Origin of the sequence: Desulfotomaculum sp. OF05-3 (assembly GCF_003435535.1) — a bacterium.
GTDB lineage: Bacteria > Bacillota > Clostridia > Lachnospirales > Lachnospiraceae > Pilosibacter > Pilosibacter fragilis.
The window spans coordinates 57,672-173,014 of the sequence record NZ_QWGO01000001.1; the positions used below are offsets into that span (position 1 = coordinate 57,672).

A 115,343-nucleotide genomic window follows, 5' to 3' on the forward strand; every position below is an offset into this window, starting at 1 on the left:
TTATAGGAGTGCTGTACAGCCTCCTCAAACTTTTCTGCCGGCACTTCAATTGTAAGTTTTGCCGTATTCTTCTCTAAATTCTCCACCTGTACGCTCATTTTATGAGTTCCTCCTTAAATATATCGATAGCGGGGAATAGAAATTTCCCGCCCGTATAATCTCGTAACTGCCGCTTTTTGGCGTTACACGTTTTCCGGCATTATGACCGCCGCTCAGCGAAAAATCCGCCCGCAGGCATCACTTCTCCGTCACGCGCACATAGCACCGCTTGGAATTATAACATAAGACGTTTGAAAAGACCAGACCTAAATTGTAAAAATTCCAGAAAAACACAGGGGTTTTACGGTTTTCCTTAATTTTTTCCAGGCGCAGACTGCCGTATCTGCTGTTCCTGACATTCTTTCAGCGGCCTGCCGCGCCAAAAAGGAATGCCCTGGTGCACCGGGCATTCCAAAACTTTCTGATGAATACCTGTATTTACACAAACATACGGCTATTTTATGTATTGGATCGCTGCCTTGATCCTTTCAGCCTCCTCTTCGCTGACCAAGAGTTTGATAAGCTCTAAACCAAGGTCGATTGCCCAGCCCATACCGCGCCCGGTGCTGATCAGGCGGTCTGTGATGATGCCGTCACCTCTGCAGTCCGCGCCCTCCATCTTCGTCTCAAAGCCCGGATAGCATGTGGCGCGGTGGCCTTTCACGAGGCCAAGCTCCCCTAAGATACTCGGTGCCGCGCAGATCGCAGCCAGGCGTTTTCCTGCTGTCGCATGGGCTTTTAACATCTCTGCAAGTCCCTCATGCGCCTTCAGATTGTTCGTTCCGGCAAGTCCGCCCGGAAGGAACAATACGTCAGCATCGTCCGTGATTTCCTCGAACAGGCTGTCCGCCTCGATCTTAAATCCATGGGAACCTGTCACCATCTTTCTTCCCATGATGGATACAAGCTTCACATCCACCTTTGCTCTTCTCAAGCAATCACACACAGCCAGGCACTCTACCTCTTCCATGCCGTCTGCCACAAACGCGTATACTTTTGCCATTTAAAACTTCTCACCTTTCTTTGCCAATCTGCCTCCGGAAGTTTTCCAGAGGTTACTGCTCGCTTTTCTCATCATCCGTATACGAATAAAATTTTCCATTCAGATAATATCCGCGTCCCGGTCCACCTTCCGATTTTTTCACATCCGTTCCGCGGTCATTTGCAGCGGCCTGCCCTGAAACAGACGGATTGATGGTCTGCTCCGGTCCGTTGTACTTATATGTCTCCTTCGGCACATCACTCCAGCTGTCCGGAGCGCTGTTCTGGTTCTGTCCATTTCCATTTCCATAGAAACCATAACCACCGTAATTTCCACTTTCACCGACATCTCTCACACTGTCCGGCTCCACATACTGACCACCGTAACGCGCGTTATTCTGTACAAACGGTTCCCCTCCGAATCCATTCAGGCGTCCCGAATATGGTCCGCGAAGCACTGCGTAAAGCTCCGCAAAGGTTGCATCCACATATGGCTGAACGAAGAAGGTTCCGATACCGCAGAGCAGGGTTCCTAAAAGCTGCCATCCCAGGAAGGAAAGGCCGAGTACAAAGGCGTTCCATTTCTGTCCATCCATCATCTCTTTCGAGAGTCTTAAAACTTCCATCGTCTTCATATCCGGGTTTTCAGCAAGAATATATGGAACCATCAGATAGCAGTACTGGAAATAAACAGAAACAAAAGCTCCTATCGTAGCGCATATCATTACTGCCCAAAATACACTACCGATCCATTCAACACCATTAAACAAGATCACAAGAAATCCCAACAGACTGGCCAGGATCACAACACTCTCTGTGATCAGTCCCCGAAGGAACTGGGTCCCCACAAGCTTTAAATATCCGTTGGAAAATCCCCAGAAAAGTTTTCCAATGCCCGCCGACTGTCCCGTCACGCGGCTCTCCATATAAAATCTGTTTCGTCCGATCTCAAACAATGGCTGTACAAAAATTCCGATCACGACGGAAATGATCACAATAACGATCACAGCCCCCGCAAAAAGCCGGTAAAACAGGTTGCTCGCAACCATAGATCCGGCATTTCCGGCTCCCGGTCCGTAGGCATCACCAAGTCCCGGGACAAGCTCGATCCCGCTGGCAAGACCACTCCCAGTATTTCCGCTAAGACTTCCATCTCCTCCCAGTTCGCCAGGGATGAGACTACTCTGATCGGTCTGACTGTTTCCTGATTCATTCTGCTCCAGATAACTTGTAATCCTCTGGGTATTCGCGTTCGATCCGCCAAATCCACTGAGGATCGCAAAGATCAGGCTCACAAGAAACGCCGCCCAGTAATAACGGCTCAGACACATTTTCGCTCTGTCTTTTAATTCTGCCCTTGTCCACATACGCTGTTCCTCCTTCTGTTTTCATCATCAAAGTATGACCAGTTGCCAGATATTTTTCTTTTTCCTGTTGCTGTTCGGGGATTTTTCATTCATAAACAGCAACTTTTCTTACAATGATTGTACCATATTTGCAAATAAAAGACCTTACTTTTTCCTTGCAATATGGTATGATTTATTACAATATGTTACTGTTCCCGCCTTGCGCAGGCAGCAGCCGAAAATCCAGAAAGGACATAATTATGGAAATCGAACGCAAATTTCTTGTCATGACCCCGCCTGAAAACTATGAGTCTTTCCCCTGTCATGAAATCGAACAGGCCTACCTCTGCACAGAGCCGGTAGTCCGGGTACGTAAAGAGGACGATACCTGCTACCTCACCTACAAATCCAAAGGACTTCTCGCCAGAGAGGAATATAATCTCCCACTGACAAAAGAAGCCTACACCCATCTTCTCACAAAAGCTGACGGAAATATTCTCACAAAAAAGCGCTACCTGATCCCGGTTCCGGGTCGTGAGGATCTCACTGTGGAATTCGATGTCTTCGAGGGAAAATTCGCCGGTCTCATGCTTGCGGAGATCGAGTTTACCAGCGAGGAGGATGCCAGAGAATTCCCGCCTCTCTCCTGGTTCGACCGGGATGTAACCTGGTCCGGGGAATACCAGAACAGCAGGCTCTCAAAAATGCCCTGAACTGTTCGTATTTTTATATGACAGGGAATTTCCTGTTACATGAAAAAGGCCACCGACGGCTCACAGAACCGCCGATGGCTTTATTAATTTTCCTAAAATTTTGCAGTTTCGGAGATGGATTACATCATTCCGCCCATTCCGCCTGCACCTGCCGGCATTGCCGGAGTCTCTTCTTTGATGTTTGCAACAACAGACTCTGTTGTAAGAAGTGTGGAAGCAACGCTTGTTGCGTTCTGTAATGCACTTCTTGTAACCTTAGCCGGATCAAGGATACCAGCTTTGATCATATCAACAAAAATCTCATTGTAAGCATCGAAGCCCTGGCCAACCGGGAGCTCTTTAACTTTGTTAACGATCACAGCGCCCTCAAGGCCTGCGTTGGATACGATATGGAATAACGGAGCTTCAAGAGCCTTTAAGATGATCTTTCCGCCTGTCTTCTCGTCGCCTTCCATCTCATTGACAACGGCTGCAACCTTCTCTGCTGCGTGAACATAAGCAGATCCGCCGCCTGCGATGATACCTTCCTCGACAGCTGCCTTCGTAGCTGCAAGAGCATCTTCCATACGAAGCTTTGCTTCCTTCATCTCTGTTTCAGTAGCAGCACCTACGCGGATAACTGCAACGCCGCCAGCGAGTTTCGCAAGTCTCTCCTGAAGTTTCTCTCTGTCGAAATCGGACTTTGTCTCTTCGATCTGGCCCTTGATCTGGGCAACTCTGTCAGCGATCTCTTTCTTGTCGCCGAGACCGTCAACGATGATGGTGTTCTCTTTCTGAACCTTAACGGATTTTGCACGGCCAAGCTGCTCCATTGTAGCATCCTTGAGGTCAAGACCAAGCTCATCGGAGATCACAGTACCGCCTGTTAAGATCGCGATATCCTTTAACATCTCTTTTCTTCTGTCGCCGTAGCCCGGTGCCTTAACACCTACAACGCTGAATGTACCTCTTAACTTGTTGACGATAAGAGTTGTGAGAGCCTCACCCTCGATATCTTCAGCGATGATAAGAAGCTTTGCGCCTGTCTTTACGATCTGCTCAAGGAGCGGAAGGATATCGTTGATGTTAGCGATCTTCTTGTCTGTGATCAGGATATACGGATCGTCAAGAGTTGCCTCCATCTTCTCCATATCTGTGCACATATATGCGGAAATGTATCCACGGTCGAACTGCATACCTTCTACAAGGTCAAGCTCTGTCTTCATTGTCTTGGACTCTTCGATGGTGATAACGCCGTCGTTTGTAACCTTCTCCATTGCGTCTGCAACCATCTCACCGACCTCATCGCTTGCTGCAGAGATTGCTGCAACTCTTGCGATCTGGTCTTTGCTGCTGATCGGCTCGCTCATCTCTGCGATTGCTTTGACAGCCTCGTCTGTGGCTTTCTTCATACCCTTTCTTAATACGATCGGGTTAGCGCCTGCAGCCAGGTTCTTCATACCTTCGTTTACCATCGCCTGTGCGAGAACGGTAGCTGTTGTTGTACCATCACCGGCAACATCGTTTGTCTTTGTGGCAACCTCTTTTAAGAGCTGTGCGCCCATGTTCTCAAACGGGTCTTCTAACTCGATCTCTTTCGCGATGGTAACACCATCGTTTGTGATCAGCGGAGCGCCGAAGGATTTATCGAGAACAACGTTTCTTCCTTTCGGTCCGATCGTTACGCGGACAGTATCAGCAAGTTTATTTACACCAGCTTCAAGAGCTTTTCTGGCTTCAACGCCATATTTAATTTCCTTAGCCATGTTAAAATTCCTCCAATCAAGATTTCCTGTAACCATTTTCCGGTTACTTCGTTCTGAATTCTGAATTTCAGACCGCCCTGAGCGCTTCGCACACGCGGTCCCGGATATAATTTCTCCGATTATTCGATCACTGCAAGGATATCATTCTGCTTAACGATGATATAATCCTCTTCCTCTACCTTTACTTCTGTTCCAGAGTACTTGGAGTAGATTACCTTATCGCCCGGTTTTACCTGCATCTTGATCTCTTTGCCGTCAACAACTCCACCAGGACCAACAGCGATCACTTCTGCCTGCTGCGGTTTTTCCTTTGCCTGACCCGGAAGAACGATACCGGATTTTGTGGTCTCTTCTGCAACTAACTGTTTTAAAACAACTCTGTCAAATAATGGTACTAATTTCATTACTGACTCCTCCTTGTCATTTTACAAGCTCTTGCGACTATCCTGTAATTTCAGTCACAATTCTTTTTCATTTTTATCTTCTTCAGTCTGACTCAGGTCTTTTCCCTGACCCCTCGTCACAAGTCATGTTATAGCACATGTTGTTAGCACTGTCAAGTCACGAGTGCTAATTATTTTATGAAAAATTTGTGAACCTCTCTGCGGGTCTGCATGCCGCTGTGCTGTCTAGTTCCCGTTTTCTGGTGAAATCCGGCAATTTACTTGAATAATTTATACATTTTTTTAACTTTTTTCATAATTATGTCTTTCATTTTCCCTGGAATTCGATTATGATTATAAATAGCAGACTGGCGGCTGCAGGCGGAATCCTCAGATTTTCGGAACCGCGTAATGCAGCGGAAAGGAGAATAAACCATGTCAAAAAAGAAATCAGGCCTTCTTATCGCATTTGGCGCGATGCTCGGCGGCGCAGTTGCGGCCGGTATCTCCTACTATCTGAAATTAAAATCCTTCAACGATGAGCTGGACCAGGATTTTCATGAATACGAGGAAGAGGAGACCCCTTCTGAGGAAACAGAAGAAAAGACGGAACCTGCTCCAGAGAGAACTTATATTACGATCAATTCCGGAAAAGACACAAACGCTGCGGATGATTCCGTAAAAAAAGAAGAGACTAAAGATTCCGAAGAGACGGCATGTCCGGAACCCACAGACGAAAAAGACTCTGTAAAAGAGGAAAACGTACCGGAAGAAAAAACATCCTCCGTTGTAGTTGAGGACGATACGGAGGAAGGAAAAACCGAATGATACAAAGTCTTCTCCGCTCCATGGAGCTATTGGAAGTCCTGAAAGAAAAAAACCGCAATTTCTCAATCGCGGAACTGGCGGAGGCGATGGATCTGCCCCCGAGCACGGTGCACCGGATCCTGCAGACGTTCTGTGAGAAGAAATATGTGATCCGCGACGACAGATCCCACACCTACCGTCTTGGCCCGGCGCTGATTCCTCTGGGAAAAGCCGCTGCAAGAGGGATCCGTCTCCAGGATGCCGCCCACGGTATCCTGGCACAACTGGCGAAACAGACAAAAGAAGACGCATACCTCGTAATTCCAGTGGGAAATAAGGGACTTGTGATTGAAAAGGTAGATGGTCCGAGCCACTTAAAAGTTGTTGAAGAGTTCGGCTATGAGATGTATATGCACTGCGGCGCGATCCGTAAGGTCCTCCTCGCATGGCAGACACCGGCCTTCATCGACGAATACTTCAAAAACATTATTCTCCACGATCAGGCTTTCCCTCATGTCCGCCCGGATGACCTGCGCGAGGAATTAAAAAAGATCCGCCAGGATGGCTACGCCATCACTCACGGAGAGTATGTCACCGACGCCCTTGGAATCGGGGCACCGGTCTTCAACTCCGACGGTGAACTCGCCGGTTCCATTGGAATCATCGCCCCGGAGATCCGGGTCGATACTCCGGAGTTTCTTGACACCCAGAAAGATCTCGTACAGTTCTACGCATCATCCCTCTCCGCCGATCTCGGATATGAGAAGCATGATGTGTTCCAGTAAACGGAATCAATCCTTGGGATACGCATTTTCGGATGCGTATCCCGTTTTTTTGCGCTTTGTTCCCATGCACGCCTGGTCACAAGCATATGCCCTGTCCCAATCTCTCCCCCAGTGCAGCTGTCTGTAAAACCTAATCTTGACTTAAGTCCGAAAAAAGCTGGCGCGCGTCTTTGCATACCAGCTTTCTTCTATCCAATCCGCTTATTCTTTACTCAAGAGCTTTCCGTAAAAGGTCTACTCCTTTTCGGATTTCCTCCTCCGTGAGTCCTGCATATCCGAGAACGATCGTACTCATCTCCTTCGCCTGCGCTCTCTCCATATAGAACCCGGAAAGTCCGTAGACGCGGACTTTTTTTTCTGCTGCTTTTTCTAAAAGCTGCTGTTCCGGCTCCTTCTTCCTGTCTTTTAAGAGCACATGAAGTCCCGCGAATTCTCCTGTGATCTCAAACCGCTTTTCCAGCGGCTTTAATTCCCCTAAAAGCGCGTCATGTTTTCCCTTATAGATCTCGCGCATCCTGTTCAGATGGCGCTCAAAATATCCGCCGGAAATAAATTTCGCCAGGATCCTCTGGTCGACCCTGGACACGGTGGAGGAATAAAATCTTCCTTTCGCCAGGTATACCGACAGCAGCGCCTCCGGCAGCACCATATATCCCACACGGATTGCCGGAGCAATGGCCTTCGAGAATGTTCCCATGTAGATGACACATCCGTTCTGGTCCATCCCCTGAAGTGCCGGGATCGGTTTTCCCTTGTAACGGAATTCACTGTCATAGTCATCCTCGATCAGGTATCTTCCGGGCTGCTCTCCCGCCCAGAAAAGGAGCTCCTGTCTTCTTCTCACCGGCATTACGGTTCCTGTCGGGAACTGGTGGGACGGCATCACATAGGCTGCCTGTACATCCTGCCCCTCAAGTTCCTTCACGCAGAATCCATTCTTATCGATCCCCACCGGCAGTACCTTATGTCCCACACCGGATAGCACCCGGTATGCCTGGCGGTAGGTGGGATTCTCCATGGCGATCACCGCGTCCCTTCCGATGATCTGGGAAAGCAGCATCAGAAGATATTCGTTTCCCGCGCCAATGATGATCTGGGAAACATCGCAGTTTACGCCGCGGGCTGCATGGAGATACTCCCGGATCGCCTCCCTGAGGATCAGATCTCCCTGGGGCTCTCCCTTCAAAAACAGCTCCCTGTCCTCTTCTTTTAAGACCGAGCGGCTGATCTTTCTCCAGGTCGCATAGGGAAATCCTTCCAGATCGATGCCTCTGGGAGAAAAATCGACTTCAAATTTTTCACGAAAAAGCTGCCCCCGGACACTTTCCTTTTTCATGCCCAAAGACAGCTCTTTTTTCTGATCCGGCCGGGCAGCAACAGACTGCGCCACCGGCGGAAAGATTCCGTCCAGTGACGCCGCAAAATAGCCTTTTCTCGGAACCGCCTCAAGGTAGCCCTCGGACACCAGCTGCTCGTAGGCGAGCTGCGTTGTGCTCCGGCTGACCTTCAGGCTCTTCGCAAGCTCCCTGGATGAAGGAAGCTGCTTTTCCGGCCTGATATTGCCCTTTCGGATCTCATCTTTGATATACTGATAGATCTGTTCGTACAAGGGTCTCCCCCCCTGTACGTTTAACGGTACGATCAATTCCATAAATCTTTATTTCGGAAGCTTGAAGGAGCTCTTTAAGGAAACGATACGGTTATATACCGGCTGTCCTTCCTTGCTGTCCTTGCAGTCTACGCAGTAGTAACCGTTTCTCATGAACTGGAAGCTGTCGTATGCCTTTGCTTCCATGAGTTTTGGCTCTACATAGGCAGTTGTGATTGTCTTGGAGTTCGGATTTAAGTTCAGGGTTCCGTCAGCGTTCAGCTTGCCTTTCTCCTCATCGACGATATTCTCGTAGAGACGGCACTCTACCTTTCCGGCTGTCGGAGCGGATACCCAGTGGATCGTTCCTTTTACCTTTCTGCCGGTAAAGCCGGAACCACTCTTTGTCTCCGGATCGTATGTGCAGTGGATCTCTGTCACATTTCCGTTCTCGTCCTTCTCGAAGCCTGTGCATGTCACGAAATATGCGCCCATGAGACGTACTTCGTTGCCCGGGAAAAGGCGGAAATACTTCTTCGGCGGATTCTCCATGAAGTCCTCACGCTCGATATAGAGTTCTCTGGAGAACGGAACCTCACGCTCGCCCATCTCTGGATTCTCAAGGTTATTCGGGATGCTCAACATCTCTGTCTGTCCTTCCGGATAGTTGTCAATGATCAGCTTTACCGGATCAAGGACAGCCATCATTCTCGGACGTTTTAACTTCAGATCCTCACGGATACAGTACTCCAGCATCGCGTAGTCTACGGAGCTGTTTGCCTTGGAAACGCCCACGAGTTCTACGAACATTCTCAGAGCTTCCGGTGTGTATCCTCTTCTTCTGAGGGCTGCGATCGTTACAAGACGCGGGTCATCCCAGCCGTCTACGATTCCATCCTCAACGAGCTTCTTAATATAACGCTTACCCGTTACCACGTTTGTCAGGTACATCTTCGCAAACTCGATCTGGCGCGGCGGGTTCTCGAACTCGCACTCTCTTACGACCCAGTCGTAGAGCGGTCTGTGATCCTCGAACTCAAGAGTACAGATAGAGTGTGTGATGTGCTCAACCGCGTCCTCGATCGGATGAGCGAAGTCGTACATCGGATAGATGCACCACTTGTCACCGGTATTGTGGTGTGTCATGTGAGCGACACGGTAGATGACCGGATCACGCATGTTGATATTCGGCGATGCCATATCGATCTTTGCGCGGAGAACCTTCTCTCCGTCCTTATACATGCCGTTCTTCATGTTCTCAAATAACTGGAGGTTTTCCTCGACAGAACGGTCACGGTACGGGCTGTTCTTACCAGGTGTTGTGAAGTCACCACGGTATTCCTTGATCTGATCAGCAGAGAGATCACAGACGAAAGCTTTTCCCTTTTTAATTAACTTTACAGCGCACTCGTACATCGTATCGAAGTAGTCGGAAGCAAAGAACAGTCTGTCCTCAAAGTCAGCTCCGAGCCACTTTACATCCTCCGTGATGGAGTGCACGAACTCCGTCTTCTCCTTCGTCGGGTTCGTATCATCAAAACGAAGATTGAACTTTCCGCCGTACTCTTTTGCGAGACCGGAGTTCAAGATGATCGATTTTGCATGTCCGATATGAAGGTAGCCGTTTGGCTCCGGTGGGAACCGGGTCTGGACATGGTCATATACTCCTTCCGCAAGATCTTTATCGATTTCCTGCTCGATAAAGTTTTTGGAAACTACTTCTTTTGTTTCCTCAGCCGGTGTCATATTCTCAGCCATATCAATTCCTCCATTTCGTTTTTTCAATAACATGCCCGTACATCTTTCTTCTATTATTTTAACTCCTGCCATTTTCCAGCAGGACCAGATATCGAACTGTTATATATAATATTTAATACTATCACACTTTTCCGAAGAATTAAAGGGGAAATTTCACATGTTTTTCTCATGTTTCCATCAAATTGATTCCTGCATCTGCATTCCGGTCGGTTCTTTCAGTTTTCTTGAAAATTATAGGCAAAAAACACTGAAAATCCTTTGACGAATTCCGTTTCTGGGATTATACTGTGAATATAGTATGCTAAAAATTTCACAAAACATATAGAACCCGGAGGAAATGATATGGATAAGAATTCTTTCGATCTGATCACATTTGGCGAGATTATGCTGCGTCTCTCCCCGCCGCGTCATGCCCGCATCGTCGATGGCGATATTTTTGAAAAACGTGCCGGCGGAGCAGAACTCAACGTTGCTTCCGGCGTTGCCCTTTTGGGACTTCGTACCGGTATCGTTTCCAAGCTTCCGCAGAATGAGCTCGGAACTTTTATCAAGAACAGGATCCGTTTTGTCGGAGTATCCGATGACTATCTGGTCTACGATGATACGCCGGACGCAAGACTCGGTCTCTACTACTACGAGATGGGCGCCGCTCCGAGAAAGCCTACGATCGTGTATGACCGCCACCAGGCTTCCGTCACAAGGATCAAGATGAGCGAGATCCCGGAGGACATCTACCACTCCGCGAGAATGTTCCACACAAGCGGAATCTCCCTGGCTCTCTGCCAGAACATGCAGAATGTCGCTGTGGAGCTGATCCGAAGGTTCAAATCTGCCGGAGCTACGATCTCCTTCGACGTAAACTACCGTGCGAACTTATGGGGTGAGGAGGAAGCGAGAAAAACCATCGAGGAGATCCTTCCGTTAGTCGATGTTCTCTTCGTATCTGAGGAGACAAGCCGCCGCATGTTCAAGAAGACCGGTGACCTGAAGGATATCATGAAGAGCTATGCCACTGATTACGGCGTAAAGATCGTTGCCACCACCCAGCGCACGGTCATCAGTCCAAGAAAACACAACTTCACCTCCATCGTCTACGATGCCCGCTCCGATAAATTTTACACGGAAGCGCCGTACAACGATATCGATGTGATCGACCGCATCGGTTCCGGTGATGCCTATGTCGCCGGTGTTCTCTTCGGTCTCTTAAAATATGGAGATCCGGAAAAGGCCATGCAGTTCGGAAACGCCACATCCAGCGTCAAGAACACCGTTCCGGGCGACCTCCCGTCCTCTGACTTCAAGGAAATCGACCGGATCATCCATGAGCATCATTCCACAGGACCTGTCAGTGAGATGAACCGGTAATTACAAATTTGCTCCGTATGAGAGAAAAGGTCTGAGTTTCAGCAGAAATCAGACCTTTTTCTTTTTCATCCAAATTTTTCTTTTTAAATCGATCTGATATACCGTTCTGATGCCGCTGAAAAATTGTTGCCAATAGTTTGTTTCGAGTACGCGACAACCGAAAAATGCCGTGAGAAGATTGCTTTTACCTCTCACGGCATTTTTATTATACTCTTTTACAGATCCAGATCGATAAACTCGAAGTCATCGTCATCCTCGTTCCTCTTCTCAGCCGGTGCCGCTTTCGGCGCTGCCTTCGCGGCCTCCTTCGCGAGGTTCTTTGACAGATCTTTTTCCATATCCGCCACATTCTTTCTCACCGGTCTCTCCGGAGTGTCTGTTCTCTCTGGAACATTCTCTGTCCTCACAGCTTCCCGTCTCTTCGCTGCCGGCCGGCATGTCTCGGCTGCCTCCGGTCTTCTTCGCGGGATCTGGATTTCTTCCTCTTCCTCATCGAAAAGTTCTTCCCGGCGGGCAACCGGTCTGGACGCAGTTCTTCTCTCCGGCGCTTTCGCGGACTTTCCAGTCTTCTGAGCCTTTTTCGGCTCAGACTTTCTGTTTTTCCGTCCGCCCTCGTAGTCACCGTAATCGTCATCATATCCGTCACGGTCCGGATTCTTCGGTGCCTTCGGCTTTCTGAGTAAGAGAACGATAATGATGATCACTAAGAGAATACTGAGTGCAAAAAGTCCGATCACGAACATTCCGCGGATCTCGTAATCCTTAAGCAGACTGTTGTAATCCTCAGCAACCTTTAAGTACTTGCTGCGGGCATCTGCTGCGTCCGGATCCTGGAAGTAACGCTGGAGCGTCATCTCCTTCTGATCGTATCGGTAGAAACCTTCCTCACCATTCTCGTTGCGTCCGTAAACGACACAGTACTCTGGTGCAGAATCTCCGCTGTCTTTCCAGATCCAGCCGTGGACTGTGTGATCTCCAATATCGATGGTGCACTCAGCAAAACCGTCCGGGAGCGCTGTTCCCTCCGGGATGCACTCAGGCGGAAGCACTACGACTGTCTTCTCTGCCATCTTCACGACTACATAAGCGGATAAAGCACCGGTCTCGCTGTTGTATACAAAGAAGTCCCCGTTGCCGGAATCATCTGTCATGTAAAGCAAGGTCATTCCAGAGTCATCTGTAGCTGCCTTTACAGTTCTGCCCTCATACTCGATCTCCGTCGCTGTAAATCCAGACGGAAGTTCAGAATCATCAAAGGTATCCGCAACAGTCCAGTTGCCGTCCTCACCGACGACTCCTGCGTTCGTCTCTGCGGAATCCGAGTCTGTCTCACCGGCGGAAGCTGCCGCGTCGTCAGACTTTGTGACAACAATGGTGTAGGTCTTTGTTGTCTCCCCATCCTCCGCTGTTACGGTACAGGTGATGGTATTCTCTCCGTCCTGGAGGTCATCATTTCCGCTGACAGTCACCTTTGCGCCGCCGTCCTTTGCCGGTGCGCTGACCGTGATGGATGTCACATCGCTTGGAACCGCAGCGGTATACTCGGTCGTATCCGCGGAGAACGCCGGTTTTAAAGTACCCGGTGAGATCGTGAGGGACGCTAAGGACGCGTCCCTGGAAGAAGTATCCGCCGCGTTGATCTTTACGGAAGAGCTTCCAATATGGTTGAGAGTCACTGCCTTGGAGTCGGCATCGTAAACTTCCTGGGATTTCACCGTGATGGAGGAAGTTCCAGCCTTCAAGGCATTAAATTTTAATGTAAAGCTGAACGTCTTCTGGTCCGCAGCCTCCGCAGAGCCGATGACACGGACAGATCCTGCTCCGCCATTGGAGTTCGTACCGCTGACAAATTCAAGGGCATCCGCATCATACTGAAGCATCACATCGGAAGAACCGAGCGCTGCGTCCGCGGCAATCTTCATCGTGACGGATATCTGGTCTCCCACCGAAACGGTCGGGTCGGAAAACGAAAGTTTTCCGCTGGCCGCAAATGAAACCACCACGCCAGCCGGCAGCAGCATGACCATCAGTGCGAACGCCAACAGCCCCGCCGCCAGTTTTTTCATGTATTTGTTCATATTTCTTTATCTCCTATTCCAGCTTTTTCCAGGCTGATCATTGTCTTGTTTCCATAATTTCCGCCTGTACTTCCAAGCATAGTCTTTCCTGAAATGGATCTTTTTATGACCCGATATTCCCATATCAGTTGCCGGTCACAAGCTTTCCGCTGCCGGTCGCGCCCTCCGGATAAGAGCCGCTCGTTCCTGTCGATGACGTCACGAGCTTTCCAGATCCGGATGCGCCTTCTGGATAAGAACTCTGTGATCCGGAATTTGTGCTTCCAGGGCCAGTGGTGCCGAAACTGCTCCCGCTATTGGATATTCCGGTCGATCCGCCAGGGCCTACCGTAGATCCGGTCGTCGTAAAGCCCGAGGACGAAGAACCTGTGGAACTTCCCGTCGACGGGGAAACTACGGTGGTGCTGCCGTTTCCGTTTCCTTTCGCAATGGAAACCTGGTATGTGCGGACATCACCGTTCTCCGCCTTCACCTGAATCTTCACGATCGTCGTTCCGCTTCCGAGACTGATCGATCCTGCTCCACTGACTGCTGCCTTGGAGTCGATAGCCGTAGCACGGATATTTACAGAGGAAACTGAAGAGTCTACAACGAGATCATACTTCTCCGTATCTTTATTGAAGGTTGGTGTCAGGGAATATCCGTCGATGGTGATCCCTGACAGCTTGTTGTTCGGGCTTCCCGTCACGGTCGGCTTCGCGCAGGCAGTTTCCGGCATGTTGTTGAATACCGGGATCTTGAACACGAGCGCCTGTTTCTTCATCTCATCCGTATAGGCCCTCGCGAGCTTCGCGCCCTCCCCGGCCGCTCCTTCCACGTTTGTCATATACTGATGCTTGTAGGGGCTGCTGCCCTGCACATTAAATTTCTTTAAATAGAAGGTATCCTGTCCATTTTTCAGGAAATTCTCACTGTAGTAGGTCGCGCCGCCGATGATGGACTTTTCGATAGAATTCCACGGTCTTCCGTAGCTTCCCGACTGGGACGCGTACCAGAGACCTCTCGTGACGGCTGACATGGAGCCGGAAGCGAAAGCGCCGATATTAAAGAAATTATAGTAGCCTTCATAGCCGGAGGTCTTTCCTGAAATACTTCCGGATTTACCTATCCCCTGCTCCTGAAGGATCATAGCGCCAAGGACATACGGGTTGACGCCAGTCTGGGCCGCCGCCTTCATAATAATATCCACATAAGTCTGTCCCGTCGGTACCGGTGAAGTGTTTGACGCGCCGGTATTGTCATCGGTGATGGCAGACGCGTCCATTCCCGGACCATACTCTACCTCCGGGAGTGCCGTTGTATACATCTTTCTCTGGCTGATCGTGGAGCTCACCGTAGAACCCGGCCCCTCAAGGCTCACACCCTGATTTTCGCTGCCAGAGCTTATGTTGCCGCTTCCATAAGGACTTCCGCCGGACGTTCCAGAACTCATTCCCGGTCCGTAGTTTTCCCCCTGCTGCAGGGAGCCGGAAACTTCAGTATTCGTTTTACTGTTTATGACTGCCGCTGTACCGGACCCCGAAGTCTCCTGGATACTCTGGGCTGCCGTCGTCTCCTCCGGCGTCTTTTCCAGGAATGTTCCCGTGATCAGGCTCGTAAGTCCCGCTCTCGTCTGGGTATTGCTGTCGAAGGCGTGATGCAGAAACTGGAATACATAGGTATCGTTTAGGAAATTTCTCGGATCCATATAGTAGGCGACAATGTCCTTGGATGCCGCCACCCAGGAAGAACCGTCGAATCCGGTCCAGGTGCTTGTATTCCAGTCGTAAGCGCCGTAGTCTGTGGATTTCCAGGATGAAATGCTCGCCTTCGATACCAGATTCGTTCCGACTGCTCCTTCCGCCTCCATCACATCGCTCCAGTTAAGCCCCGTCTTCTGGGCCTGGAAGACCCAGGTCGGATGTTCCGTGTGAAGGGTCCGCAGAGATGTCTTGTAGCTTTCCGGGAATCCCTGGCTGTTTAAATAGCTCTCAAAGTTCGCGTCATAGCTGTAGGATACCGGGAATTTGATATAGTCTGAACGGACATAGCCTCCCTGTGTCCCTGAACTGGAGGAAAACTGGATCTTATACCAGATCTTCCCGTCGGATCCCGTTGTCTCGGAAACCACTGTCACAGCAGCTCCGTAGGCAAGTTTTTTTACGATAGATCCCGTCGTCCCCGGTGTACTCCGCACATTCAGAGTCGTGGCATTTACTGTCGCCGAGCCTGTCGCCGCGTATACGGAAGACAGCCCGGATATCATCGTTCCGGTGTGAGCCGCACAATCTCCCAAAAGGACCGCCCCCAGCATCAGCGCCAGAAATCTTTTTTGTCTCTTTGTCATGTTTTTCTTCTCTCCCACTGCCGGTTTCGTGAAATTTTGCATAAAATCGACATCATATCCATTATAATGATAAAGGCACTTTTCTGTCAACCGCGCAGGAGAAACTTCACACAAATTCCAAATATTGCCGCATTTTCTTAATAAAAACTTAAAAAAGAAACTATAACCTGCAGAAGCTTTCACCGCCAGTTTCTTTCGAATGCATGACAGCACAAAAGCCCGGCATCTCCTCATGGAAACGCCGGGCCTCATGTTTTTTCGTCAATTACACTTCAGATTTACTGCAAAATTATACCGGGTAAGCTTTATTTGCTTTGTCTGCAGTCTTCTGGTCAACCTTCGTCTGCTGGGCTTCACGGTACTCGAAGAAGTCTTTTGCTACAGCCGGGAACAGAGCATAGGATAATACATCCTCATCCTGCTGCTTCCACTGTGCGCATTCCTTCTCGAATTTCGGTAACTGCGGCTCGATCAGATCTGCTGGACGACAGGTGATCGGAGTTGCATCGCCGATGATCTTCTTCTGGACTTCTTTGTTGAACGGTTTTACCGTCTTACCAAATTCGCCCATCATGATCTTCTTGGACTCCTTCGGAACCATCTTATATCTCTCGCCGGCAAGAACGTTCAATACAGCCTGTGTACCAACGATCTGGGAGGACGGAGTTACAAGCGGCGGCTCACCGAAGTCTTTTCTTACTCTCGGGATCTCCTCAAGCACTGCGCGGTACTTGTCTTCCTGACCAGCTTCCTTTAACTGGGAAACAAGGTTGGAAAGCATTCCGCCCGGTACCTGATACTGGAGCGTCTTGATGTTTACACCGAGAACCTTCGGGTTCAGAAGGCCGCTCTTTAAAGCTTCCTCGCGGATCGGTGTGAAGTAATCGGTGATCTCTGCAAGCAGATTCTGGTCATAGCCAGTATCATACTTGGTGCCGCGGAATGTCTCAACCATAACTTCAGTTGCCGGCTGGGATGTACCGAGAGCCAGCGGAGACATTGCGCAGTCAATGATATCGCAGCCTGCTTCCACAGCCTTTAAATATGTCATGGAAGCAACACCGGAGGTATAGTGCGTGTGCAGGTCGATCGGCAGCTTTGTACCCTGTTTTAATGCCGTAACAAGCTCAGTAGCCGCATACGGAGTTAACAGACCTGCCATATCCTTGATGCAGAGGGAATCAGCGCCCATGCTCTCGATCTCGGAAGCGATATTCTTCCAGTAATCAAGTGTATACGCATCGCCTAATGTATAGCAAAGGGCGATCTGGGCATGTCCGCCTTCCTTTTTTGTTGCCTTAACGGCAGTCTCAAGGTTTCTGATATCATTCAGGCAGTCAAAAATACGGATAATATCAATACCATTTGCGATGGATTTCTGTACAAAGTACTCAACCACATCATCTGCATAATGATTGTATCCAAGGATATTCTGACCACGGAACAGCATCTGGAGCTTCGTGTTCTTGAATCCAGCTCTCAGTTTTCTGAGTCTCTCCCACGGATCTTCCTTCAGGAAACGCAGGCAGGCATCAAAAGTAGCGCCGCCCCAGCATTCTACTGCGTGGTAGCCAACTTTATCCATTTTGTCAACGATCGGAAGCATCTGATCAGTCGTCATTCTTGTTGCAAGGAGAGACTGATGCGCATCACGAAGAACGGTCTCAACGATCTTAACCGGCTTTTTCTGAACTTCTGCCATTTTATTATCCTCCTACCGGGAGATCTGCCCGGGCAGACCTCCCTATATTAAAAGTTTCGGTTCCAATTAAACTCCGAAGATAGCCATGAAGGTACCTGCAGCAACTGCTGTACCGATAACGCCGGCTACGTTCGGTCCCATTGCGTGCATAAGAAGGAAGTTTGTCGGATCTGCCTCAGAACCAACCTTCTGGGATACACGGGCTGCCATCGGAACTGCGGATACTCCGGCAGAACCGATTAACGGATTAACCTTACCACCAGTTACCTTGCACATGAGCTTACCAAAGATAACGCCGGCTGCTGTACCGAACGCGAACGCGATAAGTCCAAGGATAACGATCTTGATAGTTGTAACTTTTAAGAATCTCTCAGCACTTGTTGTAGCGCCAACGGAAAGACCGAGAACGATTACAACGATGTACATAAGAGCGTTGGAAGCTGTCTCCTGTAACTGTTTAACAACGCCGGACTCACGGAAGAGGTTACCAACCATAAGCATACCAACGAGCGGAGCTGTTGTCGGAAGGATCATACAAACTACGATCGTAACGATAACCGGGAAGAGGATCTTCTCAAGTTTGGATACCGGACGAAGCTGTTCCATCTTGATCTTTCTCTCTTCTTCCGTTGTTAAGAGTTTCATGATCGGCGGCTGAATGATCGGAACGAGAGCCATGTAGGAGTAAGCTGCTACGGCGATCGGTCCCATGAACTCAGTCTGTCCAAGCTTACCTGCAAGGAAGATGGATGTTGGGCCATCAGCACCACCGATGATGGAGATCGCTGCGGCTGCCTTGTCATTGAAGCCCATGAAAATAGCCATAAAGTAAGCGGCGTAGATACCGAACTGTGCGGCAGCGCCTAAAAGGAAGCTCTTTGGGTTAGCGATCAGCGGACCGAAGTCTGTCATCGCGCCTACACCCATGAAGATCAGGGACGGAAGAATACTCCACTCATCCAGTAAATAGAAGTAGTGAAGAAGTCCTCCAACTCCGTTAGAAGAATCTTCAATGCTCAGCATAATATCCGGGTAGATATTTACAAGCAGCATACCAAAGGAAATCGGTACAAGAAGAAGCGGCTCAAATCCTTTTCCGATCGCAAGGTAAAGGAAGATACACGCAACTAAGATCATGATCAGGTTTCCTACGCTTAAATTCAGGAATGCTGTCTGCTGAAGAAGATTCAAAAGTGTATTTTGAATGTATTCCATGTTAATCCCTCCATGTGGAATCTGCAGTCAGCAGAAAATTAGTTTAATGTAGCGAGTGTAGCACCCGGCTCTACGGAATCACCAACAGCAACGTTGATTGTTGCAACAGTGCCGTCCTGCGGAGCAACGATCTCGTTCTCCATCTTCATAGCTTCAAGGATCAGGAGAACCTGACCTCTCTTAACAGCCTGACCTGCAGATGCCTTAACGCCAAGGATCTTACCCGGCATCGGAGCTGTAACTGCTACTGCGCCTGCTGCGCCAGCCGGAGCTGCCGGAGCTGCTGCCGGTGCCGGAGCTGCCTTCGGTGCTGTTGCCGGTGCTGCCTTCGGTGCCGGTGCTGCTGCCTTCGGTGCGGAAGCTGCGCCTGTGAAGCCCTCTTCTACTGTTACTTCATATACATTACCGTTTACTGTGATTGTATAATTTTTCATTGTGATTTCCTCCTGATAATATTAATTCCAGTTTCTGTTAGAAACACGTTTGATGGAGCGGACTACAAGTCCGTTGTCAACAGTCTCTTTTCCCTCGTAAGCTGCAATCGCTGCTGTAATCACGGAAACGAGCTCTGTGTCGTCGGTGAGGTTCTCCTCCTCAGCCGGTGCTGCTGCCGGTGCCGGAGCCGGAGCTGCCGGTGCTGCCTGCGGTGCTGCCGCCGGTGCCGGTGCTGCTGCAGCCTTCTTTGCCTTCATCTTTGCCTCAAATACGTTGATGTATTTGAACATGCTGATCAGCCAGCTGATGAAGATCAGGACTGCGAATACAACGCCCATACCCATTAAGGTATTCATTCCGGCTTTCGCCATCTTCTCGCCTGTTGTGTAAACCGGAGAGAAGGAAATTGTCTCAACCTTGTTGAGGTCCTCGTCTGCGATCAGAGTGAATTCCATCGCTCTCTTCTCGTAAACAGTGTTCATTCTTGCGACATAGCCGTCATCACTTTTTGTAACGACTGCTGTCTCGCTGGAAACGAACGCGCCAAGGTCATCCTTAATGGAATCCCAGGATTTTAACGCATTCTCCATAACAGTATCTTTGTTCTTTACGCTTGTTGCAAGGGCCTGTTCGATGGAAGCGTCATCCATCTGGTTGAACAGATCCAGGTACTGCTGGGAGCCGGACTGCATCGCCATTTCGATCTGCGGATCGATCGTTTCAGCGGTGTCAGCGGCTGCAGAGCATCCTGCAAGCGCGAAGAGGCAAACTGCCATGCAGAGTGCAAGCCAGATTCTTCTAATTCTCTGTTTCATATTTCAGCCACCTCATATTAGATCGTTCCGTGCTTTTTGGACGGACGATCCTCTCTTTTTGTGAACAGCATCTCAAATGCAGCAGCTACACGCTGTCTTGTCTCGGAAGCCTCGATGATATCGTCTACATATCCTCTCTTTGCTGCCGCAAGTGCGCTTGCCTGCATCTCATTATACTGTGCTGCTTTTTCATTGATCAGGGCTGCCGCATTGTCAGCCTTTGTGATCTCGTCAGCATACATGATCTTCACAGCCGGTACTGCTTCCATGACACCGATCTTCGCGTTCTTCCATGCGTATACAATGTCAGAACCGATGGACTTGCTGTTCATGGTAAGACCTGCTGTTCCGTTTGCCTTGCCGACAACGACAGTTACCTTCGGAACGTCAGCGTTTGCGAATGCGTAGGTCAGGCGTGCTGCCGCCTTCGCGATCTTCTTCTCGTTGCATTTGCAGTTCTTGTAACCATCTACATTGACGAGTGTAAGTACCGGGATCTCGAAAGCGTTGCAGAAGTTTACAAATGCTGCTGCTTTCTCACATCCTGCTGCGGTAAGGGCTGCGTCATAAGTAGCAGTCTTCTCGCCGTCTGTATAAACTTCGCTGCGATTTGCAACACAGCCAACGGTAGCTCCGTTTAAGCGGATAAATGCCGTTACCATCTCCGGTGCGTAGTCCTTCTTCATTTCCATGTAGAAGCTGTCATCAGAGATCATGGACAGTGCGATGGATGTATCGCCTGCGCAGTTCTCGATATCTGTGCAGATTCTGTTTAAGTCATCCTCACATTCGCTGTAAGACATGTCATCCTCGTTGTTAGCCGGAAGGATGGAAACAAGGTTTCTGATCTCTGTGAAAATTTCTTTCTCGGAGCCAGTCGCGCATACGTTTCCTGTCTCTTTTGCCTGATACTCAGCGCTGGAATTATCAGCATCGTTCTCAGCGATTACAAACGGAGCATTCACAAACATTTTTGCGTCCTGTTCCATAAATGTGAAATCAGCCATTTCAGATGCCACAGCCATTCCGCCGCCGCAGTTTCCAAACACAGCCTGGATCTGCGGGATCACACCGGATGCCATTGCCTGGCAGACATAAAGTTTGCCGAAGCCGTCCAGGGCATCCATGCTTTCCTGGAGTCTGAATCCTGCACAGTCTACCAGGGCAACAATGGGTGCGCCCATTTTCATAGCCATACTATAGAGCTTCTCGATCTTCTCTGCGTGCATTTCGCCGATGGATCCGCCCATTACGGACGCGTCCTGGCTGTACACATAGACGAGAGCGCCATTGATCGTACCATAACCGGTAACAACACCATCTGCAGGGGTTTCCTGAGACTGCATGTTGTAATCAGTGCTTCTGGCAGTAATATAAGCACCAACCTCAACAAAGCTGTTGTCATCAAGCAATTCATGAATTCTGTTGATTGCCGACGTTTTTGTCATTTTGCTGTCCTCCATTATTCCTTAAATTGACGAAAATCAAATTTCTGCCTAGTGTAATAATAAACGGATTTGATGCAAAATTCAAGGAGTTTTTCCCCGCCTTAGCAACATTTTTATCCCTTTTCGTCAGAAAAATTTAAGAAACTTTTTTTCTAATGCCTGTCTCGTGATGCAGTTAATTTTTTAAACCTTCTGCTTCCAGATGACGTTTCATCTCAGTAAAGCCCCGCCCGCGGACTTCTCCGACCTGGTGAACCACCATGAATGCTTCCGGATCGATGTCCATCACGATGCGGTTTAATTTCTGAAGTTCCCTGCCGGAAACTACGGTGACGACGGCCATGGACGTCTTTCTTAAGTGCCCGCCCTCGATCTGGAATAATGTGGTTCCACGGTCAAGCTGTTCCTGCACTGCGATATTGATCTCCTCGTATTTCTCGCTGATGATCTTCGCCTGTACCTGCTTTTTGCCCATCATGAGCATCTTGTCCAAGATCACGGTGTAGACCATGACCATGATAATCCCGTAGAGGATCTTTTCCCGGTCGCGGAACAAAAGCTGGGATAAGAGGATCGCCACATCGAAAACATACATGGACACGGATACCGGGAACTTAAAGCGTTTCTGCAGGACAAGCGGAGGGATGTCCATGCCGCCAGTGGAGGCGCCGGAGCGGATCACGAACCCCAGAGCGAATCCGATCATGATCCCAGCAAAGATGGCACAGAGCATGGGATCCGTTGTAAATACGAAGTCTCCCGTCAGGGCGGTCAGGCGGTCAAGGATGAACGGGTAATAAAATGTCGCAAGCAGGGTCGTCGCCGCAAATTTTTTCCCCAGCTCCAGCCAGCCGAGGCCGAACATGGCGATATTGAAGACCGCCACGAAGCCGGAAAGAGGGATCCCGAAGAAATGCTGTGCCATAAGGCCAAGTCCTGTGGTTCCCGCGGCGATCATGTCCAACGGCAGAATGAAGAGGACGACTCCCGCAGCGTAGACCGTGAGACCGAACAGGATAACCGCAGTCTGGATAACGACAGATGCCGCCTTGTTCTGTTTTGTTTCTGATGTTTCCATTTATTTTTGTTTCCTTTCTCTTTATATTCTGTTTATTGTTGTTTGTATTGTTTATATATTTTATATTATTTAATTTTTCCCTTTGCAATTTTCCACGTTTTCTATTCTTTTCACTACCTTTTTATCACAGAAAAGCGTGCAAAAAAAGGACGCCCGGAGGCGTCCTCATGAATTTTTCTTATTTGCCGAAAACTGCTTCATAGTCTTTGCGGAATTTCTCAATTCCCTGGTCAGTTAACGGGTGATGTGTCATCTGCTCGATTACTTTATACGGAACCGTCGCGATATCAGCGCCTGCAAGTGCACACTCTGTTACATGCATGGTGTGTCGTACGCTTGCCGCGATGATCTCTGTCTCGATATCATGGAGAGCGAAGATCTCTGCAACAGTGTCGATGAGATCGATACCTGGCTGGGAGATATCATCGAGACGTCCTACGAACGGGGATACATAAGCTGCGCCTGCTCTGGCTGCAAGAAGTGCCTGGTTTGCGGAGAAGATCAGGGTCACATTCACCTTGATGCCTTCGGAAGAAAGCACTTTTGTCGCCTTTAAGCCTTCCACCGTCATCGGGATCTTTACGACCATATTCGGATGGATCTTCGCGATCTCACGTCCCTCTGCGATCATTCCCTCCGCGTCAGTGGTTGTCGCCTTTACCTCACCGCTGATCGGTCCGTCTACGATAGAAGCGATCTCTTTTAAAGTCTCAACATAATCTTTTCCTTCTTTTGCGATCAGTGACGGATTTGTCGTAACTCCACAGATCACTCCCATGTCATTTGCTTTGCGGATCTCATCCACATTGGCTGTATCAATGAAAAACTTCATTGGTTCCCCCTCCTGTTTTTTCTAATAATCGTAACTGCCCGGTATTTTCGCAGCTACAGACCGTCATATAAGTCCATTTTAACATGAGGACATGTTTTGTCAATGCATTTCGACGTTTTTCTCGGATTCCGCCATTCCCGAATGCGTGTTCGTGAACAGATGCAGATCACAGCAGGTGAGCGCGTTTGGTGTGGAAATCCACCAGGAGACATTCTTTTTATCCGGCATACGGGATAAATTCAAAACAATCCTCTTCATACGTCCCGTCGATCTCGAATCCCCAGCCTTTATCCGACTTTCCCACCGCCAGACGGCATCTGCGTCCATCGGAGAGCTCCATGTCCACAAAACTTTCCAGATCCGTTGCCCGGACATAATACCTTGTTCCGGCAGGAAGCTTTTCCTCTTTCCCGCTGCCGTCCGCGTCGAAGACTGTCACCGGAAGCTCCCTCGTGGATACCAGCGCCGCCTCATCCTCCTTTGAATCGCAGACATTGACTTTTGTATACACATCATTCTCTGCCACCGGCATCCCGCTCTCGCCCACATGGAATTTCCGGTAAGCGTCATATGTTCCCAGGGCATCCACTCTGCGGGTAAGGTAAAATCCATCCGGATCATTTAACAGGGCGCCATGGGGACTGTCATTCGATGTACCAAGATGGCGGATCTCTTCTCCCTTCAGGTCGAAGACTTCCAGGGTCCTCCAGTCATTCTCACTCTGGATCTCCGTGTAGAGATATGGGTGGCCGTCATCCGTCATGGCGATCCATCCGTCCTGGGGCTGTCCATAGAGTTCCATCGTGAATTCTTCCTTCTTTCCGCCCTGTTCCCGCTCGATCGTGATATTTCTCGTGCCATACCCGTCTGCAGCATCATCAAAATGATAGCTCACAGAAGTATCCGTCCCCCCATTCCCATATGTCACAGTCTCCCAGGGACTGGTCTTTTTCGCCCAGCCTTCTGAGGCTTTCCCTATATAGTCTGTCTGGAACATCGTTTCATTTCCGGCAAACGGAACCTCCACTTCAACAGCTCCTGCCGCATATGAGGCGATAACATACTGATCAAAATGAATGCACACACCTGTTTTTGTGATGCACCATCCCAGCGGCCCATATCCATCCGTCCCCGCAAACAGACTGTCCACGGTCGTTTCATAATCTTCGAATAATTCCTTCTCCTCCTTCTGGTCAGAAAGCTCCTCCTCCACATATTTCCGGAATCCCGGAAGATCTTTTACTACATCGCAAAGTTCCATCTCTTTTCCTGTCTGCGTATCGAAATTGTGGTATTCCGTCACAGAGCTTGGATGTGCGCCTCCCAGATCATAATATTTCAGCCAGTACATACTGACGACCGTATGGTCGAAGCGGACCGGATTAAATTCATAATTGCAGACATATGACTGCTTCCTGTCCGGGTAATTGTTCCGCATATCCTCAGCTTCTTTTTTATAGGAGGCATACTCCTCTTTATTCTGGCTGACCAGCTTTTTATTCAGGGAAATGAGTGACTGCTTCAGCGCGTCATATCCGTCCCCCTGGACATAGACCTTATCGCAGCGCGATGTGATGATCGGAGTCTGATCTGTGTCATCCCATTCCCCGTCATATTCCCCGCTTACCGCGATAGGGATCAGGGCAAAGCGATCCGTCCGGGCATCCGCGCCCGTATTCCCATTTTGATCAGTGCCCGATATGCTCTCCACCGCACTCTCCGGCTCACGTTCCGCTGTGGATCCAGTCTCACCGCTCTCCTGTGTCGTCTCCGCCGCTGTATCCACCGTCACTATATCTTTTTTCTGACAGCCGGTCATGAGACTCATTGCGATCAGGAGATATAGACCATATTTTCTCATACTGTTTCCTCCCTTTATCAATTTTTATAACCATTCGATTTTATTTGCCGATGACATGCAGCATTCACATTCTGTTTCCCTTTGCAGCCGAAATTTTCCTGTATCAGGATTATTCCTTTTTATAGCCTTATCTTATCGCACATGCTCCGGGGAATCCATTTCTTTTCCCTTACGAATTCTTAAAACAAAGCGGAAGAAAACAGAACGTACAGCGGATCTCCCCCTCTTGCAAAAAATTTCGGCATATTTGGGCATAAAAATACCGGAAACAGGCAGTTCCCCATTTCCGGCATTTTCATCATATTCTCATATATCTATTTTATCTGTGCGCCGCGTCTCTACAGCATCCAATCCTTCAAAACATCGTGATCACGCAGAAGTTTTCCAACGATCGTCTTATCGATCTTTCTGAGCAGCGGCTTTTTCAACATTTCAAACGGCATCGGAAGCTTCATCTCAAGCGGGGACTTTCCGTCCATGAGCTTCACCGTGCTGTCTAAGAGCTCTCTCACATCATAGACACTGCCCCATACCTCCGGCACACCGCGGTCCACTCCACAGAGTCCGTATACTGCCTCCATGGCGGTACGGACAGAATACTCTGTGGTAAAGATCGTATCTCTCGGAGTCTCCGCAAACTGTCCAAGGAAAGCGGCATTTACAGAACCGTCCGGAATTACATCCGGGCGGTCTCCGGCAGACCTCGGCATAAAGAATGCGGTGATATACGGCATCATGGTCGGTGTGCAGTTGCACTCTTCTCCTGATAGTCTCTCGATATCCTCCACCGGGATTCCGAGATGATACAGCCACTCGGCGGTGATCTCCTTACCGGTACACTCCTTCATGGGTTTCTTCACATAGTCGCCCGGGACATCGGTGAACAGGCTGTATACCCATACACACACCTCGTCCTTCTTCTGATTCTTGAACTGTCCCTGGCGGTTGATGGTCCAGCTCAAAAGCCACTTGGAATCGCGGCAGCTCACGATACCGCCGGTAACAACTTTGCCTGTCCTCGGGTCGCGCTTGCAGATTTTCTTGATCTGGTCGATGATCTCTTCATTTGCGGTGGTGACCGTCGCAGACTCCCAGTTCGTCTTCTCGATATCGGAGCAGAATTTTTCCGGATGACCGAAGGACGGATCCTGTGCTGCAATTTTCTTCCAGAGGCTCCAGCAGCCGCTGCTTCTCACTTCCGCGTCACCCACCGGCGCATGGTTCTGGTCACCGTAGATCGTCCCTTCTGTACAGCTTCCGTTTGTGATAAACACAAGGTCCCTTTCCGTCAGCGGGATCTCCGTGTCCCCGTTCTTCGTGCGGCACTCGATAGCGCGGGCCGTCTTCTTTCCGTCCGTGATCTCAAAGCGGACGTTTGTGACCTCTGTGCCGAACCGAAACTCCACGCCTGCCGCCTCCAGGTATTTCTGCATCGGCAGAATCAGGGATTCGTACTGGTTGTAGCGGGTGAATTTCAGAGCGGAGAAGTCCGGAAGGCCGCCGATATGGTGGATAAATCTCTGGAAGTACCGCTTCATCTCCAGGGCGCTGTGCCAGTTTTCAAAGGCGAACATGGTTCTCCAGTAAAGCCAGAATTGGGAGCCGAATACCTCATCATCGAACACATCCTCGATGGTCTTGTCATAGAGATCCTCATCCTTCGTGAAGAAGAGCTTCATGATCTCCATACTGCCCTTCTGGCTCAGACCAAACTTTCCGTCCGTATGGGCATCCTCGCCGCGGCGCTCTGTGGCACGACAGAGAGAATAGTTCGGGTCATGCTTGTTTAACCAGTAATACTCATCGAGAACGGACGCGCCTGGAACCTCCAGGGACGGGATGCTGTGGAACAGATCCCAGAGGCACTCGAAATGATCCTCCATTTCGCGGCCGCCGCGCATCACATATCCTCTTGTCGGATCATCGATTCCGTCGCAGGCACCTCCGGCGATATCCATGGCCTCTAAGATGTGGATGTTCTTTCCCGGCATCTGGGCATCGCGGACGAGAAAGCATGCCGCCGCCAGGGATGCGAGACCGCTTCCCACAAGGTACGCGGACTTCTCCTCGATTCCCGCCGGCTTCTCCGGGCGGGCGAACGCTTCGTAGTTTCCGTTTGTGTAGTAGATTCCCTTGCTGTTCTTATCATGTTTTCCGAGTTCTGTGTTGCGGTAATCGGATCTGCTTCCATGGGAAGTCTTTTTCATCTTATCCATTTCCATGTTTCCGCGCTTCTTCGCCGCGAGTACCGCTGTGATTCCAGCTCCGGCCGCCAGAACTGCTCCGGCTTTCCATCCTTTTTTGCTCATCGTTTCTGGTTTCCTTTCCTGTTTATTTCATTTCTACATTCCGTATCATGTAGTTTTCATAACTATATTGCTGCTTTTGATAGTAATCCTTTCCACGGGCTTTGTCAAGCTTTCCATTCAAATATTTTGAACGCAAAAGTTTTTTCTGCGCTTCCCGCCTTTTATCTTCTCCTTTTTTCTGATTTTCATTCAAAAAGTACCCCGCCCGCTGTCTCTATAGGGGCAGCGAACAGGGTACTAAAAAGGGGAGGATAAGTATTAATCTTTTTCTTTTGTACTGGTCATAGGATTGCCCGTTTTTCCGTTTTTATACATTCATCATTGATTTTCCATACACATTTTTTTATAATAAGCTTACGGAATACATTCAGATTGGAGAATACAGAAATCATGAAAAATCTTGTAATCGGACAGTCCGGCGGACCTACCGCCGTCATCAACGCGAGCCTTTATGGTGCGGTAAAAGCATTCAGGGAATCCGGCGCGGACGGACATGTTCTCGGAATGATCAACGGAATCGAGGGATTCCTCGCTGACCATGTGATGGACCTTTCCACGGACCTCTCTGACAAGGAACTTGAGCTCTTAAAGCTCACTCCGGCCGCATACCTTGGTTCCTGCCGTTATAAACTTCCGGCAGATTTAGACAGTGAAGTTTACCCTGCGATCTTCGATAACTTCCGTGAGATGAACATCGGATACTTCCTCTATGTGGGCGGAAACGACTCCATGGATACCGTGGACAAGCTCTCCCGCTATGCGGAGAAGATTGGAAGCGATGTGAAATTCATCGGAATCCCGAAGACCATCGACAACGATCTTGTCCTCACCGACCACACACCGGGCTTCGGAAGCGCCGCAAAGTATGTTGCCTCCACCGTCCGCGAGATCGTCCTCGACGCCTCCGTCTATCAGCAGAGATCCGTCACCATCGTCGAGATCATGGGACGCCACGCAGGATGGCTCACCGCTGCTTCCAGGCTTGCAAGAAAATATGAGGGCGACAACCCATGCCTTATCTACCTCCCGGAGACTCCGTTCTCCTTAGAGCAGTTCTATAATGACCTGGACGCTGCATTCAAGAAATCCCCGAACCTCGTTGTCTGCGTCTCCGAGGGAATTGCCGATGAGGGCGGCACCTTTGTCTGCGAGTACTCCGACGCAGCGAAGCTCGATTCCTTCGGTCACAAGATGCTCACCGGCTGCGGTGAGGTCTTGGAAAGCTTTGTCCGCGACAAGTTCGGCGTGAAAGTCCGCTCCATCGAGTTAAATGTCAACCAGCGCTGCAGCGGCATGATGGTATCTGAGACGGATATCGAGGAAGCTGCCATGGCAGGCGCTGCCGGTGTGAAGGCAGTTCTCGCCGGGGAGACAAAGAAGATGATCGCCTTCAAGCGTGACTCCGACATGCCGTACAAGATGCACTGCACACCGGAGGATGTAAGCCTCATCTGCAATCAGGAAAAGAAATTCCCAAAGGAATGGATCAACGCGGCAGGAAACGATATCACCGATGACTTCTCAGCTTACGCTCTCCCGCTGATCCAGGGCGAGCCGAAGCGCGTGATGGAGAACGGGGTGCCGAAATACCTGTACAGAAAGTAAGTTTGGTATTATCACCCATAACCGCGAATTTTAACAAAACTCTTCAACAAAAGCAAAAGCCCGTGAAAACATGCTTCCACGGGCTTTTTCCTTTTCTTTCCTTGGTAAGAACTCTCCCACTTCCTGTCCCAGACTTATTCAAGATCGAAACAGCCCTGCACCGCTGCCAAACGAAATCCACTTTTCCATTTAACTGCTGCACAGAGCTGTTTATTTTTCATATTCCATTAATTCACTTCACTGATATCCATCAGCCCGCACCCGTCATAGAAGAACTTTAAAATCTCCTGGCAGGTCTTTCCCTGCTTTGCCATGCCCTGGGCACCGTTCTGGCTCATGCCGACACCGTGTCCGAAGCCGCCTCCGTAGATTGTGAAGGTCGTCACCTGATTTTCATCGGTTCCGTTGTTCTCGATATAGATGAAACCGCTGGGAAGCGTATCCCATCCCGTAGATGTGGAACCGTCTTTCCTGTTGTATACAAGTGATACATTTCCGAGAATGCTGCGGATCCTGCTCTGCCCGGAAAATGTCTTGGAACCTTCCGTTCCAACGACCTTCAGGGTCTTCGCGTATCCACCCGCTCCCCTGGATGTGATCGTAAGTCCCGTGATCCTGCCGACCCCGCCGATCTTTTCGTCCAGGATCGTGCTGGTGGTCTTCGTGTTCCAACGGAACATCGGGAAGTCAGAGTCGTAGGCATCTGTGTTCTCGTCCTTGATAAAGCTCTCAAAGGCCTCGTTGGATGTCAGATCCAGCTTCTTCGCCTTGTTGTTGATCGTGACTGCCCTGAGGTACGGCGTGTTGGACGCATCCGCTCCCCACACACTTCCGTCGGTTCCATGCCCGTCAGATGTGGAGTAATAGAACGCCTCGATGGGATCCCCGTTGTATTCCAGAAGCTGACCAAAGGTCTCATTCACAGCGGTATCCGTGGAATCGAAGGTCAGCGTGTTGTTGTACACCTGGAAATTCGTGCTGTCATCCACATGGGCACCGTAGGTCGAGTAGGCATTGCCCTGAATCTGCCTCCATGCGTAGGTTCTCGCACAGACCGCCTGGGCCTTCAGCGCCTCCAGCTCATAAGTCGGCGGCATCTCGCTCGGTGTCACCCGCTTTAAATATTCCTCGAGATCCACCTCGTTTAAGAGAAGCAGGCCGTCGCTCTCCTCCGTGATCTCCATATGTCCCGGATAGACGGGCATTCCCTGAGCGCGCTCCAGACTGTGTACCGTGATCATTCCGCCTTCATTTGCGGAACGGAATGTGAGACGCCCACTTGCGACCCTTGAATCTCCCGGTTTTATCGTCACCGTCTCCTCTGCTGCGATGGACTCCGTCTTTGCATCCTTCTCATCTCCGTACTCCAACACTGCCATGGAGTCGCAGGAAAGTGTGATCGTATCATGGAACAGTGACTTAAATCCGTTCGTCATGATAAGCACGCGGATCATGTCGATATCCGGTTTCTCCGTCGTCAGGGCCGCACAGATCTTTCCATCCGCCACCACAAATTCCTGCATGTGGTAGCCGACGAGAATATCCTTCTTCTGCTGTTCCCTGAGAACACCGTAGGTCCGATAGATCTTAAACTGATCCGCCAGCGGCACGCTGCCGTAGCCGTCGATCTCAATCTCTGTGTCGCGGACCGCAAGGACCGTTCCGGTGATCTTCTCTTTCTTCAGCACCAGTCGTTTTGGGGTTCCGCCCTTTAAGTACAGATCTCCGATCTGACCGGAGATCTCGCTCTCATCCTTTAAAACTCCCTTTACCGGAAATTCCCTCTGGATATTTCCGATAAAGACCGTCACTGTCTTTCCGGAGAATCCCGAGATCCAGGCATTCTCGTAGACGATCTCGTCCGAGACCATCTCCTCCACCTTTAAGATCTCATCGTCTCTCGCCAGAAACCGGATCTTCTGATCAATATATCCGTCGAGGTAAAGTCCCTCAAACTGAAAAATACCGTCCCTCGTGTAGGCTGTCCATGCAGGCGCACCATCCACATTGTCCGGTGTTCCGTAAAGGTCCGTCTCCACCTCGGCCACAGCTCTGTCCGGATCCACCGCCGCGCGGAACGCGTCATAGAACTTCCAGAAATTCTCACTGGAGACCGCCTTTTTCGCCCGGTCACCGGAATCCACATAAGAAAGGAGCGCATCTGTTTCCCCTTTTCCCTCTTCCGATGCCTTTTTTGCCCAGTCTGAAAGAACCGCGTATGTAACTGCGGACGTAGCGCTCCGCTCGTCCGCTTTGACCGATCCGCTGTCAAGATATCCCTGACCATAGAGGTAGTCCATATATTTCACATACCACTGGTCCGATAGATCTTCATCAAAATTCGACGTCTCCGGCGCATTTTCAAGAATTCCATTCCCCGACTCCAGTGTCAGTGCCACCGTCCGGGATGCCGCTGCCAGGGAGACTCCATCCTCTTCCCTGTCCAGAAGTACGATCACGATCAGCAGAACCACGATGAACGTCGTGACTCCCGCCATCCAGTTTATCAGTTTCCTTCTCTCGTTCATAATTCCTTTCCCGACCAGAACCAGCTACTGTTCGTCACCGTGTTTTTTATACTCGCCGTTCTGTTCGTCGATCCGCTTCAGATTTACATAGTCCTCTTCTTTTATGCTCAGACTCTTCTTTGAAAGGAGATATTCCTGAATCTGATTATAAATATGAATGATGACTGCCATCAACGGAACCGCAATGATCATTCCCACAAATCCGCACAATCCGCCGAACAGCAGGATCGAAAACAGTACACCAAAGCTGGAAACACCTGTGGAATTTCCCAGGATCTTCGGTCCTAAAATATTTCCGTCAAACTGCTGAAGCACAAGGATCAGCCCAATAAAGTACAGACACTGTTTCGGACTGATGAGGAATACGAGGATCGCGCACGGAGCTGCTCCAATAAACGGTCCGAAGAACGGTATCACATTCGTCACTCCGATGATCACGCTGATCAGCAGCTCATACGGCAGCTTAAACAGATGCATCAGGATAAAGCAGAGAATTCCGATGATCAGGGAATCGATCAGTTTTCCGATAATAAAGCCGGAAAACGCTTTTTTAATAAACTGGAATTCAGCCACAACGATATTGGCCGCTTTCAGTGGAAGAACGGAATAAATAAATTTTTTTCCCTGCGCTGATAGGGATTCCTTGATATTTAACAGATAGATCATAACGATCAATCCGATCAGCATGTTTTTTGTCAGCGTGATCACATTCATGACTCCGCTGGATACGCCGCCGACAATCTTCTCAATATTCTGGAAGTTCTGGAAATTGGAGAGATTCGACATTAAGTCCGTCTCCATCCAGCTCTGAAAATACTGGGCTGACTGCTCGTAAATATTTAAGATTGCCTGCTCCACCGGCGGGTTGTTCACGAAGAATTCCGTCAGCCAGTCATACACGTTCTGGAAATAAACCGGCATCATGTTGATGATCCCCACGATACTGGAATAGAGCTGCGGGATGATCATGCTGGAAAGGCTTACGACCACCACGATCAGAAACGCAAGGCTTATCACTGTTCCAACGGCTTTTCCAAGGAAATTGCCGAAGGATTCACTCTTGAACCGTTTCTTTGGCGCGATCTTCTTTTCCTCGTCCTCTTTTTTCTTGTCGTCATCGTGCACATACACGACTGTATTGTAGCACCAGTTATAGACCGGAGACATTAAAAAAGCAAGTACAGCGCCGTAGATCACCGGTGCCAGGACAAACCGCACTTTTCCCAGAAAGGCAAACACTGCATTCCTCTCCAGAAACAGAAAGACGACAAACACCGCTGCGATCAGTACCAGGATTGCCGTCACCCCCATGTAAATGTATCGTTCGAACCGTTCATTTTTCATAAAAAAGTTTCTCCTTTGCAGTTGTTTCTTCCATTCATATCATATGTATCGAAACCTGTTTGCACCCATAATATCATACTTCCCATGTTTAGAAAAGAGCATTTGCGAAATCTAAACCCCCGTCATGCGCGGAAATCATGCGTCGTTCATCCATGTAAAATAACGCCATGTTATATCCCACTATATGAAAAGAAGCAGCGATCTCTCGCTGCTTTTTTATCTTTCGCAATCCCAAAATGCCGTTTCCTGAATAATTGACGCCTAGCAATGCTAGGTGGGCATCCGCACTTAAACATCTGCCTTCCACTCGATGGAGGCCTGACATCCGTCCAAGGATCTAGGAATCCCGTATGTCAAAATGTAGGTTCAAAATAGACAGGAGTGTCGAACATCCCAGGAATCACATTCCCTTTAACTGAGAACTATTATAGCGCATCACGGATCATTTTTCAAGTTCCATTTCCTGGTGTCATGTATTTTTCTGCGACTCATAATTACAACTCCCGACATAGCTGTAAACCGGATCTTCGATCCCTGCTGTACTGTCTGTCTTGTCTTTAACACAGACAAAGCATCCCAAATATCGGCTGATCTTTTTTTACATCATACCTTTTAAGAGCTTTGCTGTCTCCTCCGGTGTCTCACAGAGGTAATCTGTCCCGGCGCTCTGGAGTTCTTCACGGCTTCCATATCCGTAAAGCACGCCGATCACGGAAAGTCCCGTTTTCTTCGCACCGTATACATCATGTTCCCGGTCACCCACCATGATCACGGAAGGCTTCTCCTCCTCGCTGATGCAGTTTTCTTCCAGGACATAGTGGATCACATCGTCCTTATTCACACGCGCTTCATCCATGGACGCGCCGCCGATAAATTTAAAATACTCTGTCAGTTGGAAATATTCCAGGACTTTCTTTGCGGTCTCCTCCGGCTTCGATGTTGCCACATAGAGTTCGAGGCCAGCCTCCTTTAAGGTCTTTAACATATCTTCCACGCCATCGAACGGCGCATTATCCATCCAGCCTTTCACATCGTAGTATTCCCGGAACACATAGATCGCATCATTTGCGTCCTTATCTGAAAAATTATAATATCTCTTAAAGCTGTCGAAGAGCGGCGGTCCCACAAACGGTTTCAAGACCGAAAGGTCATCCACATGGATGCCGTAATGTTTCAGCGCATACTGAACACCCCTCGTGATCCCTGGCATGGAATCCGTCAGTGTGCCGTCAAGATCAAAAAATACTCTTTTTAACTTCATCATTTTTCCTCTTTCACGTATTTCCAATTTCATGAGTTTTATTATCCCATGCCCCCATTTAAATGTCAATTATAAAATCCTGTACTGCCCTTCCGCCAACCTCCACTATTTTCCATGGCTATCGACTTTTCGTTTTCAAACCGACAGAATATATCACCTGTATTCTATTTCAGATCTGCAGCTGCAAAAAAGCGGCACCCACCAGAACCGCTTTTTACGGTTCTGGCACATGCCGCCTTTCCCTTATCCTTTTTATCTGACCCGGAGTTTACCGGAAAAACTCGTGATTTCCATGTTTAAACAGGAATTCCAGATGTCTGTCAAACCAGCTGGCGTTCTTTTTTGATGACGCATGCCGGTTCATAAAATACAGGGCACCGTCCGTCAGGTCTTCACCTGAGAGCGCCCGCCCTACGGCCTCCACCGTCTCGGCTGTGACCCTGCATCTCTTGATGGAGCCGTTGGACACCGGTGAAAACTGGTGTTTCTGGTAGACAACTTTCGTGATCGTGTTCGGGAATGAGTCATTCTCCACACGGTTTAAGATCACGTTCGCCACCATGACACGGCCTTCCATGTCACAGTTTCCAGCTTCCGCCTGCACGATCCGTAGAAGAACATCGTAGTCGCTGTCAGAGTAGCCGGTGAAAACTTCCCTTGCAGGCTCCTCCGCCGCAGTCTCTTCCGCTTCCGCCTGTACCTCTGTCACAGGTGAGCCTTCTGCTTCCGCCTCAACCTGCACAGCTCCGGCCTCTGCGTTTCCCGCAGTTTCCACTTCCGGCCCCGCAGACTCATCCTGAGCCCCATTGCTCTCGTCTGCTTTTTCCGAAGCTCCTGCGTCCTCGGCGCTGTTCTTATCATTCGTCTCTGTATTTTCAGTTTCTTTCTCGATATCTGCTTCCGTCTCCGCGGATGATGCTTCATCCGCCGTCGTCTCATCCTCTAAAACATTTCCGTCTGTTTCCGGAAGAGCAGTATCTTCTGTCTCCTCCAGACTGTCTTCATCCGAACCTCCCTGCGTCTCTGCAAACGCTACGATCGCGTTTTTGCCTCCGCCCTGGAAGTCCACCGCTGTAAATGGAATCACTGCAATCAGTGTTGCGCCCATCGTGAGAATTGCCGCATTCCGGTGCATCTTCTTTGTCACACCGGTGAAGAGTGATTTCACAAACTGAAAGACTGTCTGAAGAAATGAGTTCCATGGATTCATTTTTGAATACCCTCTTTCTCCGTCCTGTCGCCGGTTGTTCATTCCGACCGTTTTCCGGCCGGTGTCTGTGATTATAGGAGAATGAGAGGGCAAATGTCAATAAGCCATGGCCAACTTTGTTACATTTTACAGCCCGTTTTTTAATGATTGTTACATTTTATTAATATCTTTTCCAAATATTATCGGCATAAAACCTAAATTTTTGGTGGTATTGGCAAGTATAAAATATTGCAAATGTTACAATTTTGTTAAATATTGATTCCCCACTTTCAGGTGGTTTCCGATAACTTTTTCATTTATGTTAACCATTTTGCTGCAAATCCAGCAGTTTTGCTCCCACATAGTCCGCGAGAGTCTGCGGGGAAAGCAGTACCTGGAATCCCCTCTGGCCCGCGCTGACAGCGATCGTTTCGTATTTTAACGCCGCCTCATCAATAAAAGTCGGGAACTTTTTCTTCATTCCGATAGGAGAACAGCCACCGCGGATGTACCCCGTTGTGGCTAAAAGATCCTTCATCGGAAGCATCTCCACCTTCTTATCTCCCGCCGCTTTCGCCGCCTTTTTTAAATCTACTTCACCGTCCACAGGAATACAGCAGACGAGAAATCCGGTGCGTTCTCCCTTCAGTACAAGGGTCTTAAACACGCTTCCATGATCCACACCCAGCATGTCCGCCGCATGGCTTCCGGAGAGATCGTTCTCATCCACCGGGTACTCCTTCGCCTCGTAAGGGATTTTCGCGGCATCTAAAAGCCGCATCACATTTGTCTTTGTTTTATCATTTTTTGCAGATCTGCTCATAAATATTTCCTCCTGAACACAGCCTTTTCCCTGCGCCGCATCTGCCCGCAGTCCGGTATTTAATCCTTTTAGGCTGCACATCATTTATACAACGGAATACGCAAAAAAGCAATAATAAAGAATGTGCCTTGGCACATTTTCGCGCCTCGCGCGGTCGCTTGCGACAATCTACAACTTCGCGCGAGTGCGCATCATTGGCACATGAGTGCCTTTTATGTAATAGAGAATTCCTCGGAATTTCCTATTACACAAAAAACGGCAGCAAACTCTGCAATCTGCTTACAGATATCCGCTGCCGTTTATCTACTTTTCGACCTGTTTCTTCTATATATATGGCCCCTACGACAGGATCATACGGTCGTTCGCAAGTTCGCCGCCTGCAGCTTCCTCAAACTTCGCAAGAAGATCCTGGACTGTCAGGTGTTTCTTCTCCTCTCCGGCCACATCATAGATCACGTGGCCTGCGTTCATCATGATCAGACGGTTCCCGTGGGCGATCGCATCGCGCATGTTGTGAGTGATCATGAGTGTTGTCAGATGCTCACTGTTTACGATCGTATCGGTTGTCTCAAGAACCTTTGCTGCCGTCTTCGGGTCAAGAGCTGCCGTGTGCTCGTCTAAAAGGAGAAGTCTCGGCTTCTTTAAGGTTGCCATGAGAAGGGTCAGCGCCTGTCTCTGTCCGCCGGAGAGAAGTCCGACTTTTGATGTGAGGCGGTCCTCAAGACCAAGGCCTAAGATCTTTAACTGCTCCCTGTAGAACTCACGCTCTTTTGCGGTGATTCCGGCCTTCAGAGAACGTGTCATTCCTCTTCTTGCTGCTAATGCCATGTTCTCCTCGATCTGCATGGTGGCAGCCGTTCCTGTCATCGGATCCTGGAATACACGTCCGAGATACTTCGCACGCTTGTGCTCCGGGAGCTTTGTCACGTCGATATCATCGATGGTGATTTTTCCCTCATCCACAAACCACGTTCCTGCGACCGCATTTAACATGGTAGATTTTCCAGCTCCGTTTCCACCGATGACGGTGACAAAATCGCCTTCGTTTAAATGAAGATTTAATCCGTTTAACGCAGTCTTTTCATTGACGGTTCCCGCGTTGAAGGTTTTATAAATACTGTGAAGATCAAGCACGAGGTGCACCTCCTCTTTTTACCGGTTTAGAGAAATATTTGCCTTTCATGTACGGGATCGCAAGGAATACCGCAACGACAAGAGCTGACAGGAGTTTTAAATCGTTGGAATTTAATCCCATCCAGAGTACGACCTGAAGGACCAGATAGTAAATGATCGCGCCGAAGGCAACGGAGAACAGCTTGAAGCCGAAGTTCTGGCTGATCTTTCCGAAAACGACCTCACCGATGATAACGGCCGCAAGACCGATCACGATGGCACCGCGACCTGCGTTGACATCCGCAAAGCCCTGATACTGGGCATATAAGCCGCTCGCAAAGGCAACGATCCCGTTGGAGATCATAAGACCTAAGATCTTTGTGAAATCGGTATTGATACCCTGGGCACGTGACATATTCTGGTTGGAACCTGTGGCACGGATGGAACATCCGATCTCCGTTCCGAAGAACCAGTAGAGGACTCCGATCAGGATCACAATGATTAATGCTGTCACGAAGATCGTGTTCTTATAAAAAGCGACTCCCTTTACATAACGGAGAGACACCAAAAGATCATACTTATCCACACTGATGGCCTGATTTGCCTTACCGCCCATAATGCGGAGGTTGATGGAGTAGAGACCAAGCTGGGTCAGGATTCCCGCAAGGATCGCCGGGATCCCCATCGCCGTGTGAAAGATTCCGGTCACAAGACCCGCGATCATTCCCGCGATAAACGCCGCAAACAGGGACACTCCCACAGAATGTCCGTTTAACATGAAAATGATGCAGACAGCACCTCCCGTACACATGGTTCCGTCCACGGTAAGGTCTGCAAGATCGAGGATCTTATATGTAATATAAACGCCGATCGCCATGATGCCCCAGATGAGTCCCTGTGCACAGGCACCCGGCAATGCATTAAACAATGTTGCAAAATTCACGTTTCTTTCCTCCTATGGCTAATGATAGCAAACAGGGTGACAAAATTTTTTGCTGTTTGCCACCCTGATGTCCTCATAATTTCAAGTCGTTATTATTCTTCGATCACAACGTAGTCATCCGGAACCGTGATTCCAAGTGCCTCACAGTTTGCCTTATTGTATTTCTTTGTTACCTCCGGTGCAAACTCGATCGGCATTTCCTTTACATCTTTGCCGTCCATCAGGATCTCTGCGCCCATCTCACCGGCTTTGTATCCGATATCGTAGTAGTCGATGGAAAGAGTTGCAACGCCGCATCCGGAGCAGATTCCTTCTTCACCTGCAATTACCGGAACTTTCGCCGGAAGGCAGATATTGTTTATGATCTCTGCATTGGAAGCAGCCGTATTGTCAGTCGGAACATAGAGAACATCGTTCTCTCCTGCTGCTGTTGTTGTTACGGAAGCGATATCGTTGGAGTCTGCGAAGGTGTATTCCTTGCAGGTGTATCCAAGATCTTCCAGGTATCCCTTTACGGTTGTTGCCTGGTATTTGGAGTTCGGCTCTGCGGAGCAGTATAATAAGCCGACATTCTTTGCCTCCGGGAACAGCTCGTTGAGCATTGCAGCCTGCTGGTCAAGTGGAGCGAGATCGGAGGTTCCGGAAATGTTAAGACCAGTCGTACCGGTCCAATTATCGATGTCAAGAGCAGTCGCGTAGTCCGTGATGGAGGTTCCGAGGATCGGGATCTCGCTGGTTCCTGCCGCAGCGGCCTGAAGTGCTGCAGTCGCGTTTGCAAGAATCAGATCAACATCGTTGGAAACGAACTGGTTGATGATCGTTGCGCATGTTGCGGAATCGCCGGATGCGTTCTGAAGATCAAATTTAACATTGTCACCGAGTTTATCTTTTAATGCAGCCTCAAAGCCTTCTGTCGCCGCGTCAAGTGCCGGATGCTGGACTAACTGGCAGATACCTACGTTATAAGTCTTGCCGTCCTCTTTTGCCGCCTCAGTGGAAGCTGCTGCCGCAGCTTCTGTTTTTGCCTCTGTGGCTGCTGCTGTTGTCTCCGCTGTGGAACTGGATCCACAGCCCGTCAGTGCAGAAGCCGCAACGACGGCTGCCATTGCAAGTGCTGTTACTTTTTTCATAATATCGATCTCCCCTCAATTTTTCTCTTTTCGGAATCCTTTCCTTCATGCGGAATTCCGTTCTTAAATGCGTTGTTGCGTTACGCTTTAACGCGTGTGAGTGAAACTGTCATTATCATACACCCGTTTCTGTGATTCGTCAAGTCGATTTCCTGTTTTTATCTATGCAAAAAGCGCATAAATTTCGATATTTCGAAACTTTCTGCGCTTTTAAATTTATAATTCCCCACTCAAAGAGTCCCTGATTTTATCCAGGAACCTCTCCCCGTACTTCTCAAACTTAAACTCACCAACGCCGGAAACCTTCAACATTTCCTCCTTATTTTGGGGTTTTACAAGGCACATATGTACCAGCGTCTTGTCGGAGAATACTATGTAGGGCGGGACTTTTTCTTCCCTTGCGATCTCCCTGCGAAGTTCCTTTAAGAGGTCGAAAAGCGTCGTCTCCTTCTCTGTAAAGTTCTCGCTTCCGGCCGTCATTTTTGGCTTCTTCGCACTGGAAGTCTTCCCAGTCTTCATTCTCTCCTGCTCCTTCGGGAGCTTCATCATGACTTTCTCATCTTCGCCGTTTAAGAGGGCCGCCGCGTTCTTTCCGAGTTTTACGATGGCGTACTCGTCGGATGTCACCACAAGATATTCCTTCACCTGGAGGAAATTTAAGACCTGGCGCAATCTGTATGTGGGAACCTTCGATAACTCTCCGTAATGGGAATTCTCATCCATGTGGTAATTTCGGATCTTCACCGTCGCTGCCCCGTGGACAGTATCCAGGATCACCGTGGTTCCATACCGCTCCCGGCACTCTGCGACGCAGCCCACGATAGCCTTCACAATCTCCGTCACATCCATCTCCTCAAACTGTGTCTTGCAGTTCGAGCAGTTCCCGCAGTATCCGCTTCCATACTCCCCGAAATACCGCAGGATATACTCTCTCAGGCAGTCGTTCGTAAAGCAGTAGAACGTCATCTTTTTCAAGCGCTCCCGGTCTCTCTCCGCAACGATCGCTCTCGTCACATCGTCAAGCTCCTCATTATCCCGGTTGTTGTCGATAAACATCTGGTTTGTCACCACATCTCGGCCGCCGTAGAGCAGCAGGCAGTCCGCCGGTTCCCCGTCACGCCCCGCGCGGCCGGCTTCCTGATAATAGCTCTCCATGTTCTTCGGCATATTGTAGTGGATCACAAAGCGGACGTTCGACTTGTCAATTCCCATGCCGAAGGCATTGGTCGCCACCATGATCTGCGCCCGGTCGAAGATGAAATCCTCCTGATTCTGTTTTCTCTCGCTGTCGGAAAGTCCCGCGTGGTATCTCGTCACGGAAAAGCCGTCCTTCATCAGCTTCTCCGTCACCTCCTCCACGAGTTTTCTCGTCAGGCAGTAAACGATGCCGCACTGACCGGCGTGTTCTTCGATATATGTCTTTACCGCCGCATACTTGTCCTTCGGGCTCTGGACCTCGAAATAGAGGTTTGGACGGTCGAATCCTGTTGTCGTCACCACCGGATCCTGGAGTTTCAGGAGATCGATAATATCATCCCGAACCTCCGCCGTCGCCGTTGCCGTGAAGGCGCTGACTACCGGACGTTTCGGGAGTGTACACAAAAATTCTTCTATTTTTAGGTAACCGGGCCTGAAATCCTGCCCCCACTGGGAGACACAATGGGCCTCGTCCACCGCCACCATAGCGATCTTCGCGTGGACGGCAAAATCGAGAAATTCCGGTGTCAGAAGGCGCTCCGGCGCGACGTAGATGATCGGATATCGACCCTCGCGGGCATATCCCAGCGCTTTATAATACTGCCCTGACGTCAGGGAACTGTTTAAATAGGCCGCATGGACTCCCGCCTGGTTCAGCGCGCTGACCTGGTCCTTCATTAAGGAAATTAACGGTGAGATCACAAGCGTAATTCCCCCGTTCTCCCCTGCCATCAGCGCCGGGATCTGGTAACAGAGCGACTTTCCCGCACCCGTCGGCATGATTCCAAGTACGTCCCTGCCGGAGGTGATCGCGTCGATCATCTTTTCCTGTCCGTCCCGGAAAGCGTCATAGCCGAAATACTGTTTTAATACCTCATATTTATCCATAAAAGCATAATACCTTTCCAAATCTGATAAAGTATCGAGCAAAGTCTGCTATTGAAGCATTATTCAAATGGAACATAAAGAAAAACGATGCCGCAGCGCAGCTAAGAGCATATCGAATATCAGATCATTCAGAATCAAGAATTTATTGTTGTTCCATAATATCACGCTCCTGCTCTCCGTGCAAGCCCGCAGTCCATAAACTTTTATAAAAGATGTCGCTTTTCCATCCCTGTGCCCATTCATTTTCCCGTTACTGTTCACGCTTTGCGCAAACAGTAACTGATTTTGCCGATGCTTCGCATTCCGAATCGGCAAAATCCACTACCACCACTGTATTGTACGGAATTTTCAGTTCAGAAAATTCCTACCCGTGTACAGTAATATTTTCCCCGACTTTTCATCTTGTAATCTCCCCCCAATATTGCTATAATTGGATACAATACAGATACACCCGAAAAGGGGAATTACGGAGGAAAGAACATGAACTTTTTAGAAGAGCGTATCGCGAAAGACGGTGTTGTAAAAGAGGGAAACGTATTAAAAGTCGACAGCTTTTTAAACCATCAGATGGATATCGAACTTTTTGACGAGATGGGCGCGGAGTTCAAGCGCCGTTTTGCCAATGAAAATATCAACAAGATCCTGACCATCGAGGCATCCGGCATCGGTATCGCCTGTATCGCGGCAATGCATTTCCATGTGCCGGTCGTTTTCGCGAAGAAATCCCAGAGCGTAAACCTTGACGGCGAAATGTATGTTGCTGAGGTAGAATCTTTCACCCATAAATGTAAAAATCAGGTCATCGTTTCCAAGAAATTCCTTTCCCCGGATGACCATGTTTTAATTATCGATGACTTCCTTGCGAACGGTTATGCCCTTCAGGGACTGATCTCCATTGTCCATGAGGCGGGCGCTACAGTTGAAGGAATCGGCATCGTGGTAGAAAAAGGATTCCAGATCGGCGGACAGGTCATCAGAAATCTGGGCTACCACTTAGAGTCCTTAGCCATCGTTGAGTCCATGGACCCGGCTGCCGGCACTGTAAAATTCCGCGAACAGGACTAATGTAAAAACGGATACTTTCGCTTCCGGCAGGAATGCCGGAGTGCAGAGTATCCGTTTTCTATTTCTTCTTTCTATTTCTTCTCTTCTTTCGGTAACGGAATCGCAAGAACCGTCTGGATCACCTTGTTCTCCACTTTCATGATCTTTAACAGATAGTCCCCGATCCGGACACTCCCCTTCTCTCCCGCTTTCGGGATATGTCCAAGCCTGGACACCATGAAACCGTTCAACGTGTCAAAGTTATCCTTATCTTCCTTATCAAATTCCACCCCAAGAGTCTCCTCCACATCATCTAAGAGTGTGAGACCGGTAAGCTCATATGTACCATTCTTTCTGGAAACGATATCTGGCTCTTCCTTATCATACTCGTCCAGAATATTTCCGACGATCTCCTCTAAGATATCCTCCATCGTGACGATACCCGCAAGCTGACCATACTCATCCACGACCAGCTCGATATGGATCTTCTGGGACTGCATCTCCTTAAAGAGAGAGTTGATATTCTTCGTCTCCGGAATAAAGTGTGGACTTCTGAGCAGACCCTTGATCTTTTTGATCGGCGTATTTAAATGTTCTTTCGAGTCTGTATAATGAAGCATGTCCCGCATGTGGAGAATACCGATGATATTGTCGATATCTTCCTCATAAACCGGGAATCTCGAGTAGTTTGCTTCCTTCACAACGAAATCCAGCGCTTCCTTAAGCGTGATCTCCCCGTCCAACGCAAGGACAGCCGTGCGGTGCGTCATGATATCCGCCGCCACTTTATCATCGAACTCGAAGATATTCGTGATCATCTCCGCCTCACTGGCCTCTAAGACCCCCTGCTCATGACCTTCATTGACCATATACATGATGTCTTCCTCGGTCACATTGTCATCTTTTTCGCGGATATTGATGCCCACCGCCTTCAGGGAGATATAGGCGAACTGATCCATCAGCCACGCGAACGGAAACAGAAATTTCGCCACGAGCTCCACCAGTGGAAGCACCTTATAGCAGAACCGGATCGGACTTTTCGCAGCGATGCGCTTCGGGATCACGATCCCCAGTCCCGTGAGCAGAAATGCGATTCCCACAAGTCCCGCGACATATGAAATTCCAACGGCTGCCAGATGCGGCAGCTTTGTGCGCACTCCGAGCAGTGCCGTCAGATTTCGTACCACAAACAGCAGGGAAGACGCTCCCATTGCCAGTGTCAGGATACTCGTTGCCAGCTGGTTTGTGCGGATAAAGAGATACGGATCCTCCTGGATCTTCAGAAGCTTTTCCGCCCTCTTATTCCCCTCGTCGCGCTCATCCTCCAGTGCACTGGTGTTCAGCGCCTGAACCGCCGCACCGAATCCGTACATCACCGCAAACAGGATCACCGATGCGGCAAATAAAACAATTCCTATCCACGAATTGCCATCGTCCATGAGAATTACCTACACTCCTTTATCATTTTCAGTACTGCATCCAGCCGTTTCCAGATCCATGGCTGAATTGTTTCAAAGATCCATTCCAAATCGGCTGTGCCGATAGGATTTTTGCCTTCTATTCTAAGTTTTCTTACGGTCAGCGCAGTAAATGCGCAGACCTACTGAACAGTTACTATTTGTCCACTATAGCATTAAATCCATGCCCCGTCAAGGAATACACCCGCGATTATGTAACAGGTTCCGCCCCTTTCACAGGCATTTTCCTAATAGCCTCCAAGTTCCAGGCTGACCTTCAGCGCCTCGTCCACCCGGCCTAACAGCTCCCCGTCGATATGGCAGATCTTTTCCCTGAGCCTCTGCTTGTCGATGGTCCGAAGCTGTTCTAAAAGGATCACAGAGTCCTTCACCATGTCACAGTCTCTGGCGGAAAGCTCCACATGGGTAGGAAGTTTTGCCTTATTCATCCTTGATGTGATCGCCGCGCAGATCACCGTGGGGCTGTGCTTGTTCCCCACATCGTTCTGGATCACGAGCACAGGCCGCACGCCTCCCTGCTCCGAACCGACTACCGGTCTCAGATCCGCATAATAGATATCGCCCCGTCTGATAATCACAAGTCTCACACTCCGCCTGAATTTCTATGCGGTCAGCAGATCCGGGGCTGTGCCTGCACCTGTCCCCGGCGGCTGCCGCGCTCCCTCAAGAAGCCTGCAACGCGTGCTTCTTATAGTCCAGAGTATTTCCCACTTATGATATTTTATTCAGACGTACCGGTTTTCGAGCATGACCGTCAGAAGCCTTCGTACTCCTCATCCCTGCACATCATGCCGCCCACTTCTTTTCCATTCTTCACGTACCGCCGCGGCACACGTTTTCCTATCAGGCATGGGATCTCGTAATGGAATCCGCCGGAAATCTCTGCAAGCTCCTCCATAGTGATCTCCTGATTCCCGTCTCTGCCCACAAGAGTCACAGAATCTCCCTCTTTGGCCTCCGGGATCCCCGTAAGGTCCACCATAAACTGGTCCATACAGATCCGTCCTAAGATCTTTGCCCGTTTTCCATGGATCAGCACTTCTCCTTTTCCGGAGAGATTTCTCGGATAGCCATCCCCGTAACCTGCAGAGACCGTAGCGATCCGCATCGTCTTCTCCGCCTTAAAGGTTCCGCCGTAGCTGACCTCCGTTCCCGGTCCGATCTCCTTGATGTAAGTGATAAAGCTCTTTAACGCCATCGCCGGTTTCAGAGAAATGATATCCTGTTTTACCTCATCCGACGGGTACAGGCCGTAGATCGTGATTCCCGCACGGACCGCGTCCATGTTAAAATCCGGGAGCTCCACGATTCCTGCGCTGTTGGAACAGTGGCAGACCGGTACTTCCACTCCCGCTGCCTTCACAGCATCACAGAACGCATGGAACCGTCTGTACTGCTCCCCTGCTTTCGTCTTATCTGCCTCATCCGCCCGGGCGAAATGGGTGAACGTACCGGCGATCCTGAGAGCCGGAAGCTCTGCGATCTCCTTTACGGTCTCCACGGATCCCTCATCCGGGAAAAGTCCGATACGGCTCATTCCCGTATCCACCGCGATATGGATCTTCGCGGTCTTTCCCTCTGCCACAGCGGCATCTGATAATTCTTTTGCTCTCTGGTATTCAAACATAGGCAGACTGATGTCGTTTTCAAGACATTCCTGATAGCGGCCGGCTGAAACCGGACCAAGACACAGGATCTCTTTTTCGATTCCATGTCTCCTGAGCTTAAGCCCCTCATCCACCGTTGCCACCGCGTACCCACAGACAAAACGGTCGATGGTCCTCGCCACCGGAACTGCCCCATGTCCGTATGCATCCGTCTTTACCACGCCGTACATCTTCGTTCCCGGACGAAGATGCTCCTTCATGGCCTTCATATTTTCTTCAATACGCCCGAGATCCACCTCTGCGTAGATTCTGTCAAATTCCATCTCTGTATACCTCCGGAAGGCAATCTGCGATCTCCCCTGCTAACACTCCGTGGACTCCAAAATGTTGCTCAGCGGCCTCGCCGGCGAGACCGTGTACATAAACTCCAAGGGCCGCCGCGTCACTCTCCTCCAGTCCCAGCGCTACGAGCCCGGCGATCACGCCCGTAAGCACATCACCGGAACCGCCTTTGGCCATAGCCGGAGTCCCGCTTCCGTTCACGAACGTCTTTCCGTCTCTTCCGGCGATCACCGTCGCCGCGTCCTTTAAGACGCATACTACGCCGTACTGATCCGCGAACTCCCTGGAGGTGCGGACCGGATTCTCCTTCATTTCTTCTATCTGAATTCCTGTGAGCCGCGACATCTCCTTCATATGCGGCGTCACGATAATATTCTCCGTAAAATAACCTGTAAGTTCCCGGTATTCCGCCGCAAGATTCAGGGCATCCGCGTCAAGAATGATCGGAACATAGGCGTCCTTCAGGACATTTTCCACCATGCATCTGGCATAGTCCTCCATCCCGATCCCGGGGCCCAGAACGATCACATCGGCCCATTCCGTCTCCCTCGCGATCTTTCGCGCAAAGTTTTCCGGATCTTTCTCGGCCTCCTTCGTGTCGTAGGTGGCTAAAATGGCCTCCGGAAGCTTTTCCTGTACGATCAGCCGGTTCTCCTCCGGGGTAAAGACCTTTACAAGTCCGGCTCCCATCCGGTATGCCGCTCTGGCGGAAAGCAGGGAAGCCCCCGCCATATTCTTCGCTCCTGCCATCACAAGGATCTTTCCGTATGTTCCCTTGTTGGAATCAGCCATGCGGGCCGGGATCCTCAAAAGATCTTCCCGATCCAGCATCTGGACATGCTTTTCCCGTTCTGTGCTGCTCTCCGGCACAAAGCCCACATCTTTCACGAAAAGATGTCCGCAGAGCTCCCGCCCCGGAAACAGCACCTGTCCAAGCTTCTTTTCTCCGAACGTGACCGTCACATCCGCGCGGACTGCATCTCCCATCACGCTTCCGTTATCGGAGCTGATGCCCGACGGGATATCGACAGCAATGACTTTCATGTCTTCCTGTCCATTGATCCACCGGATCAGCTTCCGGTATGCGCCCTCCACATTTCTCGAAAGGCCGATCCCGAAGATTGCGTCCAGGATCACGCCCCGGCAGCTTCTTTTTCTCTCCCCGGCCTTTCTAAACGGCTGCACCGGGATCTTCTTTTCCACCGGGTCCGGCAGATCTTCCGCCGTCATCACCGGAATTCCCAGCCGTTTTACGACATTTAGCTGGGCTTCCAGCTCCTCGCTTCCTTTTCCGTCCCGCTGCGGGAAAACGATCTTCACATCGTACCCCTTTAAAAACAGCATTCTGGCGGCGGCAACTCCATCCGCCCCGTTATTTCCAAAGCCGCAGACGGACCAGACGGTCCCTGCCCGTTCTTTCTCCAGTATCTCCTCTGCTTTTTCTGCAACTGCCATCGCTGCCCGTTCCATCAGGACTAAGGATGGAATCCCATACCCTTTGATGGACCTTGCATCGAACTCTTTCATTTCTTTTCCGCTGAGAACTGCTTTCATCCGGCCTCCCCCTCTCCGACGGCAAACGCCATCGCATGGTCCTTCGTGTCTGAGATCGACACTTCGATCTTTGTGATCCCGAGATCTTCTGCTGTTTTTGCGGCTCCCTCATGAAGCTCCACATAGGGCTTTCCAAGAGGGTCTCTTAAGACCTCCACATGAATCGGCATAAACTCCCGGAATCCCGTTCCAAACACCTTCGCCACTGCTTCTTTAACGGCAAAAGTGCCGGCAAGGACCCGGGGATCTCCCTTTGCCTGCCGGCGCTCACGCTCGGTATAAATACGCGACAAAAAAGCCTCTTTATCACAGGCTTTTTTTACGCGCTCAATTTCGATCAAATCACAGCCAACTCCAATCAACATGTCTCATTGGTTCCCGTCTGTTCTGCTTTTTCCTTTGCTTTCCGCTCCCGCTCATCCTGCATGCTGCAGACACGATAGGAAAGTCGCATCAGGCTCTCGGAGAGGTGGACATTCTCAACGACCACATCATCCGGAACATTTAGGTCGGTATGGGCAAAGTTCCAGATCGCCTTGATTCCGGCCTTTACCAGGCGCTCTGCGATCTCCGGAGCCTTGGACTTCGGGATCGTGAGGGCTGCGATCTGCACCTCGTTATCGATAATAAACTGTTCAAGGTCATCGATCCCGCGGATTTCCACACCACGGACCACGAGACCGATCAGCCGCGGATTGGTATCGAACATTCCCTTGATCATAAATCCGCGCTTCTCAAAATTTGTGTAATTGGCGATGGCCTGTCCAAGGTTTCCGGCTCCGATGATAATGAGGTTGTGCTGTCTGTCGATTCCTAAAATCCTTGCGATCTCCGTGTAGAGATACTTAACATTATATCCGTATCCCTGCTGGCCGAAGCCGCCGAAATTGTTAAGATCCTGACGGATCTGGGACGCCGTCACCTTCATTCTGGCGCTCAGCTCATTGGAAGAAATCCTTTCGATCCCCTCCTCCATCAGCTCACCCAGATATCTGTAATAGCGCGGAAGTCTGGAAATAACCGCCTTTGAAATCTGTCTTTCGTCTGTCATTTTCTGGTTTCACCTTCTCAAAACTTTCATATAACGATGGAATCTATTATACTCATATCTATATTATTTGTCAAATCCTTGTCAAAGAATTTAGGCGAATTGGGGCTGGAACTGCCCTAGCCCATAAAAAAGAAAATGTCCCGCCCATGATCTCCCCGACCGGACGGAACATTTTTCTTTTGAGTATATCTATATCTGTTCAACAGGTTTGCTGCTGTTCACACCCTGCGCAGGCAGCAACGGACCTGAGACTCAGCGGATATTAATGATTGCTGCTTATTCAGCCAGCTCCTCCCACTTTTCATACAAAGTCTCAAGTTTCCCTGCGATCTCCTCTTTTTCTTTATTTAACTCCATGAGCTTCGCCACATCGGAGAAAACACTCTCGTCGCAGAGAAGTCCGTCGATCTCACCGTCTCTCGTCTCGAGTCTGTGGATCTCGTCCTCGACCTTTTTCAAGTCATTCTGACGTTTTCTCTGGCGGGCCTGCTCTTCCTTCTGGGCTTTCCAGTCAAGCTTTCCGCCTGCGTCCGCGCTGCTCTCCGCCGCTTTTCCGGAAGTTTCAGCCGCCGCTCCCGTCTTTGATGCGCCGAATCCGACGATTCCGCCGGTAGGCTCCACATTCTCGGTCCCGAAATGGGCGTTCATCATGGCCTCATGTTTTTCCAGATAATAATCGTAGTTACCGATATAATTCATCATCCGCTTTCCGGTGAGATCCAGGATCCTCGTTGCGGTCTTGTTGATAAAATAACGGTCATGGGAGACGTAGAGCACCGTACCGCCGTAATGGCTTAAGGCATTCTCCAGAATCTCCTTCGAAGTGATATCCAGGTGGTTCGTCGGCTCATCGAGGATCAGGAAGTTTGCCTCGGAGAGCATGAGCTTCGCAAGGGAAACACGGCCTCTCTCGCCGCCGCTTAAGTCCCCGATCCGCTTAAACACATCGTCCCCGGTAAAGAGGAATGCCGCTAACGTACTTCTGATCTGGGTGTTGGACATTCCCGGGTAGGCATCGGAGATCTCCTCAAACAAAGTCTTTTCCATGTGGAGCACCTGATGATCCTGATCATAATATCCGATGTGGACTCTGGAACCAAGAATGATCTCACCGTCATCCGGCTCCACAAGACCGTTGATGATCTTTAAGATCGTGGTCTTTCCCGTTCCGTTGTCACCGATAATAGCAACCCGTTCCCCGCGCTTTACATCGAAATTCAGGTCTGTAAATAATGTCTGGGAACCAAAGGACTTCGCCAGACCGTTTACTGTCAGCACATCGTTTCCGCTTAAGATATTCGGCTCCAGGCGGATATCCATGGCGTCATTGACCTCCGTCGGCTTCTCAAGGACTTCGATCTTATCTAACATCTTTTCCCGGCTCTCCGCTCTCTTAATGGACTTTTCCCGGTTGAAGGATTTTAACTTTTCGATGACCGCTTCCTGGTGCTTGATCTCCTGCTGCTGGTTTAAGTACGCCTTCATCTGGATCGCGCGCATCTGCGCCCGCTTCTCGCTGTAGGCCGTATAATTCCCGGAGTAGACCACAGCATGTCCATTGTCCAGCTCGATGACCTTCGATACGATCTTATCAAGAAAATACCGGTCATGGGCAACGATGAGAACGGCACCGCGGTAGTTTAAGAGATAAGTCTCCAGCCATGCGATGGATGACATGTCCAGATGGTTCGTCGGCTCATCGAGAAGAATGATATCCGGGTTTGTGAGAAGAAGCTTGCCCAGAGAAACTCGTGTCTTTTGTCCGCCGGAAAGCGTGGAGATCTGCTTGGAGAACTCCTCCTCCGTAAAACCAAGTCCCTTTAAGACGCCCACGATCTCACTCTTCCAGGCATAGCCGTTGATGAGCTCAAACTCGTGGCTTAAACGGCTGTACTGATTCATCATGGTCTCCAGCTCTTCCCCGGATGCCGTCTTCATGGAATTTTCCAGATCCCTCAGACGATTTTCCATGGCGATGACGGACTTTTTCGCATCCAGCATCTCCTCATAGATAGTCCGGTGGCTCAAAAGATCCTGGTTCTGCGCCAGGTAGCCCAGCGTCTTCCCGCTTCCAAGCACCACCTCACCGGAATCCGGTGCCAGCTCGCCGACAATGATCTTTAAGAGCGTCGATTTTCCCGCTCCGTTGATGCCGACGATGGCAGCTTTTTCATGATCCTCAATATGAAAGGAAGCGTTCTTGATAATATCGTCGCTTCCGAATGATTTGCAGATATTGCTGCAGGATAATATCATAAAATCCTCCTGTTTCTATCACTGTAACAGCCTCACAGCCGCATACTTTTTGTACACCGCAGTTATTTTTACAACTGCTCTTTTATCTTTCAACCGCAAATACAGACTCTGTATTTGCCGGCATTTACTTTTTTATTTAAGCCCAGGGAAAATACGGCCACACCGACGTTTATGATCGTTCCAAGTCCAAACATTTTGTCCTTACAACCAACCGCTTTTTCAGTCCGGCTGCCTGCCTCTTTTATCTTGTCAGTGTCATGTCACATCAAATCCGCCTGATATAACACCATATCGTATTCATATAAAACGACATACGCAGTTAAGTATAACACATATCTCCCATCAGCGCAACGAACACAAAATCAAAAATCCGCTGCCGTTTTCCATGACATTCCGTTCATGTTGAACCAGGCAGCGGACATCTTTATTCATTTTATGCTTCTTTCTCCACCTGATCTTCCCATCTGCTTTTCTTATAGTAAAAGTAGGAGATAACCGCGCACACGATCCACCCAACCGGGTAGCCGAGACCTACGGTGTACTCGTTGAAGGCGATCTTTGTCACAAAGAACAGATAGATCTGCCTGCAGACAACGAAGCTGAAGAGCATAATGCACATCGGGCCCTTCGCGTCACCGGAGCCTCTTAAGGAACCAGCCAGGATCTGGTTGAAGGAGCTGCAGAAGCGGAACGGCACGGTCATCAGGATAAACAGAGTTCCGTAATGCAGAACCGACGGATCCCTGTTAAAAAGGGATACCAGGGATCGCGCGGAGAGCGCCATGACGATGGAGATGCAGCTCAGCGCGCCGACACCCATGAACACCGCCTGTCGGACGCCTTTTCTGGCACGCTTTACATTCTTCGCGCCGAGGTTCTGTCCCACGAAGGTGGTTGCCGCCTGGCCCATGCTCTGGGCCGGCAGGATCGCGAACTGGTCGATCTTCGAGTGGCAGCTCCAGCCCGCCATGATCACCGAGGAACCAAGACCGTTGACGTATGCCTGTACCAGAGCATTGGAAAACGCTGTGAGTCCCTGCTGGACACCGGCCGGAAGTCCGATCCGGAAGATCTCACCGAGACAGGTCTTATTGATATGTAAATCTCTTAAGACAAGTTTATGGGCTCCATCTGTTCTTGTGAGTGTCATGCAGGCCAGGAACGCGGAAACTGTCTCCGCCATCACTGTGGCGATCGCTACACCGCTGATCCCCCAGTGGAATACCGCCACAAAAAGGATATCCAGAACAATATTTAAGCAGCTGCTGATGATCAGGAACAGGAGCGGACGTCTCGTATCCCCCACAGCCCTTAAGATCGCACTTCCCATATTGTAGAGGAACAGCACCGGAACTCCGACAAAGTAGATCTTTAAATACTCACCCGCCGGTCCGACCACATCATCCGGCGTGGACATCCACTTTAACATCACCGGAACGACCCCGATAGAGATCAGGGAGACAAAACATCCGACGATCACCGCGAAGAGGATCGTCGTCTCCACCGCCTCGTGAAGCTTCTCGAGGTTTTTCGCGCCGAAACTCGTGCTGATCACCACACCGGCTCCGATGGAGATTCCGTTAAAGAAGTTCACCAGCGTGTTGCAGATCGCCGTGGTGGCTCCCACAGCAGCCAGGGCCGACGTTCCGAGATAATTTCCCACAACGATGCTGTCCACGGTATTGTAGAGCTGTTGGAATACATTTCCCATGATCAGCGGGATTGCAAACAGCACCAGCTGTTTCCAGATCACTCCCTCCGTCATATCAATGTTTGTTTTTCGTCCACCTTGAGGTCTCGGCATCCGCATTGCCCCTTTCTGACTGTTATTTCTGTTTTATCTCGTTTTTCATGTAAAATTTACCATTAAAATATAATATCTATGTAAATCATACGGGATTTCGGGAGAAAAAGCAAGCAGTTCCATGGCGTCGCTGTCACAGGAAAACCGTTGTCTGTTTCACAAGAAAATTTTGTGAATTCAAGTAACTATTCACCAGGTCTGCACATTTGCTGCTCTGACCGTAAGAAAACATAGACTAAAAGTCAAAAATCCCATCGTCGCAGCCGGTTCGGAATGGATTTTTGCTTGTAATTATGAAGGTACTGAATCGTTACGAATTCACGTAAAAGAAGCAGGAAACCCGCAAGTAAACGGGATATCCTGCCTCTTTGGCCATTCGCACTATTTAGATTCTAAAAATTACTCCCATGTTGGAATGTAAGCGCCCTTGTAAGTCTCCTCGATCACTTTCGCAACTTCCGGTGTGCGGAAATAATCTACAACTTTCTTGTAAAGCTCATTGTCCTTGTCCGCTGTTCTCGCAACGATGATGTTTACATACGGGTTGTCGCTTCCCTCTTCAACACTCTCAAGGAAGATCGAATCTTTCTCCGGGTTTAAACCGTTGTCAACCGCATGGCCGCCGTTGATGACTGCCGCTGCGACGTCCGGAAGAAGGCTTGCTGTGTTTGCTGCCTCAACCTCTTTAATGTCAAGGTTTAACGGATTCTCTGTGATGTCCTTCTTCGTCGGTGTGTAACCAGCCTCCGGATCAACCTTGATGAGACCTGCGGACTCTAAGAGCTTTAACGCACGGCCGCCGTTTGTAGCATCGTTCGGGATCGCGATGATATCGCCGTCCTTGATCTCGGAAACGTCTTTGATCTTGTTGGAGTAAAGTCCTAACGGAGCGATGATGGTCTCACCGATGATGGAAAGATCATATCCGTTGTTCTTGCAGTCATCCTCAAAATATGCGATGTGCTGGAAAGAGTTTAAGTCGATCTCGCCGTCGTTTAACGCACGGTTCGGAAGCGGATAATCCGCAAATTTTACAAGTTCAAGATCAATGTTCTCCTCGGCAAGTTTCTCAATGACCGGCTGCCACTGCTCATTGTTCTCGCCGACTACGCCGAGCTTGATCACTGTCTTCTCGCCGGATGCTGCTGTCGTATCTGCTGCCGCGGAACCTGCTGCTGTTGTGTCTGCTGCCGCTGCTGTTGTCTCTGCCTTCTGGCTGCTTCCGCATGCAGTTAAGGATAATGCTAAAACTGCTGCAGTACCAAGTGCTAAAATTCTTTTCTTCATAATATGTCTCCTCCTAAACTGATTTGTCGCTGCCCGGTTCTGTCCGCATTCGCTGTACGGACCGGACAGTTCCATTCTATTGATACGGCTCAGAAAATTTCCGCGCCGCTTCAAGCTATATGATCGTTTCTTATGACCGGTATTGAAACATACCGACCGCCCAACAAGGGGATACCCTCTTAATGGGTCGTCTTTTTAATAACATAAGAACCTGTACTCTGAATGAGGCTTACCATAATCAGAATGATGATCACAGTCACATATGTGACGTCTGTCTGTCCTCTGGAATGACCGTAACGGATCGCGAAGTCTCCGAGTCCGCCGCCGCCGACAGCACCTGCCATCGCGGTAAGGCCTACCAGACTGATGAACGTGATCTGCATCGCGCGGACGATTCCCGGTACACTCTCCTTCAGATATACCCGGAAAATGATCTCCCAGGGACTGTTCCCCATGCTTTCCGCCGCCTCGATCAGTCCGTAATCCACTTCAGCGAGCGCACTCTCGATCTGTCTCGTGAAAAACGGGACAGTACCGAAGATCAAAGGTAAGATCGCGCCCTTCGTACCGATGGCGGTTCCCACTACCATACGGGTCAGCGGGATCAGAGCTGTCAGAAGGATCACAAACGGAATCGAACGGAAAATATTTACCAGCTTGTCTAAAATATTGAAAACAACCTTGTTTTTTAAAACACCCTTCGGAGCGGTCGCCGTGAGGACAATTCCGAAGAAAAGTCCGAATACCATGGAGATTGCTCCTGATACGATCACCATGTAGATCGTCTGTCCAAAGCTTTCAAGAAGTTCATCCGGCTTCGACATGACATTTGGGATGATTGCATTTAAAAAATCAGCCATTCTCAATCACCTCCACTCCTACATTCTTTGCTTTCAGATATTCAACTGCACCCTCAATATCCTCTTTCCTGCCGCTGGCGATCGCTACGGTTCCGCCGATCGGCGCGTCCTGAACGATCTCCAGATCCGCAAAGATGATATTTAAGTTGATGTTGAACTTTCTGGAAGTCTCGGAAATCAATGCCTCCGATGTATTTTTCTTAATATAGTTCAACCGAAGGATCTTCTCGCCCGGCTTTAATTCTACAAGCGGTGACTTATCCTCGATCAGTTTTTCGATCTTCTGAAGGTTTGAGGTGGTGCGGATGAAATCTCTCGTGATACCAGCCTTCGGTGCTGCAAAGATCGAGAACACATCGCCTTCCTCAACAACATTTCCGTGCTCCATAACAGCAACCCTGTCACAGATCTCCTTGACAACTGCCATCTCGTGGGTAATGATCACGATAGTGATTCCAAGCTTCTTATTTAAATGCTTTAAGAGCTGTAAGATCGCCCCCGTAGTCTGCGGGTCCAGAGCGCTGGTGGCCTCATCGCAGAGAAGAACCTTCGGGTCATTCGCAAGGGCCCTTGCGATCGCGACTCTCTGTTTCTGTCCGCCGGAAAGCTGGCTCGGATACGCATTTTCCTTCTCTGCGATATCAACGAGCTCCAAAAGCTCCTTCACTTTCGCCTTGATCTGCTGTTTTGTAAGCCCGCTTCCCTTTAACGGGTAAGCGACATTCTCTCCTACCGTTCTGGAACGCATCAGGTTAAAGTGCTGGAAGATCATTCCGATCTTCTTTCTCGCCTCTCTCAATTCCTTTGCTGGAAGATCCGTGAGGACCTTTCCGTCTACGGTGACGGTTCCGCTCGTCGGTCTCTCAAGCAGGTTGATGCATCGCACCAGTGTGGATTTTCCGGCTCCGGAGAATCCGATGATACCGAAGATCTCGCCGCTCTTGATATGGAGCGTTACATCGGAGACCGCGTGGACTTTATCCGCGCCGGTATCAAAGGTCTTTGTAATATGGTCTAACTGAATCAATTTTATCCTCCTATGTACGTACCAGTCGTACATTTTCTAATTTCTGTGTGTGCTAATAAGATATCACGTTTTCACTGATCCGTCCAATACAGATAAGAAATAAGTCGTTATAGGTTTTTTCTATATCAGAGAGTCTTTTATGAATTTTTCCGGCTCTGACATTCATCTGTCTTTCTGTGGTGGTCATTTACCAGATTGAACCCTTTGATTTTCGATTGCATAAAAAGAATGTGCCTTTGGTGTAACAGGGAATTTCCTGTTACACCAAAAATACGGGCAGCTATTGCCTTAGCTGCCCTGTGTATCATACCTTATTTTTTTGCTTTTCCTAAGCTTCCTTCACTGCCTTCACCGCATTGTCTAAGAAGTCTGCTTCTATATACTCTACCGTTCCCTCGTCGACAGCTTTCGCGATCGCCGGACGGATCGGGATCTGAGCGAGAACCGGAATTCCGTATTCCTTTGCGACATCATCAATATGGCTCTCGCCGAATACGGAAATCTTCTTTCCGCAGTCCGGACATTCGAGGTAGCTCATATTCTCAACAAGACCGAGGATCGGAACATTCATTTTCTTCGCCATGTTGACCGCCTTCTCAACGATCATGGAGACAAGCTCCTGCGGGGAGGTAACGATGATGATTCCATTGACAGGAAGAGACTGAAATACAGTAAGCGGCACATCGCCGGTTCCCGGAGGCATATCTACGAACATATAGTCGATATCCTGCCAGAGTGTCTCACTCCAGAACTGTTTCACTGCACCTGCGATCACCGGACCACGCCAGATCACCGGATCTGTCTCATTCTCCAGAAGCATATTGGAGGAGATCACCTCAACACCAGTGGAGGAAGTCGCCGGGACAAGGAGCTTTCCATCCGGAGTCACTGTCACGCCATCATGAATCCCAAAGGCTCTCGGGATCGACGGACCTGTGATATCCGCATCAAGGATTCCTACTCTCGCACCCGTCGCGCGCATGCGGCAGGCCATCAGGGATGTCACTAAGGATTTTCCGACACCGCCTTTCCCGCTGACAACGCCGATCACTTTCTTTACAGAGCTCGCCGGATTTAACTTCTCAAGGAAGCTCTGCGGCTCATTTGTTCTGCTTCCGCAGTTTGCAGTACAGCTTCCGCAGTCATGTGTACAATTTTCTGCTGTTTCGCTCATGATTCTCTCACTTTCTATCACTTATTCTCCCACCAGATCCTCTACCTGTGAGTTTGACGGGAGCCATGGCAGCCTGATGCTGCCACGTTGCTTATTTTTCTTTTTACGCTGTTCTTATTCCTTTAAACCTGTCTCGATCAGGTCACATACAGCCTCCAGGGCTTCTTTCTCGTCCGGGCCATCACAATGTACTGTGATCTCATCGCCGCACCGGATCCCGGATGCCATTACGTTTAACACACTCTTCGCATTGATTTCTTTTTCTTTATAAAAAATCATCACTTTAGAATCGAACTTCATGGATGTCTGGCAGAGCAGTCCCGCCGGGCGAAGATGAAGACCTGTCGGGTTTACGACTGTAACTTTTCTTTCTACCATAACCTGTTCCTCCTATTTTGTTTGTAAACATGTAACTATTCAGTACCTTCATAGTCACGAGCAAAAATCCATTCCAGATCAGCTTCGCTGATGGGATTTTTGCTTTCTATCCTATGTGTTCTTACGGTCAGCGCAGCATATGCGCAGACCTACTGAATAGTTACGTAAACATTTTCATTTTATACCACAAACCCCATGATGTCAACGAAACGCTCCGGAATGATTTGACATTTTACAAAGCCCGGGATAAAATCAAAACGATCTACCTTAAAAACCACGTTCAAGGAGTTCCCACGAAATGAAACTACTCGCTCCCAATCTATATAAAGTCATTCTCACCAATAAAGCCATGCGGACCTCATCGAGAAACCTCTATATTATAAAAGGAAATGGCCGCAGCCTCATGATCGACACATCCTGGAAAGTTCCGGAGTGCCTGAATGAGATGGAACATGTCTTAAAAGAGCTTTCCATCGACTATCGGGATCTCGACATCTTTGTGACCCACAATCATGCAGATCACAGCGGATACATCTCCCTTTTCATAGAGCGCGGTGCCCGGGCCTTCATGAACCCCGTGGAGATCTCCGAATGTTCCGACCGCTACCATCGTCTTTATGAGGACAACACCATGCGCCGCTCCTACACCAGAGAATGCGGAGTCACAAAAGAACTGGCTCCCGATGCCTGGCAGGAAATCAACACCGGAGCTGACCAACTTGCAAGGGAAAACAATATTTCTTTTCATTTTCCCTTTACCCCCATTGCGCCGGGGGACACGCTCTCCTGCGGCGGCTATGATTTCGAGATCGTCCCCCTATACGGTCATACAGCCGGTCAGTGTGGGCTCGTGGAGAGGAAGAAAAAGCTTTTCTTCTGCGCTGATCAGGTGATCCTGGGGCTTACTCCCATCGTCATCACATCAGGAAAAGACCAGCATCTCCTTGCTGAATACTTTGCATCCCTTAAAGCACTGGCTGCCGATTATGCCGGTTACCGTTTTCTCCCCGGACACTACGGAGAATTCACCGAGATCCGTGAGGAGACCTGCCGCATCATCGACGAATATGAGACACGCTGCACCCAGCTCCGGCTGGCTCTGGCAGAAAGCCGCCACCCCATGACTCTTTTAGAGCTTGATCAGGCGCTCTATGTCCAGCGCATGCAGACCTACCGCTATTCCTATCTTTTCTCCTATCTCAATACATGGCCGAAACTCTTTTCCTGTCTGGACTGGCTGGCAGAGACAGGGTCGATCACCCGGACAGAGAAGGACGGGGTCTTATTCTGGTCTCTCCGCTGAGCGCGCCTCCGACTCCCTCTTTGAGAACACGCAGCCACAGTAATTCTGACGATAGAGCGCGTGTTCTCTGGAAAGCTTCGTGGATCTTTTATATCCGTTTCTCTTCTTGAAATCTGATGACAGAAACTCCACACCATACTCGCGTCCCATCTCTTCCCCGATCCGGTTTAACCGCTCCGCGTCCTTTAGGGGGCTGATCGTAAGCGTCGTCGTAAAGAAATCGAAGTACCCGGCTTTTGCCTCTCTCGCCGCCTCGGAGAGGCGGAGTTTAAAGCACTCCGTACATCTTGCGCCGCCTTCCGGCTCCTGCTCGAGCCCTTTTGCCGCTGCATAGAAATCGTCGGGCACATAGGTTCCTGCCACAAAATGGATCGGGTGGCGGTCTGTCTCCTGTTCCCACTCTCCATTGAATTCCCGGATCAGACGTTCCTGCTCCGATGTCCGCTCCTCGTACTCTGATGGCGGATAAATATTCGGGTTATAATAAAATACCGTGATCTCAAAATATCTGGAAAGATATTCCAGAACATAACTGCTGCAGGGCGCACAGCAGCTGTGTAGAAATAAAGTGGGAACCTTTCCCTCTTTCTGCAGTTCTTCCAGTTTTTTATCTAATTCCTTCTGATAATTTCTCTTATTCATATGATCTCCCGGCAGGCTATGCTGCCCCGATGCTTCAATCCCCTGTGTCTCCTTCTGTCTCAGCCTTCTGCCCGGTTGCCGTCACCGGCACTTCACCATTACAGGATACCGGCAAAAAGACCGCAACGGAAAAAGGCAGCCGGATCTTCTCCCGCTGCCTGCATTTCTATTTTCACCGAATCCGTTCAGTCTGCCCCCAACGATCCGCTTCCAATATCCTTTTCCCGGTCTTACAGGAAATCCCGGATCCGTTTGCTGCGGACCGGATTTCTGAGCTTTCTCAATGCTTTCGCCTCGATCTGACGGATACGCTCTCTCGTTACGTTGAACTCTTTTCCAACTTCTTCCAGAGTTCTCGGATGTCCGTCTTCAAGACCGAATCGAAGAACGATGACCTGACGTTCTCTCTCTTTGAGATCACCAAGTAATGCGTCGATGTGCTCACGTAACATTACGGATTCCACGTTTCCTTCCGGAGTCACCGCGTTGCTGTCCGCAACGAAGTCGCCGAGATTGGAATCGTCCTCCTCACCGATCGGAGTTTCTAAGGATGCGGGCTCTCGCGCGATCTGCATGATCTCCATAACCTTGTCCTCAGACATCTCGAGCGCTTCCGCGAGTTCTGTCACGGACGGCTCATAGCCGAGTTCCAGAGTCAGCTTTCTCTGCATCTTTGACATTTTGTTGATCGTCTCTACCATATGCACCGGAACACGGATCGTTCTCGCCTGATCCGCAAGGGCTCTCGTCACAGACTGACGGATCCACCAAGTCGCATATGTACTTAACTTATATCCTTTTGTATAGTCGAACTTCTCAACGCCCTTGATCAGACCAAGGTTTCCTTCCTGTACAAGATCCAGGAAACTCATTCCACGTCCAGTGTAACGCTTTGCGATACTTACGACGAGACGAAGGTTTGCCTCGATCAGACGCTCTTTTGCAGACTCATCTCCCTCTGCCTTTCTCTTCGCGAGACGAAGCTCCTCATCCGCGGAAAGAAGCGGCACGGTACCGATCTCCTTTAAGTACATGCGGACCGGATCCTCTGTTCCGATACCTTCCAGAAGATCGATGGCGTCTAAGTCAATGTCCTCTCCGTCCTTGTCCTCACGGTAGTCATCATCCAGATCATCCAGAAGCATGGAATCATCCGCAAGCATTGCGTCATCAATTACCGGCACAACGTCGATATTGCTGTGCTCTAAGTAATTATAAATTTCATCCATCTGCTCCGGTCCGAGGTTATCTCCGGCAAAAAAGTCGTTGATCTCCGTCGCGTCAAGTGCGTTCTGTTTTGACTTGCCCAGTGCGACAAGTTTCTTAAGTTTGTCTAAAAATACTTCTTTTTCCACTGAATAACGTCCTTTCAGGTTGGGGCTGCTCAAACTGCTCCACGATAGTTCATTATATACTATCCAGTGACAATTTTCAATGCTTTTCTACGCCTTTTTTGTTGAATTTTAACATTTTATTAGCACTTTTTGTAATTATTCAGCAGGTCTGCGCACTTGCCGCCCCTGTCATCCCGCCGTCTTCTCCTCCTGCTTCTCCGGCTCCGGGCTGCAGCTTAAGGTCACTGCTTCCTTCACATTCTCGATCTTTGCCTCAGTAACCGATCCGCCAAACTCACCGTCGAGGACCCACGGGATCTCTTCCTTGGCGGTGACCGTAAACTTTGAAGATTTCACGCGGATCACGTCCTTATTTTCCTGTTCCGGGAACAGAAGCAGACCACTTATAATATTCGGAAGATCCGCCGGAGTCTTCGGTGTCCGGATAAACACGCCCTCAAACAGGCCGTCATGGAAGGAAACATCCTTCGGCGCAAGTCCTCTGAAGCCTCCGACACTTGTGGTGTTCGTCACCATTCCGAAAACGAACTCTCCATCCGTCTCACCGTCATCCCATGTCAAATGCATCCTGTAGGATTTGAGATTTCCCAGTGCCTTGATGGACTCCAGGATATATGCCTGATGCCCAAGAACGTTCTTGATGTCCTGGGGCGTGCTGTACGACACTTCCGTGAAAGCGCCAAATGCGGCGATATAAACAAAATACCGCTCATCCCCAAATTTTCCGATGTCGACGCCGTAGGACTTTCCGCTCACCACATCCTGCGCCGCCTTCGTGAGATTCGCCGGAATCTTTAAGCTTCTCGCGAAATCATTCGTGGAACCTGCCGGGAGATATCCGATCTCCGGGCGTTTTTCCAGCCTCATGATGCCGGAGATCACGCTGTTCAGCGTTCCATCCCCGCCGCTGCAGACGAAAAGTTCCACATCCTTACCGTATTCCTCGGCAATCTTCGCCGCATCCCCCGGTTCCTGGGTCACATAGACAGAGGGCAGATAGCCTGCTCCACAGAAAATCCCGAGAATATCGGACAACTGGTTCTTGATGGCTTCCTTCCCGGAACGGGGATTAAAAACAAATAACATTTTTTTCATTTTCATCATGAACACGCTCCATAAAAGACGCCCTTATGCGCCATAATACTAACAAATGTCAATACTTTCTATTTCTAATATGGGACACTGACAGATGCATCGGTACTACTGTACGGAATTTTCAGTTCAGAAAATTCCTACCCGTGTACAATAATGATGCATCTTCTGCATTCTGTCCGCCCTGACAAACAATATCTGTGGGTTCAAGAGAATTTACAGCCATTATATCATAGACTCACGACCCCCGCGCTGACGCGCTCTATTGCCTGCTGACGCAGGCGGTTCGTTCGTTAATGGTCCAAGAAAAACAAATGCCACCTGCGGTGCCGCTTGTTTTTCTTTTGGACTCATTATATCATGACTGGCTTTCCAGCAGCTTTCTATACGCCGCAAACGCGTTCGGGATCGGGTACTTCTCCTTCAATTCCCCTCTGTCCGCAAACAGCATTCCCGGGATCTCTTCCCCTGCCTTCACCAGGTACCCGCTCATATGCCACTCCACATGGCTGAAAATGTGCTTTGCCTCCGGCAGTTTTTCCTCCACCGATGCCCCGCCACCGAGGCGTTCCAGTACCTCTTTCTCTGAAAGTTTTCCTTCCAGATTCGGAAATTCATACAGGGATGCCAGCAGTCCGGTGTCATCCCGCTTTCTAATGGCTATTTTATCCCCGTATTTCACTAATAATACGGTCTTTTCCTCAATTTTCCTTTTCTTTTTCGGTGCCTTCACCGGGATCGCAGAGATCAGGTTTCTTTTTCTCGCCTCGCATACCGTATAGAATGGACATGGAAGATCGCAGAGAGGGGCACCATTGGGGACGCAGACGATGGCTCCGGTCTCGATGAGCGCCTGGTTGAAATCTCCTGGCTCATCCTTTTTGAGTGTCTTTAAGACCTCTTCGACCGCAGCTTCTGTCTTCTTCTTTACCGCTTGTTTTAAGATATCTTCGTAGCTTCCGGCAACTCTCGAAAGGACCCGCATGACATTTCCGTCCACCGCTGGGACAGGGAGTCCGAAAGCGATGGATCCAATGGCACCCGCCGTGTAGCTTCCGATTCCCGGAAGCGCAAGAAGCGCTCTGCGATCTGCCGGAAGTTCTCCGCCGTACTGGGAAACGATGATCTTGGCCGCTTTCTTCAGATTTCTGGCCCTGCTGTAATATCCGAGACCTTCCCAATACTTGAAAAGCTCTTCTTCCTCACACTCAGCCAATGCCTGCACCGTCGGAAAACACTCCATAAACCGGGCAAAGTAGGGCTTTACTGCCTCCACTCTCGTCTGCTGCAGCATGATCTCCGAGATCCAGATCCGGTAGGCATCCTGGTTCTCCCGCCAGGGGAGATCTCTTTTATTCCCCCGATACCAGGAAAGGAGCGGTCCTCTTGCGGCTTCCAGACGCTCCGTCAGGGTGAGGTCTTTCTCATCCGGAAAGATTTTCTGGAGACCGGAATAAAGATCCGCCCCCGAAACATTCATTTCTTCCTTATACATATCCATAGACTCCGCGGACGGAAACTTCCCCGGAGATAATCTCCTTTAATGTGCCATCGGAGAGACGGACTAAAAGTGCGCCTTCCTTGTTGATTCCCTCAGAGACACCGCGGTACTCGCCCGCCGGATCCAGAACGCACACCTCGTTGCCGAGATTTACAAGGTTTGCATTGTACTCTTCAATAAGTCCCGACATGTCCTGCGTCTCGATGAAGGTGTCATAATATCCCTCAAATGCCTCCATGATCGCCGCGATGATCTCACTTCTCTTCTGGATCTTCCCGCTCTCGATCCGCAGGGAAGTCGCTGTTGCCTTGATATCATCCGGAAATTCCATCTGATTTACGTTGATGCCGGTTCCCGGGATCACGTACTGGATTTCCATGAGCTCCGTGCTCATCTCCGTTAAGATTCCGCAGATTTTCTTCTTATTTAAAACAAGGTCGTTCGGCCATTTGATCTCAGATTTCAATCCTGTCGCCTTCTCGATTCCCCTTCTCGTGGACAGCGCCATGACGAGCGTCAGCATGGAGGCCGCCATGGGATCGATCTGTGGTCTTAAGAGCATGCTCATCCAGATCCCAACGCCCGCCGGAGATGTCCAGACACGACCTCTTCTGCCCTTTCCGCCGAGCTGGCGTTCCGCGACAGCCAGGGTTCCGTGGGGCGCGCCCTGTTCCGCGAGACGGCGGATCTCATTGTTCGTGGAGTCGGTCTCCTCGAAGAACGCCACCTGCGTTCCTGCCCATTTCGTGTGGATCGTGCTTTCCAGCTCTTCCTTTGAGAGCACATCCGCCGATCCCTTTAAAATATATCCTTTATTCCGGACGGCCTCGATCTCGTAGCCCTCCTCCTTTAACTGGTTGATGACCTTCCAGACCGCCGTTCTCGAGACACCGAACTTCTCGCAAAGCTCCTGACCGGAAATATAGCCATCTGTCTCCTTCAATAATTTCAGGATCTCTCCCTTCATCTCATTACCTCCACCAGATACTCATTGCGCTTAAAAATGTAAAGATCAGCAGAGTCGTTCCGAACACCATCTGGAACACCGCCGCCGTTCTTCTCCGCCTCTCCCGTTTTGCCCGGGACAGCCAGTATTTTCCTGTGACCAGATTTAAAACTGCCGCCAGGAAAAATATCGCCGGAAAGAGGAACATATACCTCTCCGTGTCAAGGAACGAGATAACTGCCATCACCACCACAGCGATGCCGATGATGATGTGCATGGCATCAAGAGCCATGGACTCGCTCCTGACTTTTCTTCTCTTATTGTTTTCCGCCATATTTCAGCGTTCTCCTCATATTTTCTGCCGGATCTGTCGTTTTCCCAGGATCAGCCGTGCTGCCTGGTACTTTTCCAAGACTTCCGATGTGCTGCCACGCTTCCCTATCCTATCGTCAGCCTGTCTGAAAAAAGTTCATGGATCTTCCCCACGATATCGTCCGGCGTGTAAACCTCGTAGACTTCCATCTGCATCTTTTTCGCGAACACTTCCAGGACTGCCCCGTAGAGATCCCTGTAATCCCATTCCGGCTGCAGCCGAAGCTTCCTGGCAAGAAACGGAAATATCTTCTCCGTGTATACACGATAGCCTGTGAGCTTTACAAACTCATGTTCCTTTACATAAGGTCTCAGCCACTCCTTAAACATGTCAAGTTCCGACATGATCCTGCCAAAATAATACGCCTCGGAATATGGCATGTCAAGATAATATTTCCTTCCGCAGAGTCCGTAGAGGAATCTCAGCCCGTCAAAATAGCCGAGCTTCATGTTTTTCCTCGTTCTCGCACTGTCAAATTCCAGGATCCCGCCGAGATTTCTTCTTGGCGCGATCTCGTGGACCGTCACGTCCTCCGGGATATCCATGAACCTTCGCCGGTCCACGCCGATCCCATAGAGGCGGATCACGATGATATCCTTATATCCCCGGTCCGTCAGGAGATCCACCGGCACATTGTTGACGCTGCCGCCGTCAAGATACGTCTTTCCACCCAGCTTTTCCTGCTTAAATCCTGGGAAATAGGCGCTGGCCATCATTATATCCTTTATGGTCCCCAGAGGTGCTGCCTTTACATCGAAGTCCTCCTCTTTCCGGTCCGTGACTGAAAAGGACGCGGCGCAGAAATCCCGTGGTGAGCGCCTGATCCGCTCCTCATCCACCGTCTCTTCCAGAAGTTTTTTGAGTGGGGCGATATCGAGCCCCCTGTCTGAAAACAGCCGTCTGAATTCTGCCGCCGCGTCGGTCACTTTCATGGATCGCACGCCAAATTTCTTTAATTTTCCGATCATGGAATCGTCCACATTGAACACGGTGGAGTAGGTCATATTTCCCCAGATCTCCTCCGCCTTCCCGAGATCATCCATGCAGATCAGGGCGCCGTTTAACGCCCCAACGGACGTTCCCGCGACACCCTTTATCTTCATGCCGGCTTCCCGGAGCGCTTTCCAGACACCGATCTGGTATGCGCCCCTGGCACCGCCGCCCTCTAAAACGATTCCATATTCCTTTTCAAGATCAATTCTCAGTTTCACTCTTTTTTGCGATCTCCGTTACACTTGTCACAAGACCTGCGAGGGATTGGATCTCAGACGGGATGATGATCTTTGTTGCCTTGCCGTCTGCCGCCTTCGCGAACGCCTCAAGACTCTTTAACTGCAAAACTGTCTGGTCTGCTCCGGCTTCCTTGATCATGCGGATACCATCGGCGTTCGCCTGCTGGATCTTGATGATCGCCTCCGCCTGGCCTTCTGCCTCGCGGATCCGTTTCTCCTTCTCCGCCTCCGCGTGAAGGATCGCTGCCTGCTTATCTGCCTCCGCGTCGAGGATCGCGGACTGTTTCTTACCCTCTGCCACGAGGATCGTGGACTTCTTCTCACCTTCCGCGCGAAGGATCGCCTCACGGCGCTCACGCTCTGCCTTCATCTGTTTCTCCATGGCATCCTGGATCGCTGCCGGCGGAATGATATTCTTTAACTCCACACGGTTTACCTTGATGCCCCACGGGTCCGTGGCAACATCCAGGGCGGAACGCATCTTTGTGTTGATGGTCTCACGGGAAGTTAAGGTCTGGTCGAGCTCCAGGTCACCGATGATGTTTCGAAGCGTGGTGGCTGTCAGATTCTCGATGGCCATGATCGGGTTCTCAACACCGTATGCGTAGAGCTTCGGGTCTGTGATCTGGAAGAACACGACCGTATCGATCTTCATGGTGACGTTATCCTTTGTGATCACCGGCTGCGGAGCGAAGTCAACGACCTGCTCTTTTAAGAGGACCCGCTTTGCAACGCGGTCAATAAACGGAACTTTGAAGTGGATTCCCACATTCCATGTCTCAAGGTACGCGCCGAGTCTCTCCACTACCATCGCCTGTGCCTGGGGCACGATGCGGATGCAGGAAACGAGGATCAGCAGAATGATAAAGATCAGTACTAATACTAAAATTGTTGGCATATTTATGTCCTCCTTTATGTTTTTATGGGGGATTATCTTTATCCCCCATTTTTTTCTTCAGCCCATTCATATTACTATGAGCAAGCCGGAAACTTTTTATCAGTTCCTATTCTCTGTTTCTGGAATCATCTCCACAATGAGCTTCACGCCCCGGACTTCCTTTATGACCACATGGGTCCCCACCGGGATCGTCACCGCTTCATCCGCGGATCTCGCCGTCCACTCCTGGCCGTCGATGACAGCGGCTCCGGACGGCTCATTGTTGTCGATTTTTTTGATCACTTTTGCCTTTCTTCCGATCAGCCCGTCCACATTCGTCTTCACGGTCTCCCGGTTGACGAACCGGATAGCGAGCGGTCTTGTAAAGAGAAGAAGGACAAACGATACGATCAGGAACACCACAAGCTGCGACTGCACGGAAAATTCCAGTACCGCAGCAAAAAACGCGAACACAGCCCCGCCCGCAAACCAGATCGTCGTAAGCGCCATGGTCGCCGCCTCGATTCCGATCAGAATTACAAAGGCCACCAGCCATCCGATCATATCCATAAAATCACTCCTTTATGCGCGCCGCTGTCTTGCCGTCTCAAACATCAGGATCGATGCAGCGATGGCGGCATTTAACGACTCCACCTTTCCGGCCATGGGGATCTTCACCCAGGTGTCTGCCATGTTGGAAAGCTTTTCCGTCAGCCCGTTTCCCTCATTTCCGATCAGGAACGCCGTATTACCAGTATAATCTTCCTGCTCGTAATTATTCTTTCCTGCGAGATGGGCCGCAAATACCCGGATCCCCCGCGCTTTCAGATCCAGAACGGTCTGCTCCAGATCGTCCGTGTAGAAGAACGGGACACGGAATACGGATCCCATGGTGGAACGGATCACCTTCGGGTTGTAGATATCCACAGTATCACGGCTCATAATGAGTCCCGTGATCCCCGCGCCCTCTCCGGCTCTCAGGATCGTTCCCAGGTTTCCTGGATCCTGAAGATTTTCCAGCACCATCAGATGAGCTGGACGGTCACTCTTTAAGAGCTCGTCCATTCCGTAGGAAAACTGTCTGACAAGTGCCAGCACACCCTGGGGCGTCTGCGTGTCGGACATCACCGCAAACACAGAGTCGCTGACAAGTTCGTATCCCGGGTACTCCGCAAGAATTGCGGCATTCTCCGGATTTTTCGCGAAAGTTTCAGAAACATAGATACTTTTAACCTGATCCTTCGGGAGCTCAGCGGCCATCCGCACTCCCTCGACGACGAAAAGTCCCTGCTCATTTCTCGCTCTCGCTTTTTTCTTTAATTCAATGACTGCTTTTACCTGGTCATTTTTTGTGCTTGTGATCATCTCCCTTCCTCCGGGTCAAGTTTCTCCACTTCATCCATCCAGATCCGTCTCGCTGCGTCGCTCGGCATTCTGAGATCACCTCTCGGAGAAACCGCAACAGATCCGACCTTCGGGCCGTCCGGCAGGCAGGAACGCTTGAACTGCTGTGCGAAGAACCGGCGGTAGAAGGTATTTAACCACTTGTAGATCACCTTGTCCTCGTAAACTCCCGCGAAAGCGATCTTCGCCAGGCGGTAGATCTTCGCCGGATGATAACCGTAACGGAGAATATAATAGAGGAAGAAATCGTGAAGCTCGTAAGGTCCGACCAGGTCCTCCGTCTTCTGGGAGATCTTTCCGTCCTCCGGCGGCAGAAGCTCCGGGCTCACCGGGGTATCGAGAACATCGTTGAGTACATCTGCCAAGGCCTTGTCGCCGCAGGTATCCGCGTAGTAGCGGACAAGATGACGGACAAGCGTCTTCGGAACAGACGCGTTCACGCCGTACATGGACATGTGGTCGCCGTTGTAGGTCGCCCAGCCAAGAGCCAGCTCAGACATATCTCCTGTTCCGATGACCATGCCGTTCGTCTTGTTCGCAAGGTCCATGAGGATCAGGGTGCGGTATCTTGCCTGGGAGTTCTCGTAAGTCACATCATGGATCGCCGGATCATGTCCGATATCCTCGAAGTGGGTGGAAACTGCTTTTCTGATATTTACCTCTCTTAATGTCGCGCCCAGCTTCTTTGTGAGTGTGACTGCGTTGTTGTAGGTTCTGTCCGTAGTTCCGAAGCACGGCATCGTGACGGAGAGAATATTTTCTCTCGGAATGCCCAGCATATCGAAGGCTCTCGCTGTGACAAGAAGTGCCAGGGTGGAGTCGAGTCCGCCGGAGATTCCTACAACTGCGCTCTTGGCACCGGTGTGGGCGAGACGTTTCTTTAAGCCCATGGCCTGGATCGTTAAGATCTCCTCACAGCGGGCGGTTCTCTCTTTCTCGTTTGACGGAACGAAAGGTGCCGGATCGACATAGCGTTTTAATGTGAGCTCCGTTTTATTTAAGGTGAAGTCCATGTAATCATAGTCCTCAGTCTCCGCACCCGGCTGACATGTGGTCATTCTTCTTCTCTCGTTTTTAAGTCTGTAAAGATCGATGTCCGCCGTGATCATGCCGTTTTTGAAACGCTCGGATTCCGCAAGGATATTTCCGTTCTCGGCAATGATATCATGTCCGCCGAAGACGAGGTCCTGGGTGGACTCGCCCTCTCCGGCATTGGCATAGATGTACGCACATACGAGGCGGGCAGACTGTCCGGCGATCAATGTCTCACGGTATCCCGCTTTTCCTGTGGTCTCATCGCTGGCGGAGCAGTTTGCGATCACGGTAGCTCCGGCTTTCGCGTGGGAGACGCTCGGTGGATCCATCGTCCATACGTCCTCGCAGAGTTCTGCGGCGACTATGAGTTCCGGGATATTCGTGCAGCGGAACAGGATCTTGCTTCCAAACGGGATCAGGCTCTCTCCCCACTCTACCACATCCGGTTTTACCGGACCCGGGTTGAAATGGCGTAGCTCATAGAATTCAGAATAGTTCGGAAGATGTCTCTTCGGAACAAGGCCTAAAAGCTCGCCATCCTTGATGGCAGCCGCTACGTTGTAGAGTTTTCCGTCCTTCATCCACGGAAGTCCGATGAAGGTCAGCATATCCATATCCTTTGATGCGTCTAAGAGCCATAAGAGTTCTTCCTTCGCCTGATCGATCAGGGTGTCCTGCAGAAACAGGTCACTGCAGGTGTATCCGGTGAGACCGAGCTCCGGGAACACCAGGATCTTTACATCCTGGGATGCTGCCTCCTGCATCATCTTCCAGGTCTGTTCCCGGTTAAACACAGGATCTGCAACCTTTAAATCTGGGGTGGCCGCCGCCACCCGGATAAATCCGTCTTTCATTTTTGTTCTCCTTATTACATTCCGACTTTGATAGCCGCGCTGCAGCGCAGAATTTCAGTCAGTTTGGGAATATATGCCGTTATACAACAATTCAGTCATAAACGGGCTTTCTATTGTTTTGAAAATTTCCGTATGGCTGAATGATTACTTTTTATTATACACTTTTTTTCTGAAAAGGGCTATGGATTTTCATCTGTTTAAGAAATATTTCATGAATAGTCCGACCATGCGTCAGTCTGGCAAATATGTGTGCGCTGCACTCTTGCCTGCATAAGCACTCACATTCGCTGAACTGCATACGGGCAGCGCTTAAACGGCGAAAGGCTGTGCTCCCCCACTGAGCACAGCCTTTCATTCACGTACAATTTCCTTGCATTATACAGTTCCTCGAAATTGATACCCCTTCAATTTCAATGCTTATGCAGTATAACAAAATATTACCGGAAATGCTATGGTAAATATAGTTAAATTTGCACAATTTTATTGTATATATTTACTATCTTCCGCACAAATGTCCGCTGGGGAAAAGCAGATTCGTTGTTTTTACAAAAAAACAATCTATTCTATGGTGGTTCTGCCCAGTGGAATTGGAACTTTGTATACAGTACGCATTTTCGGCGGTTTGCAGGCCGCAGGTATCTCCCGTATAATTTCATGTTTTTTTGAAATAATATCTGCAAAATATCGTCTGAAGGAATCACTCCCCCTTCACGTGACTCATGACTGCCCCTTTCGATTATTGATCACCGGGTCTGCTTTTTAAAAGAAATGTACCTTGGCACATTCTCGCACCGAGCGCGGTCGCTTGCAACACTCTACATCATCATAACTCTTGAAAGGACATGATATCCATGAACATTTCATCCAATTTCGATCAGAACATCTCCCGCTTTCACGAGATCCTGGATGTCCAAAAAAACTTCGATATCGTCTACCACACTCTCACTATTGCGGACAAAAAAGCCTGCCTGTACTTCATTGACGGCTTCACAAAGGACGAGATCCTTCTGCGCCTGATGCAGGATTTCGCCTCCGTAAAACCGGACTCGTTCCCATCATCTGCCCATGATTTCGCAAAGCAGTACGTCCATTACGGCGAGACCACCGTGGAGACCGATGATAAAAATATCTTTACACAACTCCTCTCCGGCCTCTCCTGTCTTTTAATCGACGGGTATGACCGGGCAATCCTCATCGACTGCCGTACTTACCCGGCCCGCGGGGTCTCGGAGCCCGAAAAAGACAAGGTGCTCCGAGGCTCCCGGGATGGCTTCGTGGAAACCATGATCTTCAATACCGCCCTGATCCGCCGCCGGATCCGGGACGTGAATCTCACGGTGGAGATCATGCAGACCGGAGAAAGCTCCCACACAGACATTGCGATCTGCTACATGAAACGTCGTGTGGACGAGGACCTGCTAAATAAGATCAAGTACCGCATCGAAAATCTGCATGTAGATGCTCTGACTATGAATCAGGAAAGTCTGGCAGAATGTATCTTTCCCCACAAATGGTTCAACCCGTTCCCAAAATTCCGTTTTTCTGAACGTCCGGACACGGCTGCGGCGTCTATTCTGGAGGGAAACATCGTCATCCTTGTTGACAATTCCCCCGCCTGCATGATCCTGCCGTCCTCAGTCTTCGATATTATCGAGGAGGCAGATGACTACTACTTCCCGCCAGTGACCGGAACCTACCTGCGTCTCTCCAGGATGACAGTCTCCTTCCTCACCCTGTTTCTGACCCCGGTGTGGCTTCTCTTTATGCAGAACCAGAACTGGATCCCAGGCTGGCTGGAGTTTATCAAGCTGGCGGATGACATGTATGTGCCGCTGATCTTCCAACTCCTGATCCTGGAATTTGCCATCGACGGCCTGCGCCTCGCCGCTGTCAATACGCCCAGCATGCTGACCACACCGTTAAGTGTTATCGCCGGTATTGTTCTCGGTGAGTACTCCGTAAAATCCGGCTGGTTCAACCCGGAGACGATGTTATATATGGCCTTCGTCACCATCGCCAACTACTCCCAGGCAAGCTTCGAGATGGGTTACGCGCTAAAATTCATGCGTGTGATCCTGCTGATCCTGACCTCCCTCTTAAACGTCTGGGGCTTCATCCTCGGCACCGCCATCGCCGTCTGCTCCATCGTATTCAACCGCACCATCGCCGGAAAGAGCTATATCTATCCGCTGATCCCGTTTTCGTGGCCGGAGATCAAAAAGCGGTTTCTGCGGGGACGGCTGCCGCATACAGAGAAAAGCCAGCGATGAATCGTCTTAAAAAAGAATGTGCCTTTTGTGCAATGGGGAATTCCTCGGAATTTCTTATTGCACAAAAAATCCGTGTCCTGCAGATTTCGTTATGCAGGGCACGGATTTCTTCAATTGTAAACATATCAAATCTTTAACGACCACTTACTGAGATCCCAAACCTTTGACACCAGTCCGTCATAGAACTCCGGCTCGTGGCAGATGAGGAGGACTGCTCCTTTGTACTCCGAAAGTGCTCTCTTAAGCTCGTCCTTCGCATCCACATCCAGATGGTTCGTCGGCTCGTCGAGAAGCAGAACGTTGGTCTCCCGGTTCATAAGCTTGCAGAGGCGGACCTTCGCCTGCTCACCACCGGAGAGGACGCGGACCTGGCTCTCGATATTCTTTGTAGTCAGGCCGCACTTTGCAAGGGCAGATCGGACTTCGTACTGGGTGTAGGACGGAAACTCCTTCCAGATCTCCTCGATACAGGTCGTCGTATTTCCCGGTGCCATCTCCTGCTCGAAGTAACCCGGGAACTGATAGTCACCGACCTCAACGGTTCCGGAGATCGCCGGGATCAACCCCTGAATGCTCTTTAAAAAGGTAGTTTTTCCGATACCATTCGCACCAATGACCGCGATCTTCTCGCCGCGCTCCATGAGGAAATTAAGCGGTTTTGAAAGTGGTTCATCATAACCGATCACAAGATCCTTCGTCTCAAAGATCAGTTTTCCGGTTGCCCTTGCATTCAGGAAATGGAACTCCGGCTTCGGTTTTTCCTTTGCAAGCTCGATGACCTCCATTTTGTCCAGCTTCTTCTGTCTCGACATCGCCATGTTTCTCGTCGCAACACGGGCCTTGTTTCTCGCAACGAAATCCTGAAGCTTCGCGATCTCCGCCTGCTGGCGGTTGTAAGCTGCCTCCAACTGGCTCTTTTTCATCTCGTAGACTTCCATGAACCGGTCATAGTCACCCACATAGCGGTCAAGCTTCTGGTTCTCCATATGGTAGATCAGGTTTACCACGCTGTTTAAAAACGGGATATCGTGGGAGATCAGGATAAAAGCGTTCTCGTAATCCTGAAGATACCGCTTCAGCCACTCGATATGCTGTACATCCAGATAGTTTGTCGGCTCGTCGAGGAGCAGGATATCCGGCTTCTCAAGAAGAAGTTTTCCGAGGAGGACCTTCGTTCTCTGTCCGCCGGAGAGCTCGTCAACGTCCTTGTCAAGACCGATCTCGTCGAGGCCGAAGGCGCGTCCGATCTCCTCCACCTTGGAGTCGATAATGTAGAAATCATGTGCCATCAGAAGATCCTGGATCGTTCCCAGCTCCTCCATCATGGCGTTCATCTCATCCTCGGACGCATCTCCCATCTTCGCGCAGATGTCGTTCATCTTCTCCTCCATCTCAAAGAGGAAGGAAAAGGCACTCTTAAGCACGTCGCGGATCGTCATACCCTTCTCAAGCACGGTATGCTGGTCTAAGTAGCCCACACGGACATTTTTTGACCACTCAACCTTTCCCTCATCCGGCATCATCTTCCCGGTGATGATATTCATAAATGTGGACTTTCCCTCACCGTTTGCTCCGATGAGACCGATATGTTCCCCCTTTAACAGGCGGAAAGAAACGTCCGTAAAGATAGCCCGGTCTCCGAAACCATGGCTCAGGTGTTCTACATTTAAAATACTCATAAAACTTCTTTTATTCCGGCTTTTCCTTAAAATTCAGCCGTTTTCCCTTTCTCCTGGGACCCCAGGTAAACCTATATAACTGCAAGCAAGCTCGCGTCGGACTTCAGACCTTTTGACCCTCAGTACTCCAGTCCTTAAAGGATGCCGGCGTCAGTTCCGTCATCATCGTTCCGATCAGGACCATGGAGAGAGGAGTTGTGCATCTTCATAAAATTTTCTATCTGTTCCCTTATTTCCAAATACACGAAGTCCAAAAAAGGCTGTGCAGGGAACAGCGTTTCCGCCGCCTGCACAGCCCTTTGCTGCCCTCTCGGGATTAAAATTATTCGTCTACGCTATAGTTCGGAGCCTCTTTTGTGATGTGGATATCATGCGGATGGCTCTCGCGGAGTGCGGCTGCGGAGATCTTAACAAAATGACTGTTCTCCTGAAGCTCTTTGATATCATGAGCACCGCAATATCCCATACCGGCACGAAGACCGCCCAGCATCTGGAATACGGTATCCTCAACGAATCCCTTGTAAGCGACACGTCCTTCAACGCCTTCCGGAACAAGCTTCTTCGCGTTCGACTGGAAGTAACGGTCCTTACTGCCGTTCTCCATAGCGGAAATGGATCCCATTCCACGGTAAACTTTATATTTTCTTCCCTGATAAAGTTCGAAGTCTCCCGGGCTCTCATCGCAGCCCGCGAACATGGATCCCATCATGCAGACATTACCGCCGGCTGCGAGAGCCTTTGTAACATCTCCGGAATACTTGATACCGCCGTCGGCGATGATCGGAATACCGTACTCCTTCGCAACTGCATAGCAGTCCATAACCGCAGTGATCTGCGGAACACCGATACCTGCAACGACACGTGTCGTACAGATCGATCCCGGTCCGATACCAACCTTGACAGCGTCAACGCCGGCCTCGATCAGGGCTCTTGTAGCCTCACCCGTTGCAACGTTACCGGCGATTACCTGAAGATCCGGGAATTTCTCCTTGATCATCTTTACGCAGTTGATAACGTTCGCAGAGTGTCCGTGCGCAGAGTCGAGAACAACAACATCGACCTTTGCATTTACAAGGGCTTCCGTTCTCTCAAGAACATTTGCTGTGATTCCGATTGCAGCACCGCAGAGAAGTCTTCCGTGGTCATCCTTTGCGGAGTTCGGATACTTGATCTGTTTCTCGATATCTTTGATCGTAATGAGTCCTTTTAAGTTAAAGTTTTCATCTACGATCGGAAGCTTCTCGACTCTTGCCTTTGCAAGAATGCGCTTTGCTTCTTCCATGGTTACGCCTTCTTTAGCTGTAACCAGATGCTCGGAAGTCATGCACTCTTTGATCTTCTTGGAATAATCTTCCTCAAATTTCAGATCACGGTTTGTGATGATTCCGACGAGCTTTTTACCCTCAGTGATCGGAACACCGGAAATGCGGAATTTTGCCATCAGCTCATCTGCATCTTTTAATGTATGTTCCGGGGACAAATAAAATGGGTCTGTGATTACTCCGTTTTCAGAACGTTTTACCTTATCTACCTCTTCAGCCTGCGCCTCGATCGACATGTTTTTGTGAATGATACCGATTCCGCCCTGTCGCGCCATAGCGATCGCCATGCGGTGCTCAGTAACGGTATCCATGCCGGCACTCATAAATGGAATATTGAGTTTGACTTTCTTTGTCAGGTGTGTTGAAACATCAACCTGATTTGGGATTACTTCAGAATATGCAGGTACAAGGAGCACATCATCAAATGTAATACCATCACCAATGATCTTACCCATTTTATGGTTCCCTCTCTTTCTTCTGTTTTATTATGTTTAAAAAAAATATAACTAAAAACCGTCATAACGTCAGTTCCAGTTATTACTGTAGAGTATAACAGCTTTGTCGAATTTTAGCAACAGGCAATTCATATAATTTTTTTGCGATTTTATATTATTTTTACTTATAAACATACAGAAAATTTCTTTATCCTTCTGTCATTTTCCAACGTATCTTTCGTTTTCTTCCAACGGCTGCGTTTTCCCTCCGGATGATCTACCTGTAATCCTTTAATATCTCCAGGAATTCCCGGTTTTCTTCATGGGAGCGGACGCAGATCCTGTAGAATCGTCTGTCAAGCAGTCTGTAATTCCTGCATGACCGGATCAGGATCCCCCGTTCCAGAAAATATTCGTACAGCCAGGATTCCTGACCGGTCTTGAAATCCTTAAACAGGAGGAAATTCGCGTCCGAGTGGAATACCGTGAATCCCGCTTTCGTCAATCCGTCAGAAAGATACTGCCGTTCTTTCGCCACCGTCTCCCGCATCTTTTTCAAAAAAGGGATCCGTTCTTCCGAAAGTGCCACATATCCCGCTTCCTGAGCCGGGATTGAAACACTCCAGGGCTGCCAGTTCGTCTCCATCCGGTCCAGGAGTTGCCTGCTCGTACAGAATCCATATCCCAGCCGCAGTCCCGCCATGGCATATGTCTTTGTGAATGCCCGGAGAAGAAATAAGTTTCCGCCATGTTCCGGTCTTCCGGTCTCCCATTCAAGAAATTCACGGATACAGCCGCAGCTTCGCTCCTCATCAAGGAATTCCACGAAGCATTCATCCAGAACCAGCAGAATCCCATGTTTCTTGCAGTGGTCTAAGATTCTACAAAGATCTGCCTGCCGGATCATGGCCCCTGTGGGATTCGCCGGAGTGCATAAAAATATGATCTCCGGCTGCTCTGTTCTCAAAAAATCCAGAAATTCCGATACGTTTAAGAAAAAAGATTCCGCCTCTTTTAAATAGAAAAAAGCGATTTCTGTCCCACAGGATCTCAACGCCGTTTCATACTCCGCGAAAGATGGCGCAGGGATCACTGCCTTTTTCGGCCGTACCTCCTGTACCAGCCGGAAGATCAATTCCGCCGCCCCGTTTCCGAAGATCATCTGATCTTCCGGGACACCGGTAAGCTCTGACAACCGTCCCCGCAGGTTTTCGCATGAGCTGTCCGGATATCCTGTACAGAAGGCAATGCTCCTCTGGGCTGCCTCCCAGACAAAATTTGGCATTCCCAAGGGATTTACGTTGACCGAGAAATCCAGCTCCACATTCCGGTTCCGGTAGATATCACCGCCGTGTCCGTACTCCATCATGTCTCACCGCCCTTTAAAGCCATCGGGATCCCGCAGACAACGCGGCATACCTTCACCGCCCGCGCCGCCAGATACTGGCAGGCGTCCCCACTCATCTCCCGCCACAGGCGGTCTGTTTTATCGATGGGAACGATTCCGCAGCCGATCTCGTCGCAGGTGATGACTGCGTTGGGATTCTTCTCAAGGATCATATCCAGATACCGGTACATGACCTCTTCGATCCGGATCTCGATATCTTTCGTCTGCACTCTGACCATCTTTGTTTCTCCGGCAGATGTTCTTTCAGCCGGATCCCTCACAGCTTCAGTTCTCTCATTGATTTCACTGCGGATACTGTCGCAGAACACTCTGTCATCCTCTCTCTTCGCGTCATACTCACCCAGTACTGTGTCTATCAGCCTTCGAATATAGATATGAAGATTCAGAACAGCCTCCGAATCAAACGCGTCTTCCAACGGTGACTGTTCGCCGTCTGCCACAAGAATGAAGCGGTTTTCTTCCGTCACCGCCTCACGCATCGCAAGGTTTGATTTCCCCTGATACGCGCCTCCTACAAAAAGCCTGATCCCTCTCTGACGATCCACAGATCGATCCGTTCTTCTCTCTTCCACTTCCGTATCTTCCCTCTTCTTTTTCTTCACCATCACCGGCTCACCGCAGATCACCTCGTACACTTCATCCGACTCCCCGGCCAACGCACAGTTGATTCCGCCCAACAGCTTCCGGTACGCTTCCGTCTCCTCCGAGTACGGCCCCTGATCCCCGGACACATCATTTGTCACGACTACCAGAAAGTCCGCATTTTTTCTGATCATCCTGATTCCTTCCAATATCCGTTCCATCGCGCCATTCTCCGGATCTTCCATGTCCCGGCGGTACATCTCGTTCGCCGCAAGGTTGGAAACACACTCTAACAGACACCGGCTCCTGGCAGGGACCTCCGCCTTCAAAAGGTCCACAGGGCACTCGATGGTCATAAAATTCTTTTTTTCCCGCATTTTGCGGTGTTTTCGGATCCGCTCCCTGCACTCCTCGTCCCAGGCGATCATGGTTGCAAGGTAACAGGACGGCTGATGGCGCAGATCCGTTTTCCGGGCGCCGCCGCGCATCGATTTTCCGGCGGCTTCCGCCATCACCTCTTCTTTCTTTACCTGTTCTACGATCAGGGTCTCTGCAAATGCGGACTTTCCGCTGGAGCTTCCCCCATTTATCAGGATCATCATATTCTTTCTACTCTATCCTCTCGATTTTTCTTCCCGATCCGCATTTTCTCCGGACTTTCCGATCATATAATACGTTGCGGCCACTGTCACGCCGTCCTCCGCTTCCTTATGGATCAGGATCCTGCACTCAGAAGCTCTCACGCCCAGCCTGCACACAGCCACTGCGGACCGCTCGCAGACATTTCCGGTTCCCGTGGTCTTCCGTACAAATTCCGACTCCGGGAAATCTCCCGGCTGTCCATTTAACTCCTCACTGGAAAATGTCAGAAACGGCACCTGAAGTTCCTTCGCGAATTCGATGAGTCCCTGCTCCTGCTTCTTGATGTCGATGCTCGCCACTGCAAAGACGCTTCGCAGATCGATCCCGTTCCGCTCCATCGCACTTTCCACCGCAGTCCGGATCTTCTCAACAGGTGTCCCGCGTTTACAGCCGATTCCAAGTGCCACACACCGTGGGATCAGGCGCAGGACGCGGTTCTCCGGAATCCCTTTCTTTTCTTTTCCGGACACCGTAATCCAGAGATTCCGCTTACAGATCCGATCCTCAAAAAGTCCCTCCGGAATCTTCTTCCACGCTGAAAATCCGAAATCTGAGAACACTCCCACCGGCTCACCCGCAAGGATATCAGCCGAAATCTCCTTCGCAAGTTTCCGGTCCGTGATCACAAATCCATGATCCTTTGCGAACACGTCCACCGCAAATTTCTTCTCCACATCCGTCGCCGTCGTCACCACCGGCACTGCTCCGATCCCGGAAGCCACCATTTCCGCCAGCCGGTTCGCTCCGCCCACATGTCCGGAGAGAAGCGGGATCACAAACTGTCCCGCCTCATCCACACAGACCACCGCAGGGTCCTGAAATTTATCCCGCACATATGGCGCAATGGAGCGCACCGCGATCCCACAGGCACCCACAAAAATAAGAGCATCGTCCCGCAGAAAAGCCTCCTTCGTCCACTCCGAAAGTCCGCCCTCCGGCACTGCCTGATAAGGCACTCCGGCATCCGTCGCCGCAAGCTGGAGCGCGTACCGCCCGGCGATCCACAGAAACTGATACAGAGTACCCCCCTCACAGGATCTGTCCTCGGTCTTTGCGCTCCTATCACGATGTTCCGGACAGGACGCATTCGCGAAAGCTTCAGAAGCTCCGGAAAGGGTGTCGTTGATCCGCTTCATCGTCTCAAATCCGGCTCTCGTAAAACAAATAAGCGATATATTCATAATTGATTCCCTTCCGAGATCTGATTTTTCCATATCGGTGAACTGCTGCATCTCTCTCCCCTAATTATAAAAGAAAACCGCCATTGTTTCAATGGCAGTTTTCCTCTGGATTCTCCTTATCCTGCGTTTTCGCGGACATTTCTCTCTTCTTTTTTGTCACAAGACCGCCGATCCTGCCGCTCTCTTTTGCGGTAAGGCATCGCCAGCCACCGGCGATTACCTTGTCCGCCAGCCCCAGCTCCTTCGCGATCTCGAATTTCATCCGGTCCTCCGGCTTTAAGTGCTCCGGATCCACCGGTTCTCTTTTTTTCTTCGACACAGGCTCACGCTCCTTCCATATGGAGAGTATACCCGCTGTCCAATACTTTCATACAGATCGGTTTCTCTTAAGATCCCATTATTTATTTTGCATATCCGTTCTCACCCTGAAACACGACGATCTTTTCTGCTTTATTTCCGTTCTCCTCGTTCCAGATCAGGATCTCGGTTCCTTCTGTAAGGTCTTCCTCGGAGACAATATTTCTTGTCAGATATGGAAGAAGTCTTGTTTCAGCGGTAATCATGTAATTGATCCCATTCTCGGCTGTGAGGATCCGCTCACCTTCTGTATTTGCAGCCATCAATTCCTTTACCTTCGTGTATCTCGGGAAATCATATCCCTCTGCCTGTACTAAGATCAGCAGACCATTTGTAATCGGCGGAAGGCTCAACGTCATTGCCTCGTCTACATAAGCGCTGATGGTATTTCCTTCTTTCAGATCACCGAGTTCCACCGGATAACCATTCTCTGCATCCAGAACCTTCGTATCCTCTGCGATCGTAATTACAACGTCCTCATCAAATCCATTATCCTGGCGATGCATCGTAAGCTGTCCATCTTCCACAGAAACGATCGTTCCCATCATCGGATCAGACTCACTCGCGGACTCCGTGTCTGCCGCTCCACTTTCCTGACCGGTACCGTCCGGAAGTTTTCCCGCCTCGTTTTCCGTAGTCGCAGATGTCTCCGTTCCTGCAGGAGTCTCAACGGCTGTCTTTTTTGTCTCCTCCTTTGTCTGTCCATCCGCCTTGCCGCATCCGGTGATCCCCATAGATGCGATCATCATGGCCGCACAGGCCAGCGCTGTCATTCTTTTCATATTTTTCGTCATAATAAAATTCCTCCTGTTCTCTTGTATCGGTCTTTGCCGGACTGCATTGTTTTACAGCGTTCTCCTTCAAATACCGATTTGCGGCCGTCCTGATTTTCCAAGGTTACTGTTCACAGTAACTTTTCAGGTTCTTCCGCCGTCTTTTGCTTTTGTACGGTTATCTTAACATACAAACCTTGAGATTACACTATGATTTCAATTACAAATCCCTTACGCATTTTTGTAGTGCGGGCATAATTTGCGGCATTTCTGCGGCAGGCTTCGCGGCCTCTGATGTGTCCTGATGCGTTCGTGTTTTTTGTACAGGGAATTCCGAGGAATTTCCTGTTACAAAAAAAGGACATCGCCCGTAAAGAACGATGTCCTCGAAAATTCTTATTTAAGCATCACCTTCGGATTACTCCTCTGTCTGCTCCTGTGCGTTGTCAGCCTCAAGAGCCTTCATGCTTAAGCTGATCTTTCTGTCTGCCTCGTTGAAATCAACGATCTTAGCAGTGATCTCCTGACCGATGGAAAGTACATCAGCCGGCTTAGCAACGTGCTCTCTGGAGATCTGGGATACGTGAAGCAGAGCGTCTACGCCCGGCTCAAGCTCAACGAATGCGCCGAAGTCAGTCATACGAGCTACCTTACCTGTAACTACGTTGCCTACTGCGTACTTCTCAGCAGCGTCAGCCCACGGATTTGTCTCCGGGAACTTCATGGAAAGGGCAATCTTCTCACCGTTGATGTCTTTGATGAGAGCTGTTACCTTATCGCCAACCTTGAAGACCTTCTTCGGGTTCTCGATTCTGCCCCAGGACATCTCGGAGATGTGGAGTAAACCGTCAGCGCCGCCAAGATCGATGAATGCACCAAAATCAGTTACGTTCTTAACAGTTCCTTCTACCTTATCACCTACATGGATCTTCTCGAAGAGAGCTTTCTGCATCTCAGCCTTCTTAGCAACGATAAGCTGCTTGCGGTCGCCGATGACTCTTCTTCTTCTCGGATTGAATTCTGTGATTACGAATTCGATCTCTTTATCAGCATATTTGGATAAATCTTTCTCATATACGTCGGATACAAGGCTTGCCGGGATAAAGATTCTAGCTTCATCCACGATCACGCTTAAACCGCCGTCCAGAACCTGGGAAACCTTAGCAGTAAGAACCTCGTGGTTCTCAAATGCTTCCTCAAGCTTCTTATTTCCTCTGTCTGCAGCCAGTCTCTTGTAGGAAAGAGCAACCTGACCTTCACCGTCGTTCACCTTTACGACTTTGGCTTCCATCTCGTCACCAACATGTACAAGATTTCTTAAGTCTACGTTGGACTCGTTTGTGTATTCACTGCGGGTAATGATGCCATCAGACTTGTAACCAATATTTAAAACGATTTCGTCTTCTTTTACGTCAATGACCTTACCGGTGACAACCTCTCCTGTACGTATTGTTTTTAATGATTCTTCTAACATTTGTTCAAAACTTAACTCTGACATTTAGTATGAACCTCCTCGATAATATTGTTTGGGGTTGACGCCCCGGCCGTAATACCTACACTGCGCACAGAACTAATACATTCAGGATTAAAGTCGCCCAGAGTCTGGATGTAATAGGTGTTTTTACATTCCTTCCGGCAGATATCGTATAGCTTCTGGGTATTCGAGCTGTGTTTCCCGCCGATAACCAGCATCACGTCCACCTGTGAGGCTATCCTCATCGCTTCCACTTGTCTTTCCTGTGTTGCATTGCAAATCGTATTTAAAACAGTTATATCATACCTCGTTTTAGAAATTTTTTCAACTATATCTTGAAATTTCTTGTAATTAAATGTCGTCTGGGATACAATACAAAGCTTCTCATTTTCCGGAAGCTGCAGCTTAAGAAAATCATCCATGTCCTCGATGACCACTGTCCGCTCATCTCCCCATCCCTTGATGCCCTGCACCTCCGGATGGTCCTCACTGCCTATGATCAGAACTTTTCTTCCTTCTGCTGACTGTTTTTCGACGATCCGGTGGATCTTTTTCACATAGGGACATGTGGCATCCACGATTTCCACATCGTTTTCCTTTAAGATCTCGTAGACATTTTTTCCGACACCGTGGGAGCGGATCACAACAACAGCGTTCCGGATCGTCTTCAATTCTTCTAAAGAGTCGATGACCTCCACACCCTTTTCCCTGAGATCGCCCACGACCTGCTCATTATGGATAATTGGACCGTAGGTGTAGATCCTTTTTTCCGTCCTGCCGATCTGATCATATACTTTTTCCACGGCACGCTTCACACCAAAGCAGAAGCCTGCTGTCTTTGCAACTGTTACTTCCATCTTACGCACCCTGCTTCTTATCGATCATCGCTGTGATCGTGTCCACGACCTCTTTTAACGTCATGTCGGAGCTGTCAAGGAGTACGGCGTCATCCGCCTGTTTCAACGGGGAATTTTCCCGATGCATATCCCGGTAATCCCGTTCGATGATGTCCTTCTCGATCTCATCGAGATCGCAGGCTGTTCCTTTCTCCTTAAGCTCATGATAGCGGCGTTTCGCCCGGACTGCGGAGCTTGCAGTCAGATATACCTTCACATCGGCATCCGGCAGGACACAGGTTCCGATGTCGCGTCCATCCATGATCACGTCCGCCTTCTTTGCCAGATCTTTCTGGAGTTCCACGAGCTTCTCACGGACCTTCTTGTAGACGGATGTGGCTGAAGCCATGTTTCCGACCTCTTCGGTGCGGATCAGCCCGGATACATTCTCGCCATTTAAGATCACCTGCTGCGCACCGTTCTCGTAACGGATCGTGATCTCCACCTTGTCAAGTACCGCGTTGATGGCGTTCTCGTCGGTCTTATCGATTCCCTGGCGCAGAAAATATAACGCCATTGCCCGGTACATTGCTCCGGTATCCACATAGATAAAATTCTTCAGAGCTGCCACAGACTTTGCCACGGTGCTCTTTCCGGCTCCTGCCGGTCCGTCTATTGCTACATTAAAAGACATGTTATTCTCCCCTTAGTTTATTCCAAGATTTTTTATTTATTCGTGATGGTTCCATATCTTTACAGCCATACGGGTTCAAAGCTGCTTCTCAGGTCCGGTGCTCTATACGCTTCTGCCTGCCAGCATTCCGGTCGACCAGGCGATCTGCAGGTTAAATCCGCCGGTCACACCGTCCAGATCCAGAACCTCGCCCGCAAAATAGAGGCCCTGCAGCTTCTTCGATTCCATAGTGGATGGATTCACTTCCTTCACATTCACTCCGCCCTGCGTCACGATTGCCTCATTGTACCCGCGGAGTCCTGTGAGCGTCACGGAAAACGCTTTTGTGAGATCCACCAGACGTTTTCTCTCCTCCGCAGTCACCTCATTGACCTGTTTTTCCGGATCGATGCCGCTCCTCTTTATCATCACCGGGATCAGCTTTGCCGGGAAGAGGTGATTTAAGGAGTTCTTAAACTGCTTATTTTTCGCCTCATCGAAATCCCGCAGGATTCTCGCATCCAGCTGCTCTTTTGAGAGTGCCGGTTTCAGGTCGATATCCATCCTGAGCGGCGTTTTTTTGATGATCTTCGCCGCATAGCTGCTGGCACTCAAAACGACAGGTCCACTGACGCCAAAATGCGTAAACAGCATCTCGCCGAACTCTTTCCAGAGCACTTTCTTTCCGTTCCAGACAGTCACCTCGATGTTTCTTAAGGAGAGTCCCTGAAGTTCTTTCACATCATCTTCTGCACACACGAACGGAACAAGCGCCGGTGACAAAGGTGTCACCGTGTGGCCCGCCTCTTTCGCAAAACGGTACCCGTCCCCCGTGGAACCTGTTGACGGATAGGAAAGTCCGCCTGTGGCGATCACCACTGCATCGGCATCCACACTCTTTCCAGATTTTTCCAGAATGATCCCTGCCGCCCTTTCGTCCCTGATCACGATATCCCTGACCGGTTCATTTAAGAAGATCTTTACGCCAAGAGATTTCATCTTCCGCTCCAACGCCCCCGTCACATCGGAAGCATGGTCCGATACCGGGAACATTCTTGCTCCCCGTTCTTCCTTCACCGGGCAGCCGTTTGCCTCCACAAGATCCACGATATCAAAGTTTGTGAATCCATAGATGGCACTGTAGAGGAACTTTCCGTTGGAGACCATATTTCTGAACAGGTCCTCCGTATCGCAGCCGTTCGTCAGATTGCAGCGTCCTTTTCCCGTGATATAGATCTTTTTTCCAAGCTTCTCATTTTTCTCATAAACGGAGACATCATGTCCGCACTCCGCGGCGCCGATGGCAGCAGCCATTCCCGCTGCCCCGCCGCCTATAATCACTACTTTGCTCATCTTTTTCTGTTCTTTTCCACTTCTTTTATCTTTTTTTCCATGGCATCCGCCACAGTTTCAAGGACCTTGATCCGCGCATACCACTTGGAATTTCCTTCCACAACGATCCAGGGGGCATCCTTTGTAGAGGTCTTTTCCAGCATTTCATTTACAGCAAGCACGTAAGCATCCCACTTTTCCCTGTTTCTCCAGTCCTCGTCCGTGATCTTCCACCGTTTTTCCGGGTTCTTCATCCGGTCATTGAACCGCCGCTCCTGCTCGTCCTTGTCGATCTGGAGCCAGAATTTTAAAACAAGAGCCCCGGAGTGCACAAAATGTGCTTCCATCTCGTTGATCTCCCGATATGCATGGTGCCAGTCCTCCTCGGAACAGAAGCCCTCGATCCGCTCCACCATGACTCTTCCGTACCAGGTGCGGTCAAAGATCGCGATGTGTCCTGCCTTCGGAACATGATTCCAGAAGCGCCAGAGATAGTGATGGGATTTTTCCACATCGTTCGGGGATGCTGTCGGGCAGACCTTATATCCGCGGGGATCAAGATGGCTCGTCAGACGTTTGATCGCTCCTCCCTTTCCGGCGGCATCCCAGCCCTCAAAGCCAAGGATCACCGGGATCCGCAGACGGTAGAGTTCTCCGTGGAGCACTTCCAGCCGTTTCTGGAGCTTGTCCAGTTTTTTCCGGTATTCCGCCTCCTCAAGGCGCTTTGTCAGGTCCGCTTTTGCAAGGATCCCTTTTTCATATCTGTCAGGCGGAACCGGTTTCTCAAAGATCTCCGCCTCTTTTCCCGCCCGTTTTTTCTCAAGCGCCTTTTCCAGAACATCTGCCACCGTCTTTATGACCACCAGAGCCGTCCCGCTCTTTTCCTTCGCGTCGATCATGTACCATGGCGCGTAAGGCATATCCGTTCTCCTGATCATCTCATCGCTGAGCTTCTTATATTTTCCGTAATGGGCATTTCTCGCAAGTTCCTTCTCTGTGACGCGCCATGCAGTATCCTTTGATTCCAGAAGTTTTTTAAACCGTTTTTCCTGTTCCTTCTCTGAAATATCCAGAAAAAATTTGATGAGAACGGTTCCGCCGTCCACCAGGCATCTCTCAAACGCGCAGATATCCTCAAACGCGGCATCTGCTTTCTTTTCATTCAGCTTTCCCTCGAACCGGTCCGCCTGAACCCTCCGGTACCAGCTTGTGTCATAGATCGTGATCCGCCCATCCGCCGGGGCATGGACCGCAAACCGCCAGAGGAAAGGACGGAGCGCTTCCTCCTCGGTATCCTTATCTCCGGTGTAAACGTCAAAGCCTCTCGGATCCAGCGCCTGCATGAGCCGCCCGATCTGCACGCCCTTTCCGGCACCGTCGTAACCGTCAAAGGTGATATAGACAGGAATCTTTTCCTCCTTGCATTCCCGCTGAAGGTTCCCGAGTCTCAGCATTTCTTCCTTCAGAGTTTCTTTTTGCTGTTTCTTCTCATCTCTCATGGACCGATCCCTCCATTCCATTTTATGGACTGTCAAACAGTCAGGTTCATCGTCAGCCTTTCCGGATCCCGGTGATCTGTGATCTACCGGTTCATTTTCGCGTGTTCCTTCGCAAGCTCCCCATATAATGTCAGCGCGTTCCAGCTCTGGTTCGTCGGCGTAAGGACTGCCTTGTAGTCGATCCGTCCGGCCCCCGTCTTTCTCAGCGCAAGGATCACTGTGTCCACCTGCTTCGAGGTGAGTCCCGCCATCACCATCATCTCTTTTTCAAAGTCATCTCCTGTATAGACCTCCCCACAGGGCACGAGTTCCTTCACCCCGGCAAGATATCCCACCGGTTCCAGATACTCTTCCTTTTTCACAGCCCGCAGCTTCATTCCAAGCGGGAACAGCGCCCTCTTGATCTTCGCAAGTCTCTCGCCTTCCGGCAGATGGTATAAAAGAATGATTGGTTTCATATATGATCTGACCTTTCCGTTTCTCGTCCCCGACGGATTGGGACCGCAGGGCATTATACTGTTCTCATTATAGCAATTCCCGTTTCTGTTTGCAACTTTTGGCTGTACCGGTAAAGCAAAAGCAGGGGCTGGTTCATTCCAGCTCCTGCTCATCAAAAATCGGGGCAACAGGATTTGAACCTGCGACCTCTCGGCCCCCAGCCGAGCGCGCTACCAAGCTACGCCATACCCCGGGAACAGAAATTATTATACCAGAAACCGGAAAAAAAGCAACCGGAAAATATCGTCAGAAACATACAGAAAAGGAAAAGGACCCGCAGATTCCGCAGGTCCTTTCAATTCTTTATAAAAAAGAATGGGCCTTGGCACATTCTCGCGCCTCGTGCGGTCACTTGCGACAATCTACATCTTCGCGCGAGTGCGCATCATTGGCACGTTAGTGCCTTTTGTGTAATAGGGAATTCCTCGGAATTTCCTATTACACAAAACCGATTCCATCCGGCACGTTCAGTGACCGTATGGAACTCACGCTTCTTCCTTCAGCACTCCATTCACCGCGCGGATCACAAACATTGTGGCCACCATAAGCGCAATGGCGATCGGCAGGGCAATCCATGCGGACTGTACGAAGCCCGCGATAATGTAGGAGACGAAGGACACAACCGCCGCCGTGACCGCATACGGAAGCTGGGTCGTCACATGGTTTACATGTTCACACTGGGCTCCGGCGGATGCCATGATCGTCGTGTCGGAGATTGGAGAACAGTGGTCACCGCAGACAGCTCCTGCCATGCAGGCAGAGATGGAGATGATCATAAGATCCGGGTTGCTGTTCTCAAATACAGCAACAACGATCGGGATCAGGATTCCGAAGGTACCCCAGGATGTTCCCGTCGCGAAAGCCAGAAAGCACCCCACAACGAAAATAATCGCCGGGAGGAAATTTAAGAGGGAACGGGCGCTGGACGCAACCACCGTCGCCACATAGACATCTGCGCCGAGGCTGTCCGTCATCGCCTTCAGTGTCCATGCGAAGGACAGGATCATAATCGCCGGGACCATGGACTTAAAACCTTCCGGAATGCAGGCCATGCACTCAGAGAATTTCAGGACCCGGCGTACCTGATAGAGACCGATGGTGATCAAAAGTCCGAAAAAGCTTCCCATCGTAAGTCCCAGGGACGCGTCACTCTGGGAGAAGGCTGTCACAAAATCCTCTCCTGAGAAAAATCCCCCCGTATAGAGCATGCCGACCATGCAGCAAATGATCAGGGATATGATCGGGATCAGAAGATCCAGAACGGTTCCCCTGACAGAGACCTCCGGCTGTTTCTCCGTGTCATACGGACGTCCCGGCGTGGTATAAAGGTCCCCCTTGAGCGCATTCTTCTCATGAAATTTCATAGAACCGAATTCTGTCCGTAAAAGTACCATTCCGATCATCATCACGATCGTCAGGATCGCGTAAAAGTTGTATGGGATCGCCCGCACGAAGATAGAAAATCCGTCCTCGCCCTCAACAAATCCGGTAACCGCGGCCGCCCAGGAAGAGATCGGTGCGATAATGCAGATCGGAGCTGCCGTCGCGTCAATCAGGTACGCGAGCTTTGCTCTTGAGACTTTAAATTTGTCTGTCACAGGGCGCATCACGCTTCCCACGGTCAGGCAGTTAAAATAATCGTCGATAAAGATCAGACAGCCCAGCAGGATCGTCGCAAGCTCCGCGCCCACGCGGCCCTTAATATGATCCGCCGCAAACTGGCCGAATGCTGCCGACCCGCCGGCCCGGTTCATCAGGCACACCATCGTGCCAAGGATCACAAGGAAGATCAGGATTCCCACATTGTAGCTGTCAGAGAGAACGTTGATCATTCCGTCCTCAAAAATATGGGTGATCGTTCCCTCAAAGCTGAAACCGGAATACAGGATTCCACCCATAAGAACACCGATGAACAGGGAACTGTACACCTCTTTTGTGATAAGTGCCAGCCCGATCGCCACGACCGGCGGAACGAGCGCCCAGAACGTCGCATAGACCGCCGGCACATACTCTTCTGTCTGCTCCGCGCCAAATACGGTTATCGCGAACATCAGGACCAGCACCACAGAAAGCACTGCTGTCCTTTTTATATTTTTCTTCATATCCGTCATAACGGACTCCTCCCTCCTGTCTCCGGAGAGTTCCACGCTCTCCGATTTTCCTGTTACATGAAGAAATCCCCTCTCATCAGTACAATTCTGGTGAAAGGGGATCACAACATACACAATCACGATTTTTTATTCATCCCAGTTGTGGTATACAGCCTGTACGTCATCATCCTCGTCAAGGAGATCAAGGATTCTCTGCATCTTCTTGATCGCTTCCTCGTCAGTAAGTTCTACCCAGTTCTGCGGGATCATAGTAATATCAGCCTCTACCATCGGGATTCCGGCTTTCTCGAGAGCCTCGCGGACTGCACTGAAGTTGTCCGGATCTGTGATAACCTCGTAGCTGTCCTCCTCCTCGGAGAAATCCTCAGCGCCTGCATCGAGTGCAGCCATCATGAGCTCGTCGGCATCCATATCACACTCTTCTTTGTCGATCACGATCTGGCCCTTGCGGTCGAACATGAAGGAAACGCTTCCCTGTGCGCCTACGTTTCCGCCGCCCTTTGTGAAGGCGCTTCTTACGTTTGCTGCGGTACGGTTCTTGTTGTCAGTCAGTGTGTCAACGATGATCGCAACACCGCTCGGACCGTATCCCTCGTATGTTAAGTTTTCGTAGTTTACGGAGTTTAAGTCACCGGCTGCTTTCTTGATACCGCGGTCGATGGTATCGTTCGGCATGTTGTTTGCTTTCGCTTTTGCAATCACATCACGCAGCTTGCTGTTGTTAGCCGGATCAGCGCCGCCCTCTTTAACTGCGACAGCAATCTCTCTTCCGATTACGGTAAAGATCTTACCCTTTGCTGCGTCATTTTTCTCTTTCTTATGTTTGATGTTGGAAAATTTATTATGTCCTGACATCGGTTCAGCTTCCTTTCTCTTCGCATCTCGCTCTTTTTTATCTCTCGTGCACCAGTCCCAAGGATCTTTTCGTGCGCATTATACATAGTCTAAAATATTCTAACATCATTTTTCTGATATGGCAAGCGCTTTTTCCGGATACCCCTGCTCCACTTTTCCTTGACACATTCCACTCTGAGTATTTATACTCATTTCATAGCGATCCAGTGCCTTCCGGCCTATGATCTTCCGGGGTCAGCCCGGCAGATTTTGTGGATGGATGCATCTGACCTGCATTTTTGCGCAAGTGCGCATCATTGGCACATTAGTGCCTGTTTGTATAATAGGGAATTCCTCGGATTTCCTGTTACAAAATACTAATTATGGAGGACATGACGATGAAGAAGATTGAGATCGACACATTCCTGAAGTTCCGTTTTTTGAGCAACCCACATTTCTCACCCGATGGAACGAAGATCGCCTTCACGGTATCCGTACCGGACCGGGAGACCAATGGCTATCTGTCTGACCTGTACCTGTATGATCTCGGGAAGAAGACTGTCTCCCGTGTCACCTGCAGCGGTGACGCGAAGACCTGGAGCTGGACCGCGGAGAATACCCTGATCTTTACCGCAGCCCGGACTGCCGCCTTAAAAAAAGAAAAGGAGAACGGAACTTCTTTCCTCTATGAGATCTCTCCGTCCGGCGGAGAGGCCCAGTGCATCACGTCCATTCCGGCTACTGTCACAGGGATCCGCCTTCTCCCGGATGGACGTTACCTTCTGACGATCCGTCATGATAATTACAGAGATACGAGAAAGAAATCTTACGAGGTCTTCGACGAGCTTCCGTTCTGGGGCAATGGTCAGGGATACACGAACGCGAAGAGGAACCGTTACGCCATCTATGATATGGGATCCGGTAAACTCACTTACGTGGCGGACGACTGGACCGACTGTTCCCAGTATTCTGTCCTTGGAAATCTCCTGCTCTACAAAGCATATCCGTGGAAACAGGGTGTCATGGGGATTCGTCCGGGCGTTTATCTTTATAACCTCTCCACCGGAGAGACAAAAACCTTGATCGCGCCGGATTCCATGCGCACCGGAGTTGTCTCCCTCTTAGACGAAAAGACTGCACTCATTGCGGCAACGGATGACTCCTATAAGGATACGACGAAATACTGTAACTTCTACCATATGGATCTCGTGGACGGATCCATGAAGCTGATCCATCCTTATGAATCTTCCATCGGCGGCTCCTCCGTGGGCTCCGATTCCAGATTCGGCGCAGGACAGACATTTAAGGCTGTGGGCGGGGAATTTTACTATATTTCCACCGTGGGAGATTTTTCCCATCTCTATAAGATCTCCCGGGGCGGCACCGTCTCCGGGCCGCTGACGGCAGGAAGCTCCTGCGACAGCTTCGATGTTGCGGGCGGACACATCGCCTCCATGGAATTCCACGGACTCCACATTGCGGAACTCTTTGTAGACGGCGAGCAGGTGACCCACCTGAATGACTGGCTCACCGACGAATATGACGTACAGACACCGGAGGCGTTCTCTTTCACCGCCAGCGACGGCTACGAGATCCACGGATGGGTCTTAAAACCGGCAGGTTTCGAGGAAGGAAAGTCCTATCCCGGCATCTTAACTATCCACGGCGGTCCGAGAACCGTTTATTCAGACGTCTACTATCATGAGATGCAGATGTGGGCAAACCGCGGATATTTCGTGTTCTTCTGCAATCCGAGAGGATCTGACGGACGGGGCACGGATTTTGGAAATATCAACGGAATCTACGGAACTGTGGACTATCAGAACCTGATGGATTTCACGGATGAAGTTCTGAGGCGGTACCCGATGATCGATCCGGAACATCTCGGTGTCGCAGGCGGCTCCTACGGCGGATTCATGACAAACTGGATCATCGGACACACAGACCGTTTCCATGCCGCCGCTTCCCAGCGTTCCATCTCTAACTGGGTATCCTTTGAGCACAACTCCGATATCGGACACACCTTCATCTTAAACAACCAGGGAACCAACACGAGGACCGATGTGGAGCTTCTCTGGAAGCAGTCTCCGCTCCAGTTTGCGCCGAACTGCAAGACACCGACACTCTTTATCCACTCTGATGAGGACTACCGCTGCTATATGGCGGAAGGACTCGCCATGTTCAGCGCCATCAAGCGGAACGGCTGCCCGTCGAAGCTTTGCCTGTTCCATGGAGAAAACCATGAGCTGTCCAGAGGCGGAAAGCCGGAGAACAGGATCGACCGGATGACGGAGATCATTAAGTGGATGGATGAATATTTAAAATAAAGGAAACGATCCTACCGTTCTTTTTTATATGTGCCACAAGATTTCAAATGGCTGCAGGGTCGTATTCCCTGCAGCCGCAGTTCTTATCATTATCGATTTACATAATTCAGCACCAATGCAAGAATCAGCATATGGACCGGATAAAACGCATAACAGCTATACTGGAAGACTTTCGTATGGCAGCCCTGCCGTCCACGATACAACCAGATCAGAAGCAGTGAAAGCAATGCAAGTCCCTGCTGGCAGAGTTCAAAGTCCATCCCAAAAAGCCGGATGGGGTACATCAGACCTCCCAGCAGCTCTACATTGACCCAATAGAGCGCCAGAAGCTGTCCGGCAAAACACCACCATTTTCTTCCCCGGAAAAAGTAAAAAATAAACAGTGTCAATACACCGGCACCATAGTAATCTGCCATTCCTACCGTCCCAAGTGCACTTCCAACCAACACGACCAGAACCGCCGTCGGCAGAAAGATCCACAGCTTCTGTTTTTTTCGAGTTTTTTCCATCAAATGGATTCCAGCGAGTCCTATCAACAACGTCCAGATCACATTCTGATGAAACGGATAAAACCAGGTTCCGCCATACATCAGATCAAAGGGTATCTCCGACAGCACCGCAAACAGCAGCAGCCGGAGAATGTACTTTTTAAAGCTGTGCGTGTGAAAATATCCTTCCACTGCCATAAATGCAAAGATGGGAAACGCGAGCCTTCCTACGCAGGTCAGCCAGTCCTGCGCCGGAAGAAGCGTAGCCCAGAGATGATCCATCAGCATAAATGTCATGGCGATGATATGAAGCATTGCCGCACTGATGTCAAAGGTTCCTGACTGAGATGAATGTACTTGATTTTTTACCATATTGTCACTCCTGTTGTTTTCTCTCAGTCCAATTATACTTCCTTTTACCGTCTCTGGTCAAATCCTTATCAGTGACAACGTTTCTTCTACCTGCCGGGCTCACGAGTCAAGACCATCGGCTTAGCCGGTGGCTTTATAATATTAGGTTGTTACAGTGCGTTGATTTCTTTTTCTAATTCGCTGACTGCGCTCATGACAGTCTCAAAGGTCGGCACATCACCATAGAGCATATCCTTCATTGCTTCGTAATCTGCGGCCAATGCTGCAAAGCGATACTCCGGGGGAACAAGCTTCAAGGTGCCGGGAATAGCTTCCTGATACTTTGCCCAGGCTCTCGGATAAAACTTCATCTTGAAGTCCACCACTGTCTTCAGCAATTCCACCCGGGCAAAGGCAGCTTCTTTCACAGGTGTCATGGACATACGGTACAGATCATAGTAGTGCCGGGAATAACGCTGCGGCATTTCCGAACTCTCGGGTCTGTTGGCTTCATGGTGCAGAATCGTTGCCTTCTCCCAGAAAGTCCGCTCCGGCGCAACAGTCAGAATGGCCGTGTCCTTTTGCACAAATACTTTTGGGTAATAGGTTGCGGCATAGGGCTCGATCTGAGCGATTTTTGCGGGCGTCCAAGCGGCCAGCGCACCGATCTCCAAACGAATAACCTGCAAGGTAGTGGGATTTGTAAACAGGTGCGGATAGGCAAAGATAACTGTCTGTTTGTCCTTTTCGTCTATGTAAATATTCGCCTCACAGCCAAGCTCCTGAGAAAGTTCTGCCTGAATGGTGGGACAAAACTGCTCCGCAAGAAAAACCTCTGCCCGAGCATTGGCTTCTTTGTTGAACGTATCCTGTTTGGTGTTGGAACGTTTTTCCCATGGCTCGTCCTTACCGTATCCCAGCACCCGCCAATCCAGAATCAGATCAATATCTTCGGAAAAGCGGCTGATCAGATTGAATGCCTTGGAAAGACTGGTGCCGCCTTTGAAGGTAATAGTCTCTTTCCACGGGCAGCGGTGGAACAGATAATCCAGCGTAAAGCATACCCAAAAATCTTTCTCTACGATGGCATCATTCAAACCCATCTTATCGGCTGTATTTCGGAACAGTTCGCGCCGGTCGCTTTCCGGCAATCGTGCTACATTCCTCATTGTGTGTCACCTCCACACATTTTTCGTATCGTATCATAAACCCAATCCGTGGATTCCGTTGCCTCTTTCAGACAGGCTTGCTTTTCAGCCTCGGACAGCTTTTCAGAAAGCGTCTGTATGATCTCCGGCGTCACGTTGGTCCTTCCCAGAGTTTTCAGCGCCTGGATCACCAAACTCGTCATGTAAGACAGACCCGTGATTTCCTTGTTGGTTCTATGCTTAAATTCCAGCTTGGTGGAATTCCACTCATAGGTCTTATACGGACCGTCGCTGATGTAGGACCAGACCGCCGTTACCTGTGTAGAGAGCCCCAGCAGGTTCAGGGCCGTATTTCCGCACGGGGCAATGGTCCAGTGGTAACACCGTGCCAATGCTTTGGCAACTGCATCCGGGTCGGCCGCTACATATTCATCAAGCAGTTTGCTGTACTTTGGCTTTTCGTAAATGCCTCTGATAATTCTGCGGATAATGCCAGATTGGTAAAGCCGCTTCAATCCTTGGCGAATTGTTGCGGTGTCCGCAATATCTGCAAAATCAGGAGCAACAAAAACTGCACCATCCTCAGCAGCAAGAATTCGCGCTCGTATTTTCTGCATATATCCATTGTCCACGACCGTGCTCTCCTTTCATGATGTCACGAATATTATATACTATTCGTGACATTGTTTCAATACAAACATCGGAATTTTCACTTTATTATTTTCAAAATCTTGAGGTTTATTCGGAGAGCGTGATATAGCATAGGGTGCATATTCCGCAGGTGATGGTTGCACATGATGGTAAAGTCTTTCGTTTTTTCAACTCTGAATACAGCCATTACAAGACCTCCTTTCCTTTGAAAATGGGTATGAAAAAAGGGCATCCACTGGTTAAAGTGAAACGCCCACGGCAAGACAATATTGACTTTTCTTAAAGCTGAGACAGGATTTCTCCAATATCTCCATTGATACAAATGGACTTCTTTCTGATTTCGTCAGGCGCATACGCCTCTCCATAATTGAGACAGGCATAAGTGGCATCTTTCCAGTCATGAGCCATGCGCCAGAAACTGTACTTCACTATGGTTGGGGTGTTGTAGCCGACACCCAGCTCCAGAAAGAGAATTTTCTGCTCGCTTCGAGTTCGGAGAAAATTTTCGTACTGCTCCGCTGCCTTGTGCCAGCCTTCGTCCTCCACAAAGGTATCATCGCAGCGGAGATTCATGGTCATGGGCTTGCCGCAGTGAGGGCAGACGGGTAAAAGTTCTGTCGGTACTTTCATATTCTGCTGCCGCTTGACCATTTCACGAATCGCGGCTTCGTTATCAAAGGTTTCCTGACAGCACGGCTCACTGCACTGGAACAGGCCGTAATCGCCCTGCGTGTAAAACAGCCGCTTTTTATCAAAGCCTGCTTTCTGAAAACAGTGATCCACGTTGGTCGTGATAACGAAATAATCCTTGTCAGACACCAGCTTCAAAAGGTCATCGTAGACCGGTTTGGGGGCATCCATATAGCGGTTGATGTAGATGTATCGGCTCCAATAACTCCAATGCTCCTCCGGCGTGGCAAAGGGATAAAAGCCGCCGGAATACATATCCTTGATGCCGTACTTTGCCGCAAAGTCGGAAAAGTATTTTTCAAACCGTTCGCCGGTGTAAACAAATCCGGCTGAGGTGGAAAGACCGGCTCCGGCACCGATCACCACGGCGTCACAGTCCTGCAATGCAGCTTTCAATCGCTCAATCTGCTCTGAGCAGCTTTTCGTATATGGCTTTGTCCAAATCCTTGAAAACATTGAAGATCACCTTCTTTACACCGGTATTTCTATTCATAAACTGTTTCACGGTTTCCACGGCGATTTGCGCCGCCTGCTCGTTGGGAAAATGAAACTCTCCTGTAGAAATACAGCAGAACGCCACACTTTCCAGACTACTTTCCGCCGCCAGCTCCAAGCAGGAGCGGTAGCAGGAGGCCAACATCTCCCGGTCACGCCGTGTCACACCCCCTTCAATGATCGGCCCAACCGTGTGCAGGACATATTTGCAGGGCAGATTGAATGCAGGGGTGATCTTTGCCTGTCCGGTGGGCTCGGGATAGCCCTGCTGCCCCATCAGCTCCGCACAGGCAAGCCGCAGCTCCACACCCGCATAGGTATGAATGGCGTTGTCGATGCAGCGGTGGTTCGGGATATAACAGCCGGTCATGCCGGAGTTTGCCGCATTGACGATGGCGTCACACCGAAGCGTTGTAATATCCCCCTGCCAGAAATACAGCCCCGGCTGAACAGGCGTCAGGTCGTCAAGATCGGTAATGCCCTTTGCGGCGGTTTCAGCTTGCAGATATTCGTCCTGAGTTTTCAGAACCTCCGCATCCATACGCCGGGGCGCACGAATATTCATCAGTCCCCGCAAAAGCTGGCGCTGGCTCTCCGGCTCTGTTGGAATCCTCATATCCCGATATTCTGGGCGTTCTTTCAAAAGTGCCTGAATGAGAAACTGTCTTTTTTCCCTATGGTTCATAGTCAAACCCTCTTTTCGATAACCTGTTTGGGGCAAATTTCCGCACATTGCCCGCAATGCAAGCAATGGTGTTGGTCGATAACTACCGGCTTCTTTGTGATGTCGATACACTTCTGGGGACAGACGGAATAGCACAGCTTGCAGCCGATGCAGCCTTCCCCCACATAGTAGCCCGGTGCTTCCTGTGCTTCTCTTCCAATGGTGAAGCTGTCCCGGACGATGTGTGCCGGGTCACTGATGTCAAAATACTCGCCATCCGCTTCATACAGGCAGAACACCTCTAATGCACTGCGGGTATTGCCGGGATCGTGTAATGCCCGATGGCTGTGATAGACTATCGGGCATTCTTCTATCTTCTTTCATCCGGACTATACCGTCGGTTACGGAATCTCACCGTATCATGCCTTTCGGCTTGCGGACTTTACCGCCGGTGGGGAGTTGCCCCCCCCGCCTCAAAGATTGCAATATTCTGTCTTATTTCCTTAGAACTCGTAGGGAGGGTTTCCGGAGAAGTCAGCGATAACGCCGTGGGCATTATCCAGATAGAACACCTCAAAGATGGGGTTGGCAGCCTCGCCGTACTGACCTTTCACGATGGGGTTCTGGATGCACATTTCCTTGGCAGCCATGTTGTTCTCAAACACAGCCTTGCCGTGCAGGCGGATCCATGCATACTCCGGGCTTGAAACGGAAATCTCGATCTCCGGGTTTGCCTGCATATCCTTGTAGACGTCCTTAGTGTTGTTGGTGCAGAACCACAGCTTGCCGTCCAGTTCGCCGGCGAACATAAACGGGCGGCACTTTGCCTTACCGTCACGACCAACGGTAGCCAGATACTGTACAGGGTTGGCATTCAGAAATTCTACGACTTTATTCATGATAAATACCTCCAAAAATTTGTTGTTTTCTCTTGATGTTTTGATTGTAATGCGATTTGTACGGCTTGTGAAGTACGCACAATATTGTGGTATGGTTACCTCCGGGTAACGATCAGAACTTGCCGTTCTGATTCTGCCAGGTGGACTGATCTGCGATGGTCTCCATCACGTCCCAATGCTCGGCGATCTTGCCATTCTCGTCAAAGCGGAAGATGTCAAAGGCGACCTGCTCACCGGCACCGGTGCCGTATGCCAGATTGTGCTGGATGTAGCCATCAGATAGCAGGCTGCGGGCGGTGTCTGTATCGCCGGTGGCAAAGGTGTTGATAAGCGCCAGCGCCTTTTCAGCCTGGCTCTGTTCCTGCCGGACAGGCGCCGTCTGCTGGGTGCTTTCAGCGGATGTTAGGGATGCGGCGTCCTTGGAGCTGCAGCCGGTGAGGGCCGTGCCGAGCATGGCAAGAGCCAGCGTGAGAGAAAGAAATTTTTTCATTTTGAGTAACCTCCTTGGTAATTGGGCTTGCTTTCGTTTGCCTCTGGCATTATAATAATACCGTAGCTCCAATTCGTGAAGTAAGCACATTATTGTGCTGTAGTTACCAAATAGAAACTAATATGTAGTTACCAAGAAGAAACGATTGCACCATTACTGGGTTTTCCGGCAATTTGGCACTTGAAAAATTTTATGGAGATTTTTTTAATGAACGAAACAAGCGCAAAAAAAGAACTCCCTGCATGTCCCGTGGAGACTACGCTGACCCTCATCGGGGATAAGTGGAAGGTGCTGATCCTGCGTGACCTGATGCCGGGAACAAAGCGGTTCGGCGAACTGAAAAAGTCCGTAGGCAATGTGTCTCAGAAGGTCTTGACCGCCCAGCTCCGGACAATGGAGGAAAGCGGACTTGTAAACCGCAAGGTCTACGCCGAAGTACCGCCGAGAGTGGAGTATTCTCTGACGGAACTCGGAAAAAGTCTGAAACCCATTCTGGATTCCATGCGGGCATGGGGCGAAGCATATAAGGCCAAACAGTAAAAAACCCGAAGCAGTACCTTTACCGTGCTGCTTCGGGTTTTCCTGACCGATGGAGATGTTCCGATGGACAACAATGCATCAGAACGTGCAATCCGCGGATTCTGTGTCGGTAAGAAGAACTGGCAGATGATCGATACCATCAATGGTGTGAGTATACTGGACAAGCAACACTTCACTTTGAACCAAACTTGTCCAATGTCTTAACTCACTTGGATTAGAATGATTGTCGCATGAATTAGCTGGAATGGAAAGACGGTGGGTTATTCAGCGCTTACAAAGGATCTGTCTCAGGACGAACCGGTTCCCGGGATATCCGATGATCCTTTCCGGTCTTTTTAGCGCAAGAAAACCAAACAGCCATCACAGCCATTTGGTTTTCTTAAAATTACTTCTTCTTTTTTACTTCTTAGATCCTTCTGTTCTCATGGATTCCCAGCACTACTGCACAGACTGCTGCGATCACAAGTCCGATCCAGAAGATGAATGCGTCTGCAGCACAGTGCTTTTCCGTGACGAACAGCAGGACACCTATCAGGATATATACTGCAAACAGTATGACTTCCACTACAATGTATAATTTCTTATTCGGTTTCGTGTTTTCCATGTCTGTTTTCCTCCTTAGGCTTCTTCTGACTCATCACGGAGCTTCTTCACACGTACTACGGTATAACCCAGGATTACAAGGAGCCATACAATGGGGATCCAGTGGAAACCACATTCACCAAACGGTATATGGCTGTCACTGTCCGTACCATTCTCAACGCTGTCGCTGTCTGCATGGATGCTCTCCTCTTCCTGTATGCCATCTGCATCACTTCCGTCTGCATCGCTGCCATCTGCATCACCTGTCAGGCTGCTTTCATCCGCAGCATCGTTCAGGCTGTCATCCTCTGCCGGATCCTTCTGCCCGGCATTACTGTTGCCGGTACTGTTTCCTTTATTTCCTTTATGGGCATTATTTCCGGAATCATTGCCGGCTGTATTACCTGCATCTGGTGTATTACCTGTGTTACCTGTACTTCCGGAATTGTTATTCCCATTGGTATTGGAGTTATCACCACCGTTATTGCCGCCGTTGTCTCCGGAGTTATTTCCGGAGTTATTTCCGGAGTTATTTCCGGAGTTATTTCCGGAGTTATTTCCAGAGTTGCCTCCGCCGTTGTTACCGCCGTTTCCTCCATTGCCATTGTTGGAGCCGCCGCCATTTCCGCCGGGTCTGTTACCGTTACTGCCGGAGCTGCCGCCGTTTCCATTATTTCCGCTGTTAGAGTCTCCGCCGTTTCCGCCGTTTCCTCCATTGCCGTTGTTGGAGTTACCGCCATTTCCGCCGTTTCCTCCGGTGCCGTTGTTGGAGCCACCGCCATTTCCGCCGTTTCCTCCGGTGCCGTTATTGGAATCTCCACCATTGCCACCGTTGCCTCCGGTGCCGCTGTTGGAGTCTCCACCGTTTCCGCCGGATCCTCCATTGCCGCTGTTGGAATCTCCGCCATTTCCACCGTTGCCTCCGGTGTTGTTACCACCGTTTCCTCCGGTTTCGCCTGAGCTTCCTCCATTACCGCCGGATCCGCCGTTACCCTTGTCAGAGTCGCCGCCATTTCCGCCGTTGCCGCCACTGCTGGTGCCGCCGTTGTTATTATTTTCCCCTGTGGAGCCGCTGCCGCCGTCTCCTCCGTTTCCACCGTTGCCGTTGTTGGAAGTTCCGCCGTCACCGCCATTTCCACCCGATGTTGTACCACCGTTATTATCGGTCTTTCCGGGCTGTGTGGTCTCGGTTCCCGTACCGCCGTTACCGCCGTTGCCACCAGGATTCGTGTTATCTCCTGTTGCGTTTCCGCCGCTTCCTGCATCACCGCCTTTGACGGTTCCACTAGGATTGATGGTGATGGTCTTATCGCCTGCGCTGATTCCGGTTCCACCGTTTCCTCCATTACCCGGAGTACCGGCTGCGGAATCTCCGCCTTTACCACCGTTGCCGCCGGTTACCGTTCCATTGACCGTCGGAGTGATCTTGCCGTTACCGTCGATACCGGCTCCGCCGTTTCCTCCATCTTTGCCTTCGGTGCCATCTGCACCGTTACCCCCGATCACATTTGCATTGCTTCCGATGATAAGTCCGGCATCTGCTGTATCACCACTGGCTCCGATACCGGCTGCTCCATCTGGATGTTTAGCAGAACCGTCTCCACCTTTGATCGTACCGTTTACGATTTCAAGATTCGTTCCCGGATGTTCGTTGCTGTTAACATCCTTGACAAATTCCAGTCCCGGTTTTGCCTCATTATTATCATCTGCCTTGTCACCTGTGATGGTCTTATCATTTAAGTCGATCTTGACCTCACCCCATGTGTCAGGGATCTCAACTGTGTGGTCGATGTCTTTCTTCACGATGACCTTGTAGTTGCCGTCAGCATCCACTACAACATCTACATTATTATTAGATGCTTTCTCATCCTTATCGGTTTTTCCATTTGTCGTTGTCTGGTCACCGTCATCCGCAAACTGCTTTGCGATATCTTTTGCATCCACGAGGGCTGTTTTGCCGTTTACAGAACCATATTTCTTATGACTGATCTGATATGGTGTTGCTTTCTTCAGGCCTGTGATGGTTGCTTTTCCATCCCCATCCGTAAATATGGTTGATTCATTACCTGTCGGAATGCTCATGTGCGGTAAAGTAATAAAAAGATTTAGGTAGCCGCCTTAACTATTCCTAAATAAGATAATATGCACAGTATTTTCTCGTAAATAGAAAATAAATTATTGCATTTTACCAATTATTATGTTAAAATGACAATGTAACAAAGAGCTATGTATTTTTAAGGAAAGGGAGGAACTTATGAATTTAAGAAAATCTATTTTAGCACTTTCAGTAGTAGCTGGAATTGTAGCTGCTCCAATGACTGTATTTGCCGCTCATACTCATAGTTAGGGTTCTCCCCAGTACTATGGATATGAAGATGAAATGCCTGGTATATATGATGACTGGGATAAATGTGCGACACGTCATGTATATAATTACAAACAATGTTTAATTTGTGGAGAAGTAAGCATTTATGAAGTTGAGACGATTGAAATGTCTCACAAATGGGTGAATGGTGCATGTGTATATTGCAACAAAGGTTACGCGAAAGAGATAAATTAACATAGTATCATTACCGGCAAGTTTATGATCAAAAAATAGAAAGCATTGAGAATATTTCAAAATTTCTTGAAAGTACTCTCAGTGCTTTCTTTGATAATATGAAAGGAGAAATAAATGCAAAAAAAACAACTTTCTGTATTAGTACTAATTATTTTATGCTTTTTATTAGGATGTAACAGAGAAACACCAAAAGATGAATCTCAACAAAATTATGAAGATGAATCTAATATTTCTAAAACAAATGGAGAAGAACTTGTAAATATAAACAGTGAATTGTTAGGTTCGACTCCTTTTGATATCCAAATCGATAAAACAGCATTGCAGACTAGAAAAGAAACAGAAACAGAAGTTACAATAAAGACAAATTTAACAGACTGGGGTTATACTGTTTCTTCTGAAAAAGGGAAAATATCTGATATAAATAAAAATTCATTCATATATATAGCACCTAAAGATGAGAGGGATGATACTATAAAAATACAATTATCGGACTATGAAAATGGCATATCATATGAATATACAATTCCACTTATTTTTGCGGGAAACAATGAACATTCTTTAGATAAATTCAAGGAAAATCTTTCAAGATTACCTAATAGTTAGTAAAGAGTCGATAGACTAAAGTACCACCATCCTCTTTTATTTCAACTGAATATCCATCCCGCCGCACCGCAGCGGCACATGAAGCAGTAAATCCGAAAAAGATTTGCTGCTTTTTTTGCGTCCATTTTTGGCAAATTTCCAAAAGTTCCGTATTAGACAGTGAAACCAAAAAAGGCTGCCATTTTTTTCAGACAGCGGGCAAAACGCAGCTTCCGAAACGCCTTATTGTCGGGAAAGACCGAGCCGCCGGAAAAGTTCTTGCCGGAAAGTCCGTCCATTCTGCTCTTTTGTGGTTTGTAGGGAGTAAGGGAAAAACGCCAGCCCGCAGCCTTTTATAAAAAAAGCTGGTTATAGATTTTCTGAAAAAGTGGCAGTAGCAAGTGAACGGCAGGCCGGCAGTTTCTTAGAGCAAGATTCTACCGAGGTGCCAAAATTCGCTTATCGCTCATTTTGCCCCTGCGGGAATCTTGTTGGGGAGTGCCTTCCCCAAACCCTGCTTATGCGGCTTGCGCCGCTGAAAAACCCCTCAAAATATTTTTCGGATTTTTCAAAAACAGTTCCGCTTCACACCCTGTTTTTCTCCTATTAGTGAGAGGACACCACGCACAGAAAGGAGGTCAACCACCTATGAAACGATACAACACGCCGCACCGCAGCCGGGTAGTCAAAACACGCATGACCGAGGAAGAATACGCCGAGTTTGCCCAGCGGCTTTCTGCTTACCACATGAGCCAAGCCGAGTTTATCCGGCAAGCCATAACCGGGGCAGCCATACGCCCCATCATAACCGTTTCCCCCATCAATGACGAGCTGCTTGCCGCTGTCGGGAAGCTGACCGCCGAATACGGGAGGATCGGCGGCAACTTAAACCAGATAGCCCGGACGCTGAACGAGTGGCACAGTCCCTATCCGCAGCTTGCCGGGGAGGTACGGGCGGCGGTTTCCGACCTTGCTGCCCTAAAGTTTGAAGTCTTGCAGAAAGTGGGTGACGCTGTTGGCAACATTCAAACATATCAGCTCTAAAAACGCCGACTATGGCGCAGCGGAAGCCTATCTCACATTTGAGCATGACGAGTTTACCATGAAAGCCACCCTTGATGAAAACGGGCGGCTGATACCGAGGGAGGATTACCGCATTTCTTCCCTCAACTGCGGGGGCGAGGATTTCGCTGTTGCCTGTATGCGAGCCAATCTCCGCTATGAGAAAAACCAAAAACGGGAAGATGTGAAAAGCCACCACTATATCATCAGCTTTGACCCACGGGACGGGACAGACAACGGCTTGACCGTAGACCGGGCGCAGGAGCTGGGCGAGCAGTTCTGCAAGGAGCATTTCCCCGGACACCAAGCCCTAATCTGCACCCACCCGGACGGGCATAACCACAGCGGGAATATCCATGTGCATATCGTCATCAACTCCCTGCGGATTTACGAAGTCCCGCTTCTGCCCTACATGGACAGACCAGCCGACACGCTGGAGGGCTGCAAGCACCGCTGCACCAACGCCGCTATGGAATATTTCAAGAGCGAAGTCATGGAAATGTGCCACCGGGAGGGGCTTTACCAAATCGACCTCTTGAACGGCAGCAAGGAACGGATAACCGAACGGGAATACTGGGCGGCAAAGAAAGGGCAGCTTGCCCTTGACAAAGAGAACGCCGCCAGAGAAGCCGCCGGACAGCCGACCAAGCCCACCAAGTTTGAAACGGACAAGGCGAAGCTGCGCCGGACGATACGGCAGGCACTTTCCCAAGCTGGCAGCTTTGACGAGTTTTCTTCCCTTTTGCTGCGGGAGGGTGTGACCGTCAAGGAGAGCCGGGGGCGGCTTTCCTACCTCACGCCGGACAGGACAAAGCCTATCACAGCCCGAAAGCTGGGGGACGATTTTGACAAGGCTGCTGTCCTTGCCCTGCTCACGCAGAACGCCCACAGAGCTGCCGAACAGACCAAAGCCATACCCGAATACCCTGCCGCAGTTAAAAAGCCGTTACAAGGGGAAAAAGCTGCAAAAACCACCCCGGCAGACAACACCTTGCAGCGCATGGTTGACCGGGAAGCCAAGCGAGCCGAGGGCAAGGGCGTGGGCTATGACCGCTGGGCGGCAAAGCACAACCTAAAGCAAATGGCAGCTACCGTTACCGCCTATCAGCAGTACGGCTTTTCCTCCCCGGAGGAACTGGACGAAGCCTGTTCTGCCGCCTATGCCGCCATGCAGGAAAGCCTTGCGTGGTTGAAGCAGGTGGAAAAGACGCTGAACGGGAAAAAGGAGCTGCAACGGCAGGTGCTTGCCTATTCCAAGACCCGCCCTGTCCGGGACGGGCTGAAACAGCAGAAAAACGCCAAAGCAAAAGCAGCCTACCGTCAGAAGCATGAAAGTGACTTTATCATAGCAGACGCAGCCGCCCGCTATTTCAGGGAGAACGGCATTTCCAAGCTGCCGAGCTATAAATCCCTGCAAGCAGAGATTGAAAGCCTTATCAAAGAGAAAAACAGCGGCTACAACGATTACCGGGCAAAACGGGAGGAGTACCGCCGCTTGCAGACTGTCAAGGGCAATATCGACCAGATTTTACGCCGGAGCGAGCCGCAGCGCAGAAAGGAGCAGAGCCATGAACGGTAATATCCCCCGCATGGACTACCGCCAGTACCGGGCAGCCCGCCGCCTTGTGCATGAGTGCTGCAACTATGACAGCGGGAACTGCCTGCTGTTGGAGGACGGCGAGCCTTGCGTGTGTGTACAGAGTATCAGCTATTCGCTGCTCTGCCGCTGGTTTACCGCCGCTGTCCTGCCCCTTGATGAAGCACTGGAAGCCGCCCTCTTGCGCCGGGGAAGCCGGAAACGCTGCGCTGTCTGCGGGGCGTTCTTCTTCCCAAAATCCAACCGGGGGAAATACTGCCCGGACTGCGCCGGACGCATGAAGCGGATAAACGCCGCCAAACGGAAGCGGAAACAAAGGGAGAAATGTCACGCTTTAGGGCATTTCAAACCCGCATAAATCAAGGCTTTTTTGGAGGGTGTCAAAGGGTGCGTGATACATTTATCCTTTTCCCTTAAAAACGCCCCCTAAAAGCGTAACAGAACCCACAGACAGACACCACAAGGAGGTGAACCCTATCGCTGATTATATGACCGCAGGAACGGAGCTGCCCGCTTACCTGCCTTACCCCCGTTTCCTGCTGGAAACAGACCTATCCCACACCGCAAGAGAGTTATATGCGCTGCTGTTAGACCGTTCCACCCTTTCGCAGAAGAACGGCTGGCAGGACAGCGAGGGACGGACATACATTGTCTACCCCATAGCAGAGATAGCGGAAATGCTGGATAAAGGCTGCACCACCATAAAGGGCGCACTGAACGAACTGGACGCTGCCGGGCTGCTGGAACGCAGACGGACGGGCTTTTCTGCCGCCAACCGTCTGTATGTGAAAGTGCCGCCTATCCCAGTGGTACAGTTTTCCGACCAACTGACGGACGGAAAACCGCCCCTCATAAGGGCGGGAAACCGACCAACTGACAGCCGGAAAACTGACCTTATGACGGTCGGAAAACCGTCCCCTAACCAAACTAATATAAACAACCTAATAGAGAGCCAAACAAAAGGAGCGAGTGAGGGGCAGCCCCCCGCCGCTTATGGCAGATATAAAAATGTATTTCTTTCTGACACAGAACTTTTGGAGCTGGAACAGGACTTCCCCGGCAAGTGGGAGTATTACCTTGACCGCCTTTCCTGCCACATCGCTTCCACCGGGAAGCAGTACCAGAGCCATGCAGCCACCATTTACAAGTGGGCGCAGGAGGACGCTGCCAAAGAGAAGCCAAAGAAAGGCATACCGGACTATTCATTCAAGGAGGGAGAAAGCCTATGACCGATACAATCCACAACACCATACTGCCTATGACCGACACCACAGCCGAGCCGGAGGATTACACCGGGGAGGACGGGCTTTTATACTGCGGCAAATGCCGGAAACCCAAAGAAGCCTATTTCCCGGAGGGCAAGACCTTTTTCGGGCGTGACCGCCACCCGTCAGAGTGCGACTGCCAGCGGGCAGCCCGTAAGGAACGGGAAGCCGCCGAGAAGCGGCGCAGCCACCTTGAAACGGTGGAACGGCTGAAACGGCAGGGCTTTACAGACAAGACCATGCAGGACTGGACATTTGCCAACGATAACGGCAGCTGCCCGCAGATGAAGAACGCCGCCGGATATGTGGCACGCTGGGAACAGATAAAGGACGGGAACTACGGGCTGCTCTTGTGGGGCAGGGTAGGCACTGGGAAAAGCTATTTTGCCGGGTGTATTGCAAACGCCCTCATGGAGCAGGAAGTCCCGGTGTGCATGACAAACTTTGCAGCAATATTAAACGACCTTGCCGCCAGCTTTGCGGGCAGGAACGAATATATTTCCCGCCTTTGCAGCTTCCCCCTGCTCATCATTGACGATTTTGGAATGGAGCGTGGCACAGAATACGGTCTGGAACAGGTCTACAATGTGATTGACAGCCGCTACCGGAGCAGGAAGCCGCTGATTGTGACGACCAACCTCACGCTGGAGGAATTGCAGCACCCGGAGGACACCGCCCACGCCCGGATTTATGACCGCCTGCTTGAAATGTGTTCCCCTCTCTGCTTTACCGGGGAGAATTTGAGGAAAGCCGCCGCACAGGGAAAAATGGAACAGCTGAAACGGCTGCTTGCCGGAAAGGAGATTTGCCTATGACCGACACCCAGAGAAACAAACGCCCTGCCCGCCGCCCGGACTGCGTGACCGAAACGAGGATAGGCAACACAATCCTTGTGGTGTCTGGCTTTTTCAAGGAGGGGGCGACCGACACCGCCGCTGACAAGATGATGAAAGTGCTGGAAGCAGAAGCCGCCGCCGGATATTTGACCTGTGATAAGCCTGATTGAAAAACCGTCATTTTTACCGACCGTAAAGAAGCAGATTTGACGCTTTTGCCGCTATACAGACAGCCGCCCCATGTGGTACAATCAAGGTACGGAATAGTGGGGCTGGCTGTCGGAAACGGAGGAATTTATGTTAAGACAGACCACCCAGCAACTCATTACCGCCCTTTACCCAAGACTGTCCCATGAGGACGAGCTGCAAGGCGAGAGCAATTCCATTTCCAACCAAAAGAGGATTTTGGAAACCTATGCCAAACAGAATGGATTTTCTAATCTGCGCTGGTACACCGACGACGGTTATTCCGGTGCGAACTTTCAAAGACCCGGATTTCAAGCCATGCTTGCAGACATTGAAGCAGGGAAAGTCGGGACAGTTATCGTCAAGGATATGTCGAGGTTAGGGCGAAACTACTTACAGGTGGGAATGTACACAGAAATGATTTTCCCACAGAAAGGTGTCCGCTTCATCGCTATCAATGACGGAGTGGACAGCGCACAGGGGGAAAATGATTTTGCCCCGCTGCGGAACATTTTTAACGAATGGCTGGTGAGAGATACGAGCAAGAAAATCAAGGCAGTAAAACGCTCTAAGGGCATGAGCGGAAAGCCCATCACAAGCAAGCCCGTCTATGGCTACCTCATGGACGAGGACGAAAACTTTATCATTGACGAGGAAGCCGCCCCGGTGGTACGGCAGATTTACAGCCTTTGCCTTGCCGGGAACGGTCCGACCAAGATAGCCCGTATGCTGACCGAGCAGCAAATCCCCACGCCGGGGACGCTGGAATACCGCAGGACGGGCAGCACCCGCCGCTACCACCCCGGCTATGAGTGCAAGTGGGCGACCAATACCGTGGTTCATCTGCTGGAAAACCGGGAATATACGGGCTGTCTGGTAAACTTTAAGACCGAGAAGCCGTCCTACAAGCTGAAACACAGCATAGAAAATCCCCCGGAAAAGCAGGCGGTTTTTGAGAACCACCATGAGCCTATCATTGACCGGGAAACGTGGGAACGGGTGCAGGAGTTACGCAAGCAGCGCAAACGCCCCAACCGTTATGACGAAGTGGGCTTGTTCTCCGGCATACTCTTTTGTGCCGACTGCGGCAGCGTCATGTACCAGCAGCGATACCAGACGGACAAGCGCAAGCAGGACTGTTATATCTGCGGAAGCTACAAGAAACGCACCGCCGACTGCACAGCGCACTTTATCCGCACTGACCTCTTGACCGCTGGCGTACTCTCCAATCTGCGGAAAGTTACCAGCTATGCGGCAAAGCATGAAGCCCGGTTTATGAAGCTTTTAATCGAGCAGAATGAGGACGGGGACAGACGCAGGAACGCCGCCAAGAAAAAGGAGCTGGAAGCCGCCGAGAAACGCATAGCCGAGTTATCTGCTATCTTCAAGCGGCTGTATGAGGACAGCGTAACCGGGCGCATATCGGACGAGCGTTTCACAGAGCTGTCGGCAGACTATGAAGCCGAGCAGAAAGAACTGAAAGAACGTGCCGCCAGACTGCGGGAAGAACTTTCCAAAGCGCAGGAAGCCACCGCAAACGCTGAAAAGTTTATGAATGTGGTACGCAGGCACACTACCATTGAAGAACTTACCCCTACTCTGCTGCGGGAGTTTGTGGAGAAAATCGTTGTCCATGAAAGCGTTGCCCTTGACGGGAAACGCCGGGGCAAGTTACGCAGACAGGAAATCGAAATCTATTATTCTTTTGTCGGCAAGGTAGAACTGCCCGACACCTAACCGCCCGACCTATCCGACATACCTCATGTGCCGGATAGGAACGGCAAAATTTTTTACACTTCTATTACTTCTTTATCACACATAAGCAGATTCCCTGGGCATCCAGCTCCTGATACTTATAAGTCTCATTTGCTCTTCCCTTGAAAGTCAGCGTATATGCTGTCTTTCCCGTAATGGTCGGATTATCATCCGTCACTTCCACTTCTACGCCTGTCGTCAATCCTGATGCTTCAATCATAAAGGTCAAAGCATCCACGTATGTTCCCTTAGTCTTTTTCTTTAATTCCTCTAATTTTGTTTGTTCCACAGTCACCATATTACTGATGTCTGAACCGGAATGATCATAAGCAGTCACATTTGCGAGTGTCACTGCCTCTGTGTCCGTAAGCTTTCTGACATCGTTCACATGAATGACAAAATCATCTGCTGCAATAACGCTTCCATCTGCCCCCTTGATCACGTTCATCCGGTATACCGAGATTAAGTTCACGACATCCGCAGTCTGTGCAGTCATCACAGTTGTTTCATTATAGATCTTTGTTCTGTCTGTTTTATCAACCCATACAAAGAGGCTCTCATTTTCAGCCTTTGACTTATCTGCTTCTTCCTGCATTTTGGTAAAGATTGCTGCCGGAATCGTATCTCCATCAATCACTGTAATATGCTCTGTCTTATTTAAGATATTGCCCTTTTGATCTTCAAAAACGATCTCATGCAGTTTTTCAAAGTCCACCGTAACATTCCATGCCTGATAAACTTTTGCGAATGTATGGGAATAGGTCTTCGTTATACCATCCCATGTAATTTCCCCACTCTTGATTGCCGCATCAATATCAATTGCCACATTATTAACCGTAATGCTCTTTAATCCGTAACCATCCTCTGGCTTAATATTGACCTTCAATGCTCCATTATTCTTCACAATCGTCTGGTATGTACTGTTTCCTTTATCATTCCACGCCACACCATCATTTCCAGTCACAAGTTCTCCATGTGTCACTTTTACATCTACGCTCTGTCCCTCTTCAAATGTAATATTTAATGCCTGTGGTTTGCCTACCGCCTGTGTTGTGTAAGTATAGCTTGTTCCATTTCCTATGAAAGCCTGATTGGATACATCAGTATCATCACTGCCATCCACGTTGCTCCAATATGCCTTTTTATAAGTAGTGGCTGTTCCTGTTGTATCTTCTAACTCCAGCTCTACTGTTTCATTGTCTTTCACAATGACATGCTGGAACTGGTCCGCACCTGATTCTTTTGTTACAAGCCCTGTATCTTTCACTTTTGCCGTACCACCTGTCACATGAACATGTACGATATGGGACGGTGTGAATACAGCTTGCAGTGTCACATCTGAAGTTGTCGGTGTGTACTTTAATTCATAACTCTTTTCTTTCCAGTTAAACGTTTTTGCTCCTGCAAATAAATCTGTATTGTTTGTTGTCTCCTTCAATGCTGTCAGGATAGAGAAACTTTCTCCCTTCTCCCCGGTAAGATCTGAATAATAAGGATTTGAAAAATCATTTGGCGTAAATATAAGGGTGAGTTCCTCATTGCGGTTTACATTGATGCTGCCATCCCGCTCCAGTTTGTATTCATTACCAGATGCATCTACCGCCTTGAAGCTTCCCTTTGCATTTCCTGCTGCAAGACCTGTTACTTTTAAGGTTGTCATCTGCCGTTTTGCCGCAGCATTCACTGTAATGTCTCCACTGACATTTGAAATCGTAACTGTAATGCTTCCATCTGCCGGATCTACCCTGCACACATCTCTAAATGTCAAATTCTTAACAATCCCTGTATCGCTTTCCTTCATAGTAACGATAAAGTTGTCCTGATCCAGATCATAATCTGCTTTTGGACTGATTTTTACAGTATAAGTTTTTAAATAACCAACATCAGTCTGCTCCTTACCACTTGTAATCTCAGCATTGCTTCCTATGGTTACGGTTGCTTTAAATGTTCCAAGATAAAACTTCTGATTGTTTTCCGTTGCAACATATTCAATACCATCTACTGTGACTTTCTCTCCCGCAACAGCTATTACGATATAATTCCTGTCCGGATATCCTGTATTTTCTGCACTGCTCTGGCTGACTGTTACGCCGCCTGCCGGAGCTGCACCTACGGCATGTCCAAAGATTGTACCTTGTGCGCCTGAAGGCAGTTTTACGTCCACCTTCGAATCAGCTGTACGCCTCTTAACAGTTACGGTATTGCCTTGAGATCCAGTTCCTTTCAATACTACTGAATTCGCGTTGTCCACCTCAATGGTTACCTGCTGATCTGCTGCGACTTCAGCTTTTGTTACCTGATCATTATTCTTCATTCCCTGTGGAATGTTGACATGTGTGAACTGACCTTGACCTGGATTCTCATACGAATAGGTCACTGCACCTATTTGTACATCTCCATCCGCCTCTCCCATAAAATAAGGGGAGTCTCCCTTATCCTTATCGTCTACAGTTACCCATGAAGTGCAGTCTGGAGCTGTTACCTGATAAGTCTGCCCATCGGTCGGATTGAGTACCTTAACGGATGCATTTGCAGAAAGCTCTAGTTTTCCATCCATCAGGGTTACCACGCTGTCCTCATCCACGGCAATCTTCGAGGAAACTGTCGTCTTATAGAATCTGGTGGCATCGTTATAATGCTCTAACGTAACATCCTTTGCTGCCTCTACGCCGTCTGCCGTGGTTGGGGTTATTTTTCCATCTTTAATGATCCTGACCGTGTCACCGGATGCAGCATCTTTTAAAGCCTGTTCAACAGAAGCATATTTCTTGGCTGCTGTTGTCCCTCCTGTAAAGATCTGTGCCTGTTCCTCACCATACTGTGCCGTAAAGGTCATGGTCTTATAAACATCCTTATACTTCAGCGCTGTCACTTCATCGTCAGTATATAGCTTATTGAGATCAATATCACCATCCGGAGTACCGGAAACAGCTAATTTCCATCCTTGGAATTTTTCAGCATTATTATTTGGTCTAACAGCAGGGATCTTCTCAATTACCTTGTTGGTGTTTTTCACAGGAGGGTATACCTGCTGCGTTCCCAACACTTCATTATCAAAAAACAGATACTCCTGCTTTTTGCCTGGCTCTGTGAAAGTTCCATTTCCGGATTCAAACTTGACATTTTGAATAACAATGGAGCTATTTTCTAATGTTGTCAGCGAAATAGATACTAAAATATCATTCTGATTTTCCCAGCTCAGAGAGATGCCTGCATCTTGTGAACTTTCCACAACAGGATTATTCTTAAAAAAAACTGCATCGTTATGTCTCTCTGCTGCCCATTTGCATAATTCTGTGTAACTTTTTACTACCATTGTCATCTGATTTGGCTGATAGGGGTCATCTGGCTGCTTACCCACAAAATCAAACTGATGTATTTTTCTATTATCAGTAGCTCTCATGTTAAGCGAGTCATAATATGTTCCAATACTCGATTTATTCCCCAGGCAAATATCTGTAGCGATGCTATAAGCTTTATCCGCTGGTTTTATGTTTAAAAATATCGTATAGTCTTCAAAGTAAAAACGGATAGGAGAACTTTTAAAATGCGTTTGTGCGTCATAGATGGAAATTTCATTAGCCGCCGTGGATGTAGTAATTGTAGACCACTCCCCTTTGAAAGAAGTAGCATTCCAATACCCATTATAATAAAAGCAAATATCAAAACCACATTTGCTTACAAAACCCGTCTTTGACGGTGTATACATAACGTTATCATTAGAAATATACCAGGATGACCATTTAAAGTTCCAAAATTGTTTAGAAAGAGGCCATTTTTGACCACCTCTATATCCCCCACCATTCGAAGATACTAGCCTCACAGCTTCGCTATAATCGTCATCACTAAATTTAAAACGATACCACTTACCATCTACAAGACTAGCCCCTGACAGGGTAACATTTTTGTTTACTACCGTTACGCCAGGAACATTCTCCCATGAATTGTCCGTTATATCAGCTTTTCCAAGGGTGTTTGTATTCGTCCACTGTAATACCGGAGTTCCCGCATAGGTATCATCTTTCGGTGCACTCAGTGTGACACTGCTATCGGTCATATTAGGAGACCAAGGATAATTATTGTTGATGGTATTGCCGGCTGATAACAATGCGATTCCCGGTGTGACCACAACACGTCTGGTGAAGGTAGTAATTCCATCCGGGATTACAAAAGTATCCTCCGCCTGGTCCGTGTTGGCTGTATTGTCATTTTCTTCTTTCTTATCTTCTACATTATCATTTTCTGTATTGTTATCTTCTGTATTATTATCTTCTGTATTATTATCTTCTGTATTGTTATCTTCTGTATTTTTGTTTTCTGTTTTATCATCTGCATTTTCAGCAGAGCTGTCCATACTCCAGGTAGCGCCAAGTACTTTTTCACTCTGATCTCCATCCGTCTGATCCGGATCAGAAGTATCCGCATCGCCTGTATTGTTCTCAGAATCCGGATTCTCTTCCAGCGGATTAAGAACAAATGTCACCTTGTACTCTCCCGAAAGCATAATGTCAAAATTTCCATCATCCTTTATATTCAGTTTGTACTTATTTTCATCATAAACAAGTCCTGCCGCAAGGTCATAGTCTTCCTGCCCCTGCTCCAGGTAGAGTTCCGGAACTTCAAACTCCCCGGTTTCTTCCACGGCTGCTTTCACAGTAACCGTTCTCTGAAATGTGATGACCTGATTTTCCTGTGTGTCATCCTGTCCATTTTCCTGTGTTCCTTCTGTTGTCACAGGCGTAAGGGAATAGGTCACTTCGTAGGAGCCGATCTTGTTAATATCGAAACCACCAAGTTCTACTACTTCCAGTGTATATTTTACATCATCATAGAGAATGTCATCTGTCAGGTCGTAGTCTTCTTCTCCCTGTGTCAGCACCAGTTCCCGTGCTACATACACGGGTTCTTTGTCCTCAGAAGCCGCTACTACATGAACCGTTCTTGTAAAGGTGATGACCTGCTTTTCCTGCGTATCAACGGTATTGGTGTCATCCCCTTTTGTTACATCAACGGCTTCCGCACCCACGGGCTCTGACTGATAGCTCATATCTACACCCGTTCTCGGCCTGGATACACCCAGTACACCGGTGTCTCCGGTATTCTCCTCACTCTGTGCTGCATCCTCTCCGCTGACCGCATCTGCAGTATCTTCTGCATTGCTGCTGTCAGAGTTCGTATCTCCCTGTCCGGCATCCGTGCTGTCTCCTGCATTGCTGCTGTCAGAGTTCGTATCTCCCTGTCCGGCATCCATGCTGTCTTCTGCATTGCTGCTGTCAGAACCCGTATCTCCCTGTCCGGCATCCGCACTGTCTCCTCCATTGCTGCTGTCGGAACTGTCGGATCCGTTATCAGAACCCGCATTATCAGAGTTATCGCCGGTCTGGGTGTTATCCCCTCCCTGATTGTCTCCACTGTTCTGGTCTTTGTTTTCATTATCCGAATTGGAAGCATCCCCCGAATCTCCCGGCTCCAACGTTCCATCATCCTTGGAAGTCAGGGAATAGGTTACCTCATAGTCTCCCACGGTATTGACATCAAATCCACCCTCATCAGTTACAGCCAGTTCATACAGGCTGTGGTCATAGGTAATGTCTTTCATCAGATCATAGTCTGTGGCTCCCTGCGTGATGGTAAGCTCCGGTGCATCATACAGTGCACTTTCCCCATTACTTCCTTCTAAAGCATCCACAAGATTGATGGATCCGATTACCAGCACTGCCGACAGGATTCCGGCAAGCCATCGTTTCGTCTTTCCTTTATGCTTTTTCATACGTTCTCTCCTTTTGTATCGTATTCATTGAAAATCTATGTAAAATCAACAGGTACCTTTGCGTACCTGAAAATGTTCCGTCAGTTCTTTTAAGATCTGTGCCTGGTTTGCCAGTTCCGAGGATGCGGCTGCATTCTGCTCGGATACGGCAGAACTGTTCAGTTCCTCCCTGAGGGGTCTTGATCCATTGTTTTCCTTTTTCATCGGTTTCTCCTTCTTATCCTTATTTATTCTTCCAGGAAGTTCCTTTTTCCGTTTTCCTCAAGGAAGGTGAGAAGCTTCCCATAGCTGAGAGGCGGTGCGATGAGATACCCCTGCAGGTAATCACATCCCCAGGCTGCCAGGGTTCTCGCCTGGTCCAGTGTCTCAATTCCTTCTGCCGTGACCTGGATGT

99 protein-coding genes, 1 tRNA gene, 1 other RNA gene, 1 pseudogene and 1 riboswitch (2 of these 103 cut by a window edge) are annotated in these 115,343 nt (G+C 49.6%); of the genes and pseudogenes, 19 read left to right on the forward strand and 83 right to left on the reverse strand.

Features of this window, described 5'->3' with window-relative positions:
- The 3 genes from tig to DXA87_RS00260 all read right to left on the reverse strand — a co-directional run.
- On the reverse strand, nt 1-98 hold the 5' portion of the coding sequence (gene tig / locus DXA87_RS00250; RefSeq protein WP_117469832.1) for a trigger factor. 1,192 nt of this gene lie to the left of the window's left edge; only the first 98 of its 1,290 coding nucleotides appear in the window; its start codon is at nt 96-98; its stop codon lies beyond the left edge, outside the window.
- Between the two features lie 395 nt (nt 99-493).
- Nucleotides 494-1,042 carry a DJ-1 family glyoxalase III gene (locus DXA87_RS00255; protein ID WP_015554832.1) on the reverse strand — a complete coding sequence of 183 codons (549 nt, stop codon included), beginning with the start codon at nt 1,040-1,042 and terminating at the stop codon, nt 494-496.
- 52 nt (nt 1,043-1,094) lie between these two features.
- On the reverse strand, nt 1,095-2,387 hold the full coding sequence (locus tag DXA87_RS00260) for a DUF975 family protein (RefSeq protein ID WP_117471850.1): 1,293 nt from the start codon (nt 2,385-2,387) through the stop codon (nt 1,095-1,097).
- Between the two features lie 239 nt (nt 2,388-2,626).
- Here DXA87_RS00260 and DXA87_RS00265 point away from each other — a divergent pair, with 239 nt between their 5' ends.
- Nucleotides 2,627-3,079: a CYTH domain-containing protein gene (locus DXA87_RS00265; RefSeq protein WP_117469834.1), complete on the forward strand. Its 453-nt coding sequence runs from the start codon at nt 2,627-2,629 to the stop codon at nt 3,077-3,079.
- 119 nt (nt 3,080-3,198) lie between these two features.
- Here the strand turns inward: DXA87_RS00265 and groL are convergent, their stop codons facing one another.
- Nucleotides 3,199-4,824, reverse strand: coding sequence for a chaperonin GroEL (gene groL / locus DXA87_RS00270; protein WP_015554835.1), 1,626 nt, complete (start codon nt 4,822-4,824; stop codon nt 3,199-3,201).
- Nucleotides 4,825-4,943: 119 nt separating this feature from the next.
- On the reverse strand, nt 4,944-5,228 hold the full coding sequence (locus DXA87_RS00275; RefSeq protein WP_015554836.1) for a co-chaperone GroES: 285 nt from the start codon (nt 5,226-5,228) through the stop codon (nt 4,944-4,946).
- A gap of 414 nt (nt 5,229-5,642) precedes the next feature.
- Between DXA87_RS00275 and DXA87_RS00280 the strand changes: the two genes are divergently transcribed.
- Together DXA87_RS00280 and DXA87_RS00285 are read left to right on the forward strand one after the other, a co-directional pair.
- Nucleotides 5,643-6,035 carry a hypothetical protein gene (locus tag DXA87_RS00280; protein WP_015554837.1) on the forward strand — a complete coding sequence of 131 codons (393 nt, stop codon included), beginning with the start codon at nt 5,643-5,645 and terminating at the stop codon, nt 6,033-6,035.
- Nucleotides 6,032-6,799, forward strand: a complete 768-nt coding sequence (locus tag DXA87_RS00285; protein WP_015554838.1) for an IclR family transcriptional regulator — start codon at nt 6,032-6,034, stop codon at nt 6,797-6,799. Before DXA87_RS00280 ends, DXA87_RS00285 begins: the two co-directional genes overlap by 4 nt.
- A 208-nt stretch (nt 6,800-7,007) precedes the next feature.
- Here the strand turns inward: DXA87_RS00285 and DXA87_RS00290 are convergent, their stop codons facing one another.
- Nucleotides 7,008-8,408 carry a PLP-dependent aminotransferase family protein gene (locus DXA87_RS00290; RefSeq protein WP_345941791.1) on the reverse strand — a complete coding sequence of 467 codons (1,401 nt, stop codon included), beginning with the start codon at nt 8,406-8,408 and terminating at the stop codon, nt 7,008-7,010.
- A gap of 48 nt (nt 8,409-8,456) precedes the next feature.
- On the reverse strand, nt 8,457-10,145 hold the full coding sequence (locus DXA87_RS00295) for a glutamine--tRNA ligase/YqeY domain fusion protein (RefSeq protein WP_021906026.1): 1,689 nt from the start codon (nt 10,143-10,145) through the stop codon (nt 8,457-8,459).
- 342 nt (nt 10,146-10,487) lie between these two features.
- Here DXA87_RS00295 and DXA87_RS00300 point away from each other — a divergent pair, with 342 nt between their 5' ends.
- Nucleotides 10,488-11,510, forward strand: a complete 1,023-nt coding sequence (locus DXA87_RS00300; RefSeq protein ID WP_015554840.1) for a sugar kinase — start codon at nt 10,488-10,490, stop codon at nt 11,508-11,510.
- A 215-nt stretch (nt 11,511-11,725) separates the two neighbouring features.
- Here the strand turns inward: DXA87_RS00300 and DXA87_RS00305 are convergent, their stop codons facing one another.
- The 12 genes from DXA87_RS00305 to DXA87_RS17845 form a co-directional block, all read right to left on the reverse strand.
- Nucleotides 11,726-13,588, reverse strand: coding sequence for a cadherin-like beta sandwich domain-containing protein (locus DXA87_RS00305; protein WP_117502950.1), 1,863 nt, complete (start codon nt 13,586-13,588; stop codon nt 11,726-11,728).
- A 124-nt stretch (nt 13,589-13,712) separates the two neighbouring features.
- Nucleotides 13,713-15,914, reverse strand: a complete 2,202-nt coding sequence (locus tag DXA87_RS00310) for an SH3 domain-containing protein (protein ID WP_117503069.1) — start codon at nt 15,912-15,914, stop codon at nt 13,713-13,715.
- A 289-nt stretch (nt 15,915-16,203) separates the two neighbouring features.
- A complete protein-coding gene (locus DXA87_RS00315; RefSeq protein ID WP_117502951.1) occupies nt 16,204-17,616 on the reverse strand; it encodes an oxaloacetate decarboxylase subunit alpha in 1,413 nt (470 codons plus the stop codon).
- 66 nt (nt 17,617-17,682) lie between these two features.
- Nucleotides 17,683-18,831, reverse strand: a complete 1,149-nt coding sequence (locus DXA87_RS00320) for a sodium ion-translocating decarboxylase subunit beta (protein WP_015554843.1) — start codon at nt 18,829-18,831, stop codon at nt 17,683-17,685.
- A gap of 38 nt (nt 18,832-18,869) precedes the next feature.
- Nucleotides 18,870-19,265 carry a biotin/lipoyl-containing protein gene (locus DXA87_RS00325; protein WP_117502952.1) on the reverse strand — a complete coding sequence of 132 codons (396 nt, stop codon included), beginning with the start codon at nt 19,263-19,265 and terminating at the stop codon, nt 18,870-18,872.
- Between the two features lie 21 nt (nt 19,266-19,286).
- A complete protein-coding gene (locus tag DXA87_RS00330) occupies nt 19,287-20,081 on the reverse strand; it encodes an OadG family transporter subunit (RefSeq protein ID WP_117502953.1) in 795 nt (264 codons plus the stop codon).
- Between the two features lie 17 nt (nt 20,082-20,098).
- Nucleotides 20,099-21,529 (reverse strand): carboxyl transferase domain-containing protein, encoded by a 1,431-nt coding sequence (locus DXA87_RS00335; RefSeq protein ID WP_242997991.1) that lies wholly within the window; start codon nt 21,527-21,529, stop codon nt 20,099-20,101.
- Between the two features lie 175 nt (nt 21,530-21,704).
- Nucleotides 21,705-22,607: a YitT family protein gene (locus DXA87_RS00340; RefSeq protein WP_117502955.1), complete on the reverse strand. Its 903-nt coding sequence runs from the start codon at nt 22,605-22,607 to the stop codon at nt 21,705-21,707.
- A 178-nt stretch (nt 22,608-22,785) separates the two neighbouring features.
- Nucleotides 22,786-23,439 (reverse strand): fructose-6-phosphate aldolase, encoded by a 654-nt coding sequence (fsa, locus tag DXA87_RS00345; protein WP_117469846.1) that lies wholly within the window; start codon nt 23,437-23,439, stop codon nt 22,786-22,788.
- Between the two features lie 217 nt (nt 23,440-23,656).
- Nucleotides 23,657-25,300, reverse strand: coding sequence for a DUF3298 and DUF4163 domain-containing protein (locus tag DXA87_RS00350; RefSeq protein WP_117502956.1), 1,644 nt, complete (start codon nt 25,298-25,300; stop codon nt 23,657-23,659).
- A gap of 338 nt (nt 25,301-25,638) precedes the next feature.
- Nucleotides 25,639-27,609 (reverse strand): oleate hydratase, encoded by a 1,971-nt coding sequence (locus tag DXA87_RS00355; protein ID WP_117502957.1) that lies wholly within the window; start codon nt 27,607-27,609, stop codon nt 25,639-25,641.
- Between the two features lie 22 nt (nt 27,610-27,631).
- Nucleotides 27,632-27,802: a hypothetical protein gene (locus DXA87_RS17845; protein WP_158552983.1), complete on the reverse strand. Its 171-nt coding sequence runs from the start codon at nt 27,800-27,802 to the stop codon at nt 27,632-27,634.
- A gap of 197 nt (nt 27,803-27,999) precedes the next feature.
- On the opposite strand from DXA87_RS17845, the gene DXA87_RS00360 reads away from it, so the two are divergent.
- A complete protein-coding gene (locus tag DXA87_RS00360) occupies nt 28,000-29,214 on the forward strand; it encodes a 6-phosphofructokinase (RefSeq protein ID WP_252196285.1) in 1,215 nt (404 codons plus the stop codon).
- Between the two features lie 227 nt (nt 29,215-29,441).
- On the opposite strand, the gene DXA87_RS00365 is transcribed toward DXA87_RS00360, so the two are convergent.
- From DXA87_RS00365 to recQ, 10 genes are all read right to left on the reverse strand, one after another.
- Complete coding sequence (locus tag DXA87_RS00365; RefSeq protein ID WP_117502958.1) at nt 29,442-31,742, reverse strand: SpoIID/LytB domain-containing protein; 2,301 nt, start codon at nt 31,740-31,742, stop codon at nt 29,442-29,444.
- A 24-nt stretch (nt 31,743-31,766) separates the two neighbouring features.
- The gene (locus tag DXA87_RS00370) at nt 31,767-33,086 is read right to left on the reverse strand and encodes an AI-2E family transporter (protein WP_117502959.1); all 1,320 of its coding nucleotides are present in this window, start codon (nt 33,084-33,086) and stop codon (nt 31,767-31,769) included.
- 225 nt (nt 33,087-33,311) lie between these two features.
- Nucleotides 33,312-33,489, reverse strand: a non-coding RNA gene (gene ssrS, locus DXA87_RS00375) — 6S RNA.
- 195 nt (nt 33,490-33,684) lie between these two features.
- The gene (locus DXA87_RS00380) at nt 33,685-34,350 is read right to left on the reverse strand and encodes an HAD family hydrolase (protein WP_242997992.1); all 666 of its coding nucleotides are present in this window, start codon (nt 34,348-34,350) and stop codon (nt 33,685-33,687) included.
- 265 nt (nt 34,351-34,615) lie between these two features.
- On the reverse strand, nt 34,616-35,557 hold the full coding sequence (locus tag DXA87_RS00385) for a cell wall hydrolase (RefSeq protein ID WP_015554857.1): 942 nt from the start codon (nt 35,555-35,557) through the stop codon (nt 34,616-34,618).
- 301 nt (nt 35,558-35,858) lie between these two features.
- Nucleotides 35,859-36,359, reverse strand: coding sequence for a Cys-tRNA(Pro) deacylase (ybaK, locus tag DXA87_RS00390; protein ID WP_021906009.1), 501 nt, complete (start codon nt 36,357-36,359; stop codon nt 35,859-35,861).
- A 339-nt stretch (nt 36,360-36,698) separates the two neighbouring features.
- Nucleotides 36,699-37,493: an ABC transporter ATP-binding protein gene (locus DXA87_RS00395; RefSeq protein WP_117502961.1), complete on the reverse strand. Its 795-nt coding sequence runs from the start codon at nt 37,491-37,493 to the stop codon at nt 36,699-36,701.
- The gene (locus DXA87_RS00400) at nt 37,486-38,415 is read right to left on the reverse strand and encodes an ABC transporter permease (protein ID WP_117469854.1); all 930 of its coding nucleotides are present in this window, start codon (nt 38,413-38,415) and stop codon (nt 37,486-37,488) included. Before DXA87_RS00400 ends, DXA87_RS00395 begins: the two co-directional genes overlap by 8 nt.
- Nucleotides 38,416-38,507: 92 nt before the next feature.
- Nucleotides 38,508-39,545, reverse strand: a complete 1,038-nt coding sequence (locus DXA87_RS00405; RefSeq protein WP_117502962.1) for an ABC transporter substrate-binding protein — start codon at nt 39,543-39,545, stop codon at nt 38,508-38,510.
- A 216-nt stretch (nt 39,546-39,761) separates the two neighbouring features.
- Nucleotides 39,762-41,630: a DNA helicase RecQ gene (gene recQ, locus DXA87_RS00410; RefSeq protein ID WP_117502963.1), complete on the reverse strand. Its 1,869-nt coding sequence runs from the start codon at nt 41,628-41,630 to the stop codon at nt 39,762-39,764.
- Nucleotides 41,631-42,110: 480 nt separating this feature from the next.
- Here recQ and DXA87_RS00415 point away from each other — a divergent pair, with 480 nt between their 5' ends.
- Nucleotides 42,111-42,695 carry a xanthine phosphoribosyltransferase gene (locus DXA87_RS00415; RefSeq protein WP_015554861.1) on the forward strand — a complete coding sequence of 195 codons (585 nt, stop codon included), beginning with the start codon at nt 42,111-42,113 and terminating at the stop codon, nt 42,693-42,695.
- A 71-nt stretch (nt 42,696-42,766) separates the two neighbouring features.
- Here DXA87_RS00415 and DXA87_RS00420 read toward each other — a convergent pair whose 3' ends face one another.
- The 13 genes from DXA87_RS00420 to DXA87_RS00480 form a co-directional block, all read right to left on the reverse strand.
- The gene (locus DXA87_RS00420; RefSeq protein WP_117469857.1) at nt 42,767-44,113 is read right to left on the reverse strand and encodes a hemolysin family protein; all 1,347 of its coding nucleotides are present in this window, start codon (nt 44,111-44,113) and stop codon (nt 42,767-42,769) included.
- 266 nt (nt 44,114-44,379) lie between these two features.
- Nucleotides 44,380-44,730, reverse strand: a complete 351-nt coding sequence (locus tag DXA87_RS00425) for a type II toxin-antitoxin system PemK/MazF family toxin (protein WP_117469858.1) — start codon at nt 44,728-44,730, stop codon at nt 44,380-44,382.
- Between the two features lie 176 nt (nt 44,731-44,906).
- Nucleotides 44,907-46,082 (reverse strand): alanine racemase, encoded by a 1,176-nt coding sequence (alr, locus tag DXA87_RS00430; protein WP_117502964.1) that lies wholly within the window; start codon nt 46,080-46,082, stop codon nt 44,907-44,909.
- Entirely contained in the window at nt 46,072-47,655 is a 1,584-nt protein-coding gene (locus DXA87_RS00435; RefSeq protein ID WP_117502965.1) for an NAD(P)H-hydrate dehydratase, read from the reverse strand. Before DXA87_RS00435 ends, alr begins: the two co-directional genes overlap by 11 nt.
- Nucleotides 47,652-48,020, reverse strand: a complete 369-nt coding sequence (acpS, locus tag DXA87_RS00440; RefSeq protein ID WP_015554865.1) for a holo-ACP synthase — start codon at nt 48,018-48,020, stop codon at nt 47,652-47,654. The genes DXA87_RS00435 and acpS overlap by 4 nt, the downstream gene beginning before the upstream one ends.
- The gene (locus DXA87_RS00445; protein WP_015554866.1) at nt 48,014-48,706 is read right to left on the reverse strand and encodes a redox-sensing transcriptional repressor Rex; all 693 of its coding nucleotides are present in this window, start codon (nt 48,704-48,706) and stop codon (nt 48,014-48,016) included. The genes acpS and DXA87_RS00445 overlap by 7 nt, the downstream gene beginning before the upstream one ends.
- 276 nt (nt 48,707-48,982) lie before the next feature.
- On the reverse strand, nt 48,983-50,962 hold the full coding sequence (locus tag DXA87_RS00450; protein ID WP_117502966.1) for an ABC-F family ATP-binding cassette domain-containing protein: 1,980 nt from the start codon (nt 50,960-50,962) through the stop codon (nt 48,983-48,985).
- A gap of 433 nt (nt 50,963-51,395) precedes the next feature.
- Entirely contained in the window at nt 51,396-52,766 is a 1,371-nt protein-coding gene (locus DXA87_RS00455; protein WP_242997993.1) for an MATE family efflux transporter, read from the reverse strand.
- A 399-nt stretch (nt 52,767-53,165) separates the two neighbouring features.
- Entirely contained in the window at nt 53,166-54,053 is an 888-nt protein-coding gene (locus tag DXA87_RS00460) for a MetQ/NlpA family ABC transporter substrate-binding protein (protein ID WP_015554873.1), read from the reverse strand.
- A 179-nt stretch (nt 54,054-54,232) separates the two neighbouring features.
- A complete protein-coding gene (locus DXA87_RS00465; RefSeq protein ID WP_015554874.1) occupies nt 54,233-54,913 on the reverse strand; it encodes a methionine ABC transporter permease in 681 nt (226 codons plus the stop codon).
- A complete protein-coding gene (locus DXA87_RS00470) occupies nt 54,906-55,940 on the reverse strand; it encodes an ATP-binding cassette domain-containing protein (protein WP_117469863.1) in 1,035 nt (344 codons plus the stop codon). The genes DXA87_RS00465 and DXA87_RS00470 overlap by 8 nt, the downstream gene beginning before the upstream one ends.
- Nucleotides 55,941-56,268: 328 nt before the next feature.
- Complete coding sequence (locus DXA87_RS00475; RefSeq protein ID WP_015554875.1) at nt 56,269-57,114, reverse strand: Mrp/NBP35 family ATP-binding protein; 846 nt, start codon at nt 57,112-57,114, stop codon at nt 56,269-56,271.
- Nucleotides 57,115-57,228: 114 nt separating this feature from the next.
- Nucleotides 57,229-57,492, reverse strand: a complete 264-nt coding sequence (locus DXA87_RS00480; RefSeq protein ID WP_015554876.1) for an HPr family phosphocarrier protein — start codon at nt 57,490-57,492, stop codon at nt 57,229-57,231.
- Between the two features lie 298 nt (nt 57,493-57,790).
- Here DXA87_RS00480 and DXA87_RS00485 point away from each other — a divergent pair, with 298 nt between their 5' ends.
- Nucleotides 57,791-58,795, forward strand: coding sequence for an MBL fold metallo-hydrolase (locus DXA87_RS00485; protein WP_117484322.1), 1,005 nt, complete (start codon nt 57,791-57,793; stop codon nt 58,793-58,795).
- Here DXA87_RS00485 and DXA87_RS00490 read toward each other — a convergent pair.
- The 11 genes from DXA87_RS00490 to DXA87_RS00540 all read right to left on the reverse strand — a co-directional run bounded on the left by DXA87_RS00490 (nt 58,775) and on the right by DXA87_RS00540 (nt 70,106).
- A complete protein-coding gene (locus tag DXA87_RS00490; RefSeq protein WP_117502967.1) occupies nt 58,775-59,437 on the reverse strand; it encodes an epoxyqueuosine reductase QueH in 663 nt (220 codons plus the stop codon). The two genes, DXA87_RS00485 and DXA87_RS00490, sit on opposite strands and share 21 nt — an antisense overlap.
- Before the next feature lie 230 nt (nt 59,438-59,667).
- Nucleotides 59,668-60,792, reverse strand: coding sequence for an RNA polymerase sigma factor RpoD (gene rpoD / locus DXA87_RS00495; protein ID WP_021905985.1), 1,125 nt, complete (start codon nt 60,790-60,792; stop codon nt 59,668-59,670).
- 168 nt (nt 60,793-60,960) lie between these two features.
- Nucleotides 60,961-61,896 (reverse strand): YegS/Rv2252/BmrU family lipid kinase, encoded by a 936-nt coding sequence (locus tag DXA87_RS00500; RefSeq protein WP_343220730.1) that lies wholly within the window; start codon nt 61,894-61,896, stop codon nt 60,961-60,963.
- A gap of 346 nt (nt 61,897-62,242) precedes the next feature.
- Entirely contained in the window at nt 62,243-63,379 is a 1,137-nt protein-coding gene (gene mutY / locus DXA87_RS00505; protein ID WP_242990529.1) for an A/G-specific adenine glycosylase, read from the reverse strand.
- Complete coding sequence (locus DXA87_RS00510; RefSeq protein ID WP_015554880.1) at nt 63,372-64,352, reverse strand: biotin--[acetyl-CoA-carboxylase] ligase; 981 nt, start codon at nt 64,350-64,352, stop codon at nt 63,372-63,374. The genes mutY and DXA87_RS00510 overlap by 8 nt, the downstream gene beginning before the upstream one ends.
- 4 nt (nt 64,353-64,356) lie before the next feature.
- On the reverse strand, nt 64,357-64,665 hold the full coding sequence (locus tag DXA87_RS00515) for a DUF6637 family protein (protein ID WP_015554881.1): 309 nt from the start codon (nt 64,663-64,665) through the stop codon (nt 64,357-64,359).
- Nucleotides 64,666-64,769: 104 nt separating this feature from the next.
- The gene (locus DXA87_RS00520) at nt 64,770-65,915 is read right to left on the reverse strand and encodes a patatin-like phospholipase family protein (RefSeq protein WP_117502968.1); all 1,146 of its coding nucleotides are present in this window, start codon (nt 65,913-65,915) and stop codon (nt 64,770-64,772) included.
- Nucleotides 65,899-66,834 carry an SPFH domain-containing protein gene (locus DXA87_RS00525; RefSeq protein ID WP_015554882.1) on the reverse strand — a complete coding sequence of 312 codons (936 nt, stop codon included), beginning with the start codon at nt 66,832-66,834 and terminating at the stop codon, nt 65,899-65,901. The genes DXA87_RS00520 and DXA87_RS00525 overlap by 17 nt, the downstream gene beginning before the upstream one ends.
- A gap of 99 nt (nt 66,835-66,933) precedes the next feature.
- Nucleotides 66,934-67,383, reverse strand: a complete 450-nt coding sequence (locus DXA87_RS00530) for an NfeD family protein (protein ID WP_015554883.1) — start codon at nt 67,381-67,383, stop codon at nt 66,934-66,936.
- Between the two features lie 12 nt (nt 67,384-67,395).
- Nucleotides 67,396-68,178, reverse strand: coding sequence for an RNA methyltransferase (locus tag DXA87_RS00535; RefSeq protein ID WP_117484326.1), 783 nt, complete (start codon nt 68,176-68,178; stop codon nt 67,396-67,398).
- A complete protein-coding gene (locus DXA87_RS00540) occupies nt 68,175-70,106 on the reverse strand; it encodes an NAD(+) synthase (protein WP_117502969.1) in 1,932 nt (643 codons plus the stop codon). The genes DXA87_RS00535 and DXA87_RS00540 overlap by 4 nt, the downstream gene beginning before the upstream one ends.
- 851 nt (nt 70,107-70,957) lie before the next feature.
- Here DXA87_RS00540 and DXA87_RS00545 point away from each other — a divergent pair.
- On the forward strand, nt 70,958-72,376 hold the full coding sequence (locus DXA87_RS00545; protein ID WP_117502970.1) for a spore germination protein: 1,419 nt from the start codon (nt 70,958-70,960) through the stop codon (nt 72,374-72,376).
- A gap of 125 nt (nt 72,377-72,501) precedes the next feature.
- Here the strand turns inward: DXA87_RS00545 and DXA87_RS00550 are convergent, their stop codons facing one another.
- The 16 genes from DXA87_RS00550 to DXA87_RS00625 form a co-directional block, all read right to left on the reverse strand.
- Complete coding sequence (locus DXA87_RS00550; protein ID WP_117469872.1) at nt 72,502-74,055, reverse strand: ABC-F family ATP-binding cassette domain-containing protein; 1,554 nt, start codon at nt 74,053-74,055, stop codon at nt 72,502-72,504.
- A gap of 322 nt (nt 74,056-74,377) precedes the next feature.
- Complete coding sequence (gene guaB, locus DXA87_RS00555) at nt 74,378-75,832, reverse strand: IMP dehydrogenase (RefSeq protein WP_117469874.1); 1,455 nt, start codon at nt 75,830-75,832, stop codon at nt 74,378-74,380.
- A 256-nt stretch (nt 75,833-76,088) separates the two neighbouring features.
- Nucleotides 76,089-77,180 carry a histidinol-phosphate transaminase gene (locus DXA87_RS00560; protein WP_117502971.1) on the reverse strand — a complete coding sequence of 364 codons (1,092 nt, stop codon included), beginning with the start codon at nt 77,178-77,180 and terminating at the stop codon, nt 76,089-76,091.
- Nucleotides 77,177-78,403, reverse strand: coding sequence for a bifunctional adenosylcobinamide kinase/adenosylcobinamide-phosphate guanylyltransferase (locus DXA87_RS00565; protein WP_117502972.1), 1,227 nt, complete (start codon nt 78,401-78,403; stop codon nt 77,177-77,179). Before DXA87_RS00565 ends, DXA87_RS00560 begins: the two co-directional genes overlap by 4 nt.
- A 12-nt stretch (nt 78,404-78,415) precedes the next feature.
- The gene (locus DXA87_RS00570; RefSeq protein ID WP_199537890.1) at nt 78,416-79,657 is read right to left on the reverse strand and encodes a cobalt-precorrin 5A hydrolase; all 1,242 of its coding nucleotides are present in this window, start codon (nt 79,655-79,657) and stop codon (nt 78,416-78,418) included.
- Between the two features lie 55 nt (nt 79,658-79,712).
- Nucleotides 79,713-79,943: a small, acid-soluble spore protein, alpha/beta type gene (locus DXA87_RS00575; protein WP_021905969.1), complete on the reverse strand. Its 231-nt coding sequence runs from the start codon at nt 79,941-79,943 to the stop codon at nt 79,713-79,715.
- 82 nt (nt 79,944-80,025) lie between these two features.
- Nucleotides 80,026-80,775 (reverse strand): hypothetical protein, encoded by a 750-nt coding sequence (locus DXA87_RS00580; RefSeq protein ID WP_117502974.1) that lies wholly within the window; start codon nt 80,773-80,775, stop codon nt 80,026-80,028.
- 397 nt (nt 80,776-81,172) lie between these two features.
- On the reverse strand, nt 81,173-82,252 hold the full coding sequence (rpsA, locus tag DXA87_RS00585; protein WP_117502975.1) for a 30S ribosomal protein S1: 1,080 nt from the start codon (nt 82,250-82,252) through the stop codon (nt 81,173-81,175).
- Nucleotides 82,240-83,085, reverse strand: coding sequence for a 4-hydroxy-3-methylbut-2-enyl diphosphate reductase (gene ispH, locus DXA87_RS00590; protein ID WP_117469880.1), 846 nt, complete (start codon nt 83,083-83,085; stop codon nt 82,240-82,242). The genes rpsA and ispH overlap by 13 nt, the downstream gene beginning before the upstream one ends.
- A gap of 1 nt (nt 83,086) precedes the next feature.
- The gene (cmk, locus tag DXA87_RS00595) at nt 83,087-83,758 is read right to left on the reverse strand and encodes a (d)CMP kinase (protein ID WP_117469881.1); all 672 of its coding nucleotides are present in this window, start codon (nt 83,756-83,758) and stop codon (nt 83,087-83,089) included.
- 102 nt (nt 83,759-83,860) lie between these two features.
- Nucleotides 83,861-85,090 (reverse strand): NAD(P)/FAD-dependent oxidoreductase, encoded by a 1,230-nt coding sequence (locus tag DXA87_RS00600; RefSeq protein ID WP_117502976.1) that lies wholly within the window; start codon nt 85,088-85,090, stop codon nt 83,861-83,863.
- Nucleotides 85,087-86,568, reverse strand: a complete 1,482-nt coding sequence (pap, locus tag DXA87_RS00605) for a polyphosphate:AMP phosphotransferase (RefSeq protein ID WP_117502977.1) — start codon at nt 86,566-86,568, stop codon at nt 85,087-85,089. Before pap ends, DXA87_RS00600 begins: the two co-directional genes overlap by 4 nt.
- 83 nt (nt 86,569-86,651) lie before the next feature.
- Nucleotides 86,652-87,026 (reverse strand): DUF3783 domain-containing protein, encoded by a 375-nt coding sequence (locus tag DXA87_RS00610; RefSeq protein WP_117503071.1) that lies wholly within the window; start codon nt 87,024-87,026, stop codon nt 86,652-86,654.
- Between the two features lie 159 nt (nt 87,027-87,185).
- Nucleotides 87,186-87,259: transfer RNA gene (locus DXA87_RS00615), tRNA-Pro, on the reverse strand.
- Between the two features lie 292 nt (nt 87,260-87,551).
- Nucleotides 87,552-89,168, reverse strand: coding sequence for a Na+/H+ antiporter NhaC family protein (locus DXA87_RS00620; protein WP_117484342.1), 1,617 nt, complete (start codon nt 89,166-89,168; stop codon nt 87,552-87,554).
- A 135-nt stretch (nt 89,169-89,303) separates the two neighbouring features.
- Nucleotides 89,304-90,032, reverse strand: a complete 729-nt coding sequence (locus tag DXA87_RS00625) for a YebC/PmpR family DNA-binding transcriptional regulator (protein WP_015554900.1) — start codon at nt 90,030-90,032, stop codon at nt 89,304-89,306.
- A gap of 377 nt (nt 90,033-90,409) precedes the next feature.
- Here DXA87_RS00625 and DXA87_RS18285 point away from each other — a divergent pair, with 377 nt between their 5' ends.
- Complete coding sequence (locus DXA87_RS18285; protein ID WP_242997994.1) at nt 90,410-92,338, forward strand: S9 family peptidase; 1,929 nt, start codon at nt 90,410-90,412, stop codon at nt 92,336-92,338.
- 89 nt (nt 92,339-92,427) lie between these two features.
- On the opposite strand, the gene DXA87_RS00635 is transcribed toward DXA87_RS18285, so the two are convergent.
- From DXA87_RS00635 to DXA87_RS18290, 8 genes are all read right to left on the reverse strand, one after another.
- A complete protein-coding gene (locus DXA87_RS00635) occupies nt 92,428-93,198 on the reverse strand; it encodes a TraX family protein (RefSeq protein WP_117502978.1) in 771 nt (256 codons plus the stop codon).
- 149 nt (nt 93,199-93,347) lie between these two features.
- Nucleotides 93,348-94,346, reverse strand: a complete 999-nt coding sequence (locus DXA87_RS00640; protein WP_117502979.1) for a nucleotidyl transferase AbiEii/AbiGii toxin family protein — start codon at nt 94,344-94,346, stop codon at nt 93,348-93,350.
- On the reverse strand, nt 94,343-94,957 hold the full coding sequence (locus DXA87_RS00645) for a DUF6088 family protein (RefSeq protein ID WP_117502980.1): 615 nt from the start codon (nt 94,955-94,957) through the stop codon (nt 94,343-94,345). Before DXA87_RS00645 ends, DXA87_RS00640 begins: the two co-directional genes overlap by 4 nt.
- A 298-nt stretch (nt 94,958-95,255) precedes the next feature.
- Complete coding sequence (locus DXA87_RS00650; protein WP_117502981.1) at nt 95,256-96,122, reverse strand: Sir2 family NAD-dependent protein deacetylase; 867 nt, start codon at nt 96,120-96,122, stop codon at nt 95,256-95,258.
- Nucleotides 96,067-96,846, reverse strand: coding sequence for a protein-ADP-ribose hydrolase (locus tag DXA87_RS00655; protein ID WP_117502982.1), 780 nt, complete (start codon nt 96,844-96,846; stop codon nt 96,067-96,069). Before DXA87_RS00655 ends, DXA87_RS00650 begins: the two co-directional genes overlap by 56 nt.
- Nucleotides 96,847-96,848: 2 nt before the next feature.
- Complete coding sequence (locus tag DXA87_RS00660) at nt 96,849-97,124, reverse strand: 4Fe-4S binding protein (protein ID WP_242997995.1); 276 nt, start codon at nt 97,122-97,124, stop codon at nt 96,849-96,851.
- A gap of 69 nt (nt 97,125-97,193) precedes the next feature.
- A riboswitch (FMN riboswitch) is annotated at nt 97,194-97,310 on the reverse strand.
- A gap of 18 nt (nt 97,311-97,328) precedes the next feature.
- Nucleotides 97,329-97,724: a pyridoxamine 5'-phosphate oxidase family protein gene (locus tag DXA87_RS00665; protein WP_117502984.1), complete on the reverse strand. Its 396-nt coding sequence runs from the start codon at nt 97,722-97,724 to the stop codon at nt 97,329-97,331.
- 112 nt (nt 97,725-97,836) lie between these two features.
- Complete coding sequence (locus DXA87_RS18290; RefSeq protein ID WP_242990525.1) at nt 97,837-98,214, reverse strand: hypothetical protein; 378 nt, start codon at nt 98,212-98,214, stop codon at nt 97,837-97,839.
- A 207-nt stretch (nt 98,215-98,421) separates the two neighbouring features.
- Between DXA87_RS18290 and DXA87_RS00675 the strand changes: the two genes are divergently transcribed.
- Entirely contained in the window at nt 98,422-98,754 is a 333-nt protein-coding gene (locus DXA87_RS00675) for a helix-turn-helix domain-containing protein (RefSeq protein WP_117469890.1), read from the forward strand.
- Nucleotides 98,755-98,784: 30 nt separating this feature from the next.
- Nucleotides 98,785-98,892, forward strand: a pseudogene (locus DXA87_RS00680) (transposase); the annotation flags it as partial.
- A 268-nt stretch (nt 98,893-99,160) separates the two neighbouring features.
- On the opposite strand, the gene DXA87_RS00685 reads toward DXA87_RS00680, so the two are convergent.
- Nucleotides 99,161-99,358: a hypothetical protein gene (locus DXA87_RS00685; protein ID WP_117485702.1), complete on the reverse strand. Its 198-nt coding sequence runs from the start codon at nt 99,356-99,358 to the stop codon at nt 99,161-99,163.
- A gap of 14 nt (nt 99,359-99,372) precedes the next feature.
- Complete coding sequence (locus tag DXA87_RS17850; protein WP_158552984.1) at nt 99,373-101,418, reverse strand: hypothetical protein; 2,046 nt, start codon at nt 101,416-101,418, stop codon at nt 99,373-99,375.
- Nucleotides 101,419-102,010: 592 nt separating this feature from the next.
- Here DXA87_RS17850 and DXA87_RS00700 point away from each other — a divergent pair.
- From DXA87_RS00700 to DXA87_RS00740, 8 genes are all read left to right on the forward strand, one after another.
- A complete protein-coding gene (locus DXA87_RS00700; RefSeq protein WP_002569239.1) occupies nt 102,011-102,499 on the forward strand; it encodes a hypothetical protein in 489 nt (162 codons plus the stop codon).
- Nucleotides 102,500-103,126: 627 nt separating this feature from the next.
- Complete coding sequence (locus DXA87_RS00710) at nt 103,127-103,522, forward strand: plasmid mobilization relaxosome protein MobC (RefSeq protein WP_002594236.1); 396 nt, start codon at nt 103,127-103,129, stop codon at nt 103,520-103,522.
- Nucleotides 103,494-105,119 carry a relaxase/mobilization nuclease domain-containing protein gene (locus DXA87_RS00715; protein WP_002594235.1) on the forward strand — a complete coding sequence of 542 codons (1,626 nt, stop codon included), beginning with the start codon at nt 103,494-103,496 and terminating at the stop codon, nt 105,117-105,119. Before DXA87_RS00710 ends, DXA87_RS00715 begins: the two co-directional genes overlap by 29 nt.
- Entirely contained in the window at nt 105,109-105,495 is a 387-nt protein-coding gene (locus DXA87_RS00720; protein ID WP_002594234.1) for a cysteine-rich VLP domain-containing protein, read from the forward strand. Before DXA87_RS00715 ends, DXA87_RS00720 begins: the two co-directional genes overlap by 11 nt.
- Nucleotides 105,496-105,625: 130 nt before the next feature.
- Entirely contained in the window at nt 105,626-106,366 is a 741-nt protein-coding gene (locus DXA87_RS00725; RefSeq protein ID WP_002594233.1) for a replication initiator protein A, read from the forward strand.
- Nucleotides 106,363-107,217, forward strand: a complete 855-nt coding sequence (locus DXA87_RS00730) for an ATP-binding protein (RefSeq protein ID WP_002594232.1) — start codon at nt 106,363-106,365, stop codon at nt 107,215-107,217. The genes DXA87_RS00725 and DXA87_RS00730 overlap by 4 nt, the downstream gene beginning before the upstream one ends.
- Nucleotides 107,214-107,408: a transposon-encoded TnpW family protein gene (locus DXA87_RS00735; protein WP_002594231.1), complete on the forward strand. Its 195-nt coding sequence runs from the start codon at nt 107,214-107,216 to the stop codon at nt 107,406-107,408. Before DXA87_RS00730 ends, DXA87_RS00735 begins: the two co-directional genes overlap by 4 nt.
- 127 nt (nt 107,409-107,535) lie before the next feature.
- Nucleotides 107,536-109,161 (forward strand): recombinase family protein, encoded by a 1,626-nt coding sequence (locus DXA87_RS00740; RefSeq protein WP_002594230.1) that lies wholly within the window; start codon nt 107,536-107,538, stop codon nt 109,159-109,161.
- A 64-nt stretch (nt 109,162-109,225) separates the two neighbouring features.
- Here the strand turns inward: DXA87_RS00740 and DXA87_RS00745 are convergent, their stop codons facing one another.
- The 4 genes from DXA87_RS00745 to DXA87_RS00750 form a co-directional block, all read right to left on the reverse strand.
- On the reverse strand, nt 109,226-114,226 hold the full coding sequence (locus tag DXA87_RS00745) for a hypothetical protein (RefSeq protein ID WP_147326502.1): 5,001 nt from the start codon (nt 114,224-114,226) through the stop codon (nt 109,226-109,228).
- Nucleotides 114,227-114,228: 2 nt separating this feature from the next.
- Entirely contained in the window at nt 114,229-114,630 is a 402-nt protein-coding gene (locus tag DXA87_RS17770; RefSeq protein WP_147326503.1) for a hypothetical protein, read from the reverse strand.
- Nucleotides 114,631-114,994: 364 nt separating this feature from the next.
- Nucleotides 114,995-115,153, reverse strand: a complete 159-nt coding sequence (locus tag DXA87_RS17855; protein WP_015554918.1) for a hypothetical protein — start codon at nt 115,151-115,153, stop codon at nt 114,995-114,997.
- Nucleotides 115,154-115,176: 23 nt separating this feature from the next.
- On the reverse strand, nt 115,177-115,343 hold the end of the coding sequence (locus DXA87_RS00750) for an EAL domain-containing protein (RefSeq protein ID WP_158552985.1). The gene runs 622 nt beyond the window's last position; the window shows 167 of its 789 coding nt (coding positions 623-789); its start codon lies beyond the right edge, outside the window; its stop codon occupies nt 115,177-115,179.

What these genes read in the sequence shown, in the direction of transcription:
- DXA87_RS00255 (WP_015554832.1), bottom strand. Translation starts at nt 1,042, where the DNA reads ATGGCAAAAGTATACGCGTTTGTGGCAGACGGCATGGAAGAGGTAGAG.
- DXA87_RS00260 (WP_117471850.1), bottom strand. Translation starts at nt 2,387, where the DNA reads ATGTGGACAAGGGCAGAATTAAAAGACAGAGCGAAAATGTGTCTGAGC.
- DXA87_RS00265 (WP_117469834.1), top strand. Translation starts at nt 2,627, where the DNA reads ATGGAAATCGAACGCAAATTTCTTGTCATGACCCCGCCTGAAAACTAT.
- groL (WP_015554835.1), bottom strand. Translation starts at nt 4,824, where the DNA reads ATGGCTAAGGAAATTAAATATGGCGTTGAAGCCAGAAAAGCTCTTGAA.
- DXA87_RS00275 (WP_015554836.1), bottom strand. Translation starts at nt 5,228, where the DNA reads ATGAAATTAGTACCATTATTTGACAGAGTTGTTTTAAAACAGTTAGTT.
- DXA87_RS00280 (WP_015554837.1), top strand. Translation starts at nt 5,643, where the DNA reads ATGTCAAAAAAGAAATCAGGCCTTCTTATCGCATTTGGCGCGATGCTC.
- DXA87_RS00285 (WP_015554838.1), top strand. Translation starts at nt 6,032, where the DNA reads ATGATACAAAGTCTTCTCCGCTCCATGGAGCTATTGGAAGTCCTGAAA.
- DXA87_RS00295 (WP_021906026.1), bottom strand. Translation starts at nt 10,145, where the DNA reads ATGGCTGAGAATATGACACCGGCTGAGGAAACAAAAGAAGTAGTTTCC.
- DXA87_RS00300 (WP_015554840.1), top strand. Translation starts at nt 10,488, where the DNA reads ATGGATAAGAATTCTTTCGATCTGATCACATTTGGCGAGATTATGCTG.
- DXA87_RS00305 (WP_117502950.1), bottom strand. Translation starts at nt 13,588, where the DNA reads ATGAACAAATACATGAAAAAACTGGCGGCGGGGCTGTTGGCGTTCGCA.
- DXA87_RS00310 (WP_117503069.1), bottom strand. Translation starts at nt 15,914, where the DNA reads ATGACAAAGAGACAAAAAAGATTTCTGGCGCTGATGCTGGGGGCGGTC.
- DXA87_RS00315 (WP_117502951.1), bottom strand. Translation starts at nt 17,616, where the DNA reads ATGGCAGAAGTTCAGAAAAAGCCGGTTAAGATCGTTGAGACCGTTCTT.
- DXA87_RS00320 (WP_015554843.1), bottom strand. Translation starts at nt 18,831, where the DNA reads ATGGAATACATTCAAAATACACTTTTGAATCTTCTTCAGCAGACAGCA.
- DXA87_RS00325 (WP_117502952.1), bottom strand. Translation starts at nt 19,265, where the DNA reads ATGAAAAATTATACAATCACAGTAAACGGTAATGTATATGAAGTAACA.
- DXA87_RS00330 (WP_117502953.1), bottom strand. Translation starts at nt 20,081, where the DNA reads ATGAAACAGAGAATTAGAAGAATCTGGCTTGCACTCTGCATGGCAGTT.
- DXA87_RS00335 (WP_242997991.1), bottom strand. Translation starts at nt 21,529, where the DNA reads ATGACAAAAACGTCGGCAATCAACAGAATTCATGAATTGCTTGATGAC.
- DXA87_RS00340 (WP_117502955.1), bottom strand. Translation starts at nt 22,607, where the DNA reads ATGGAAACATCAGAAACAAAACAGAACAAGGCGGCATCTGTCGTTATC.
- fsa (WP_117469846.1), bottom strand. Translation starts at nt 23,439, where the DNA reads ATGAAGTTTTTCATTGATACAGCCAATGTGGATGAGATCCGCAAAGCA.
- DXA87_RS00350 (WP_117502956.1), bottom strand. Translation starts at nt 25,300, where the DNA reads ATGAGAAAATATGGTCTATATCTCCTGATCGCAATGAGTCTCATGACC.
- DXA87_RS00355 (WP_117502957.1), bottom strand. Translation starts at nt 27,609, where the DNA reads ATGAGCAAAAAAGGATGGAAAGCCGGAGCAGTTCTGGCGGCCGGAGCT.
- DXA87_RS00360 (WP_252196285.1), top strand. Translation starts at nt 28,000, where the DNA reads ATGAAAAATCTTGTAATCGGACAGTCCGGCGGACCTACCGCCGTCATC.
- DXA87_RS00365 (WP_117502958.1), bottom strand. Translation starts at nt 31,742, where the DNA reads ATGAACGAGAGAAGGAAACTGATAAACTGGATGGCGGGAGTCACGACG.
- DXA87_RS00370 (WP_117502959.1), bottom strand. Translation starts at nt 33,086, where the DNA reads ATGAAAAATGAACGGTTCGAACGATACATTTACATGGGGGTGACGGCA.
- DXA87_RS00380 (WP_242997992.1), bottom strand. Translation starts at nt 34,350, where the DNA reads ATGATGAAGTTAAAAAGAGTATTTTTTGATCTTGACGGCACACTGACG.
- DXA87_RS00385 (WP_015554857.1), bottom strand. Translation starts at nt 35,557, where the DNA reads ATGAATCCATGGAACTCATTTCTTCAGACAGTCTTTCAGTTTGTGAAA.
- ybaK (WP_021906009.1), bottom strand. Translation starts at nt 36,359, where the DNA reads ATGAGCAGATCTGCAAAAAATGATAAAACAAAGACAAATGTGATGCGG.
- DXA87_RS00405 (WP_117502962.1), bottom strand. Translation starts at nt 39,545, where the DNA reads ATGAAAAAAGTAACAGCACTTGCAATGGCAGCCGTCGTTGCGGCTTCT.
- recQ (WP_117502963.1), bottom strand. Translation starts at nt 41,630, where the DNA reads ATGGATAAATATGAGGTATTAAAACAGTATTTCGGCTATGACGCTTTC.
- DXA87_RS00415 (WP_015554861.1), top strand. Translation starts at nt 42,111, where the DNA reads ATGAACTTTTTAGAAGAGCGTATCGCGAAAGACGGTGTTGTAAAAGAG.
- DXA87_RS00420 (WP_117469857.1), bottom strand. Translation starts at nt 44,113, where the DNA reads ATGGACGATGGCAATTCGTGGATAGGAATTGTTTTATTTGCCGCATCG.
- alr (WP_117502964.1), bottom strand. Translation starts at nt 46,082, where the DNA reads ATGGAATTTGACAGAATCTACGCAGAGGTGGATCTCGGGCGTATTGAA.
- DXA87_RS00435 (WP_117502965.1), bottom strand. Translation starts at nt 47,655, where the DNA reads ATGAAAGCAGTTCTCAGCGGAAAAGAAATGAAAGAGTTCGATGCAAGG.
- acpS (WP_015554865.1), bottom strand. Translation starts at nt 48,020, where the DNA reads ATGTTGATTGGAGTTGGCTGTGATTTGATCGAAATTGAGCGCGTAAAA.
- DXA87_RS00445 (WP_015554866.1), bottom strand. Translation starts at nt 48,706, where the DNA reads ATGACAGACGAAAGACAGATTTCAAAGGCGGTTATTTCCAGACTTCCG.
- DXA87_RS00450 (WP_117502966.1), bottom strand. Translation starts at nt 50,962, where the DNA reads ATGATATTATCCTGCAGCAATATCTGCAAATCATTCGGAAGCGACGAT.
- DXA87_RS00455 (WP_242997993.1), bottom strand. Translation starts at nt 52,766, where the DNA reads ATGCCGAGACCTCAAGGTGGACGAAAAACAAACATTGATATGACGGAG.
- DXA87_RS00460 (WP_015554873.1), bottom strand. Translation starts at nt 54,053, where the DNA reads ATGAAGAAAAGAATTTTAGCACTTGGTACTGCAGCAGTTTTAGCATTA.
- DXA87_RS00465 (WP_015554874.1), bottom strand. Translation starts at nt 54,913, where the DNA reads ATGGCTGATTTTTTAAATGCAATCATCCCAAATGTCATGTCGAAGCCG.
- DXA87_RS00475 (WP_015554875.1), bottom strand. Translation starts at nt 57,114, where the DNA reads ATGAGCGAAACAGCAGAAAATTGTACACATGACTGCGGAAGCTGTACT.
- DXA87_RS00480 (WP_015554876.1), bottom strand. Translation starts at nt 57,492, where the DNA reads ATGGTAGAAAGAAAAGTTACAGTCGTAAACCCGACAGGTCTTCATCTT.
- DXA87_RS00485 (WP_117484322.1), top strand. Translation starts at nt 57,791, where the DNA reads ATGAAACTACTCGCTCCCAATCTATATAAAGTCATTCTCACCAATAAA.
- DXA87_RS00490 (WP_117502967.1), bottom strand. Translation starts at nt 59,437, where the DNA reads ATGAATAAGAGAAATTATCAGAAGGAATTAGATAAAAAACTGGAAGAA.
- DXA87_RS00500 (WP_343220730.1), bottom strand. Translation starts at nt 61,896, where the DNA reads ATGATGAAAATGAAAAAAATGTTATTTGTTTTTAATCCCCGTTCCGGG.
- mutY (WP_242990529.1), bottom strand. Translation starts at nt 63,379, where the DNA reads ATGTATAAGGAAGAAATGAATGTTTCGGGGGCGGATCTTTATTCCGGT.
- DXA87_RS00510 (WP_015554880.1), bottom strand. Translation starts at nt 64,352, where the DNA reads ATGAAGGGAGAGATCCTGAAATTATTGAAGGAGACAGATGGCTATATT.
- DXA87_RS00515 (WP_015554881.1), bottom strand. Translation starts at nt 64,665, where the DNA reads ATGGCGGAAAACAATAAGAGAAGAAAAGTCAGGAGCGAGTCCATGGCT.
- DXA87_RS00525 (WP_015554882.1), bottom strand. Translation starts at nt 66,834, where the DNA reads ATGCCAACAATTTTAGTATTAGTACTGATCTTTATCATTCTGCTGATC.
- DXA87_RS00530 (WP_015554883.1), bottom strand. Translation starts at nt 67,383, where the DNA reads ATGGATATGATCGGATGGCTGGTGGCCTTTGTAATTCTGATCGGAATC.
- DXA87_RS00535 (WP_117484326.1), bottom strand. Translation starts at nt 68,178, where the DNA reads ATGATCACAAGCACAAAAAATGACCAGGTAAAAGCAGTCATTGAATTA.
- DXA87_RS00540 (WP_117502969.1), bottom strand. Translation starts at nt 70,106, where the DNA reads ATGAAAGACGGATTTATCCGGGTGGCGGCGGCCACCCCAGATTTAAAG.
- DXA87_RS00545 (WP_117502970.1), top strand. Translation starts at nt 70,958, where the DNA reads ATGAACATTTCATCCAATTTCGATCAGAACATCTCCCGCTTTCACGAG.
- DXA87_RS00550 (WP_117469872.1), bottom strand. Translation starts at nt 74,055, where the DNA reads ATGAGTATTTTAAATGTAGAACACCTGAGCCATGGTTTCGGAGACCGG.
- guaB (WP_117469874.1), bottom strand. Translation starts at nt 75,832, where the DNA reads ATGGGTAAGATCATTGGTGATGGTATTACATTTGATGATGTGCTCCTT.
- DXA87_RS00560 (WP_117502971.1), bottom strand. Translation starts at nt 77,180, where the DNA reads ATGATGGAGTACGGACACGGCGGTGATATCTACCGGAACCGGAATGTG.
- DXA87_RS00565 (WP_117502972.1), bottom strand. Translation starts at nt 78,403, where the DNA reads ATGATGATCCTGATAAATGGGGGAAGCTCCAGCGGAAAGTCCGCATTT.
- DXA87_RS00570 (WP_199537890.1), bottom strand. Translation starts at nt 79,657, where the DNA reads ATGGAAAAATCAGATCTCGGAAGGGAATCAATTATGAATATATCGCTT.
- DXA87_RS00580 (WP_117502974.1), bottom strand. Translation starts at nt 80,775, where the DNA reads ATGACGAAAAATATGAAAAGAATGACAGCGCTGGCCTGTGCGGCCATG.
- rpsA (WP_117502975.1), bottom strand. Translation starts at nt 82,252, where the DNA reads ATGTCAGAGTTAAGTTTTGAACAAATGTTAGAAGAATCATTAAAAACA.
- ispH (WP_117469880.1), bottom strand. Translation starts at nt 83,085, where the DNA reads ATGGAAGTAACAGTTGCAAAGACAGCAGGCTTCTGCTTTGGTGTGAAG.
- cmk (WP_117469881.1), bottom strand. Translation starts at nt 83,758, where the DNA reads ATGTCTTTTAATGTAGCAATAGACGGACCGGCAGGAGCCGGAAAGAGC.
- DXA87_RS00600 (WP_117502976.1), bottom strand. Translation starts at nt 85,090, where the DNA reads ATGAGCAAAGTAGTGATTATAGGCGGCGGGGCAGCGGGAATGGCTGCT.
- pap (WP_117502977.1), bottom strand. Translation starts at nt 86,568, where the DNA reads ATGAGAGATGAGAAGAAACAGCAAAAAGAAACTCTGAAGGAAGAAATG.
- DXA87_RS00610 (WP_117503071.1), bottom strand. Translation starts at nt 87,026, where the DNA reads ATGAAACCAATCATTCTTTTATACCATCTGCCGGAAGGCGAGAGACTT.
- DXA87_RS00620 (WP_117484342.1), bottom strand. Translation starts at nt 89,168, where the DNA reads ATGAAGAAAAATATAAAAAGGACAGCAGTGCTTTCTGTGGTGCTGGTC.
- DXA87_RS00625 (WP_015554900.1), bottom strand. Translation starts at nt 90,032, where the DNA reads ATGTCAGGACATAATAAATTTTCCAACATCAAACATAAGAAAGAGAAA.
- DXA87_RS18285 (WP_242997994.1), top strand. Translation starts at nt 90,410, where the DNA reads ATGAAGAAGATTGAGATCGACACATTCCTGAAGTTCCGTTTTTTGAGC.
- DXA87_RS00635 (WP_117502978.1), bottom strand. Translation starts at nt 93,198, where the DNA reads ATGGTAAAAAATCAAGTACATTCATCTCAGTCAGGAACCTTTGACATC.
- DXA87_RS00640 (WP_117502979.1), bottom strand. Translation starts at nt 94,346, where the DNA reads ATGAGGAATGTAGCACGATTGCCGGAAAGCGACCGGCGCGAACTGTTC.
- DXA87_RS00650 (WP_117502981.1), bottom strand. Translation starts at nt 96,122, where the DNA reads ATGTTTTCAAGGATTTGGACAAAGCCATATACGAAAAGCTGCTCAGAG.
- DXA87_RS00655 (WP_117502982.1), bottom strand. Translation starts at nt 96,846, where the DNA reads ATGAACCATAGGGAAAAAAGACAGTTTCTCATTCAGGCACTTTTGAAA.
- DXA87_RS00665 (WP_117502984.1), bottom strand. Translation starts at nt 97,724, where the DNA reads ATGAATAAAGTCGTAGAATTTCTGAATGCCAACCCTGTACAGTATCTG.
- DXA87_RS18290 (WP_242990525.1), bottom strand. Translation starts at nt 98,214, where the DNA reads ATGAAAAAATTTCTTTCTCTCACGCTGGCTCTTGCCATGCTCGGCACG.
- DXA87_RS00675 (WP_117469890.1), top strand. Translation starts at nt 98,422, where the DNA reads ATGAACGAAACAAGCGCAAAAAAAGAACTCCCTGCATGTCCCGTGGAG.
- DXA87_RS00685 (WP_117485702.1), bottom strand. Translation starts at nt 99,358, where the DNA reads ATGGAAAACACGAAACCGAATAAGAAATTATACATTGTAGTGGAAGTC.
- DXA87_RS17850 (WP_158552984.1), bottom strand. Translation starts at nt 101,418, where the DNA reads ATGAGCATTCCGACAGGTAATGAATCAACCATATTTACGGATGGGGAT.
- DXA87_RS00700 (WP_002569239.1), top strand. Translation starts at nt 102,011, where the DNA reads ATGCAAAAAAAACAACTTTCTGTATTAGTACTAATTATTTTATGCTTT.
- DXA87_RS00710 (WP_002594236.1), top strand. Translation starts at nt 103,127, where the DNA reads ATGAAACGATACAACACGCCGCACCGCAGCCGGGTAGTCAAAACACGC.
- DXA87_RS00720 (WP_002594234.1), top strand. Translation starts at nt 105,109, where the DNA reads ATGAACGGTAATATCCCCCGCATGGACTACCGCCAGTACCGGGCAGCC.
- DXA87_RS00725 (WP_002594233.1), top strand. Translation starts at nt 105,626, where the DNA reads ATGACCGCAGGAACGGAGCTGCCCGCTTACCTGCCTTACCCCCGTTTC.
- DXA87_RS00730 (WP_002594232.1), top strand. Translation starts at nt 106,363, where the DNA reads ATGACCGATACAATCCACAACACCATACTGCCTATGACCGACACCACA.
- DXA87_RS00735 (WP_002594231.1), top strand. Translation starts at nt 107,214, where the DNA reads ATGACCGACACCCAGAGAAACAAACGCCCTGCCCGCCGCCCGGACTGC.
- DXA87_RS00740 (WP_002594230.1), top strand. Translation starts at nt 107,536, where the DNA reads ATGTTAAGACAGACCACCCAGCAACTCATTACCGCCCTTTACCCAAGA.
- DXA87_RS00745 (WP_147326502.1), bottom strand. Translation starts at nt 114,226, where the DNA reads ATGAGCTATCAGTCAGAGCCCGTGGGTGCGGAAGCCGTTGATGTAACA.
- DXA87_RS17770 (WP_147326503.1), bottom strand. Translation starts at nt 114,630, where the DNA reads ATGCTTCCAATTCGGATAATGAAAACAAAGACCAGAACAGTGGAGACA.
- DXA87_RS17855 (WP_015554918.1), bottom strand. Translation starts at nt 115,153, where the DNA reads ATGAAAAAGGAAAACAATGGATCAAGACCCCTCAGGGAGGAACTGAAC.